The organism is Burkholderia puraquae (genome assembly GCF_002099195.1).
Lineage (GTDB): Bacteria > Pseudomonadota > Gammaproteobacteria > Burkholderiales > Burkholderiaceae > Burkholderia > Burkholderia puraquae.
In genome coordinates, this window is sequence record NZ_NBYX01000001.1 from 169,292 (window position 1) to 284,362 (window position 115,071).

Consider the following 115,071-nt stretch of genomic DNA (forward strand, 5'->3'; position numbering starts at 1 on the left):
GTTATCCGGTGTGCCGAGGCAAGCAGCTTGCCGATCAAGTGAATGTCGTCCCCGCGGGGTGTCGCAACACAGTCAGTTAGTCATGCGAATCATACCGGTTCGCGTGCGGATGCAGGGCAGGAAGCAGAAGATGAGCGCGAGCAAGACCTATGCACAGCTCGTAGTCGAGCTGGCCGAACTGGACGAGGAAATCGAGCGCGCACGCGCGCGCGAACGCGTCGATGCGATCGCGGAGGTTCACTCGCTGATGGATACCTACGCGATCAAGCATCGCGACCTTGTCGGCCGCAACGGCAGCCGGGGTTCGTACGTCGTGAAAGTGCTGCCGGCGCGCTATCGCGATCCGGCGAGCGGGAAGGAGTGGAGCGGGCGCGGCAATGCGCCGCTCTGGATCAGGGGCAAGGATCGTCGCCAGTTCGTGATAGTCAAACCGCCGTCCACCGGCAAGAAATCCAAGGCCGGTTGACAGCGTGTGACGGGCGCGTCGCGAGAGACTATGACGACACTGGCTTCGGCTGGGCTTGACCCGCCGGCGTCAGCACCGCGAGCAGCGTGGCGCCGTCAGGCGACGGCGCCACATATGCATGCGGCCGATGCGACGAGAACAATGCGCTTTCACCGGCGCGCAACCGCGTCGGCTCGCTGTGCGCAAAGTGCAGTGCCGGTTCGCCCGACAGCACATGGCAGAACTCGTCGCCCTCGTGGCCGGTGAGCCCGCCGGCTTCGTCCGCCGTGCGTGCGTCGACCTGCATGCGCAGCGTGATCATCCCGGCCGAACTGTCTTATCCCCGGCCGACGAACGGCATGGCCGTCGCCATGATCGTCATGTTCAGGATGTTCGTGTCCAGCGGCAGGTTCGCCATCTGGACGATCGCGTTCGCGACATGCGTGACGTCCATGCGCGCCTCGGGCGCGAGGCTGCCGTCGGCTTGCGGGACACCTTGCGTCATCCGTTCCGTGAGCGACGTCGCTGCGTTGCCGATGTCGATCTGGCCGCACGCGATGTTGTACCGGCGGCCGTCGAGCGCCAGCGACTTGGTGATCCCGGTTACCGCATGCTTGGTGGCCGTGTACGCGATCGTATCGGGGCGCGGCGCATGTGCCGAGATCGAGCCGTTGTTGATGATCCGGCCGCCCTGCGGCGTTTGCGCTTTCATCAGGCGCCATGCGGCCCGCGCACACAGAAAGACGCCGGTCAGGTTCGTTGCGACGACGCTGTTCCACAGATCGAATGCGTATTCGTCGAGGGAGACCGGAGGCGCGTTGCGGCCGGCATTGTTGAACAGCACGTCGAGCCGGCCGAACTGCTGCGCGATCTGCGCAAACGCGTGGTCCACCGATGCTTCGTCGGTGACGTCCGCAGGAAATACGTGCGCGTCGCCGTGGGCGGCGCGGATCGCCTCCTGCGTTTCGCGCAGCGATTCCTCCGTGCGTCCGAGCAGTGCGACGGTGAATCCCGCCTGGGCGAGCGCGATGGCCGCTGCGCGACCGATGCCGGATCCGGCGCCTGTGACGGCTGCGAATTGCTTCGAGACAGACATGGCTTGATTTCCTGCGGGTTGAATGACGGGTGAGGCTGCGGATGAACGATGACCTTGCCACTTCGGCAATGTAGTCGAAATGCGCAGCGCACATGTTCAACCGTCATCGTAAAGCAGGTTCGATTGCGCGATGACCTGGACTACTTCTTCCGGCCGGGTGCGCTCTTCCGTGCCCGCGTGCCCGTCTCGGCAAACAGATCGACCACCACGTCGCGCAGCCACCGGTTCCCCTCGTCCTGATTGACCCGCGTATGCCAGAGCATGTGAATGGGCGCGCCGGGCAGCGTGACGGGCAGCGCGCGCCAGCCCAGCGAAAACGGTGCGGCGAGCTGCTGCGCGAGATGCTCGGGCACCGTCGCGATCAGGTCGGTGCGCTGCAGGATGTAGCCCACACTCATGAAATGCGGCACCGTGAGCCGCACCTGGCGCGTCACGCGGCGGCGCTTCAGCCATTCGTCCACCTGCCCGTGACCGGTGCCGGCCGACACCACGACCAGGTGCTCGGCATTGCGCCACGTGTCGACCGTCAGCGGTGCCTCCTCGAGCGGATGCCCGCGCCGGAACAGGCATACATAGCGCTGATCGAACAGCCGGCGCTGATAGAAGCCGCCCTTGAGCTGCGGCAGCAGGCCGATCGCGAGATCGACGCGGCCGTCGGCCATCTCGTCGCCGAGGTTGACGCTCGTGTTGCGCACGGTATTGAGTGCAATGCCCGGCGCCGCTTGCGACAGGTGTTCGAGCAGTGCGGGCAGGAACACGACTTCGCCGATGTCGGTCATGCCGATCGTCAGCGTGCGCGCGGCGCGCAGCGGATCGAAACCGGTCTCCGGGTTCAACGCGGCATGCAGCGTCGCGAGCGCGTGCGACACGGGTTCCGCCAGGCGCAGCGCGAACGGCGTCGGCACCACGCCGCCAGGCCCGCGCACGAACAGCGGATCGCCGAGCCGGCGGCGCAGCTTCGCGAGCGCGTTGCTCACGCCCGGCTGGCTCATGTTCATCTGCTCGGCGACGCTCGACACGCGCCGTTCCTGCATCAGCCGCTGGAAAAGCAGCAGCAGGTTGAGGTCGATATCGCTCAGTTCCATGGGTTTCGCCTTGCCGGGTTCATTGCATCCAGTGATGATGCAGATTCATTTCATTTTATTGCGGGATGAAAGTCGGCTCCTGAAAATACCGTTACGGCACATGCAATCGACATGACCGCTGCGCAAGCCGCAGACCCCACATCGGAATATCGGAGACACCTTCATCATGCAGACGAACCTGAAGATTGCGATCGTCGGCGCCGGGATCGGCGGCCTGACGCTCGCGCTCGCCTTGCGCGAGCACGGCATCGACGCGCAGCTCTACGAACAGACGGAGGTGTTGCGCGAAGTCGGCGCGGCCGTGGCGCTGTCGGCCAATGCGACGCGCTTCTACGAACGCATGGGATTGCGTGAGGCCTTCGACGCGGTGTGCGCGGACATCCCGGGGCTCGTCTATCGCGACGGCCGCAGCGGCGCGGTGATCGGCCATCATCGCGGCGCCCCGGACTATCGCCGGCAATTCGGCGGCGCATACTGGGGCGTGCATCGCGCGGACCTGCAGGCCGTGCTGTCGAAGACGGTCGGCCTCGAATGCATCCATTTCGGCCATCGGCTGACCGATCTCGCGCAGCACGCCGATCGCGTCACGCTGGCGTTCGACAACGGCGTGCGCGTCGACGCCGACCTCGTGATCGGCGCGGACGGTGCGCGCTCGATCACGCGGCGCTGGATGCTCGGCTACGACGATGCGCTGTATTCGGGCTGTTCGGGTTTTCGCGGCGTGGTGCCGGCCGCGCGGCTGAGCCTGTTGCACGATCCCGAAACGCTTCAGTACTGGATCGGGCCGCACGGGCACCTGCTGCACTATCCGATCGGCGACAACGGCGACCAGAATTTCCTGCTGGTCGAGCGTCATCCGTCACCGTGGCCGTCGCGCGACTGGGTGATGCCGTCGGAAGAGGGCGAGCAGCTGCGCGCATTCAGGGACTGGCATCCGGCGGTGGTGCAGATGATCACCGCCGTGCCGATCAGCCAGCGCTGGGGGCTGTTCCATCGGCCGCCGCTCGGCCGCTGGAGCCGCGGGCGCGTGACGCTGATCGGCGACGCCGCGCATGCGCTGGTGCCGCACCACGGGCAGGGCGCGAATCAGTCGATCGAGGATGCGGTGGTGCTGGCTGCGCAGCTCGCGCAGGCCGGGCCGGGCAACTGGCGCGAAGCGCAGGAAGCGTACGAGCGGCTGCGCCGCGGCCGCACGCGCAAGGTGCAGTATGCGTCGATCTCCGTGGCCGATGTGCTGCACCTGCCTGACGGGCCGGCCGCGCAGGCACGCAATGCACGTCTTGCCGAGCGCGACAGCGTGCTGCATCACCTGGACTGGATTCACGATTTCGACGCGCTGGCCGGGGAGCCGAGCGAACGGCAGGGCGGCACGTGGCTTTGAGCCCGCCGCCTGAGCTGGCCGCTTGAGCCGGCCATCAGGCGCGCAGGGGATGGCGTGCGCAGGGCATGACACGGGTCGACGGCCTGCGACCTGCCGGTCAGCGGCCGACCTGACGAAAACGGGCGGGGCAACACCCGCCCGCCGTCACTTCACGCATTCGAGCGCGTACTTCAACCCCTGCCCGAGCAGCCCGCGCCATACGTCCCACGTATGTCCGCCATCGACGATGCGCAGTTCTGCCGGGTTCTGCGCCCGGCGCAGGTGCGTGTACAGCACGCTCGATTCGGCCTGGATGGTCAGGTCGTCGTCGCCGGCCGCGATGAACATCGGGATCCGCCAGCTGCGCGCGAAATAGCCGCGCATCAGTGCCGGGTAGTTGAGTTCGTGCCACACGCGCGGGTCGAACTGCCGGTCGCCGAACACGCCGACGTAGCGCGCGGCGGAATTGAGCGGCGGCTCGTTCGCATAGATCGCGGGGCTCAGCAGCATCGCGCCGCAGAACAGGCCGGGTTCGAGCAGCGAGAAGCGCAGCGCGCCGAAGCCGCCCATCGACACGCCGCCGATCGCGCGGCCCGCGCGCTGGTTCGACACCGCGAAGTGCGCTTCGACTTCGGGCAGCAGGTCGTTGAGGAACGCGCTCTGCATCTTCTCCTTGCGGTCGACGTACCAGTCGGTGCCGCCCTGCGGCATCACGATCACGACAGGCGGGATCTCGCGATGCTCGATCAGCGTGTCGGCGGTGGCCTGCAGGCGGCCCTGCGTGACCCAGTCGTTCGCGTTGCCGGCATTGCCGTGCAGCAGGTACATCACCGGGTAGCGCGCGCCTTCCGGGTTGTAGCCGGGCGGCAGGTAGACCGTGTACGACCAGTCGCGCTTCAGCGACGCCGACCGGAACGTGCGCAGCACGACGCTGCTGCCCGGATTGAGCGCAGGTTCCTGGGCGGCCGACGGGGTCGTCGCGGTCTGGGCGGCCGGCGGCGGTGGCGCGGGCGATACCGCCGGTGCGGGCGGCGTGGCGCGGGCGGTGGCGATGGAGCCGGCGATCAGGGCGATGGCGAACGGAAGGGCGAGTCGGCGCATGTCGAATCGTTTCAGGAGAGGCGCCGGCTATCGTAGCAGCGGCGCATGACGGCGCGGCGCGTCATCGCCGCGAACGGAACGGCAGCCGCGCGACGAGCGGCCCGTAGAGTTTCGCGACGAGATACAGCAGGCCCATCGCGACGACGTCGGCGGTCAGGCCGAGCTTCACGTCGAGATAGCCTTCGGTCGCCTGGTAAAGCAGCGAATCGACCGCGAGCGAGATGCCGGTGCCCGCGACGAAGCACAGTAGCCCCTGCCGGCCGATCGTGCCGATCCACGGCATCGCGTGCGCGACCTTCTTCATCCAGCCGAGGTGGACGAGCTTGGCCGCGAGCCATGCGATCGCGAGGAAGTTCGCAAGCCGCAGCGCGCCGAGGTTCTGCTTGATCGACGGATCGGTCGGGAACGGCTCGATGCGCAGCCGGTAGTACGCGCCGGCCGCGACGACTGCGAGCGAGACGGCCGTCAGCAGCCAGCCCTGCGGCTTGGGCGCGAGCGTCTGGTAGACGGGCTGGCAGCGCGCGATCACGCCGAGCACGAACAGGAACTGCCATGCGAACGGATTGAAGTCCCACGGCGCACCTTCGACGGTCGGCAAAAAGTGCGCGACGTGCGGCGACGCGTACCACAGCGACCCGCTGAACGCGAGCAGCAGCCACGGCTGCGTGCGCGCGAGCGGCAGCGTGAGCGGGACGAGCAGCGCGAAGAACGCATACATCGGCAGCACCGACGCGAGGTACGGCTGGCGGCGGAACAGCAGGATGTCGCGCAGCGCGGCGAGCGGCTTGTGGAGCAGGCCGTCGAGGTCGTTGGTCGGCATGTTCGGGCCGTCGATCGCGAACGCGTTCAGCGCAGCCGTGATCAGCAGCATCAGGCCGGCCGTCACGAGGAATGCGCGGTAGATCTCGAACGCGCGCCGGATGAAGCGCTGGCGCGCGGCGGCTTCGTCGTGCCGCTCGGCGAGCGAGTTGTAGGCGATCGCGGTGGCGAAGCCGCCGAGGAACACGAAGACCTCGGCCGCGTCGCACAGCGCGTACGCATGCAGCGTCACGCGCGACAGGATGCTGCCGCCGATGTGGTCGACGACGATGACGAGCAGCACGAGGCCGCGGAAGAAATCAAGCTCGGCGTAGCGGCCGGCCCGGGCCGGTGCGGTCATCGGACCGCCTCCCGGCGCGGGCCGCGTGCGCGGCCGGCACGCGCCGCGCATGAATCGGGGTGAAGCATGACTTCGTGAAGAAATGACGAACGGATGCGCATTGTGCCACCGATGCGGTGCATGCCGGGTTTACTCGGATGGCGGGCGCGCATGCCGCTGCCGATAAGCCGGGTCAGGCGGTCTGCGCAACGGGGCAGTTGGACGAGCGCAACGTTTTGTGCAGGGTTCAACGACCCCGATGGACGGACGGTTTGCGACGTGACACCATTTTGTCCTCACGCGGCCGCACACCGCGTCGTCCGCCCTGCGGGCCACACATACAACAGACCAGACATTCGCCGGGTGCTCGACCTGCCCGGCCCCCGGCTCCGGAGATCCGTCATGAAGAAGCACGTCATTTTTGCCGCCGCGCTGGCCGCTTTCGCCGCGCCGGTCTTCGCCCAGAACAGCGTGACGCTGTACGGTGTGATCGATGAAGGCTTCAATTACACGAACAACGTGAACGTCAATGGGGTCGGAAAGTCGAATTACCAGCTCGCGAGCGGCTATGCGCAGGGCAGCCGCTGGGGCCTGAAGGGCAGCGAGGATCTCGGCGGCGGGCTGAAGGCGATCTTCACGCTGGAAAACGGTTTTGACGTGAACAACGGCCGGCTCGGCCAGGGCGGCCGCATGTTCGGCCGCCAGGCGTTCGTCGGGCTGAGCGCGCCGCGCTTTGGCACGCTGACCTTCGGCCGCCAGTACGATTCCGTCGTCGACTATCTCGCGCCGCTCACGGCCAACGGCAACTGGGGCGGCACGCTGTTCTCGCATCCGTTCGACAACGACAACACGGACAACTCGTTCCGCGTCAACAACACGGTCAAGTATGCGAGCGCCGACTGGAACGGCCTGACGTTCGGCGGCACGTACAGCTTCAGCAACAGCACCGGCTTCTCGAACAACCGTCAGTACAGCCTCGGCGCGCAGTACTCGCTGGCCGGGCTGCAGGTTGCGGCGGCGTACCTGCAGGCGAACAACCCGGGCGTCGGCAGCGCAGGCGCGATCTCGGCCGACGATGCGAACTTCGTCGCCGACCGCCTGCGGATCTTCGGCGGCGGCGTCAACTACACGTTCGGCCCGGCCACGGTCGGCTTCGTCTACACGAAGACCGACGTGAAGAACCCGGTGTCGACCGTCTACCTGCCGGCTTCGACGTTCGCCGGTCTCGGGCTGACCGCGACGAAGTTCCAGAACTTCGAGATCAACGGCAAGTACCAGCTCACGCCCGATTTCTATCTCGGCGCGCAATACGTGTACACGGACGGCAAGTTCGATGCCGCGGCCGGGTCGTTCAAGCCGAAATACCACACGGTCGGCCTGATGGCCGACTACAGCCTGTCGAAGCGCACCGACGTCTACCTGCAGGGCGCATGGCAGAAGGTGGCCGGCGACAAGACCGGTACGGCGGCTGACGGCGGCTACGTGGTCGGCACGGACGGCCCGTCGGCGTCGTCGAACCAGTTCGCGGTGCGTGCCGCGATCCGCCACAAGTTCTGATCGGGCGGCGCCGGGGCCGAGTGCTCCGGCGCCTGCCGTCACTCCCCCCGGGGCGTGGCGCCGAGCGTGTCCGCGAGCCAGTCGACGAAGATCCGCACGCGCGGCGCGAGATGCCGGCCGGTCGGAAATACCACCAACACGGGCAGCGGCTCGGCATTCCATTCCGGCAGCACCTCGACCAGCGAGCCGTCGGCGAGCAGCGGCCCGAGCCCTTCGCGCGGTGCCTGGATCAGCCCGAGGCCCGCAAGACAGCACGCGAGATACGCCTGTGAGCTGTTGACCGACACGACGCTGCGCATCTTGACCGCGTGCAGTTCGCCCGAATCCATGTCCGCATATTCCCAGTCCAGCTCGCGGCCCGTGCGGCTCGAGAAATAGCCGACCGCGACGTGGTCCGGCAGCTCGTCCGGCGAGCGCGGCGTGCCGTGCCGCTCGAGATACGCGGGCGCCGCGCAGTTGATCTGCGCCAGTTCGCCGATGCGCCGCGCGACGAGCGACGTGTCGGACATCGCGCCCACCCGCACCGCGCAGTCGATGCCGTCGGCAACGAGATCGACGAAGCGGTCGGTCGTGCCGATCACGACGCGCAGGTCGGGGTAGCGCGCGTGGAAACCCGGTAGCGCCGGAATCACCTGGTTCAGCGCGAAGCGCTCGGGCAGGTCGACGCGGATCGCGCCGCGCGGCGTCGTGCCGGCGTCCTCGAACAGCGTTTCCGCATCGTCCAGATCGGCCAGCAACCGCACGCAGCGCTCGTAATAGGTCGCGCCTTCGGCCGTCAGCGCGACGCGCCGCGTCGTGCGCTGCAGCAGGCGGATCTTCAGGTGCTTTTCCAGATACTGGACGGCGTTGCTGACCGTCGGGCGCGGCAGTTGCAGCTGCTCGGCTGCTTTCGTGAAGCTGCCGAGATGGGCGACGCGCGCGAAGATGCGCATTGCTTGCAGATGATCCATGCGGGGCGAGGGCGTGGGTGGAGGGGAGCAGGCTCCATTGTTAATCAGCGTCGAATGGTTTGGTTGAGTGTTTCGCGTTTATCGCGCGTCGCGATGCGTCCAGAATCCGCCTGTTCATTCATCACTCAAGGAAACTGGCATGGATACGCGTGAACTGGGCCGTACGGGCCCGCGGGTGTCGGCACTCGCGCTCGGCTGCATGGGGATGTCGGACTTCTACGGGCCGGCCGACCGCGATGAAAGCATCGCGACCTTGCACGCCGCCCTCGACAACGGCATCACGATGCTCGACACCGGCGATTTCTACGGCATGGGCGACAACGAGATGCTGATCCGCGAAGCGCTGCGGGGCCGGGCACGCGACCAGGTGCTGATCAGCGTGAAATTCGGCGCGCTGCGCGATCCGGCCGGCGGGTTTGCCGGCTACGACGCGCGGCCGGTGGCGATCCGCAACTTCGTCGCGTACTCGCTGAAACGGCTCGGCACCGACTATATCGACATCTACCGGCCGGCGCGCGTCGATCCGGCGGTGCCGATCGAGGAGACGATCGGCGCGATCGCCGATCTCGTGAAGGCCGGGTACGTGCGCCATATCGGCCTGTCGGAAGCTGGCGTCGACACGATCCGCCGCGCGGCCGCGGTCGCACCGATCTCCGACCTGCAGATCGAATATTCGCTGCTGTCGCGCGGCATCGAGGCCGGGATCCTGCCTGCGTGCCGCGAACTCGGGATCGGCGTGACGGCCTACGGCGTGCTGTCGCGCGGGCTGCTTGGCGGGGGCTGGAGCACGGCGCGGCAGGGCGAGCGCGATTTTCGCGCGGCGAGCCCGCGCTTCCAGGGCGAGAACCTCGCGCACAACCTCGCACTCGTCGACGCGCTGCGCGCCATTGCCGACGAGAAGGGCAGCAATCCGGCGCAGGTCGCGATCGCATGGGTGCTGTCGCGCGGCGGCGATATCGTGCCGCTGATCGGCGCGCGCAAGCGCACGCAGCTTCACGACGCGTTGCAAGCCGCTAAAATGCAACTAACGGTCAATGATATCGCTCGCATCGAAGCGGCGGTTCCCGCCGGGGCGGCTGCCGGTGAGCGTTATCCGGCCGCACAGATGGTGCACCTCGACAGCGAGCAGGGGCGGGGGGCATCTCACGGGGACTGATCGGTGGATCGGTGTTTGTTCCGGAAGGGGCCCTGTATTCGGCTCGGATTCGGGTGCCGGGGCGGGATTCGGCAACACGGATGGCGGTGCGTGGTCCGGCCCCGTCAACCTTGACGCCGGCGGCGCGTTTTTCGCCGGCCCGCGGCGCGCCTGCACATCGGCAAAATCGCACCGCCAGCTCCGCCCGGCAAGCCCTAGCCAGCCTCAGGCAAAGCCAGATGGCGGGCGGCGCGATCGGGGTTCACCATCGGCGCTTACTCAACCGGACGGAATGCCTTCCATGCACATTCACACGCTGACGATCATCGCGGTGGTTTTTCTGCTGGCCGGCGCGGTCAAGGGCATGATCGGACTCGGGCTGCCGACGATCGCGATGGGGCTGCTGACGCTCGCGATGCCGCCGTCGGCCGCCGCAAGCCTGTTGCTCGTGCCGTCATTCATCACCAATGTGTGGCAGTTGTGGCTCGGCCCGTCGTTCGGGCCGCTGCTGCGCCGGCTGTGGCCGCTGCTCGCCGGCCTGACGATCGGCACGCTGACGGGCGGGCTGCCCACGCTCGCGGCCGGCAGCACCTGGACGCATGCGGCGCTCGGCGTGGTGCTGATTCTCTACGGGCTGTGGGGGCTGGCCGCCGCGCGGCTGCCGGCGCCGGGCCGCCATGAAAAGTGGCTGTCGGCCGTGGTCGGCTACCTGACGGGGGTCGTGACGGCCGCGACCGGCGTGTTCGTCGTGCCGGCCGTGCCGTACCTGCAGGCGCTGCGGCTGTCGAAAGACGACCTGATCCAGGCGCTCGGGCTGTCGTTCACCGCATCGACGATCGTGCTCGGCATGCAGTTGCGCGTGACGGGTGCGCTGGAGACGGTCGATCTCGGCGTGTCGGCGCTCGCGCTCGTGCCGGCGCTGGCGGGCATGGCCGGTGGCCAATATGCGCGGCGCGTGATGAGCGAGAAGGCGTTCAAGCGCTGCTTCTTCGTCGGGCTGATCGCACTTGGCGCGTATATGGCAGCTTCGGGGTGGCTGTGAGCGGGTATCGCCGACGGGCGTGATGCCCGCTGTCCGTGACGATCCCGAAGCCGGTTTCAACGGCAATCGGTTTCGGGAGCGTTCACCGGACGCGGGTCACACCGTTCAGGCCGGATCGGCGTACTTCAGGGTCCACCCGAACGTGCGGGTCGCGCTCGCGCCGAGTGCGAACGGCTTCGTCGTGCACGCGAAGTTCGAATGCAACTGGCCGATCGGTGTCGTCGACAGCGGATTCGTCGTGCCGTTCGCCGTGTCGAAGGCGGACAGCGCGCAGTTGTCGAACCCGGACGCCGTATAGCCGGTCGCGGCACTGTTCGCGTACGTCACCGACACGCCGTCGCCGTTGGCCTGCGTCGACGCGAAATCCGCGAACGACGTGAAGTCCGTCTCGACCGACAGGTTGCCGGTGAGCGTGCCCGTGCTCAGCGTGTCACTGCGTGCGACCGAGCCGTGCGCGAACGTCAGCACCGTATGCACCTGCAGGTCGAGATCCGTCGTGTACGCCGCGTTCTTCGAGGCGAGCCGGAACTTCGCGGTATCGAACGACACGATCACCTGGCCGTTGCTTTGCTGGACGTTCAGGTTCTTGTAGTACGTGACGGGAATGTAGGTCTTCCCGTTGTACGACACCTGCGGCACCAGCAGCGCGTAGCCGAGATCCGTCGTGCCATAGATCAGCTTGTCGGAGAACGGCACCGGGTAGTACGGCGTGTACGAGTTGTAGTCGGGCGCCTGGCTGAGGTTCAGGTTGATCACGCGCCGGCCGTCGCGCACGGTGAGCAGTGCCGCACTGTACGGATGCGCGGTGTCGCCTGGCTGGTTGTACCAGGTGAGCGTGTAGCGCGGCAGCGCGTCGAGCCACGCGCCGTAGTCCGCATCGGCCATCGGCGCCTTGCCGCCGAAGCCGAGCTTGTTCCACCACGCGTTCACGTACAGGTACTGGTGCAGCAGGCTGAAGTTCTCGCCCATCACGCGCGGCTTGCCGCGATACGCGTCCGTGCCGCGGCCCTTGACCCACATGTTCACCGAAGGTGTAGGCAGCGACGGGTCGTACCAGTACGTGTCGAACCGATGCGCGGCCTGGTAGATGAACGCATACGCAACCTGCTTCTCCTGGTCGGTCAGCACACCGGCATTGGCCGCGGCCGTCAGCACTTCCATGAACGCCGAATCGCCATACGGGCCGATCGAGCGGCCGTAGTTGAAGCCCTGGCCGTTCGCGTTCAGTTGCGGCAGGATCAGGTCGACCGACTTGCGCAGGTATCCCTTCAGTTCGGGCGTGAGGTTCGCTTCGTTGCCCATCTCGAACGTGCGCTCGGTCACTTCGCCGATCAGCAGCGTGCTGTAGCGGTCGAAGCGCGCCTGGTCGTAGTAGGTCGTGTGCGTGTTCGACGCTTCGTCCGAGAACCCGCCCGACGAGTCGTTGCGGATATGGTTCGTGAGCGTGTACAGCAGCGCGTCGCGCGCACCCATCGTCGCGACTGACGGATCGGTCTTCGAGGCAAACGACGGGCTGCTCCAGCCGAGCTTCTGGCGCAGCCCGGCAATTCCGTAGGACACCGCATAGTAGTTCTGCGCGGTGTTGAGCGACGCGATGTCGATCGGCGTGCCGGCCGCGGGGCACGTATTCGTCTTGCCGCTCGCATCGGGGCCGAACATGTCGCAGAAGGTGAGGCGCTGCTGCAGCGTCGCGAGTATCGCGTCGCTGAAGACTTCGTTGAGCATCCCGTGCGCCTTCAGGTTGTTCAGCGCGACGAGGTAGTAGTACTCGCCCCACGACGTATTCGCATACGTGTAGTTGCTGCCCGACTGCGCCATCATCGCGGTCGTGATCGTCTGGTACGTCGCCAGGTAGCTGGCGTACTGCGGATCGTTCTTCGACTTCATGTCGATCAGGATGTACGACAGGCCGAGCGCGAGCTTGCCCGGCAGGAATTTGTCGCCGGTGTTCGTGTCGAGCACGTGGACCGGCGTGCCGTCGCCGAGATCCATCACGACCTGCGTGAAGTCGGGCGATTTCCGGATCAGGTCGAACAGCGCGCGCATCTGGCCCATCATCGTGACCGGAACGTTCGTGCCGGCCGGCACGCTGGTGTCGGGCGCGCCGTAGACGAGCGCCTGCAGCGAGTTCGACGCGAGCGACGGGGTCGTGGACGGGGGCGGCGACGATGGCGGCGGGGTGTCGGTCACGTCGTTGCCGCCGCATGCGCTGACGAACAGGACGGAAAGGGCGCTGAGCGCGGCGCCGAGCGCGAATCTGCTGCGCGGATGCATTGTGTCTCCAGTTTTGAATAGTGATGAAGGACGGGCGGGTGTGGCCGTTGCCGCGCTCGATGCCCGTACCTGGCCGCCGCCTTGCAACCCTGATCCCTGAAGGCAAACGGCCTGAATTACCAATCGAGCGGGCAAGCGTTCTCCCTGCACGGGCCGTCACCGGCGTCGCGCGGATACAATGGAAAACGTTTTCCAAATTTAGGCAGCGATCGACGTGATGTCAATGAACTTTCACGCCTGGCGCGCCCGGAGAAACCCGGATAGTGGGAAGCCGGGAGTAGAGGTCGAGATCGGAATGTCGCTTAAATTAGCGGAATTTCTTCCGGATGAGACTGGGTGGAGCGTGGGAGGTCGATGCGGAAGCGGAGATCAGAAGGGTTGTCCGGCGATGAACGCTCGCCGGACTTCTTGAGAAAACGTTATCCATAAGGATCGACGTGAATCGGGCCGTGCATCGCGGTATCGGCCGCGAATGGCGCGCGTTACCGCAGCGTGGCTTCGCCGGACAGGAACGCGACGAACTCCCGCGTGTACTTCGGCAGCGCGTCGAACGACCGCGCGCACAGCTTCAGCCGACGGTGGCTCCACGGATCGGACAGCTCGACGAGTCGCACGTCCATCGTCTGCATCGCGCGCTCGGCCGCGTGGCGCGACACGATGCCGATGCCCACGCCGCTGGCAATCACGCGGCAGATCGCATCGAAGCTCTTCAGTTGCACGCGATAGCGGATCCGCTTGCCGAGCGCACGTGCCTGGTCGGCGAGATGCACCTGCAGTGCGCTACCGTCGGTGAGGCCGATGAAGTCGGCATCGGCGATCGTGTCGAACGCGACCTTGTCTTGCGACGCGAGCGGATGCGCGGCCGGCACGACGACGATCAGCCAGTCCTCGCGGAACGGCTTCTGTTCGAGCCCGCCGAGCCCGACCGAATCGGCGACGATGCCGACCTCGGCCGTCTTGTTGCGGATCGCATGCACGATCTCCTGGCTTGAGCGCTCCTCGACGCTGATCGACAGCTTCGGATGATGCGGCAGGTAGTCGGCCAGCGCGTCGGGCAGGTATTCGCTCAGCGACGCCGTGTTGCACAGCAGCCGGATATGCCCGCGCAGCCCCTGGCCGTATTGCTGCAGTTCGCCGCGCATGTGGTCGATCTGCTGCAGCACGGTGCGCGCGTGGTGTTCGAGCGCGCGGCCCGCATCGGTTGCCTGCGCGCCCGACTTGGTCCGGTGCAGCAGCGGTACGCCGAGTTCGTCCTCCATGCCGCGGATGCGTTCGCTCGCGGCCTGCAGCGTGATGTGGGTCCGCTCGGCGCCGCTCGTGATCGTGCCGGCCTCGCAGATGTTCAGGAAGAGCCGCAGGTCGGTCAGGTCGAAGCGCATGATGGGTGGGGGCGATCGTGTTGGAATGGCCGATAAGTTAGCAGGGAAGCGCGGCAGCGGTCTCAGGCGCAGCCTGAGACCCGATTCGCCGGTTCCGTATTTTCGGGGCGCGATCGATGGCGGATCATGGCCGCACATCAACCGGGGAGCCTGTCATGCAGATCGATTCGTCGTGGGGCGTGTCGTTCAAGATCGCGCTGCACGTATTGTTCCTGTGCATCGGCATTGCGTGGGCCTGTTCCGAACTCGCCGGATGGTTGCGCTGAACGTCGCGGCGGGCGCGCGCCGCAGCGGGCGGCTGTCGCCGCCTCTTGGCTATCAAAATAAATATGCCATAGTTTTTTGAAACGAAAATTCTTCCGTTTTCACGCAAAAAGACCATCAAGTTTTTCCGGATCGGACCGTATTACCGGTAGCGAATGCCGGCCGGCATCCGTTCGTGATCGTTTGTCATCATTGTTTGCATCCGGTTACACGTCGGCCGTTCCGTTTTTGAGATGCTTGAAAGATTGTCAAACCGGAGTCGGATCGTCCATGAAAACGCGCGAGATTTACCGCAACGCGGCGTGGCTGCCGGGCCTGGCCGCCGTGCTCGTCATGGCCGGTTGTGCAAGCACGCAGTCCGTTCCGCCGAGCGACACGCAGGCGGGACAGTCGTCGCCGTCGAGCCCGCCCGCCGCTGCGCCGTCGGCCGCCACCCCGCCGCCGGCGCCGATTCTCGTCGCGCAGAAATACGTCGTGAAGCGCGGCGACACACTGACGGGCATCGCGTCCGCGAACGGTTGCAGCATTGCCGACCTGCGCACCTGGAACAAGCTGGACGCGAACGGCAGGCTGCGCATGGGGCAGGTGCTGCGCATCGTCAAGCAGCAGTCGTTGCCGCCGCCGGGCGCGGCCGGCACGCAGGTGGCCGCATCGCCGGCCGCGAGCAATGGCGCAGTGGGTAACCCGGCAACCGTGCAGACCGCCGCGTCGAGCGCGAGCGACCGGCAGGTCGTCAAGGAAACGAAGCGGCATGCAGGCGGCGTCGCGCTCAAGTGGCCCGCGAGCGGCAAGATCGTCGACGGGTTCCGGCCGGGGCAGAACCGCGGCATCCAGATCGCCGGCCGGCCCGGCGACCCGGTCCGCGCGGCGGCCGACGGCCGCGTGATGTACGCAGGCACCGGCCTGAACGATTACGGCAGCCTGATCATCGTCCAGCACAATGCGGATTTCCTGACCGCCTATGCGCATAACCGCAAGCTGCTCGTGAGGACGGGCGACATCGTGCGCCAGGGCGACGAGATCGCCGAAATGGGCGACCTCGACAACTCGCGTGTCGCGCTGCTGTTCGAGGTGCGGCGCGACGGCAAGCCGGTCAATCCGATGCCGTACCTGCCTTCGTCACAAGGGTGACGCGGGGCCGTTTCGCTGGAACGTGGCGGCGGTCGCTGCTACGCTAGGGTCTGTTCATGCGAGTCCCGCGCTTCGCGGGGCCGACGGTCGTCTTTCGGGGATGCGCGGCGAATGACGTCGCGGGCCAGCCGTCGGCGTGACAGGGCGCGCTTCGCCGATGCGCGCCGCGTTGCTTCGTGCCACCGTTTCCGACAGAACACACCTCATCCATGGAACACTCTCCGACACGCCGCTCGCTGTTGCTTGCCGCCGTTGCCGCGCCGTTCGTCGCCGCGTGCTCGTCCGCACCGGTCGCCGACCAGGGGCGCGCCCACGCCGCCCAGGCCGAATTGACCGCGCTCGAGAAGGCTTCGAATGGCCGGCTCGGCGTCGACGCGCTCGATACGTCGAACGGCGTGCGCATCGCGCACCATGCGCGCGAGCGCTTCCCGCTGTGCGGCACGTATGCGGTCGTCGCGGCCGCCGCAATGCTCGCGCGCGGCTCGCTCGACGCGTCGCTGCTGCCGCGTCGCATCCTGTACCGCCGCTATGAAGTCGTGTCGGGCTCGCCGATTACGGAAAGCCACGTCGACACGGGCATGACGATCGAGCAGCTGTGCGTGGCGATGCTGCAGTCGGGCGACAAGGGCGCCGGCAACCTGCTGATGGGCGTGCTCGGCGGCCCGCAGGCCGTCACGTCGTTCGCGCGCGAGAGCGGCGATACGTTCTTCCGCCTCGATCACTGGGAACCCGAGCTGAACAACGCGGCGCCCGGCGACGAACGCGACACGTCGACGCCGGTCGCGATGGTCGACACGCTGCAGCGGCTGCTGCTCGGCAACACGCTGCAGGCACCGCAGCGTGCGCAACTGACGGAGTGGATGGTCGGCGGCGCGCGCGGCGCGACCGGTATCGCGGCGGGCGTGCCGCCCGGCTGGCGCATCGCGGACAAGGCCGGCACGGGCGGTTACGGCACGACGACCGACGTCGCGGTACTGTGGCCGCCGTCGCGCGCGCCGATCGTGATGGCCGTGTCGTTCACGCAGCCGCAGGCCGCTGCGGCTGCCCGCGCGGACGTCGTTGCGTCGGCGGCGCGCATCGTGGCGGGTGCGCTCACCGCGACGGCCTGAGCGTTCCGCGCCTCGCGCAAAACCGGCGTTTGGCTTATCGTGTCGGACAGCGCGCGCCGGTGTCGGCGCGCGATTCTTCCGCGCCGTTTTTCCGTTTGCCTTCTCCATGCGCCGACTTCCACCCCTGCATGCGCTGCAGATCTTCTCGACAGTGGCTCGCCACCGCAGCTTCACGCGCGCGGCCGAGCAGCTGTGCATCACGCAGGGCGCGGTGAGCCGGCAGATCCAGACGCTCGAGGCGCATTATGGTTTTCCGCTGTTCAAGCGGCATGCGAAGGGCCTCACGCTGACGGCGGAAGGCGAGCAGTTGCTGCCGGTCGTCAACGAGAGCTTCGCGCGGATCGAAGATATTTCGATGAAGCTCACGCGGCAGCGCACCGATCTCGCGCTGAAGGTGCCGACCTGCGTGATGCGCTGGATGCTGCCGCGCATCATGCGCTTCCAGGGCGAGCATCCCGATCTCCATGTGCAGATCACGACCGCCTGGCAGCACGTCGTCGATTTCTCGACCGAGCCGTTCGATGCGGCGATCGTCTACGGCACGTCGCCGGGCGCAGGCGTGTTCGCGCTGCCGCTGTTCGACGAGCGGTTGACGCCCGTATGCGCGCCCGAATTGCGGCAAACGTCGCCGCTCGACGCGGTTGGCGATCTTGCGCGTCATACGTTGCTGCATCCGACCCGCGACCATCGCGACTGGCGCGCCTGGCTCGATCATGCGGGCGAGCGCGGCGTCGATCCCGCGCGCGGGCCGACGTTCGACACGCTCGATCTCGCCACGAATGCGGCGATGCAGGGCTTCGGCGTCGCGATCGGCGACGTGACGCTCGTCGACGACGACGTCAGCGCGCGCCGGCTCGAACGGCCGTTCGACATCGTGCTCGAAACGGGCGCGCGCTACTTCTTCGTCTATCCCGAGAACATCGGCAACCAGCAGAAGATCCGCGCGTTCAGCGACTGGATCGCGCGGCATCGCGACTGACCGGCGAAGCGCGTACGTGCGCCGAACCCGTCGGGGGCCACGCCGGCGGACGGTTTTACTGGTAAGTGACGACGGCGATCATCGGTGCCTGATTGTTGCCCGGACGGTTCGGTAAAACGATTGCGCGCGAAGCCTGAGTAAAGGTCGTGGTCTTGACGGCCTGCTGGCTCGCTGCGTCGACGAACGCGATCTGTCCGGTCGCGGGGCGCGGGCAGTCGGCTCGCACGCGTGCGGGTGCGGCGTCGGGCGTATCGAGCGCGAACGAGCAAGGCGGCTCGACGATCATGCCGGAGAAGTGGATGATGCCGGACGCGCCGGCGGCGAAGGACGAGGACATGCCCAGAAGCGAGGCAGCCAGGACGAACGAGGCGGCGAACAGGCGATGCTTCATGACAGGCTCCAGAGAGGAAGCGCGTCGCAGCGGGGCCGCTCGGGTGGCAGTCCGTCAACGCTGCGATGCTAAGTGCGTAAACGGCAAGTCCATCTGTTCTCTTGAATGAAAAATCGCAAATTTTGGATATACGCAAATGACGCAGCATTGCTGAATTCAATGTATGCCGGATTTGCGAGATAGCAAGTTCGGGTAATGCCGGTGTAGTAAGCTCGACGGAAGTACGTTTGTCCAACGCCGGCCGTCACGGCAAGTCGTTGTGGGATCAACGAATTGGTGAATGGATGAAGCGATGCACGGGTGAATTGCCATGCACCAAAAGAAAACGGCCGCTCGTGAATGAGCGGCCGTTTTTGCATGGAGCGCTGTGACGGCGCGATCAGCCCGCGCGCTTGCGCACCGCGCCGACGATCACGAGCAGCACGATCGCGCCGATGATCGATGCGATCCAGCCTGCGCCCTGGCCCGGCGCATACCAGCCGGCCGCGCGGCCGACGTAACCTGCGACGAGCGAGCCGACGACGCCGAGCACGACGGTCATCAGGATGCCCATTTTGTCGTCGCCGGGCTTGAGCGCGCGGGCGAGGAGGCCGACGATGAGCCCGACGACCAGGGTTTCGATGAATTGCAGCATGAACGCCTCCCTATTGCTGTTGAGTTGTTGACGAAAGGAGATGGACTCTCCCGGCGCACCGGGGTTCCCCGTGGAGTCTAACCGGGGCGGGGTGCCGAGTATCGCACGCCGCCCGCGTCGAGCGGATGTCAGGGCCGCCGCCGCGGCGTATCGTTCATTGGTTCATTGGTAGTCGAGCAGAACCTGCGCCGCCGCATGGACCGAACCGCCGCCGACCTTCGCGCCGGTCTGCAGGTAGGACGCACGGAGCCGAATCGACGGCGATCCGCCGGTGGCCGGGTTGTAGCCCGTCACCGTGTGCGACTTCCCGAGCGGCAGAGGCTGGCCGGTCGCGGCGTCGGCGATCTGGATGCCGATGCCGCTGGCCGTGGCATCCGGGCGCAATTGCATCCCGCCGGGCGTGCCGGTGACGACGTCGTCCAGCGGCGCCAGTTGATAGCCGATCCGGTTGTAGCCGGCCGGGCAGTTGTTCAACTGCACCTGGAAATCCGTCGCGCCGGCGGTCGAACCGACGCCGTTGAATACGCGATGCTGCACGGGCGGCAGCGTGACGGTCTGGTCGGGAATCGAGCACGTTCCGTTGATGAAGTTGACCTTGGCGGCGAGGAAGACCGAGGACGAGGCGCCGAGGATGCCGGACTTGTAATTGACGATGTAATACCCGTTGAAGGAACCCGAATTGAGAGACCCGTCCCGCGGTTGGCGAGTGTCGCGAAACAATTGCACCTCCAGTGTATTGCGCAGTGTTTCTGCCGTCGTCGAGACTGCCACCTTGCCGTCGATCAGCATCCGTGTCGACAGGCCGGACACGTTGGTCTCGAGGTCGGGGCCGTTGGTGCCGCCCCACACGCTGCCCTTTGCGTACATCAGAACGCTCGTAATCTGGCAGGTGCTCGCGCCGCAAACGTCCTGCGGCGTGAAGTAATGACGCGAGACGACCGTACCGGTCACGGCGTTCGCGGGACTGGAAATGGTTTGTTGTCCGAACGCATAGAGGTAGGCCGCGGCCGCATCGGTCGAGCATGCGACGCATGCGAGCAGAAGCGACGACGCGACCGCAATCGGGCGAAACAGGAGGCGGGCAATGCAGCGACGTGCGTCGCGCATGCGCACCATGCCAGCCGGGATCGTGGCTCGGGTCAACGCGGACGATGGGCGAAAGTGGGACATAGGGATTCCTTAGTGAGTGTCGGCGGTCGTCGAATCGGGCTGGCACATGCTCTTCACGGTCTGGATGCCCGACGCTTGCCGGCGATGTTCCGTGACCGGCAGGTCGTATGCGATTCGGCAGATCGAGCGGCGGTCGACGCCCCATTGAACCGTCAGCGAACCGCTGTCGGCGAGCCCGCGCGCGAAGATCTTGCTCGCCTGGCCGACGACGCCGACTTCCTTGCCGTTCTCGTCATGCACGGCGGCGCCGAACGGCAGTGGTGTGCCGTCGGCCTGCGGCGCCTGAACGAGTGCCGCGCGGCCGGTGTCGGTTGCAAAGCGGATCAGCGGCACGGCACCGGCGCGCGGCGCGATCTGCCGGCTGGTTTCCTTCAGTTCGACGTCCATCGAGATGCCCTTCGGATCGAGCGCGATCGTATTGAGGCTATAAGGCGTCAGGTACGGCACGACCGCGTAGCCGCTGCCGTCGACCTTGACGCCGGACGCGTTCGTGATGCGCGCGCCGGCCGCACCCGGCGCCTCGACGATCGCGAACGTCTCGGATACCGGCTGAGAGAACGTGATGCCGCCGCGGTGCGCGACCAGCGCGCCGCGCACGCCGAGCGAGCCTTGCTGGAAGTCCGTGCTCGCGCCCGCGCTGGCGCTGACTTCCGCCAGGCGCGTGCGGTACGTGACGTTGGCGCTGCCGTCCGTGGACGAATTCGATCCGGACGCGTGGTTCGCGCTGACGCTGTACGACAGCGCGTGGTCTTCGCCGAGCGTTCCGGACAGCGTCGACTGCATTCGGGTGCGGCCGAGCGTATCGCGCGACACGTTGCCCGAGACGGTCATCGGGCGTGCGCGGCCGAACGGGATCGTGACGTTGGCGTAATAGAGCGTGCTCATGTCGCCGCCGGCATTGCGCTGCCGCGTGGCCGTCAGGCTGTACGACACGTTGCGGAACTGGTTCGTGTAGCCGACCGAGTAGTTGACGTCCGAGCCGGGGCGATTCCAGTAGTTGACGGCGGATGCCGTGGCATTGATGCGCCCGCCGGTCGCGCCGAGGCGCTGCGTGAGCGCCAGCGACGCGCGATGGCGCTGACGCCAGATCGAATGGGTCGAGCGGCCGTCGCGCGCGGCATCGCGCGCTTGCATCGCGTCGTCGAGGCCGAAATAGCCGTCCGTCGAATAGCGATACGCGGCGAGTGCGATGTCGGTGCCGGTCGCTTCGACCGACTTCGCATAGCTGACGCGCACGCTCGAACCGCTGTAGCGCTTCGCGCCCGGGATCGCGGTCAGCGCATGCGTGACGTCCGCGCCGAACGCGCCGAACGACGTGTTGAACGCGCCGCCGAGCATCCCCGACACGTAGCCGCCGGCGAGCGTGACGCCGCCATAGGCCGTCAGCAGGTTCGTCAGGCCGCGCTGGTACGTGGCCTGCATGAACAGCGGCTGGCTCGAGCCGTGAGGATTGCGCAGCGTGCCCGCGACGAAGCTGTAGCGGCCGATGCCCGGCCGCAGCGACATCGGCACCGCGGCGTAGGGCACCGAGAACGTATGCACCGAGCCATCGGCCTCTTCGACGGATACCTGCAGGTCGCCGCCATATCCGGTCGGGTACAGGTCGTCGATTTCGAAATTACCGGGCGCGACGGTCGTCTCGTAGATCGTGACGTCGTTCTGGCGGACCGTCACCTTCGCGTTGCTGTTCGCGATGCCGCGCACGACCGGCGCATAGCCGCGCAGCGAGTCGGGCAGCATCCGGTCGTCGGTCGACAGGCGCACGCCGCGGAATTGCGTTGAGTCGAACAGTTCGCCCGACGTGTAGCTTTCGCCGATCACGAGTTGCGAGGACAGCGACGGCAGGTCGCGCTGCAGATAGGTCGCGAGGCCCTGGTACCGGCTCTGGCCACGCGACGACCATGAATAGGAGCCTTCATGGCGAAAGCGCCAGTTGCCGACGTTCACGCCGCCGTTCAGGCCGAGATAGCCTTGCGTTTGCGCGGTGTGGCCACTCGCCTTGGACGTATAGAGGTTGAAGTTGTACCCGAGCAGGCCGACGGTTTCGCCGGAAGTCCATTGATCGGGGCTCACGTAGCCGCGTGCCTTGCGCGCGAGCGATGCTTGCGGGATCGACAGCCTCAGCGTTTGGCGCGTGAAGTCGAATGCCGCGCTGGCGCCCGGCACGACTTCATCGAGTCGCAGGCATGCGGCGTCGCCGTCCAGACGGGCGACGACGTCCGGCGCGAGCTTGCCGAAATTGACGCCGACGCGCTCGAGCAGCGCGCGGTCGAAGCACGGATGTGCGTCGCCCGAATCCGGCGCGGCCACGAAGCGCACGTCGTAGCGGCCGATCCAGTCGGGACCGACATGCACGTCGGCGCTATACACCCCGGGAGCCGTCACGTTGCGTCGGGCGAATCGCGATACGTCGAAATTCCTGCCCAGGCGATTCTGCATGAACGCGCCGTCGAACTCGACTTGCGCGAGCGTGCCTTCGGCGACAGCGGGTGTCGTCGCGCGGCCATCGGCGGACCACGCGGCGACGCAGGCCGCCACCATCAGGTGGATCGGCTTGACGCGTGGCAGGCCGGCCACGCCTTGGCGCGGCAGTCGAGTCGAGGTCATGCGCAGTACTCCAGAAAGTTTCGGGGCGAACGGGCGCGATTCGCGGCGCAGGCGAGCGGATGCGCTGCGGCAGTGAGTGGCAAATCCAGGGTGTCTGTGCCGGCTGGTCGCGACGGCCGAAGTGGCGTCGGACGAAAGAGGCGGCGCGCTTGGCGCGCCGTGGATGCGTGCTGCCGGCGTCGGCCGCGTTACGGTGCGACGCTGACCTGACGTTCGATGTCGGTCGCACGCCCCCAGTCGTTGATGCTGCCGAATTCGACGGTTGCACCCGCGGCGGGCGCGCCGGCGAGATCTTTGATCGGGAACCGTTGCGTGCTTCGAGGCAGCACGTAACCCATGCCGGCGTCATGCTTGCGGCCGGCCGACTTCAGCAGCACGTTGCCGAAATTGACGACGAATGGCGTCGGATTGCTGGCCTCGAGCGCGTAGCCGCCGTCGACGCGAACCACGCGCCAGTCGATCTGCATGGGAGCGTCGTCGACATTGCCGGGCAGCCCGGTGGGGCGATACATGATCTTGATGCGCGAGCGGAACGCCAGCTGGATGCGGTTGCGGTCTTCTGCCGCGGACGCCTTCGGCGGCACTTCGAGGACGTTCAGCCAGAACAACGATTCCCGGTCGGCAGGAAGCGGTTCGCCGGTATGCACGAGACGCAGCGCCTGGCCGTTGCCGGCTTCCATCCGGAAGATCGACGGCGTCAGCGTGAACGGCACGTCGATGTTCTCGGGCAGCGCGCGGCTGTCGCCGTTGTCGAGCCAGGCCTGCACCAGTGCCGGACGCTTGCTGTCGTTCGTGAGCTGGATCGTGACTTCGCGCTCGCTGGACGGGAAGATGACACGCGTGCCGGCGATCACGACGCTCGCATCGGCCTGCGACGCGAATGCGGTGACGGCGAGGGTCAGCGTACGGAAGAGCTTCAACAGTTTCATGGGCGTGCGGACTCGGATCGGTGGGCAGGGAGCGGGCGGATGCGGCGGTTTCCGCGCCGCACGGCGTGACACGTGGAGATCGCCGGGGCGGCGACCTCCGTGTCTCGTCCTTACTGGTAGATCAGCGAGTACTCGACCCGCGACTGGACGTCGCCGGCCTTCACGGCGCCCGAGGCGTAGTATTCGGCGAAGTAGTTCAGCTTCGCCTTGCCGTCGGTATCGATGGTGGCCATCTCGGTGTTCGCACCGGTTTGCGCACCTACCGGGATCAGCTTCTGCTGCGAATCCAGCACGTTGATCTGGACGCCTTGGGCAGCCTTGTCGCCCGTGTCGATCTTCAAGCGGCCGCTCGACGGATCGACGTTCGTGCCGTTCTCGAACATGACGCCGACCTTCACCGGATTGCCATCGCCGACCGCGCAACCCGTGAGCGCCAGCGAGAACGCGCTGCGACCGGCGACGGCGCCGACATCGGCGAGCGCAGTGGTGCTGACCGGCGGCAGCGGGACCGTGAGATCCGAGCCACCGGTGACGCTGCACGTCGACGCGATGACGTTGCCACGGAATTCGATGGTGCCGTCCGCGGCGTGGGCCGCGGACGAAAAGGCCGCGCCGGCGGCGACGAGCAGGAACGGGATTGCGCTGCGCTTGATGATTCGCATATTTAAATCTCCAAATAAACTTCGGTTTTCGAAAGCGCGGGTTGAATTTAAATCTCAGAATGGCGCGTTTCGGATGAAATTATGCGATTTAAGTAAGGATTTTGTAATTTGACATGTACTAATGGATGCGGATTTCTTCTAGTACACGTACTAATTTAGTTTTTCGCCGAAGTCGGCAGGCAGGCTGAGGGGCGTTGGGGGCCGGCAGGAGAGGCTCGTGCGGGCGAGCATGCCGATACCGGAAATCGGTCGAGGGGCCGATTTCGGCGATCGCGCTATTCGAAGCGGAATGGAATTGGAATGACCGGCCGACGGAGCATGACGGCGGCCGGCATATCGCGTCGCGTTCGGGTCATGTCATGCGACGCGCGCGCAGGGGCGCACTTTCGCCGCGCGCCGCGCGCCGCGCGTCAGGCTGCCGGCGCGTCGATCGCCGGGTCGAGGCGGCGATAGCCTTCGGTTGCGCGCAGCAGCGTGCGCGTATAGTCGCGTGCGACCTGTCCGGCACGCACGTCCTCGATGCGCAGCTGCTCGACGATCCCGCCATGCTGCATCACCGCGACCCGCTGGCACAGGAAGCCGATCACCGCGAGGTTGTGGCTGACGAGGATCATCGTCAGGTTGCGTTCGCGATGCAGGCGGCGCAGCAGGTTCAGGATCTCGGCCTGCACCGACACGTCGAGCGCGGACGTCGGCTCGTCGAGCAGCAGCACGCGCGGCTCGACGATCAGCGCGCGCGCAATCGCGACGCGCTGCCGCTGGCCGCCCGACAACTGGTGCGGATAGCGGAACCGGAACGCGGGGCCGAGGCCGACCTCGGACAGTGCGCGGGCGATGCGCGCATCGGTGTCGCCCATGCCATGGATCGACAGCGGCTCGCGCAGCGTCTGGTCGACCGTGAAGCGCGGATGCAGCGACGCGTACGGATCCTGGAACACCATCTGCACGTGGCGGCGGAATGCGCGGTCGGGCGTGCCGCCGACCGGCCGGCCGTCGATCGACAGGCTGCCGCCCGCGAGCGGCACGAGACCCGTCAGCGCGCGCAGCAGCGTCGACTTGCCGGAACCCGATTCGCCGACGAGCCCGAACACCTCGCCGTCGCGCACCGCGAAGCTCGCGTCGCGCACGGCGTCGACGTGACCCGTGCGGGTCGGGAAACGGATCGATGCGTGATCGACGTCGATCATCGTGCGGCCTCCTGTCGATCGGCGGGGGTGCCGGCGTGCGACGCGGGCTCGAGCCACGCCGGATCGCGGCGCAGCACGGGCAGTTCGTCCGGCGGGTTCGCGAGCGGCGGGTTCGCCGCGAGCAGCCCGCGCGTATAGGGATGAGCAGCGTCGCGCAGGTCGCGCGCGGCGCAGGTTTCGACCACGCGGCCTGCGTACATCACCGCGACGCGATCGCAGAACGACATCACGAGCGGCAGGTCGTGGCTGATGAACATCAGGCCCGTGTCGTGCCGCGCGATCATCGCGTCGAGCACGGCGAGCACCTGCATCGATACCGCGACGTCGAGTGCGGAGGTCGGCTCGTCGGCGATCAGCAGGCGCGGGCCGGTCGACACCATCATCGCGATCATCACGCGCTGGCCCATGCCGCCCGACAGCTCGTGCGGATACGCATCGGCCACGCGCGCCGGGTCGCGGATCTGCACGGCCGCGAGCGCGTCGGCGATTCGCTCGCGCAGCGCGCGGCCGCGCAAGCCCGGCTCGTGCAGCCGGAACGCTTCGCCCATCTGCTTCGCGACGGTCATCACCGGGTTCAGCGAATATTTCGGATCCTGCAGGATCATGCCCATCTGGCTGCCGCACAGCCGCCGGCGTTCGCCCGGCGACATCGCGAGCAGGTCGTGGCCGGCGAAGCGCATCGTGCGTGCCGACCAGCGCGCGGCGTCGGGCAGCAGGCCGAGCAGCGCGCGGCCCGTCAGCGATTTCCCGGAGCCCGATTCGCCGACGATGCCGAGCCGCTCGCCGGGGGCGAGTGTCAGCGACAGGTCGCGCACGGCATCGGTGACGGTGCCGTCGTGCCCGCGAAAGCCGATCTTCAGGCCGTCGATCTCGCAGAGCGGCGCGGGCGAGGGGGCAGGATTCATCGGCATGTCACGCTCCATGGCGGGGATCGAAGACGTCGCGCAGCCCGTCGCCGAGCAGGTTGAACGCGAGGCTCACGAGCAGGATCGCGCAGCCGGGCAGCGTGGCGACCCACCACGCGTCGAGCAGCACGTTGCGGCCCGATGCGACCATGAAACCCCACTCGGGGCTCGGCGGCTGCGCGCCGAGGCCGAGGAAGCCGAGGCCCGCGACGGTCAGGATGATGCCGGCCATGTCGAGCGTTGCGCGCACGATTACCGACGACATGCACAGCGGCGTGATGTAGCGCAGCAGGATGCGCGGCCCCGACGCGCCCTGCAGCCGCGCGGCGTGGATGAAGTCGGCCTGCGCGATGCGGATCGTCTCCGCGCGCGCGAGCCGCGCATACGCGGGCCATGCGGTGATCGAGATCGCGACGACCGCGTTGATCACGCCGGGCCCGAGCGCGGCGGCGAACGCGAGCGCGAGCACGATCTTCGGGAACGCGAGCGCGATGTCGGTGATGCGCATCAGCACGCTGTCGACGAAGCCGCCGCAGTAGCCGGCCGTCGTGCCGATCAGCAGGCCGATCGGCACGACGATCACGACGACGAGCAGCGCAATGCCGAGCGTGAGGCGCGAACCGGCGATCAGCCGCGAGAGGATGTCGCGGCCGAGCTGGTCGGTGCCGAGCCAGTGCGACGGCGAGCCGGGCGGCAGCAGCCGGTCGGACAGCACCTGGCGCAGCGGATCGTGCGGCATGATCAGCGGGCCGACGATCGCGACGACGATCAGCGCGACGAGGATCGCGAGCCCGAACAGGTTGAGCGGGTTGGTGGCGAAACGACGCCAGCGTCGGTACGCGAGGCCGAGTGCGGCCTGCGAGCGCGACGCGGGCGCGTCGGACAGCAGCCACGCGCGCAGCGTGAGGCGCTCGGCGTTCATGATCGGACGACCTTCGGCATGGGCGATGAAAGAAGCAGGGTGGATGCAGTCATGTCGTTGCGGCCCTCAGCGCGCACGCGGATCGAACACGCGGTACAGCGCGTCGGTCAGCAGGTTGACGGTGATGAACATCGCGCCGATCACGAGCGTCGCGCCGAGCACCGCGTTCATGTCGGCGTTCAGCAGCGCGCCGGTCAGGTACGAGCCGAGCCCCGGCCACGCGAACACGATCTCGGTCAGCACCGAGCCTTCGAGCAGGTTGCTGTACGTAAGCGCGATCACGGTGAGCAGCGGCACCATGATGTTGCCGAACGCGTGCCGCCAGATCACGCGCCGTTCCGACAACCCTTTCGCGCGTGCGGTGACGATGTATTCCTGGCTCAGCTGGTCGAGCATGAACGAGCGTGTCATCCGGCTCAGGTACGCGACGGAGTAGTAGCCGAGGATCGCGGCCGGCAGCGCGATGTGCGACACCGCGTTGCGGAACACGTCCCACTCGCCCGCGAGCGCCGCGTCGATCAGCAGGCTGCCCGTGCGCGTGTCGACCATCCCGTCGTACACGGGATCGAGCCGGCCGGGCCCGCCGACCCAGTGCAGCCGCGCGTAGAACAGCAGCAGCCCCATCAGCCCGAGCCAGAATACCGGCACCGAATTGCCGATCAGCCCGACGAAGCGCGCGATGTGGTCGATCGGCCGGTTGTGCTTCACGGCGGCCGCGACACCGAGCGGCACGCCGATCGCGATGCCGATCAGCGTCGCGATCGTCGCCAGTTCGAGCGTGGCCGGGAACACGCGCTTGATGTCGTCGAGCACAGGGTTCGCGGTCAGCAGCGACACGCCGAGATTGCCGTGCAGCACGTCGCGCGCGTAGATCAGGAATTGCGCGACGAGCGGCTTGTCGAGCCCGAGCGCGATGCGTTCGGCCGCATACGCCTCGGCCGACGCGCGATCGCCGAGGATCGCGAGCACGGGATCGATCGGCACCTTGCGGCCGATCACGAACGTCAGCGCGAGCAGCCCCGCGAACGTGACGGCGAGCGTGAGCGCCCAGCGCAGCACGCGCAGTGCCCAGCGTACGGCCGGGCGCCGCGCGGGCAGCGTGCGCAGTGCTTCGAGGGAGGAGGCGGGAGTCGACATGCGGCGAATCTTATTGCTTCTTCAGGTTGCGGTACGACACGAGATCGTTGATCGGCCCGACGTCGAGCCCGCTCACGCCGGGCCGCGTCGCGACCTGCGCGACTTTCTCGAACATGATCACGAACGGCGAGCGCGCGAGCAGGTCCTTCTGCATCGCCTGGTACCGTTGCGCGCGTTTCGCGGCAGTCGGTTCGGCGAGCGCCGTATCGGTTTCCTTCGTCAGTTGCGGGATGTCCCAGCTATTGCGCCAGGCCAGCATTTTATAGCTCGACTTGTCGGTGTTGTCCGGATTCCATGCAAAACCCTGCGCGTTGCTGTGCGGATCGATGTAGTCGGCCGACCATTCGCCGATGTAGATGTCGTGCTGGCGCGCGCGGTATTTCGCGAGTGTCTGCTTGTTGTCGCCGGGGATCAGTTGCACCTTGATGCCCGCCTGGGCGAAGTTCGCCTGCACGGCCTGCGCGATTTCGGTGTACGGATAGTCATTGCGCACGTCCATCGTCACCGAAAACCCGTTCGGCACGCCGGCCTTCGCGAGCAGCGCCTTCGCCTTCGCGACGTCGAGCCGGTACGGGTTCGCGTTCAGCGTGCCGAGGAAGCCTTCGGGCAGGAAGGTCTGGTGCACCTTGTAGGTCGTCTTCACCACGTTAGCCTGGATGCCGGCATAGTCGACCAGCCACTTCAGCGCTTCCTGCACGTCGGGTTTCGCGAGCGTCGGGTTCTTCGTGTTCAGGCCGAGATACAGCAGCGTCGCCTGCGGCGAGGCCGACACCTTCGCCTTGCCGGACTTCACGACCGACGCCAGATCGTCGGGGCTCAGGTCGCGCGCCGCATCGACATCGCCGTTTTCCAGCAGCAGACGCTGGCTTGCTGCTTCGGGCACGTGGCGCAGCACGATGCGCTTCATCGCGAGCGGCAGCCGGTAGCCGTCGAAGCGCTGCAGTACGAGGCTGTCGCCGGCCGTCCATTTCACGAGCTTGTAGCCGCCGGAGCCCGCTTCGTTGGTCTTCAGCCATGCGTTGCCGAAGTCGTTGCCTTGCTGATGCGACAGCAGCAGCTTCCTGTCGAGCACCGACGCGGGCCAGGAGCCGAGCACGTTCAGCACGAAGGTCGGCGCGTACTTCTGGTCGGTCGTGACCGACACCGTCAGGTCGTCGAGCTTCTTCACGTTGGCGACGACGTTCGCCTTCGTGAGCCCGATGCCGGTCAGCACGGCGGCCGGGCCCTTGTCGAGCAGCACCGCGCGCTGGATCGACCAGGCGACGTCGTCGGCCGTGAGCGGGTTGCCCGAGTGGAACTTGAGGCCGGGGCGCAGCTTGAACGTATAGGTCAGCCCGTCGGGGCTCACCGTCCACGACTGCGCGACGTCGCCGTTGAATTTCGACGGATCGCGCAGGTCGACTCGCACGAGCCGGTCGTACGTGTTCGCGACGTATTCCTCCGGCACCAGCTCGTAGATCTCGCCCGGGTCGAGCGTCGTGAATTCGTCGAGCAGCGTGGCCATCACGAACATGTCCTTCGGCGTCTCCGCGCGCGCGGCGGAGAGCGGAACGGCGGCGAGAACGGATGCGGCGGCCAGCGCCGCGACGAGCCGGGATGTCGGGAATTTCATGTGCGCTCCATCTGTCGTTGAACGTGAACGGTGAGGGGAATGCGTATGGCCATCACATCAGGTGCCACGGGCCGCTGTCGGCATTGTCGATCTGCGGCAACGCGCGCGAGCCCGGCAATTCGTAGTGCCACCATTCGCTGTCGATGTGCGCGAAGCCGGCGGCGTGCATCACGCCGAGCAGCAGCAGGCGGTTGCGCTGCACGGCTTCGGGCAGCCCCGCGTGGAAGTGGCCCGACGCGGCGACCATCTCGTCGAAGCCGGTGCCCATGTCGAGGGGTTCGCCATTCGCGCCGACGAGCGTCAGGTCGAGCGCGGTGCCGCGGCTGTGATTCGAGCCGCGGCCGAGGTCGGCGATGAAATTCGGATCGGGCAGGAAATCCCACAGCACCTGCTGCGCCTGCGGCGGCCGATACGCGTCGTAGATCCGCAGCGTGAAGCCGGCCTGTGCCGCGACGTTCACCGCGCGGCGCAGCGCGGCTTCGGCCGGCTCCAGCAGCAGGCAGTGCGCGCGACGGTAGATCGGCTTGCCGGTCAGGTTGCGCTCGGTCGCGTAGACGAGATCGATGTCGACGCGATGCGTGGCGGGTGTGATTTCAACGAGGCGGTGAGCATTCATCGGCGGGTCGGAGGGCACTCGCATTCAGGATTCGAATTGATCGAACGTGTGCTGCAGTTCGCGGTTGCGCGCGACGCGCCGGTCGATCGCGGGGCCGAGGCGGTCGACCACGGCCGTGATCAGCAGGTTGAACAGGCAGGTGAGCGGCGCGAGCGAATCCCAGAACTGGCCGACGTCGGTCTTTACCTGCAGCAGGTCGGCCGGCCAGTCGCGCGCCCACGGGCACGAGAGATCGGTGACCAGCGCGAACGGCTGCCCGCGCTCGGCGGCCGCCTGGCAATAGCGGCGCGCGCTGCGCGAATACGCGCGCGTATCGGTGACGATGCAGTACGGCCGCTCGAATTCGGAGTTCAGCGAATCGACGTACGAGCCCGACTGGCCGTCGGAATAGAACACGCGCGGGCGCAGGTATTCGAGGTAGCTGCTGAATGCGTTGCTGATCCCGCGCGTCGACTGGATGCCGAGGATGAAGACGGCGTCCGCCTGCGCGATCCGGTCGGCCACCTGCGCGAACACCGGGCCTTCGGCGAGCCGGTACACGTGGCGAATCGCATCGAGCTCGCGCTCGAGCGACGACGCGAGCGGGCCTTCGCTGCCGTTGCGGTCGGGTTCGGCCGGTTGCGTGCCGGCGACGCGGCGGTATTCGTCGAGCCGGTCGGTGATCATCCATGGGCGATCGCCGCCGCCGCGCAACTCGCGCTTCAGGTCGTCGAGGTTGCGATAGCCGACGCTGCGCAGGAAGCGCCCGACCGAGATGCCGCTGGTGCCGGCCTGCTGCGCGATCTGGTCGGCCGTCTCGAGTCCGAGCCGGTCGAGGTTCGCGAGCATGTAGCTCGCGATGCGCTTGGCCGTCGGCGTCAGCTCGGCATAGCGGGATTCGACGGTACGGGCGAATGCGCAGGTCATCGGCTGTTAGATCGTTGTCGTCTGATGATCGAATGTCATCCATCTAACAAAGCCAAAATCATTCATGCCAGCGGATAAAAACTATGGTGTGGTGAGGGGTGATAGGGTCGAAAGCGTGGTCGGTGGCCGGGAGCGGGCGTGTGCAGATGGGAGAATTATTGCTGTCGCACATATTTTGCGTTTATGCCTGACGGGAATAATTTGCGTTTATGCCTGTCAGGGATATACTGCGTTTATTACCTCCAGGAATCCGCGCCGTGAATTTCATCGTCAATACGCCCGCGCAACTGGGCGAGATCCTGTCGTCCGCGCGTCAGGCCAAGGGCCTGACGCAAGCCGAAGCGGCGGCGCGGATCGGCGTGGGCCAGTCGCGCCTGTCGTCGCTCGAATCCACGCGTACCGAAAGCCTGTCGCTCAGCCAGTTGCTCGAGCTGACCGCGTTGTACGGTCTCGAACTCTGCATTCGCCCGAAGGATGGGCGCGACGCAGCCGATGTCGAGTGGTAGGCAATGGGACGCAAATCTCACACTCGCGCGTTGTCGATCTGGGCGAATGGCCAGCGGGTCGGCACATGGCGAATTCCCGCACGCGGCGACATGGAGCTGTTGTACGACGTCGGCTGGAAGCAGTCGGCGGTCGGCCGCCCGTTGTCGCTGTCGCTGCCGTTCGGCGTCGGCGATGCACCGCTGCGCGGCGAACGCATCAATCACTATTTCGACAACCTGCTTCCGGACAGCGATGCGATCCGGCGCCGCTTGGCTGCCCGGTTCGGCACGGCGACGACCGAGCCGTTCGATCTGCTCGCCGCGCTCGGTCGCGACTGCGTCGGGGCGGTGCAATTGCTCGGCGAAGACGATGTGCCGACCGGTCTGGATCGTATCGACGGCACGCCACTGTCGGACGACGACGTGGCACGCGTGCTCGATCAGGCGAGCGGTGTGGTGACGGGTGGCGGGGACGACGACGATTTCCGGCTGTCGCTGGCCGGTGCGCAGGAAAAGACCGCACTGCTGTTTCACGGCGGGCGGTGGATGCGTCCGCATGGTGCGACGCCGACGACGCATATTCTGAAGTTGCCGCTCGGACTCGTCGGCAACAAGCGCGCGGATCTCACGACGTCAGTCGAAAACGAGTGGCTGTGTCTGGCGATCCTGCGCGCTTTTGACCTGCCGGCGGCGGACGCGCAGATCACGTACTTCGGCGAGCACAAGGTGCTGTCGGTCGCGCGTTTCGACCGCGCACTGCATCGTGACGGCAGGTGGCTGTTGCGATTGCCGCAGGAGGACTTCTGCCAAGCGCTCGGCGTGCCGCCGCACTTGAAATACGAGTCACACGGCGGCCCCGGTGTGCCCGACCTGGCGAGCCTCCTGCGCCGTTCGGAAACGGCGCAGGAGGATCTCGACACGTTGTTTGCCGCCCAGATCGTGTTCTGGATGCTCGCGGCGCCGGATGGGCATGCGAAGAATTTCAGCCTGCGCCTGCTGTCGGGCGGCCGTTTCCGCCTCACGCCGCTCTACGACGTGATGTCGATCTGGCCGGTCGAGGGCGACGGCGCGAACCAGTGGTCGTGGCACAAGGCGAAGCTGGCGATGGCCGTACACGGCAAGCGCAAGCATTACGCGATGCGCGACATTACGCGACGGCACTTCAGCGCGATGGCCGAGCACTGTCTGATCGGCGATATCGCGACGCCGATCGTCGAACGGCTCATCGCCATGACGCCGCAGGTGATCGATTCGGTCGGCGCTGCGCTGCCTCCCGGTTTTCCGGCACGGGTCGCGGAGCGCGTTCTGGGCGGATTGAGGTTCGCCGCGCAACGGCTCGACGAAATGCCGCGGGAGTGAACGGCATCCCGGCTCGGCCGGGCTGCGTTCGAGGCATCGACAGTCGCGTGCTTCCGTTCATGTCATCCGTTATCCGGATCGATTGCGTCGCATCGCGGTTGCGCGCTTCGCATATCCACTTCCTCTTACCGCCGTTCCTCGCATGACGACCGCGCCCGGTCGCATTCCCACCTTCACCTGACCCGACCGATTCATCGCCATCGGTCGCCCGCCCGCACCCCACAGCACCTCAATCATTACAAAATTAAAGCGGATCAGATTAACTCATTAATTCAGGTTAATAATTCATTTAAGTTTTAATGAAAATTGGATTTAACTTGCGTCACGGGATGTTCGATTTTCGATAATCAGAAAAGCGACAAGTATTCCGTAATGAAAATTCGCTCAATTGCAGGCATGAAGAGGACATCATGACGAATCTTTCTCGACGCAAGATGCTGGCGGGAACGGCGGGCGCCATTGCCGCGGCGGGTATTGCCGTGTCGGCCAAGGCGGCCTCGTTCGGCAATCCGGACAGCCCGCCGGAAGGCGCGGTGAATGCGCGCAACCGGCAGAGCCTGACCGATCCGGGGCCGAAAAATCCGGCCATTGCGAATCAATTTCCGTCCTTTCAGGATCCGCCGGCCACCGATATCAACGGCATGCCGTTATTCTGGGCCTCGTTCAATAACGCACATAAAAGAATTCAAAATGGCGGGTGGGCGCGTGAAGTCACGCAGGACGACTTTGCGATTTCCGAAACCATTTCCGGCGTCAACATGCGCCTCACGCGCGGCGGCATTCGCGAGATGCACTGGCACCAGCAGGCCGAGTGGGCCATCATGCTCGACGGCCGCTGCCGGATTACGGTGCTCGACGAACTGGGGCGGCCGTCGGTCCAGGACGTGAAAACCGGCGATCTCTGGTATTTCCCGCCCGGCCTGCCGCATTCGCTGCAGGGCCTCGGCACCGACGGCGCCGAATTCCTGCTCGCGTTCGATAACGGCCGGGCATCGGAATTCAACACGCTGCTGCTGACCGACTGGGTCGCGCACACGCCGCCCGACGTGCTCGCGCTCAACTTCGGCGTGCCGGCCGACGCATTCAGGAACATTCCGCTCGACAACCTGTGGATCTTCCAGGGCGACGAACCGGGCCCGCTCGCGGAGGCCCAGCGCGCATCGGCGTCGTCGGCAGGGGCGCCGCCGCATCCGTTCATCTTTTCGCTCGGCGACATGAAGCCGGTCAGGAAGACCCGCGGCGGCGAAGTGAGGATCGCGGACAGCACGAACTTCAACGTGTCGACCACAGTCGCGGCGGCACTCGTCACCGTGCATCCGGGCGGCATGCGCGAGTTGCACTGGCACCCGAACGCGGACGAATGGCAGTACTACCTGCAGGGCGAGGCACGGATGACCGTGTTCGACACGGGGCCGAAGGCGCAGACGGCCGACTTCCGCGCGGGCGACGTCGGCTACGTGAAGAAGAGCCTCGGGCACTACGTGCAGAACACCGGCCACACCGATCTGGTGTTCCTCGAGATCTTCAAGACTGACCGCTATGCGGAAGTGTCGTTGTCCGACTGGCTCGCGCATACGCCGCCGCAGCTCGTCGAAGCGCACCTGAACGTCGCACCGGGCGTGATCGCGCAGTTGCCGCGCAACCGTCCCGACGTCGTGCCGCTGTAATACCGCCGCCGTGGCCGGCAGGCGGCATGCCGGCCGCGGCACCCGAACTTCAGGAAGCCTTCCTCATTCGAACGGAACACCACCATGATTCCCGTCACGAACAAACCTGCCGGCGGCCTCGCGCTGCCGGGCCTGTCCACCGGGCCCACCGACGGCGCGGCGCGCGCCGCGCTGGAAGGGCGCCGCACCGGTGTCGCCGCGCTGCTGCCGTTCGTCGGCCCGGCCGTGATCGCGTCGATCGGCTATATGGATCCCGGCAACTTCGCGACCAACATCCAGGCCGGCGCCGCGTACGGCTACCGGCTGCTGTGGGTCGTGCTGGCCGCGAACGCGATCGCGATGCTGTTCCAGGCGATGTCGGCCAAGCTCGGCATCGTGACCGGCCGCAATCTCGCGGAGCTGTGCCGCGACCGTTTTCCCGCGCCGGTCGTATGGGGCATGTGGGTCGCATCCGAGATCGCCGCGATGGCGACCGACCTCGCCGAATTCCTCGGTGGCGCGCTCGCATTCGGGCTGTTGTGCCACCTGCCGCTGTTCGCCGGGATGATCGCGACGGCGCTCGCGACCTGCGCGATCCTCGCGCTCGAAAAGCGCGGCTTCCGGCCGCTGGAAGCCGCGATCGCGGCACTGGTCGGCGTGATCGGCGCATGCTATCTCGGCGAACTGCTGATCGCGCCGCAGGACTGGCGCGCGGCCGCGTTCCACCTGGTCGTCCCGCAGATTCCGGATCACGCGGCGCTGACGATCGCGGTCGGGATCATCGGCGCGACGATCATGCCGCACACGCTGTATCTGCATTCGGGTCTCACGCAGGATCGCACCGCACCGCGCGACGACGCGGAGCGGCGGCGGCTCGTGCGCTTCTCGAACCGCGAGGTCGTCGTCGCGCTCGGGCTGGCCGGGTTCGTGAATCTCGCGATGGTGATGATGGCGTCGTCGGCGTTTCACGTCAGCGCGCCGGGCATGACCGACATCGGCGACGCGTACCACACGCTGGTCCCGGTGCTCGGGCCGGCGGCCGGCGCGCTGTTTCTCGTTGCGTTGCTGACGTCGGGCGTGTCGAGTTCGGTGGTCGGCACGATGGCCGGGCAGGTCGTGATGCAGGGCTTCATCCGCCGACGCATGCCGGTCTGGGTGCGGCGCGCGGTGACGATCGCGCCCGCGTTCGCGGTGGTCGCACTCGGCTGCGACGTCACGCGCGCGATGGTCGCGAGCCAGGTCGTGCTGAGTTTCGTGCTGCCGCTGCCGATGATCGCGCTGCTGATGCTGTCGGCGCGCGCGGACGTGATGGGCGCCTACGCGATGCGGATGCCGCTGCGGATCGTCGCCGGAGCGGCGACGGTCGTGATCGTCGGGTTGAATGCGTACCTGGTGTGGGCGGCATTCAATTGAACGGCAGCGGGCCGGTGCCCGCTGCTGCATGTCCGGCGCCTCGCGCAGCCGCGATTACTTCGCGAGCGTGCGGTATGACACGAGGTCGTTGATCGGCCCGATTTCCGGCCCGGTCACGCCGGGGCGCGTCGCGACCTGCACGACCTTCTCGAACATGATGATGAACGGCGAGTTCGCGAGCACGGCCTTCTGCAGCGCTTCGTAACGCTGCGCGCGCTTCACGGGCGACGGCTCGACGAGCGCGGCCTCGGTGTCCTTCGTCAGTTGCGGAATGTCCCAGCTGTTGCGCCACGCGAGCATTTTCGTCGGCGACTGGTCGGAGTTGTCCGGATTCCACGCGAAGCCGCGCGCATTGCTGTTCGGGTCCATGTAGTCGGGCGACCATTCGCCGACGAAGATGTCGTGCTGGCGCGCGCGATACTTGCCGATCGCCTGCTTCGCATCGCCCGGAATCAGCTTCACGCGGATGCCGCCTTGCGCGAAGTTCGCCTGCAGCGCCTGCGCGATCTCGAGATACGGATAGTCGTTCGGCATGTCCATCGTCACGTCGAAGCCGTTCGGCAAGCCGGCCTTGGCGAGCAGCGCCTTCGCCTTCGCGACGTCCTGCTTGTACGGCCGTGCGTTCGACGTGCCGAGGAAGCCTTCCGGCAGGAAGGTTTCATGCACCTTGTAGGTCGTGCTGACGATGTTGCGCTGGATGCCGTCGTAGTCGACGAGCCATTTCATCGCCTGCTGCACCTCGGGTTTCGCGAGGTTCGGGTTCTTCGTGTTCAGGCTCAGGTACAGCAGTGCGGATACCGGCCACGACGCGACCTTGATCTTGCCGGCCTTCGTCAGCGCGGCGAGGCTGTCGGGGCTCAGGTTGCGCGCGGCGTCGGCGTCGCCGTTCTCCAGCAGCAGCCGTTGCGCGGACGCTTCGGGCACGTGGCGCAACACGATGCGCTTCATCGGGTAAGGCGTGCGGTACTTGTCGAAACGCTGCAGCACGATGGTCTCGTTGGGCGTCCACTTGACGAGCTGGTACGGGCCCGAGCCCGCGTCGTTGGTCCGGAGCCAGCCGCTGCCGAAATCGTTGCCCTGCTGGTGCGACAGCAGCAGCTTCTTGTCGAAGACCGATGCCGGGCAGGCGCTCAGCACGTTGAGCACGAAGCTCGGTGCGTACTTGCGGTCGGTTTCGAGCACGACGGTCTGCGGATCGACCACGCGCACCTTCTGCATCACGTTCGTCTTCGTGAGACCGAGATCGGCGAGCACGCCGGCCGGCCCCTTGTCGAGCAGGATGGTGCGCTGCAGCGACCACGCGACGTCGTCGGCGGTCACCGGGTTGCCGGAATGGAACGTGAGGCCGGGGCGCAGCTTGAACGTGTAGGTCACGCCGTCGGCGCCGACCGTCCACGATTGCGCGATCTGCCCGTCGAAGCGCGTCGGGTCCTTCAGGTCGACACGTACCAGGCGTTCGTAGGTGTTCGCGACGTACTCGGACGGCACCAGTTCGTAGATCCCGCTCGGGTCGAGGGTCGTGAATTCGCCGAGCTGCGTGGCGACGACGAAGATGCCGGGCGGCGTGGCTGCCTGCGACGGCAGCGCCGGAACAAGTGCGACGAGCGCGGCGCTGACGAACAGCCGGGACAGCAGGTGCTTCATGCGGGCTCCGTTGAAAGGGAATCGTGGGTGCGATTCTCTCATCGACGGCCGCCCGGATGAAAATATTCAGCGTGCGCACCGGCAGGGTGGCGCACGGAGCGAGCCGGGCGGGCGCCCGGCATCGGCAGGGTTCGGATCAGATCACGCAGCGCGCGATCGCGAAGCGCATCGCTTCCTCGGCCGGCTCGTTGCCGGAGCCGCGCACGACCTTGACGACCGAACCGTGGCCCGACGGGGTCAGCGTGACGAAGTACGAGTTCGAGCCGACGGCGATATCGGTTACGCCGTTGCGCTGCGATTGCTCGGTGCCCGACAGGCGGCTGTCGAGGCAGTTGGCGATCGCATAGGCCGGACGTTGCGACGACACGTAGATCATCGGCGCTGCGCCGGACGACGCGGCCGAGTCGGACGAGGGCGCGGAACCGCAGGCAGCGAGCAGGGCGGCGGGAAGGAGCAGCAGGAATCGTTTCATGGTGGGTCGTCGTGTGTCTCGTATCGAGGCTGGGGCGCGGGGTAGGCGAAACGCGAAGCTTCGCGACGAAACCGCCCGGAATCGGGCCGTTTTTGACGGACGACGATGCGACAGGCGGCTGACGACGGAGTATACCCGCAGCATTTGACGGCGTTGGCGCGTTGAAACGATTCGATACACAACAAGCACCCGCTGCCGCGCGGCGGCAGCAGGCGTTTCAGGCGACGGCGAATGGGCACTTGCCGGTGTTGTCGATGTTATTGGCCGATCTGGTGGCTGACCGCATTTTCCTGCTGGTTCAGCACGTGCTTTTCGCTCTTCGTGATGTGGCTGTGATCCTGCACAGCCATGTCCCGCTCTTCCTGGCGGATCTTGCGGTCGTCGCGGTGCAGGCGCGCGGCCTGTGCGTGCGACATCTCGCCTTCCTTCACTTCGTGATGGATCCGGCGATTCTGGTTGGCGAGGCGCTGGTTGACCTCTTCGCGGCGCGGATGCGTCTGTTGCCACGGCGTGTCGGCGAACGCGGTGCCGGTCAGCACCGACATCAGGGTGGCGGCGATCGCGAGATGGCGGGTGAGGGCTCGCATGGGGTTTTCTCCTGTCGTTGCGCGTCCGGATCGTGGGCGCTTGACGAAAAAACGCGGAGCGGGCCTGGGCTGTTGACGTTTCTGCCTGTATCGATTGCAAGTCTTTATTACGTCGGCGCGTTGCGGCGCGGGCCCCGGCGTGCGCGGTGCGGGGCCCGGCCGTCGCGAATGCGGATCAATGTGCGCCGGCCGCCGCCGCATCGGCATCGCCGCCGCCCGAGCGCGACGGTTTCGTGATCCAGATCAGCGGAATGATCGCGATGAAGATGATCGCCGACACGTAGAAGATATCGTTCAGCCCCATCACGGCCGCCTGCGAATCGACCGATGCGTTGAAGAACGCGAGCGCCGAATCGGGGCTCAGGTGCAGCAGCGAGCGTGTCGCGTCGACCTGCTGCGTGAACACCGGGTTGGTGACGCTCGCCTGCTCGGTGAGCCGCACGTGATGCAGGATCGTGCGGTCGTTCCACGCATTGCTGATCAGCGACGTGCCCACCGCGCCGCAGAAGGTGCGGCCGAAATTCGACAGGCCCGCGGCGGCCGGGATCTTGTCCGGCGGCAGCCCGGACAGGATGATCGACGTCAGCGGCACGAAGAACATCGCCATCGGGATGCCCTGCAGCAGCGTCGGCAAAATGAGATCAAGGCGCGACACGTCGGTATAGAAGGTCGTGCGCATCATGAACACCACCGCGAAGCCGACGAATGCGAGCGTCGCGATGTAGCGCGGATCTGTGCGCGGCAGCAGGCGCCCCATGACCGGCGTGAGCAGGATCGCGAACAGCCCGAGCGGCGCGGTGGCGAGCCCCGAATCGACCGCGCGGTAGCCGAGATAGCCCTGCATCCACTGCGGCAGCAGCACCAGCGTGCCGAAGAACATCCCGTACGCGACCGAGATCGCAATCGTGCCGCCCGCGAAATTGCGTTGCGTGAAGAGCCGCAGGTCGACGATCGGATTGACCTCGTGGAGCTCCCACACGAGGAAGAACGCGAAGCCGATCAGCGCGACGATGCCGAGCGCGACGACGACGGGCGAGTTGAACCAGTCGAGATCCTTGCCCTTGTCGAGCATGATCTGCAGCGATGCGACCCACAGCACGAGCAGCAACAGGCCGACCGTATCGATCGGCATGCGTTTCGTGGCCGATTCGCGGTCGCGGAACACGATCCACGTGACGGCTGCCGCGAAGAAGCCCACCGGGATGTTGATGTAGAAGATCCACGACCAGTTGTAGTCGTAGGTGATCCAGCCGCCGAGCGACGGCCCCGCGATCGGGCCGACGAGCGCGGTCATCGACCACAGCGCCAGCGCGCTCGACGATTTCTGCCGTGGCCACGCGCCGAGCAGCAGCGCCTGCGACAGCGGCGCGAGCGGCCCGGCGACCGCGCCCTGCAGGATCCGCGCGGCGAGCAGCGTCGGCAGGTTCGGCGCGATCCCGCACAGCCACGACGCGAACACGAACAGCAGGATCGACGTGACGAACAGGCGCACCTGGCCGAAGCGCTGCGTGAGCCAGCCGGTCAACGGAATCGACACCGCGTTCGCGGCCGCGAAGATCGTGATCACCCACGTGCCCTCGTCGACCGACACGCCGAGGTCGCCCGAGATCGTCGGAATGGCGACGTTCGCGATCGACGAATCGAGCACGTTCATGAACATCGCGAGCGATACCGCGATCGTGCCGATCGCGAGGCGGCCGCCCGACAGCGGGGCTGGAGTTGACGGAGAGGTCATGGGTTTCCTGCGTAAGGTACGTAACGGATGCGGCCCGTTGCGGCGGACGCGCGTTGCCGCGCACGCGTGCGAAAGCGATGCAGGCGCGGCTCGGCTGCAGAACGGAAGGCGGCATGGCGCGCGCGACGCGGCTCGTTACATCGGGGCGACGCATGCGACGTGCTGTTCGAGCGGATGCACGAAGCCATGGCAGGCTTCGGGAGGCGGGATGCTGCCGGTCAGGAAGGCGGGACGCGCGTGACGCGTCTGCGGGCAGCGCTCAGGCGGCTGCCGTCGCGTGTGGAGTCGTTTGGCATCGCGACAGGCTAACGATGCGGCGAGCCGCCATCAACATGGGCCGGCTCATTAATCGATTTCGCGTGGCGCAATAATCGGTGGGCGAACCGTGCCGGTTACGGTGCGGTTCGCCATGCGGTGAACAATTCCGCGAGGAAATCGACGAACGCGCGCACCTTGCTGTCGAGCGTCGCGCGCCGCGGGTACAACACGTGCAGCTCGACGTCGTCGGTCCGGTGCCAGTCGGGCAGCACGATTTCGAGTTCGTTCCGTTCGAGCCGGCGGGCCGTGTAGTGCGTCGAGACCAGCGCAATGCCGCCGCCGCTCGCGGCCTGGCGCAGCACCGTCACCGATTCGTTGGTGATCAGCACCGGCCGCACCGGTACGTCGGCCACTTCGCCGGCCGCATTGGTGAGCCGCAGCGTCAGGCCGGGCGCGTCGCGGCCGACGAGCAGCAGGTCGTGCTGCGCGAGATCCTGCGGCGTGGCGGGCCGGCCGGCGCGGTCGAGATAGGCGGGGCTCGCGGCGAGCTTCGCCTGCGACCAGCCGAGCGAGCGCGCGATGTAGCTGGAGTCGGTCAGCACGCCCGCGCGCAGCGCCACGTCGAAGCCATGCTCGACGAGATCGAGCGGGTTGTTGTCGTAGATCAGCACGAGCTGGACGAGCGGGTAGCGCCGGCGAAACTCGGCGAGCGCCGGTTCCAGTTCGAACAGGCCGATCGAGTAGGGCACCAGCACGCGCAGCATGCCCTCCGGCGCCGTGCGCAGTGCGCGCGCCTGACGGTCCGCGTCGAGCAGGATGTCCTCGGCGCGCAGGCAGCGCTCGTAGTAGTCGCGTCCGGCTTCGGTGACGGAGACGCGCCGGGTGGTGCGGTACAGCAACTGGACGCCGAGATCGTCCTCGAGCTGCTTGACCTTGCGGCTCACGCGGCTGAGCGGCATGTCGAGGTGCGTGGCGGCGGCGGTGAAGTTGCCGCGTTCGACCACGCGCAGGAATATCCGGATGCTTTCGAAGTCCATACGGGGTGCTTCAGAGTTCGACCTGCGCGCATCTTACCTTTGCCGGCCGGATCGCTTCATGCAGGGGCGATTATCCTGCCCGGTGCAATAACGCATCCTGTCCGCACCCCTTAGTGGCGGCGGAGCGCGCCCGTATGCTCGCCGCATGAAATTCGCCTTGCCCCCTCTGCCGCCGCTCGCGGTCGTGCGTACCGCGCTGCGCGACGCACGGCCCACGCTGCCGCCCGGCGCCATCGGCTTCGCGTTGCGCAACACCGCCGCGTCGCTCCTCGCGCTCTACATCGCGTTCCGGATGAATCTCGACGATCCGAAGTGGGCCGCGTCGACCGTATGGATCGTCGCGCAGGGCAGCCGCGGGATGGGTTTGTCGAAGAGCCAGTACCGGATTTTCGGCACCGCGATCGGCGCGGCCGTCGCGCTCGTGCTGACCGGTGCGTTCGCGCAGACGCCCGAGCTGTTCCTGCCGGCGCTCGCTGCGTGGATCGGCCTGTGCGCGGGCGTCGCGACCTTCCTGCGCAATTTCCGGGCGTATGCGGCGGTGCTCGCGGGCTACACGGCGGCGATCATTGCGATGGACGCCGTATCCGCGCCGCTGCACGCATTCGATATTGCAACCGCGCGATGCCTGTACGTGGTGGTCGGCATTCTCTGCGGTGCAGCGTTCGAGACGGTGTTCGCACCCGGTTCGCCGCTGGCCGACGTCCGCATGCGGCTCGCGCGCTATCTCGACCGTGCGATGGCCATCGGCGCGGGCGCGCTGCGCCGCGAGCCGAACGGCGCCGCCGTGCACCGGCTGTTCGCGGACGCGCTCGAACTCGACACGGCGGCCGAGTATGCGGCCGCCGGCGCGCCGCCGGTGCGCAACGCGATCGGCCATCTGCGCGCGGCGGTGCTGGGCGTGCTGTCCGCGCAGGCCGCGGGGCAGGCGCTGCACGAACACGCGGCGCGCAGCGGCGGCACGCCGGACCCGCTGGTCGCCGATGCCGCGCAGGTGCTCGACGGCGTGGTGGCGTCGGGCGAAGCGGGCCCCGCGCTGACGGCACTGCGTGCGCGCGTGGACGATGCAGTGCGCGCCGAGGCCGCGGACCCGACCGGCTCGGACACGTCGCGGCTGCTCACGCTCGACCGGCTGGCGGCGCTGCTTGCCGGGTTCGATGCCGCGTTGGCGGGCAAGGCGCAGCTGGATCGGCCGAACCCGCCGGCGTCGCGCGTGCGCTATGCGTTCCACCACGATCCGGTGCTCGCGTGGCACAACGGGATCCGCGCGTTCGTCGCGGTGCTGGTTGCCTCGGCGCTCTGGATCTTGACCGCGTGGCCGTCGGGCGCCGGGTTCGTCGCGATCACGGGCGTGGTCTGCGCGCTGTTCTCGACGCGCCCGAACTCGGTGGGCGCCACCGTCGGCTTCCTGAAAGGGGCGGCCTGCGCAGCGGTCGCGGGCGCGCTCTGCAATTTTGTGCTGCTGCCGGCGGTATCGGGCTTCGAGATGCTCGCGTACATCCTCGGCGTGTTCTTGGTCGGCACCGGCCTCGCGATGCGCAATCCGCGCACGGCCGGCATCGGCAGCGGCTTCTCGATCTTCTTCTGGAATTTCACGTCGCCGGACAATACGGCGCGCATCGGCGACGCCGCGTTTCTCAATTCGGCGCTCGCGACGCTGCTCGGCATCGCGTTCGGGGCCCTGGTGTTCGCGCTCGTGTTCCCCGGCGATCCCGGCACGAGCCGGCGGCGCCTGCATCGCGCGGTGCGCGGCGACCTGGCGCGCATCGCACGCAACCCGCGGGCATGGCGGGCGAGCGCGTGGCTGAGCCGCACGGCCGACCGTCTCGGGCGCGAACTCGGGTTTGCGGGCCGTCTGCCACCCAGCCTCATCGAGCGCGACCTGCGCGATCTGCTCGCAGCCTGGACGATCGGCGACAGCCTGCTGGCGCTGGCCGACCTGGCGACGCGCGAGCCGGCGGTGCGCCGGGCGGTCGCGGTCGTGCGGGGGCGGGTCGGGCACGCGGATTTCGCGCGGCTCGACCGGGCCTGCGACGCGGCGGCCCGTGTGCTGCTGCGGCGCGTGGCCGAGGTCGACAGCGACGACGGCCGCGCGCTGCTACGCGGCGTCGTGCTGCTGCGGACGATCGCGGAGACGGCGGCCGCGCACGACGGCTTCCTGCGCGGTCGCCAGGATTGATGGCGGGATGGCAGGATGGCGCGTGAGCGGCGGCCCGCGCGTCAACTGAGGCGATAGGCCTTGCCCGGCGTCACTTCCGCCGGCAGCGGCTCGCGGTTCAGTTCGAGCAGCGTGCGCTCGATCTGCCGCGTCATCGCATCGAGTGCGAGATGGTTCGGCCCGTCGCCGAAGGGTTCGGCGATTGCATGCGCGATTGCGTCGAGCGCGATCAGCGTATACGCGACGAACACGGTGACGAACGGCGTTGCCGCGCCGATCGAATCGACGAGACCGAACGGCAGCAGCACGCAGTACGCGTAGATGGTCCGGTGCAGCAGCACGTCGTATGAAAACGGGATCGGCGTGGAAGCGATCCGTTCGCAGCCGCTCACCATCGCGACGAGCTCGTCGAGGCGCGCATCGAGCATCCACAGGCGCGTGTCGGCGAGGCGCCCCGCATCGGCGCGAGCGGCGAACGCTTCGCGCAGCGCATGCACGATGACGACCGGGCGGAACCGCGACGCGGCGATGCGCGCATAGGTGGCATCGTCGAGCAGCCCGCGCAGGTCCGCGGCCGGATCGGTGCCGCGCAGCTGATGCTTGAGCGTATAGACGAACGCGACGACCGTGCGCACGAACGCGCGCCGCGATGCATCGTCACGGTCGACGGCACCGTAGCAGAGTGCCTGCGACACCAGCGTGCGCGTGGCGGTCAGTACGCCGCCCCAGAGCTGCCGGCCTTCGCGGTAGCGTTCGTAGCTCGCGTTGTTGCGAAACCCCGCGAAGATCGCGAGCGTGAGGCCGATCAGCGTGAACGGCGTCGGATTCAGCGGCACCTTCTCGCCGAGCACGCGGCCGCCGCCCCACACCGCGACGAGGCTGATCGCGAGCGTCAGCACGAGCTGCGGCAGGATGGTCGGCAGCACCGAGCCGTTCCAGACGAGCAGCATCCGCAGCCAGTGCTCGCGCGGACGAACGATCATTGCCGTGCTCCGTCAGGCGGCGATCGAGGCCGGCGTGGCCGCACGATGCAGCAGCACGGGAATCGACTTCGACGTCGGCGTGTTGCACACGTCGCCGACGCTGTCGAGCGGCACGAGCGGGTTGGTTTCCGGGTAGTACGCGCCGATGCAGCCGCGCGGGATGTCGTACTCGACGAGCAGGAAGCCGTCCGCGCGCCGCTCGATGCCGTCGTGCCACACGGTTTCCATGTCGACCCATTCGCCGGCCTTCAGGCCCAGCATCGCGAGATCGTCGCGGTTGGCGAACACCACGCGGCGCTGGCCGAACACGCCGCGATAGCGGTCGTCGAGCCCGTAGACGGTCGTGTTGTACTGGTCGTGCGAGCGCGTCGTCATCAGCGTCATCAGCCGTTCGCCGTGCAGCGCGCGGGCGCGCTGGATCGGCGTGTCGGCCGGCAGCGCGTGCGCGATGAAGTTCGCCTTGCCCGTCGGCGTGAGCCATTCGCGGTCGCGCGACGCGACGCGCAGGTGGAAGCCGCCCGGCCGTGCGATGCGCGTGTTGTAGTCGTAGAAGCCGTCGAGCGTTGCCTCGATCGCGTCGCGGATCTTCGCGTAGTCGTCCTTGTACGCGAGCCAGTCGATCTTGCCGCTGCCGAACAGCGCGTGGCCGATGTGCGCGACGATCGCGGGCTCCGACATCAGGTTCGGCGACGCCGGCTTGTTCATCCCGTACGACACATGGACCATGCTCATCGAATCCTCGACCGTCACGCCTTGCGCGACGTTGTCCTGCAGGTCGATCTCGGTGCGGCCGAGCGTCGGCAGGATCAGCGCGTCGCGGCCGTGGATCAGGTGGCTGCGGTTCAGCTTCGTCGTGATGTGCACGGAAAGGTCGCAGCGGCGCATGCCTTCCCACGTGCGCGGCGTGTCGGGCGTCGCCATCGCGAAGTTGCCGCCGAGGCCGATCAGCACCTTCACGTGGCCTTCGAGCATCCCCTCGATCGTCTCGACGACGTCATAGCCGTGGTGGCGCGGCGGTTCGAAGTCGAACACGTGGCCGAGCCGGTCGAGGAATGCCTGCGACGGCTTTTCCTCGATGCCGACCGTGCGGTTGCCCTGCACGTTCGAGTGGCCGCGCACCGGGCACAGGCCCGCGCCGGGGCGGCCGATGTTGCCGCGCATCAGCATCAGGTTGGTGAGCATCTGCACGGTCGCGACCGAATGCTTGTGCTGCGTGATGCCCATGCCCCACGTCGCGATCACGCGCTCGCTGCGCGCATAGCGCTGCGCGAGGCCGTCGATCTGTTCGTACGGCACGCCGCTTTCGGCGGTCAGCGCCGACCAGCTTTCGTTGCGCAGGTCGTCGGCGAACGCGTCGAAGCCGGCCGTGTGCTCGCCGATGAACGCGGTATCGAGCACGCGCGGCGCGCCGGCGGCGCGCGCGGCGTCGTCGAGTTCGAGCACGCGCTTCGCCATGCCCTTGATCAGCGCGAAATCGCCGCCGATCGTCGGCTGGATGAACGTCGATGCGATCCGGGTGCCCGACATCGTCAGCATTTCCAGCGGGCTTTGCGGATCGGCGAAGCGTTCGAGGCCGCGCTCCTTCAGCGGGTTGATCGACACGATCGTCGCGCCGCGCTTCGCGCATTCTCGCAGCTCGCCCATCATCCGCGGGTGGTTGGTGGCCGGGTTCTGGCCGAAGATCAGCAGCGTGTCCGCATGCTCGAAATCGTCGAGCGTGACGGTGCCCTTGCCGACGCCGACCGACGCCGGCAGCCCGCGGCTCGTCGCCTCGTGGCACATGTTCGAGCAGTCGGGGAAGTTGTTCGTGCCGTACAGCCGCACGAGCAGCTGGTACAGGAACGCCGCTTCGTTGCTCGCGCGGCCGGAGGTGTAGAACGCGGCCTGGTTCGGGTCGGGCAGCGCGCGCAGGTGGCGCGCGATCAGCTCGAACGCGTCGTCCCACGCGATCGGCACGTAACGGTCGGTCTGCGCGTCGTACACCATCGGGTCGGTGAGCCGGCCGTGCTGTTCGAGCTCGAAGTCCGACTGTTCGAGCAGCTCGGTGACCGTGTGCGCAGCGAAGAATTCGGGCGTCACGCGCTTGCTCGTCGCTTCGGCGGCCACCGCCTTCACGCCGTTTTCACAGAATTCGAACGTCGACGCGTGCTGGCGGTCGGGCCACGCGCAGCCCGGGCAGTCGAAGCCGTCCGGCTGGTTCTGGCGCAGCAGCGTGCGGTAGTTGCCGCCGGCGACCTTTTCCTTGATCAGGTTGATCGTGACGGCTTTCAGCGCGCCCCAGCCGGCGGCCGGGTGGGTGTACGGTTCGATGCGCGCGGTGGCGGATTTCTTTTTCATGATGCAGGTGTCGGGGGCGATGGCTGCAGAGTACGCGTGGCCCCCGTCCGGCTGTGTGTACACCTGTTCACTTCAAAAAAGAGTACAGTTTCGGCCATTCATACAGTGCGGATCGCAACTGTGTTTTTGAATGGAAGTTGAAAGGAAGGCGCATGAAGCGTTACGAACAACTGGCCGACGATCTCCAGGCGCAGATCGAGCGTGGCGTGTACCGGCCCGGCGAGCGGATTCCGTCGGTGCGGCAGGCGAGCCGGCAGCAGCAGCTCAGCGTCACGACCGTGCTGCGCGCGTATCTCGTGCTGGAAAGCCGCGGCCTGGTCGAAAGCCGGCCGCAATCGGGCTATTTCGTCCGTGCGCGCACGTCGGCGCCGGCCGAGGCCGAACTGCACATGTCGGCGCCGGCCGCCGAGCCGTCGGCCGTGGACGTGAGCCGGCTGGTGCTGTCGACGCTGCGCTCGATCTCGCGCGACGACGCGGTGCCGCTCGGCTCGCCGTATCCCGATGCGTCGCAGTTTCCGGTGCAGCGTCTTGCCCGCTATGCGCAGACGATCGGACGCCGCCGCACGCGCTGGGGCGTGATCGACGATCTGCCGCCCGGCAACCAGGAGCTGATCCGCCAGGTCGCGCGGCGCTATGCGGAGCGCGGGATCGTGGTCGAGCCCGGCGAGATCGTGGTGACGATCGGCGCGACCGAGGCGATCAACCTGTGCCTGCAGGCCGTCGCGAAGCCGGGCGACACGATCGCCGTCGAATCGCCGACGTTCTACGCGATGCTGCACGCGATCGAGCGGATGGGCATGCGCGCGCTGGAAATCGCGACGCATCCGGTCGACGGCATCGACCTCGACGCGCTCGAACGGGTCCTCGAACGCGAGCGCATCGCCGCATGCATGGTGATGCCGAACTTCCAGAATCCGCTCGGTTTCCAGATGCCCGACGCGCGCAAGCGCGCGCTCGTCGAGCTGCTGGCGAAGCATGGCGTGCCGGCGATCGAGAGCGATGTCTATCACGAGCTGCACTTCGGCGACACGACGCCGAGCGCGCTGAAGTCGTTCGACCGCGACGGGCTCGTGCTGCATTGCGCGTCGTTCACGAAGAGCCTGTCGCCGCGCTACCGGATCGGCTGGGCGATGCCGGGCCGCTACCGCGACCAGGTCGAGAAGCTGAAATTCCTGAACACGCTTGCCACGCCCGCGATCGAGCAGCTCGCGATCGCCGAGTACCTGAAGCACGACGGCTACGATTTTCACCTGCGGCGCATGCGCAAGCAGTACGCGCAGCAGGCGAGCCTGATGAGCGCGACGGTGCGGCGTTTCTTCCCGGAAGGCACGCGGCTGTCGCAGCCGCAGGGCGGGTACGTGCTGTGGGTCGAGCTGCCGCCGCAGGTCGATGCGATGAAGCTGTATGCGCTGGCCCTCGCACAGCGGATCACGGTCGGCCCCGGGCACATGTTTTCGGCAAGCAGCGATTACCGGCATTTCATCCGGCTCAACTACAGCTATCCGTGGTCGCGGCAGATCGAGGACGCATTGAAGGTGCTCGGGCGGCTCGCGTCGGAGTGCGCGGCGCGGTGAGTGCAGGGGGCCGCGCGGCGAGCGGCGGCCGATCACCGGCCGCCATCGCCCGCATCAGCCCGCGTGCGGCGCCTGCAGCCCGGCTTGCGCGGCGCCGGCCATCTGCCGCATGTCGAAGCCGGACGGGTGCTGGTACACGCGCAGCCCGAACTCCGGCAGCACGGCGATCAGGTGGTCGAACAGGTCGGCCTGGATGGATTCATAGTCGACCCACGTCGTCGTGTCGGTGAAGCAGTACAGTTCGAGCGGAATGCCTTCGGCCGTGAGCGGCAGCTGGCGCGCCATGCAGGTCATGTCGCGGCGGATGCGCGGATGGCCCTTCAGGTAGTTCGCGACATACGCGCGGAACGTGCCGAGATTCGTCAGCTGGCGGCGGTTCGCCGGGCAGTCGCCGGCCGCGCCGAGCGTGCCGTTCCATTGCTCGATCGCGTCGACCTTGTCCTCGAGATAGTCCGTCAGCAGCGTCAGGCGTTCGAGCCGTTCGATCTCGTCGTTGGAGAGAAAGCGCACGCTCGTCGCGTCGACGAACAGCGCGCGCTTGATGCGGCGCCCGCCCGCTTCGGTCATCCCGCGCCAGTTCTGGTAGCTCTCGGTGATCAGCTTCCACGTCGGCACCGTGATGATCGTGTGATCGAAGTTCGCGACCTTCACGGTGTTCAGCGTGATGTCGATGACCGTGCCGTCCGCGCCGGCCGACGGCATCGTGATCCAGTCGCCGATCCGCAGCATGTCGTTCGACGACAGTTGCACGCCCGCGACGAGGCCGAGCAGCGTGTCCTTGAAGATCAGCATCAGCACGGCGGACATCGCGCCGATACCGGACAGCAGCAGGCCGATCTGCTTGCCGGTCGCGTCGCCGATTACGACGAGCGCGGCCGTGATGAACATCACGAGCTTGACGAGCTGCATCGCGCCTTTCAGCGACAGGTGCGGCTGGTCGCGCTGATCGCGCTGGTACGTGCGATGCGTGTGTTCGAGCGCCGAAAGCGTCGCGCTGACGGTCATCGTCACGAGGAACACGATCAGCGCGAACAGCACCTTGTCGGCGGCCTGCGCGGCCGTATCGGGAATGCCGGGCACCGCGCCGAGCCCGAGCTTGATCACGACGAACGGGATGATGCGATTCAGCCACTTGAATGCGCCGAACTCGAATAGCGCGTCGTCGACGCGCGTGGCGGAAAGCCGCGCGAGCCGTGCGACCACGCGAAACAGCAGGAAATGGACGACGGCCGTGATCGCGCCGGCGGCGGCGAGCAGGATGAGGATGCCGACGAGCGGCGCAAACCAGGATTCGTTCAGGGTCATAGCGGCAAACAGGGGCCTTCTCGTGCGTTGAATCGGCGCCGCGGCGCGGCGCGCGCCCGGTGAAGGGCACATGAAAGGGACCGTGATTGTGCCATCGGGTTCCTGGCACGTCCCGTGAATACAGGGTGACCGGCTCCCGAATCTCCTCACCATTGAGCAGTTCTCCTCTGTAATCGGGTGAGGACGGGCGACGAGCGTGCGTCACCGCAAGCTGCCGCACGCGCGTATGGCCGGATGCGTTGCACACCGGCGCTCGGTCGGCGCGACGCCGCTGCGGCGGGCCTTCGCGCTTCAATGCGCGTGAACGGCGATCCATGCAATCATGCGGACGTCGCATCGATCGGCGGTGCGCCGTTCGTCGTTGCTTGCAGCCCGTCGCCGACGGTGAGCGACACGCGCCGCCTTCGCGCACTTGCCATGCGATGCCTGCCCGGGGCACGATGTGCGAACGACTTCGCGAACCACGTCACCCCGTATTCACGCAATCCACGCATGCAAGATTCCAACGAAAGCCGCGCGTCCGGCGTGCGACTGCTGAAAGGCATCCTTCCGATCCGCCGGGGCCGGGCCATCCGCGACGTATTCGCGGGCATTTCGCTCGCGTCGATGGACATCCCGCAGGTGCTCGGCTATGCGCGCATCGCCGGCATGCCGGCCGTTACGGGCCTCTACACGGTGTTCCTGCCGCTCGTTGCGTTCGCGTGCTTCGGTGCGTCGCGGCATCTGGTCGTGGCCGCCGATTCCGCGACCGCGACGATCTTCGCGAGCCGGCTTTCGTCGATGGCGCCGGCCGGCAGCGCCGAGTATGTGGCGCTGGCCGGCATGGTCGCGCTGCTGACCGCCGCGATGCTGTTGCTCGCGCGCATCTTCAAGCTGGGTTTTCTCGCCGATTTCCTGTCGCGCACGGTGCTGGTGGGCTTTCTCGCCGGCGTCGGCGTGCAGGTGTCGATCGCGATGCTTGGCGACATGCTCGGGCTGGCCGTGCCGTATCCGGCGTCGCGCAGCCTGGCGCAGCTCGGCTACGTCGTCACGCATCTCGTCCACGCGAACCGGCCGACGTTCGCGCTCGCGGCGCTCGTCGTCGTCGCGATTCTCGCGTGCAAGCGGTTCCTGCCGCGCATGCCGATGCCGATGATCGCGGTCGCGGGCAGCATCGCGGCCAGCTACGCGTTCGGATTCGCCGCGCACGGCATCGCGGTGCTCGGGCCGGTCGCGGGCGGGTTGCCGCCGTTGCGCTGGCCGTCCGTCACGTGGCAGCAGTGCCTCGATCTCGTGCCGGTCGCCGCGTCGTGTTTCGTGATGATCATTGCGCAAAGCGCGGCCGCCGCGCGCGTGTTCGCGCAGCAGTATGACGAGGACGTCGATACCAACGCCGACATCCTCGGCCTCGCGGCCGCGAATGCGGCAGCGGCCGTGGGCGGCGCGTTCGTCGTCAACGGCAGCCCGACGCAGACGGCGATGGCCGACGGTGCGGGCGTGCGCAGCCAGATCGGACACCTCGCGTTCGCCGCCGTGGTGGCGGTGGTCCTGCTGTTCTTCAGCACGACTCTGCAGTATCTGCCGCATGCGGTGCTGGCCGGCATCGTGTTCACGATCGCGCTCGGGCTGATCAACGTGCGCAGCCTCGCCGCGATCCGCAAGGAAAGCCCCGGCGAGTTCACGCTCGCGCTGGTGACGGCGCTGGCAGTCGTGACGGTCGGCGTCGAACACGGCATCCTGCTCGCCGTCGCGCTGTCGCTGATGCGGCACGTGCGTCACAGCTACCAGCCGCACACGATGGTGCTCGAACCCGTCGAAGGCAACGGGCGGTGGCAGCCGGTGCCCGCGCGGCGCGGCGCGATGACGGCGCCCGGGCTGATCGTCTACCGGTTCGGCTCCGACCTGTTCTTCGCGAACGATCATCTGTTCGCCGCCGAAGTGACCGAGCTCGTCGACGCGGCGCCGGTGCCGACGCGCTGGTTCGTCGTCGATGCAGGCGCAGTCACCGACATCGACTATTCGGCCGCGCGCACGCTGGCCGACCTCGTCAGGATGCTGCACGCACGCGGGATCGGCGTGCTGTTCGGGCGCGTCAACCGCTACCTGCGTGCGGACATGGATCGTCACCGGATCACGGAGATCGTCGGTGAGTCGTGCATCTTCCCGACGTTGCATCAGGCGCTGGAAGCCGCCGGCACGACGCCGGCGCCGCAGGAGCCGGGCATCGTGTAGCGGGAACCGGCGCTAGGCGGCCGTGCGCAGGCGCGCGAAGCCGTCGCGCAGGTGGCGGGCGAGTTCCGTCGCGGCTGGCGTGCGCTGGCCGCGCGGCAGATGAAGGTTGATCGCGAAGTTCGGCAGTGCGGGCAGGCCGCTGCCGGCCGGCAGGATGTCGAGGTCGGCCGGCACGGTCGACGCGAGCCAGGCGGTCACGGCGAGGTCGGAGCGCACGGTCGCGGCCGTCGCGTCGATGCTGCCGTTCTCGAATACGGCGCGCCACGCGCGATCGCAGCCACGCAGCGCGTCGAGCACCGTCGGGCGGAACGCGCAGGTCTGCGCGACCATCGATACGGGCAGCGGCGTATTCCGGTACGCGGTGCCGCCTTTCGCGCCGACCCAGACCAGGCGGTCGATCGCGATGCACTCGCCGCGCGACGGCCCGACCGGCGCCTCGATCAGCGCGACGTCGAGCTCGCCCTGCGCGAGCCCCCGGCGCAGCTCCGGCGACGCCGCGCACACGAGCGTGAGCGCGACCTGCGGATACGCCTGCGCATAGCCTTTCAGGATCGGTGCGAGACAGGTGGCGACGAGATCCTGCGGCGCGCCGACGCGCACGGCGCCTTCGACCGCGCCGGCCGTCATGTCGGTCAGCAGCGCATCGTGCACGGCGAGCAGCCGGCGTGCCTGCCCGAGCAGCCGCTCGCCGTCCGCCGTGAGCAGCAGGTTGCGGTGCTCGCGGACGAACAGCGGGCCGGACAGCGTTTCGAGCCGTGCGACCTGCTGGCTGATCGCGCCTTGCGTCAGGTGCAGCGCGCGGCTGGCCGCCGTCATGCTGCGATGATCGGCGACCGTGACGAAGGCGCGCAGCAGCGCGATGTCGAGATTACGTGCCATGCGATGCATTATGAACGCTAATGGCAAGCATAAAAAGCTTTCGCTGTCGTAATGGAAGGATCGCGGGTAAAACGGGGTTTCTACGACGACAACCGGGAGCTTCCGTGCCGTTCCGCGACTACCTGCCGCTGATGCTGTTCGTGATCGTGTCCACCGTGACGCCGGGCGGCGCGACGACGCTCGCGACCGCTTCCGGTGCGCATTTCGGCTATCGGCGTTCGCTGCCGCTGATGGCGGGCATCGCGGTCGGCCTGGCGTCGATGGCCGCCGCGGCTGCAGCCGGGCTCGGCGGCGTGCTGCTCGCACTGCCCGCGTTGCAACTCGCGATGAAGGCGGTCGGCTCGGTGTACCTCGTGTGGCTGGCCGTGCGCATCGGGCGCGGCGGCAAGCCGCGGCTCGATGCCGCGGTGCACCGGCCGCAGGGGTTCGTCAGCGGCGTCTGGATGCTCTGGCACAACCCGAAAGGCTGGGCGATGACGCTCGGCGCGGCCGCGTCGTTCGCCGCGCTTGCGTCCGGCCCGGCGCGGCTTGGCGTATTGCTCGGCCTGGCGTTCGGCGTGGCCGCGATGGCGTCGCTGTCGCTCTGGTGTTTCGCGGGGCTGCTGTTCGCGCGCGTGTTGCGCACCGAGCGGCAGTGGCACTGGCTCAATGCCGGGCTCGGCGCGCTGCTCGTGGTGTCGATCGTGCCGATGTGGCTGCCGTAGCGACGCTGCGCGCACAGCGCGGCGTGACGGAGCGCCGCGTTCAGCGCGAACCGGCGCGTGCGGCGCCGGCCGGTTGCCCGCCCGCACCGGCCGACCACGGCGGCAGCCGCAGCGTCGTGACGAAGCTTGCCGCGTGCAGCACGCAAAGCAGGCCGAACGCCCACGCATAGGCGTTCGCTTGCGTACCGCCGCTGGCCACCGATTCGGCCTGCAACCGCCACGCGAGGAACAGCGTGCACACGGTCGTGAACGTCGGGCCGCCGAGGCGCTGCACGATATTGAGCGAGGTCGTCGCCATCGGCAGGTTGCGGCGCTCGACCGACGCATACGCGGCGGAGATCGACGGCGCACCGATCGCGCTCTGGCCCATGCCGCGCAGAAACAGCGCCGGCACGAGCAGGTACGGATCGTAGCCGGTCAGCGCGAGGAACGCGAACGGCAGCGTCGCGAAGAGCGAGAGCAACGCGCCGGCGGCGGCCAGCCGGCGCACGCCGAACCGGCTCGTCAGCGTGCCCATCGACGGATACGTGACGAGCATGCCGAGGCCCATCGGCGCGAGCAGCCAGCCCATTTCGCCGGGCGTGCGGCCGCACGCCTGGATCAGGAACACCGGAATCAGCATCTGGCCGGCGAACAGCGTGCCGTTCGACAGGAACTGCGTCGACGCGGCCGCGCCGAACACCTTGCCGCGAAACAGCGCAAGGTCGATCAGCGCGTGGCCGCCCTTGCGCGTTTCGACCCGCAGGAACGCCGCAAGCAGTAGCGCCGACGCGACGATCGCCGCGATGCCGAGCGCTTCATTGATCCGCTCGATGCCGGACAGGAACAGCACGAGCCCCGGCGACAGCAGCGCGAGGCCGACCCAGTCGAGTTCGCGCGGCTGCGTGTCGTCGCGGTCGCCGGGCAGGAACCGCGCGGCCAGCGCGAGCGCCAGCACGCCGACAGGCAGGTTCACGAGAAACAGCCAGCGCCACGACGTGTGCTGCAGGATCGCGCCGGCGACGACCGGCCCGAGGATCGGCGCGAGCAGCACGGGCACGGCCGCGTAGCCGATCACGCGTGCCATCTGCTGGCCCGCGACGCGCGCGATCATCATCTGTGCCATCGGCGCGAGCAGCCCGCCGCTCACGCCTTGCAGCACGCGGAATGCGATCAGCGATGGCGCGGACCACGCGAGCCCGCATAGCGCCGACGTGAGCGTGAACGCCGAGAAGCACCACAGGTACAGCGCCTTCGCGCCGATCCGGTCGACGAGCCAGCCGTTCAGCGGCAGCACCAGCGTGAGCGCGAGCAGGTAGCCGCTCGTGACCCACTGGATCGTCGCGAGGCTCGCGTGCAGGTCGGTCGCGAGGCTCGACAGCGACACGTTGACGATCGTCGCGTCGAGCTGCGACAGCAGCGAGCCGAGTGTCGCGACCGCGCTGACCTTCCAGATCGACGGATCGGGCCGGCCGGCCGCGTGGTCCTGCGCCGAGCGCGCGCGCGGGTCGCTCACGCGCCGCGCCGGTCGAGCAGCGCGACGATGTCCTGCGTCGTGCCCGTTTCGCCGAGGCGCGGGAACAGGCGCTCGACGCTGTTCACATGCGCATCCGCATTGAGGTCGGTCATCGCGTCGACGGCGAGCGTGACGTTGTAGCCGAGTTCGTGCGCCTGCCGTGCGGTCGATTCGACGCCGATGCTCGTCGCGACGCCGGTCAGCACGATCTGCGTGACGCCGGCCGCCTTCAGGTGCGCGTCGAGGCCGGTGCCGGTGAACGCGCCCCAGGTCTTTTTCGTCACGAGGTGGTCGCTAGGCTGCCGGTTCAGTTCGGGCACGAGTTCGGCCCAGTCGGCGGGGAACGACGCGGCGCGCGGCGGTTGCTCCGTACGACCCGGTGCGCCGCCGGCGACGTTGACCAGCACGACCGGCAGCCCGCGGCTGCGGAATGCGTCGAGCAGTTCGCGGGTGTGCGCGATCACCGGTTCGACCGGGTGTGCGGTGGGGAGGGCGACGATGCCTTTCTGCAGGTCGATGACGACGAGTGCCGTGTTCGTGTCGAGACGGGTTGCGCTCATGATGGGACTCCGTGAAAGGGACGAAGAAAGCCGTGCGCGCGAATGCCGTGGCGCGCGGGCCGGATTCATTGCTCGCCGATGCGGCGGATCAGCGGGATGGCGGCGGCGAGCGTGTCGAGGTCTTCGGGATCGAGCTGCTCGATTGCGGCGCCGAGCCACTTGTGTTTCGCGGCGTTGCGCTTGAGCCGTGCGTCGAGGCCGGCCGCGGTCAGCCGGAACAGGATCTGGCGGCCGTCGGTCGGATGCGGTTCGCGCTCGACGAGACCGTCTTCCTCGAGGCTCGCGAGAATCGCCTTCATCGACTGCGGCTTCATCGCTTCGGCGCGCGCGAGATCGGCGGTCGTCATCGGCCCGTGCCGCTGGAGTCGTGCGAGCGCGCTCGTCTGGGACATGCCGAGCCCTTCGGATTCGATCTCGGAGCGGAGCCGGCGGATCAACTGGCCGACCGCGAGGGTCAGGTCGGCGGCGACGATATCGGCGGAAACGCCGGGTTTGCGTGGCGGGGTCATGCGGCGAATCATAGGACACGACAGTTAAACTTGCAAGTTTACCTGTCGAGTTGTCGCCGGGCCGAGGAGAGGGCGGGTGCGCGGTTACGCGTCGCGGAGCGGGACCGGTACGACCTCGTTGTATCTCGGGGTCGCGGCCTCGTGCAGCAGGTCCCCGAGGTATTGCGCGAGTTCGTCCGCGGCGATCGTGGACGGAATGTGCAGGTCAGCCGGGCGCCGCTTGCCTTCGGCGCCGAGAACAAACACGATCCACTGGTCGTTCTTGCGTACGACAGCGAGTAGCCGGCCAAATGCGTTGAAGCGGTATTCGTCCTGCATGGCATCGCTCCCCTGGGGTGAACGCGCCAGCCGCCCGCGCGCTCACTGGATCGAGCAGGACAGCCAGCGATGGATCTTGATGGCATCGCTCGAGACGCCCGCGCGCGTCGGTGCACCGAGCAGCACGACCGTTTCGCGGCGGCCCTTCACACGCATGCGCATCACGACGCCGTGCCCCGACTCGTTGATGAAGCCGGTTTTCTGCAGCCGGATCGGCAGGCGGAGATAGCGGACGAGCGGGTCGGAATTCACGTAGAGCAGCTCGCCGTCGCCCGGGCGGACGGTGGTTGACGTATCCGTCGAGAAATAGCGGATCAGCGGATCCTGCGCCGCCGCGCCGACGAGCTTCGCGAGATCCTCGGCCGTCGACACGTTGTGCGGCGACAGGCCGGTCGGCTCGCGGAAGTGCGTATGACGCATGCCGAGCCGGCGCGCTTCGCGGTTCATCGCCTTGACGAACGCGGCGCGTCCGCCCGGATAGTCGCGGCTCAGCGCGGCGGCCGCGCGGTTTTCCGACGACATCAGCGCGATATGGAACATCTCGCGGCGCGACAGTTCCGAGCCGACCTGCAGGCGCGACCCGGTGAACTTGATCGTGTCGCGGTCGTGCGCGGTGACGCGCAGCACGCCGTTCAGCGGACGGTCGGCGTCGCGCGCGACGACGGCCGTCATCAGCTTCGAGATCGACGCGATAGGCCGCACCGTGCGTGCGTTGCGGGCCAGCAGCGGCGTGCCGGAATCGACGTCGAGCACGTAGGCTGCGCGTGAATGCAGGGAATTGACCGCGCGCGGGCTGTAGCCGCAGCTTGCCATCAGGCGGGGCTTGTCGGCCGGGCGAGGGGGCACGACGGTCGTGCGCCTGGCGCGGCGATGTTGCGGGGCCGGCGCCGCGTGACGCTTGACCGCATGATGCTTCACGCGCGGGCGGCGATGCTTGACGGCTTTCTTGTTGCGCCGGGCCGGCTTCTTCTTGACGGTTTTCTTGACGGCCTTCGCAGGCGCATGCGCGTGCGCGGCGCGCGGCGGCGAGTTGCGTGGCGTGGACGACGCGTGCGTCGAGAAGGCGAACATCAGCATCGACAGGGCGACGAGCAGGGTGGTCCGGGCGAATGGCAGGCGCGCGATGAGGCCGGTCAAGCGAAAGTCTCCTTTTCACGCGCGGTGACGCTGCGTGGAATGCATGGGTGGTCAGCGGGATGCGGAAAATTATACGGTCGATCGCGGCGCGATGACGCTTGAAGGCGGGAAAAGATGCGCGACTCGGTGAATGTCGAAGGCGTTGTTTGGCAGGTTGACGCTTCTTTGCGTGCCGATTCGCGTCGAGATGTCGCGCCTGCCTGACAAACGGTGGAACAGCCTGCAAGATGTCGAGGTCATGTTCAGGAGAGCCCATGTCCAGCCGCCCGCACACCTTACCCGTGCAGCCTTGCGTATCGATCGACAGCCTGTCCGCGACGGGTGAACGCGTTGCCTTCAACGTCGGACCGGATGGCGCGTTGTACATGGTGTTTGCATTGGAGCCGCTCGATGACCGGACGCTGTCGAACGGCGCGTCGTTTGCGAAAACGAGACCGTCCGCGTTGCAGCGCTACCGCATCGTTGAGTGGCGGGGCGGGGAAACGCTGCTCGATCTCGTCATCGAAAACGAACCGTTCAATATTCACCAGATCCAGCCGGTGGGAGACGACCTTCTGCTCGTTTGCAGTCGATCCCGTTATCGCGGACCGGACGACTTCGATCTGAACGGCCGACTCTATCGACGTGACGGCACGCCGTGCGGCGAAATACTGCTTGGCGACGGCATCGAGTCCGTGCAGGCAACGGGCACGGGCGAGATCTGGACGTCCTATTTCGACGAAGGTGTCTTTGGTAATTTTGGCTGGGGGTCTCCGGTCGGAGCATCCGGATTGGTCGCCTGGAACCGGCACGGCGAGCGGCTCCATGCATTCTCGCCGCCGGAGGGGCTGGGGCCGATCGACGATTGTTACGCGCTCAACGTTTCGGGCGATCGGGACATCTGGCTGTATTACTACAGTGAATTTGCGCTCGTCCGCCTGCGTAACCGGCAGACGGTTGCGTCATGGCGCATGCCGGTGAAGGGCAGTCACGCATTTGCCGTGACGGAAGACCCGGCGCGGTACGGCGCGTACGTGGCGCTGATGTGCGGTACCTATGGCGATCCCGACGCATTGCAGCTCGTGCATCTGGGTACCGGCGGCGAGGCTCGGATGATTCGCACGTATCGCTTGCAGCGTGCCGGGTCGGCGCCGGTCGGAATCGCACAGGTGGTGGGCCGTGGCGGTGTGCTGTACGTCATCGGTACGGACTGCACTATCTACAGGATCGATGTGGCGGAGATGGTCGCGACCGACCACGCTTAACGCGGCCAGTTCCGCCGCGACACCACCGCGAAACTGATCGCGATCGAGCCGCTCGCGGGGCGCGCCGAAACGTCGTTCTGCGCGCTCATCGCGTCCACCGCATCGCCGAAACGAAAGCGGCGGCCGCGGCCGTCGGCGCGTTCGGCACGACGTTTCGGCGCTCGCAGATCGGCTGTTGCCGTGCGATTGTCGAGGGCTGCCGGCGCGCACGAGGTGTCGTCGGGCGGACATTCGCAGACGGGATGAAGGGACATGACGATCGATTCCGGAGAGGGCATGTCCGTATTGAACGTCATTGCATTCGATCGGTAAAATGAATGTTTCGATCGTTAAGATTCCTTTTAAGAATGGAATTGAAACTGCTGAGAACGTTCCTGACGGTCACCGAACTCTCCCATTTCAGCCGCGCGGCCGATGCGCTGCACATGAGCCAGCCGGCGCTGAGCAAGCAGATCGGCGCGCTCGAAGCGAGCCTCGGCGGCAAGCTGTTCGAGCGCGGCCGGCACGGCGCGGAGCTCACATCGTTCGGTGAGCGCTTCCTGCCTGACGCGCAGGCGCTCGTACGCGATGCGGACGAGATCCTCGCCCGCGCACGCGAGTTGTCGAGCGGGCAGCGTGGCCATTTGCGGCTGGGCATCTGCCTGTCGGTGCTGACGCTCGTCCCGCGGCTCGTCGCGGAGTTTCGCAGCCTGAATCCGGGCATTGCCGTCACGCTGAGCGATTTGTCGTCCGCGGAGCAGACGCGCCGGTTGCGCGCGGGCAAGCTCGACGCGGGATTCCTGCGCCTGCCGTCGGACGACGGGCTGTCGTCGTTCAAGGTGATCGACGAGGCGCTGGCGCTGGCGGTGCCTCCGCATCTCGGCCTGAAGCGCGTGCCGGCCGATCTCGGCACGCTCAACGAGATTGGCTTCATCGCGTTGCAGCGCGCACGCGGGCAAGGGTTGGCCGCGCAGGTCGACCGGTGGTGCGTCGAGCGCCGCTTCGTGCCGCACGTGACGCAGCAGGCCGAAGACGTACAGTCGGTGCTCGCGTCGGTCGCGGCCGGCGCGGGCGTCGCGTTCATTCCGTCGCGTGCGCAATATCTGCTGCGCGACGCGACGGTATTGCCGCTCGACGGCAAGGACGCGAAGTGGCGCGTCGGGCTCGCGTGGCTGTCGGGCCGCGACGATCCCGTCACCACACGCTTCGTATCGTTCATGCGTGCGGCGATCAAGAATGCATGACGGACGAAGCGGTATAGTGTCTTCAGCCGGCGGCGGTCGCCCGAAAGCGTGCCGGTCGCCCGAACGAAAGGCCCAGTCTTGCTCACCGACCGGAAACGATGACTTCTGAATCCGACGACTCCCCGCTCGACCCCGCGCTTGTCGCGGCACTCGCGACGCTGCACGAAGCTGCCGCCGACCCGGCGGCCAGGCCGTGGTCGCTACCGAAGATCGCGAAACGCACGCAACTGCCGATGAGCACGCTGCGCCGCGTGCTGACGCAGCTCGACGCCGCGGGCCTGAGCGCGACGACGCTGAACGAGGACGGCACCGGCAGCGCCGCGCTGACCGACGAAGGGCGCGCGGTGTGCGCGCAACTGTTCGGCGCGAACGACGCGCAATAAAAACGGGCCGCTCCGTGTGAAGCGGCCCGTCGTCTTGTGGCGCGATTGATGGGGCGATACGCGCCACGAGCGAGTCACCACCGCACCGTCACGCCCCCCATCACCGAATGATCGTAGGTCTGGTCGTTCAGCCCGCGCCGGTAGCCGATGTCGAGATCGAGCCACGGCTTCGGCGAATAGATCGCGCCTGCGACCGCGAACGCAGGATTCGCGCCGGCGCCGCTTGCCGTGTTGCGCGACGTGCAGATGTCGGCCACGATCTGCAGCTTGTCGGTTGCCTTGTAGATCGCCGCACCCGACACGGCCCAGATCGACGTCAGGTCGCCCTGGCGATTCGGCTGGTACGTCATTCCCGCATTCGCGAGGAACGAAAACCGCGCGACGTCGAGCTGCGCGAGCAGCGTTGCGCCGGCACCCACGCGGCCGGTGCCGAGCCCGCGCCGGTCGTTGCCGGTCGGCGTCGTCAGTTTCGGCTTCAGCGCGATCGACAGCGGGCCGCGCTCGACGAACCGCCATTTCATGCCGATCTCGACATCGCCGATCCCGGCACCGTTCTCGTCGGTGCGTGTCTGCAGATGCGTGTACGGCGCGTTCACGTAGAGGTCGACGTGTTCGCCGAACCCGCGCGTGAGCGTCGCGTTCCACAGCTGGTGGCGGCCGTTTTCTTCCTGTTTTGAGGTTTCCTCGGCGTTGAATTCGAACTGCCAGTTCGCGTTACCCTGCGTGCTCGTGTCGTCGCTGACGAGCAGATGGGTGGCGAGGGCATCGAACGGCGCGAGGAGGGCGTTCGCGGCTGCGAGCGGAAGCATTCTCTTCATTGCATCACCTTTCGTGCATGGCGAGCCGGCCGGCCCGCGCAGGGGAGCGCGGGCCGGCCAGCTTCAAGCGAAGACGTTCAGAACCACTGCTTGTAGCGGCGCACGTAGATCGTCTTGACGATCTGCGCGAGCAGGATGTAGCCGACCATCGTCGCGGCGAGCCACAGCCAGAAGGTGCCCGGCAGGTGCATGAAGCCGAGCGACTCCGCGAACGGCGAGAACGGCAGCCAGCAGCCGATCGCGATCGCGGTGAACGTCGACATCAGCACCGGCAGCGCGGCCGTGCTCTGCAGGAACGGGATCTTCTGCGTGCGCAGCAGGTGCACGACGAGGGTTTGCGACACCAGGCTCTCGATGAACCAGCCCGAGTTCATCACGATCTGGCCGCCGGTGCCGCCGTTCAGGTGATACATCGCACCCGCGCCGAATACCGTCCACATCAGGATGTACGTCGTGATGTCGAACACCGACGACGTCGGCCCGACCCACAGCATGAAGCGGCTGATGTTGCCGGCTTCCCACTTGCGCGGCTTCTTCAGGAACTCGGGATCCATCTTGTCCCACGGCAGCAGCATCTGCGACGTGTCGTAGATCAGGTTCAGCACGAGCAGCTGCGTCGCGAGCATCGGCTCCCACGGCAGGAACGCGCTGGCGACGAGCACCGAGAACACGTTGCCGAAGTTCGAGCTCGCGGTCATGTTCAGGTACTTCAGGATGTTGCCGAACGTCTCGCGGCCCTTGATCACGCCTTCCTCGAGCACCATCAGGCTCTTTTCGAGCAGGATGATGTCGGCGGTTTCCTTCGCGATGTCGGCGCCGCTGTCGACCGAGATGCCGACGTCGGCGTCGCGCAGCGCGGGCGCATCGTTGATGCCGTCGCCGAGGAAGCCGACCGTATGGCCGTTCGCTTGCAGCGCCTTCACGATGCGCGCCTTCTGCAGCGGCGTGAGCTTCGCGAACACCGTCGTGCGTTCGACGACCTGCGCGAGCGTCGCGTCGTCGAGCGCCTCGACTTCCGTGCCGAGGATCGGCTTGCCGGGTTCGAGGCCGACCTGGCGGCATACCTTCATCGTGACGATCGGGTTGTCGCCCGTCAGCACCTTCACCGCGACGCCGTTGTCGCGCAGTGCGGCGAGCGCCGGCGCGGCCGATTCCTTCGGCGGATCGAGGAAGGTCAGGAAGCCGCGCACGACGAGGTCGTGTTCGTCGGCGGTGCGGTACTGCTGACGCTCGTCGCCGCGCGGGATCGTGCGTGTCGCGAGCACGAGCACGCGGAAGCCGTCCTCGTTGTACGCACTGGCCTGCTCGAGCAGCCGCTTGCGCGCGACGAAGTCGAGCGGACGCACGCCGTCTTCATCCTGCACGTGTGTGGAGACGGCCAGCATCTCCTCGACCGCGCCCTTGCAGATCAGCAGGTGCGTGCCGCGCGTATCCTCGACGACGACCGACAGGCGGCGCCGCACGAAGTCGAACGGCAGTTCGTCGATCTTCTTGTACCCCTGCGGCTTCACGCGCTCGCCGATCTCGTCGGCACGCGCGACGACCGCGATGTCGATCAGGTTTTTCTGGCCGCTCTGGTGGAAGCTGTTCAGCCAGCCGAGCCGCAGGATCTCCTCGTCCTTGTAGCCCGACAGGTCGAGGTGATGTTCGAGGATGATCTTGTCCTGCGTGAGCGTACCGGTCTTGTCGGTGCACAGCACGTCCATCGCACCGAAGTTCTGCACCGAGTTCAGCCGCTTCACGACGACCTTGCGGCGTGCCATCGCAACCGCGCCGCGTGCGAGGTTAGCGCTGACGATCATCGGCAGCATCTCGGGCGTGAGGCCCACGGCCACCGCGAGTGCGAACGTGAGCGCGCTCAGCCAGTCGCCCTTGGTCAGCCCGTTGATCATGAACACGATCGGCACCATCACGAACATGAACTTGATCAGCAGCCAGCTCACGCTCGCGACGCCGCGGTCGAAGCTCGTCTCGATGCGCTTGTGGCTCACGACGTTGCGCGCGAGCGACCCGAAGTAGGTGTCCTCGCCGGTCGCGACGACGACGGCCGTCGCCGTGCCGCTGACGACGTTGGTGCCCATGAAACAGACATTCTCGAGATCGAGCAGCGAGGCCGACGTATCGGCGGCCGCGCCGTCCGCGTGCGTGCCGGCGGATTTGCCGGCCACCGCGCCGAGCGTGTCGTACTTCTCGACCGGCAGCGCCTCGCCGGTCAGCACGGCCTGGCTGATGAACAGGTCGCGCGACGCGAGCAGGCGCACGTCCGCCGGGATCATGTCGCCGGCCGACAGGTGCACGATGTCGCCGGCCACGACTTCGCGCATCGGCACTTCGCGGCGGGCCGGTTCGGACGAGTCGGTCACCGCGCGCTGCACGGTTGCGGTCGTGCGGACCATCGCCTTCAGCTTCTCGGCGGCGCGCAGCGAACGGAATTCCTGCACGAAGCGCAGCAGCGCGCTGATCGTGACCATCGTCAGCAGGATCGTCATGCCGACATAGTCGCGATCGTCGGGTGCCGCGAAGTAGACGTCGGTGAAGAAGCTGATGGTGGCCAGCACCAGCAGCACATAGACGAACGGGTTGTGGAAGGAGAGCAGCAACTGGCGGGCCCAGTGCGGCGGCTTGTCGTGCGCGATTTCGTTCGGGCCGTAGTGCTGCAGGCGGTCGGCGGCCTGCTCGTAGGTGAGGCCGCGCGTGCTGGTGTTCAGCGACTTCAGCGTGTCTTCGAGCGGACGGGCCGCTTCCTGCGCGGCGCGTATGATGCGCGCTTCGTTCTGCTGAGCGCTGCCGGCCTTGATGAAGCCGCGCTGTTTCTTTTGCGAGGTGTTGTGTCGTGTTGTCATGAGTCGCTCCTTGCGCACGGGGCGGCGGGCGGGGAGCGACCGTGACGTTATCGACGCACGAGCGCTCCCCGCCGCGTCGCGTCAGGCGCGATCGGCTGTGGATCGGTGAAGGCGGGAACGCTCGCCGGCGCGTGCGGTGCGGCCGGAGGGGCGATGCGAAGCGTCGCACCGGCGAGCGGTAATCGACTACTGTCGTCTGAGTTCATCTGCACTCCTGTCGGTTGCGGATAGTCGGCACGGGCGATCGACAGCGACGCACGCACGAAGGCGCGCGGCCGGACGGCACGCGAACGGAAGGGGCACGCGGCTGACGCTGCGCGCAACACGAACGCACGCGCGCGACGGCGCATCGCGTGCATTCGGCAATATCGAAAAATTCGGCGGGAGATCTGGCCAGTCAGGCCGGAAAGGCGCCGCATCCTGCTTCCCGGGATGCGGCAGAAGACGAGGCTCTGCGCGTTTTCCTCAGGCAGCAGTCAAGTTGGCCAAGCACCAACTACAACTCGCATCGGTGTTCACAGAACACTCCATGTAATTAGACGGGAGCGATGGTAATGGGTCGCTGTGCGAAGCGTCAACCCTTTTGTCAGTCGTCATTTCGAGAAACGTAATCGGGACGATGTGTGCGCTGCGCGACGCCGGCTCGCCGCCAATGAAACGGCCGCGCGCATGCGATATCGGCATGCGCGCGGCCGCGCCGGAGCAGGGGGGTGGGCTAGTTGGCTGACGCGACGGCGGCCCCTGCATCGAGGATGCCCGAGCCCGCCGGCATCGCGGTGCACGACGTGCCGGCCGCGAGCTTGGTCGTGCGCGTGCCGCCCTGCAGCTTCTGCTGGATCTGCGCGGGCGTGAGGTTGCCGTTCACCGACAGCATCAGCGCGGCGACCCCCGTCACCTGCGGCGTCGCGAGGCTGGTGCCGTTCGCGAGGCCGTAGCTGTCCGAGCCCGGCGTCGTCGTGCCGGTGTTCGATGTCGACAGGATGTTGACGCCCGGCGCGCTCAGTGAGACATCGGCGCCGAAGTTGCTGAACGATGCGCGGCGGCCGGTCGCGTCGGTTGCGGCGACGGTGATCACGCCGCGGCAGTTCGCCGGCTGGTCGAGCCCGGTCGACAGGCCGTCGTTGCCGGCGGCGACGATGACGGTTACGCCCTTCGCGGTCACGTCGTCGATTGCCTGCTGGAACGTCGTGCTGCACGCACCGACACCACCGAGGCTCAGGTTGATGACCTTCGCGGGGCGCGGGTTCGTCGGTACGCCGTTCACCGCGATGCCGGCTGCCCAGCGCATCCCGTCGGCAATGTCGCTCGTCACGCCGCCGCACTTGCCGAGCACGCGCACCGGCAGGATCTGGCCGAGCCACGACACGCCGGCGACGCCGGTGCCGTTGTTGGCGGTCGCGCCGATCACGCCCATCACGCGTGTGCCGTGCCAGCTGCTGTCGCTCGGCTGGCTCGCGCAGTGATAGTACGGGCCGTTTGCGTTGTCGAGTTCCTGCTGCGTGACCCAGTCACCCGGGTCGGATGCATCAGGGCTGCGTGTCAGGCCGTTGTTGCTGGTGTTGACGTTGCTGATGAAGCTGTAGCCCGACAGCAGGTTGCCGACGAGGTCGGCGTGCGGCCGGTAGCCCGTGTCGAGCACGGCCGTGACGACGGTCGGCGAACCTTTGGTCACGTTCCACGCGGGCGGCAGGTCGATACCGGCCGACGGATCGGACAGGTACCACTGCTGGCTGTAGAGCGGGTCGCTCGGCGTGTCGCGGATCTGCATCGGGTGATCCGGTTCCGCGTAGTCGACGTCCGAATCGGCTGCGAATGCCTGTGCGAGCGCGGCGGCGTCGGCGGCGGCCATGCGCTGGCCGAGCGACAGCACGGCCGCGCCGTTCGAGATGGTCCGTTCGACCTGCACGTTCACCGCTGTTTGCCCGACCGTGCTTGCATAGGCGCGTGCGCTGCCGGTGACCGGCGCCGTCCAGCGCGTCATCGAGCGCTGGATTACCGCGTCGAGCCGCGTCCCGTTGTCGATGGCCGCCATCGCACGCGTGGCCGTCAGCGTCTTCAGCTTGACGATCAGGTGATCGATCGGCGCTTCGGCCGGCGCGGTCTGCGCTGCCATCTGCACGGCGGCCTGCTGCGTCGCGCATGCGTTGCTGCCGGAAGAAGCGGGCGGAGTCGTGGGATTGGAGGGCGCGGGAGACGGCGTCGGTGCGGGCGCCGCGTTGGAAGAAGACGGGTTGCTGCTGTCGCCACCGCCGCCGCCGCAACCGGCGAGGGGCAGGAGGGCGGCGGCGGACAGCATGCCGGCGAGCATGCGCGCATGTGCGGAGCGCGCCAGCGCGAAATTGAAACGTTTGGCTCTCATGTTGAAACTCGATCCTCGTAGATAACCGTCGTGCCGGCGGTGGCGCTGATCCGGCTGACCCGGACCTTGTCTTTTTTTGTCCGGCGGCCGCGGCAAGGTTGCTGCGACGCGCCATGCACTGGGTAACGGCCTGCGCGGCGGCTTCTTGAGTGCGTTTCACGAGAAAAACCGGGGCGGGCGCAAACGATTACGTTGCTGCGTTGCGGCATGAACACGTGTTTGGAACGTGTGGCAAAGAAGGCGAGGCGAGGCCGCGTGCGGCCGGTCGGGAGAAATGTGCGGCGCGGGCCGGTTTGCGCGGCACGGCAAACGTCTTTCAATGCGCGGCCGCGATGGAAGGTTGTTTACGCTTTCCCTGATTCGACGCGAATTTTGTCGGGCGTACGATCGCGATTCGACCAACGTTTCGTCAGGAGAAAAGCATGGATCGCCGCATACGCTGGCTGGGCGTCGCGCTGTCCTGTGCGCTGGCGGGTGCCGCGCACGCACAGGCCCTCACCGGCACGCTGAAGAAGATCAAGGACACGGGCGTCGTGTCGCTGGGCATTCGCGAATCGTCGGTGCCGTTCTCGTATTCGGACAACCAGCAGAAGAACATCGGCTATTCGCGCGACATCGCATCGCGCATCATCGACCAGCTGAAGACGGAACTGAACCTGCCGAACCTCGCGGTAAAGGAAATTCCGATCACGTCGCAGAACCGGATTCCGCTGCTGCAGAACGGGACGATCGATTTCGAATGCGGCTCGACGACGAACACGCTCGAACGGCAGAAGCAGGCCGCGTTCTCGAACAGTATCTTTCTCTATGGCATCCGCTTCAGCACGCGCAAGGATTCCGGCGTGAAGGATTTCTCTGACCTGGCCGGCAAGACGGTCGCGACGACGGCCGGCACGTCGGACGAGCGCCTGTTGCGCAAGCTCAACGAAGAGAAGGCGATGAACATGACGATCATCAGCGCGAAGGATCACGCCGAGGCGTTCATGAACGTCACGACCGGGCGCGCGGTGGCATTCGTGATGGACGAGCCGCTGCTGTACGGCGAGATCGCGAAGGACCGCAACCCGGGCGCGTACACGGTGGCGGGCACGCCGCTCGTCCACGAGAACTACGCGTGCATGATGCGCAGGGACGATCCGGCGTTCAAGCATGCCGTCGACGGCGTGATCGCGAAGATGCAGACGTCGGGTGCCGCCGAGAAGCTCTACAACCAGTGGTTCACGCAGCCGATTCCGCCGAAGGGCGTGAGCCTCAACTACCCGCTGTCGGCGGAGATGAAGCAGCTGTTCAGGAATCCGACGGATCAGGCGCAGTATTGATTGGGAGGCGGCGCTGATCGACGTTTGGTCTTGAAAAACCGCCGGCGCGTGCCGGCGGTTACGGTGCGGAAGGCGCGAAACGCGTCAGGCCTTGATTTCCGGTCCGCGCGCGGCCGGTACGGCCGGCGTTGCTGGCGTGCCGAAGGTGCCGGCAGCCGGGCCGGCGCGATGACGGGAATATCGCCCACGGCGCCATCGCGAACCCGACCGGGTGCGGCATCGGCATCGCGCGTGCGTTGGCGAGCGCGACATGCCGGAGGGCCATCGGGTGCCGTCTCAAGTCAGGATTCAAGCGGCGGACGCCACGCCGATAGCGGATTTCCGGGCTTGCGGCAATCGGCATTCAACCTCGTCCACGCCAGGGGAATCCGGCTGCGTGACCCGACAACAGGCACAATACGGGATTCGCCACGACGCACACGTGTTCGTAGCTCGAACATCGCACGGCTGCGTCACTGCTGTCCGACATCCTTCCCAGTCGTCATGAACGCCACGCTCACTCCTGCGCGCGAGTCGAACTCGCCGCGTTTCCTGCTGTTCCTGATCTGCCTGTTCGCGTCCGCCGGCCAGCTCGCGATCGACATCTACGTACCCGCGCTGCCCGACATGGCACGTTCGTTCGCGACCACGCCGCAGGCGATCCAGTCGAGCGTGTCCGGCTACATGGCGGCCTACGCGCTCGGCCAGCTCGTCTTCGGGCCGGTCGCCGACGCTTACGGGCGCAAGCGCGTGCTTGCATTCGGGCTCGTGATCTACACGATCGGCTGCCTGCTGTCGCTCGGCGCGCAGAACCTGGAGACGTTCGTGCTGGCGCGCTGCCTGCAGGGCTTCGGGATCGCGACCACCAACCTGCTCGCGAAGGCGATCATCACCGATTCGTTCTCCGGCCAGGCGCTGATGCACGCATTTACGTACATGTCGATCGCGTGGGGGCTCGCGCCGATCGTCGCGCCGGTGATCGGCGCGCACCTGCAGGAATGGTTCGGCTGGCGCGCGTGCCTCGTGTTCCTGCTGGTGTACTCGCTCGTGATGTGGGCGCTGCTGTGGCGTTACCGCGAAACCTTGCCGAGACCGGTGCATCTCGAGCCGCGCACGCTGATGACCAACGCAGGCAAGGTGCTGGCGAGCCCGGTGTTCCAGAGCTGCTTCCTCGCACAGGGGCTGTGCTACAGCATCCTGCTCGTATTCAACATCGTCGGGCCGTTCATGGTGCAGACCACGCTGCACAAGCCGCCGACCTTCTTCGGCTATCTCGCGCTCGGGATCGGGCTGATGTATTTCCTCGGCGGCCTGTCGAACCGCATTCACGGGCCCGGCTTGCCGAGCGCCGAGCAACGGCTGCGCATCGGCGCGCGCGTGATGGCGGGGGCGTCGGTCGCGATGCTGGTGCTGGCGCTGGCCGTCGGGCTGCGCGTATGGACGCTCGCGACGCCGGTGCTCGTGATGGGTTTCTGCGCGGGCGCGATGTACCCGACGCTGATGGCGAAGGGCAACTCGCTGTTTCCGCATATCGCCGGCCTGACGAGCGCGATCCTCGGGTGCGCGCTGCTGCTCGTGTCGTCCGCGATGATGGGGCTGGCCGGTTTCGTGTCGATCCATGTGCTGACGCCGCTCGCGGTGTTTTTCGTCGCGCTGTCGTGCATCGTCGTATGGATGGTCACCAAGCTGCTGCGGTACTTGTCGCAGCAGCAGGCCCAGGCCGCACCCGTCGGGTGCGGAGAGACCGCGTAAGTGCCGCCTGTCAACCGACCCATGAACCCGATCCTGCTGAACCGCGTTGCCCGAACCGACGCCGCCGACCTGATCGCCGCCAATCGCGCGAGCCGGCGCCACCATCTGCCGTGGGTCGATTCGTTTACCGACCAGGCGGGATTCGACCAGTGGTTCGGCCGCTGCCTGACGGGGCCGAACGTCGGCCTCGTCGCGCGCGAGCGCACGTCCGGGGCGGTGGTCGGCGTGGTGAACCTCGGCGAGATCGTCGGCGGCGTGTTCCAGAGCGCGTATCTCGGGTACTACGGCATGGCGGCGTTCAGCCGCAAGGGGCTGATGACCGAGGCCATGCGCGCGGCGATTGGCGTTGCGTTCGGCGAACTCGGGCTGCATCGGATCGAAGCGAACATCCAGCCCGGCAACCACGCGTCGATTGCGCTGGTTCGGCGGCTTGGTTTCACGAAAGAGGGATTTTCGCCGCGCTATCTGCGCATCGGCGGCGAATGGCGCGACCACGAACGCTGGGCGCTGCTGGCCGACGGCGAGCCCGACGCGCGCGCCTGACGCCCGATACCGGGCGATTTTCTTCCCGCCGCCGGCCGCTTACAGCGGATGCGCCGCCCCCGCCTGCGTCAGCAGCGAAACAGCAACCGGATCCGGCATCCCGTCCGAGTCGATCGCGCCGGCTTTTGCGAGCGCGACGAGATCGCTGTCGACGCCCGGTTGCCCGACCGTGAACGACGTGGTCAGGAATGCCGGCGCCGCGAGCGCGACCGAATAGCGTTGCTGCAGGTTCGTCACCACGGCCGATTGCGCGGCCTGAACGGTGTTCGAACTGTTCATCACCTGCTGATAGCGCGAATTGCCCTGGAAATTGCCGATCAGGGTGGCCGTGTTCGTGCCGAGCTGGGCGGCGAGATAGACCAGCATCAACTCGGTCTCGGGCGTCGTATTGAACGTGCCGCCCGCGTACGCGAGCGAATGCAGGCTCGTGCCGCCCGACGTCACGGTGATGACGCACGGCAGCGCCGCATTGACCGTCACGCGGTAGTTGCCGCCGCCGTCCGTCAGCGTCGTTGCCGAGCCCGTCGCGCAGCTGACCGTCACCTGCGCGCTGGCGAGCGCGTCGCCCGTCGCGGCCGTGCCCGACAGCGCGACGGTCTGCGTGTTGTTGTTGAAGCAGGCATCCACGCCGAAGCAGGCATCGCCGTTGCACGCCTGAAGTGTCGCGAGGGTGGCGAGGCAGAGCGTGCCCAGCGCGGGGCGGATGAAGCGCCTGGGGTGAATGTTCATGGTCGCGGGCCTTGAGGAGAGTGGGGCAACCGGTCGGCGCCGAAGGTGCGGTGCCGTTCACATTCTATGTCTCGAATCGGGGCGCTGCTTGCCCGTTTGGGCTGGTCGGCCCGCTTGCGGCCGGGGGCGGCCTGCCGTCGAGCGTGTCGTGCCGCCGTGTTGCCTTGCCGGTAACGGGCGTCAGTTGCGCGGCGGACGGGCCGGCGCCATCACGTACGCGAGCAACAGGCTCAGCACGATGCTGAGCGCGAGCGTGTGCCAATGGCCGGTGAGCAGCCTCTGATAGTGCTCGCCCATATCCGGCGTGATCCACCAGCACGTCATGTCGTGCATTCGGGCCTGGTGGCACTCCAGGATGCCGCCATGCAGACAGGCATCCCACAGCGCATCGCCCGAATACAGTCCCAGGAAGAGCGGGATGATCTGTACCCCGTACTGGAGCAGCTTCCCCTCGGTTTCGGTTGTCATTCTTGTCGACTCCGGATTCGGCCTGCGTCGGTTTTTCGTCGCTGTTCGAATGCATCGCGTGTTCGATATTGTCGGCCGAATCCATCGCGGCGCACAATGGTTTGCGGTTTGGCAGGGCCGGTCGAAAGTCGGGTGGCAACGGTCCGGAGCGCAGGAAAAGCGGCGGCCGGAAAGGGTATCCGGATTCACCGCGATTGCATTGACTCAAGCAACGGGGGCGCGATGAGCAAGATCGGCTGTGTGTGCGGAAACACGATTCGGGACAACACCGATTCGCTGCCTTACAAGGCAAGAATCCTCAAGGACAGGGCGTACGGGCCGTTTTTCGACTGGCTGGTGAGCGAGGTGCAAAGCTACGTCGTGGCCGCGCAGCGGGGTGAAACGTCCGACTGGCTGGTGAGCCGGGGTTATTCCAGTGACTACATCGGCTTGCGGCTCGACCACGGCAACGTGCTTCACGATCATCTGCACACGCGCCTTCACGGTCTCGAAAGAACAGCGTACGAATGCACCGCGTGCGGCAGGCTGCTGGTCGAAACTGCGGAAGACAACCGCTTCGAGACGTATGCGCCGGCATCGGGGCGATACGGCGGCATATTGAAATGACGAGGTCCGGACGTCGGCCGGAAACCTTTCAGTTACCTTCGCAATTGGTTATGCTGCGGGACGATTAAAAACGACGAGAGAACGCGCCGCTTCCGATGGAGCCGGCGCGCCGTTTCCGACATGAACTTGAAACGACAGACGGGCCGGCCGTGCCTGCCGGGTGGCGAGGGCGATCCGGCATCGCGGGCAGGCACGACCCGAAACGGCATTCGGCACACACGCAGCCCGAAGGGGGCGACCTGCAGGCCCGGCTTCCGGAAGGCCATGGCCTTGCTGGCAAGCGCGGCCGTGCTGTTCGGCGGCACGGCCATTGCCGCGCCAGCCGAAGACGGCAGCCCTGCCGCCGCGGTGTCGTCAGCCGTGCGTTCCATCCCGGCCCAGTCGGCCTGCATGCATGTGGCCGCGGCAGCGGCCTATCCGGTCGCCGCAAAACCCGAAGCCGCACCGCCGCTGAAAGGCCGCGTGACTGACACGACGGGCGTGCTGAGCGCGGCATGCGCCTCCGAGCTGACCGACCGCCTCGCCGCGCTCGAACAGCGGCTCGGCGTTCAGATCGCGATCCTGCTGGTCGGCTCGACCGGGCAGTCGACGATCGAACAATTTGCGACCTCCGTATTCGACCAATGGAAGCTCGGCAAGGCCGACGTCAACAACGGGCTGCTGCTCGTCGCCGCGCTCAACGACCATACCGTGCGGATCGAAGTCGGCTACGGGCTCGAAGGCACGATTCCGGACATCGTCGCGGGCCGGATCATCCGCGAGCGGATCGTGCCGGCATTCCGCGAGAATCGCATTGAAGCCGGCATCAGCGATGCGGTGGACGCGCTGACACGCGAAATGATGCCGGCGGACGCCGCCACGCCGGAGCAGGCAATATCCGCGACGGCGCCCGGCGGGCGCGACGACGCAGACGAAACGGACGCGGCGACCACGACGGATGCCACGAACGTACCGCCCCGCGACGCACGGACCGGCGGCGAAAAGTACCAGTCGAACGGCCTGCCCGAGCGCAAACGCGCGAATGCGGGCGGCGTGCGGTTCTGGTTCCTGCTCGGGGTTGCCAATGTCGTGCTGGGCGTGATCGCGCAGTGGCGCAAGCTGCGCCGCAGGGTGGCGTTGCTGGCCGCCTGGCTCGTGGCAGCCGTCGTGCCGATCGTGATGTTGCCGGTCGGCGCGATCTTCAATGGCAATCTCGAAGCGATGCTGGGCGCCGCGTTGTTCGTCCCGGCGGCGGCCGGTGCCGGGCCGTGCCTGCTCGGAATCAACCTGTTCAACTCGGCGCGCGTGCGCAAATACACGGCGATCGTGGGCGGGACGCTGTTCATGATCATCGCGATCGGGCGCGAGATGGACTATTCGATCGGGGAAGTGCTGTCCGGCATCTTCGGCGTGCTGTGCGTGCTCGCCGCGATCTGGGCGAAGTTGATGGGCATCGGCTCGTCTTCGTCGTCTTCCTCGTCGGGCTCCCGGTCGAGCTCGAGCTCCGATTCGTTCCGCGGCGGCGGTGGTTCGAGCGGCGGTGGCGGCGCATCGGGCCGCTGGTAAGCACCGCGCGGCGCGCCCGCGCGAACGATCCTTTTCACCCATCGCTCCGTCCGGAGCATTCAACCGGAAGCAATCAACGATGAAATGGTTTCGAATCCTGCTCGTGTGCTGCGTGCTGGCGCCGTTCGCCGGCTGCGGCTATAACGCGATCCAGTCGTCCGACGAGGACATCAACGCAGCGTGGTCCGAAGTGCTGAACCAGTACCAGCGCCGCGCCGACCTCGTGCCGAACCTCGCCGCGTCGGTGAAGGGCTATGCGTCGCACGAGGAGCGTGTGCTGACCGAGGTGGCGTCGGCCCGTGCGCGCGTGGGCAGCGTGCAGATGACGGCTGAGATGGCGAAGGATCCGGCCGCGCTCGCGGCGTTCGATCAGCGGCAGGGCGAGTTGTCCGGCGCGCTGAGCCGGTTGATGGTCGTGTCCGAGCGTTATCCGGAGCTGAAGGCGAACGAAGCATTCCGCGACCTGCAGACGCAACTCGAAGGCACGGAAAACCGCATCGCGGTCGCGCGCGGCCGCTACATCAAGACGGTGCAGCACTACAACGTGCAGATCCGCCAGTTTCCGGGTGTCGTGATCGCGAAGATCTTCGGCTACCAGCCGCGCCCGAACTTCGGCGTCGCGAACGAAGCGGCGATCTCGACTGCGCCGGCCCTCGATTTCTCCGCGCAGCCGACGACGACGAAGACGAAGACGAACGCGGCCGGCGAGTAACGCCGGCGCCGCGCGTTCAGGGCTTGCGCGCGGCCGCCTTCGCGAATGCGCCGCGCACCTCGAAGCCGATCGCATCGGCCACATTGCCGCGTGCATCGACGAGTTCGAGCCGGTGCCGGCCCGGCCACGGCATCCACGCGATGCGATCGGCATGCCCGATCACCTTGTCGTCGAGTCGCCACGCGAACTTCGTGGCGCGCCCGGCCGAGCGCTCGAACCAGATCCGCTGGTTCTTCGGCGGAATGTCCGGATCGATCGCGAAGATCGTGCCGTCGGTCGGCGTGCCGATCGTCAGCGGCGCGCGCGCGCCGTCCTTGCCCGGCGTGACGGGGGCGGCGAGCCGGATCGTGTCGACCGCCGTTCCCGCGATGAACCACTCGTTGCGTGACGGTTCGATATCGCGTTCGAACATGACGCGGCGCGTCTCGACGCCGGCCGGCGCGCGCGGCGCATGGCTCGGCTGGTCGCGGTGCAGGTAGCCGACGACGGCCGACCACACCGGCGACGCACCCGTGACGCCCGACACGTCCCACATCGGCGAGCCGTCCGCATTGCCGACCCACACGCCGACCGTATAGCGCGACGTGAAGCCGACGGTCCAGTTGTCGCGCATGTCCTTGCTCGTGCCGGTCTTGACCGCCGAGAAGAAGCGCGTCGCGAGCGGGTTGTCGAAGCCGAAGGTGCGCACGCGCGCATTGTTGTCGGAGAGGATGTCGGTGACGACGAAGCTGGCCGCCTCGCTGAACACGCGCGTGCCGGCGTCCGCGCGAGCGGGCGAGGAGGCCGATGCGCCGGACGCTGGTGCCGGTGCCGGTGCCGGTGCCGGCCGGTCGGTGACCTTGCGGGCGACGCCGCCGTTCGCGAGCGCGCGGTACGCGTTGGTCAGCGACAGCAGCGTGACGTCCGCACTGCCGAGCGCGAGGCTGAAGCCGTAGTAGTCGCCTTCCTGTGCGAGCGGCAGGCCGAGCGCGGTCAGCGTGCGCGCGAAGCGGTGCGGTGTGACGAGCACGAGCGTGCGCACGGCGGGCACGTTCAGCGAGCCGCCGAGCGCGCTGCGCACGCTCACCCAGCCCTTGAAATCCTTGTCGTAGTTCTGCGGAATGTACAGGCCGCCGCCGGCGGCGAGGTTGATCGGCGCATCGTCGAGCAGCGACGCGGCCGTCAGCCGCTTCTCGTCGATCGCCTGCGCATACAGGAACGGCTTGAGCGTCGAGCCGGCCTGGCGCGGCGCGAGCACGGCATCGACGTCGCGCGCGCTCGACAGCGCGCCCGACGATCCGACCCAGGCGCGAATCTCGCCGGTCGCGTTGTCGAGCACGACGACCGCGCCGTCCTGCACGTTGCGCCGGTGCGCGGGCGCGTTGAGTTCGGTCAGCGCGCGCATCAGCGTATCGCGCGCGAAGCGCTGCAGCGGCGCATCGAGCGTCGTGCGCACCTGCGCGCCGGCCGTCGGCCGCACCTCGGCCGCGATGCGTCGCGCGAAGTGCGGGGCGAGGGCGGCGCCGTCGTCGCGTGCGGCGCTGACCGGACGCGCGGTGACGAGCTGCACGTAGCCGTCGAGCGATGCGCAGGCCTGCTCGGCGTGCATGTCGCGCAGGATCCGGCACGCGCGCTCGGCGACTTTCGCGGGCGTTGCGTTGGGCGCGCGCACGAGCGCGGCCGCGATCGCGGCTTCGCGTGCGTCGAGGCCCGACGGCGCCTTGCCGAACAGCACCTGCGACAGCGCGGCGAGGCCGATCGTCTCGCCGCGGAACGGCACGAGGTTCAGGTACGCCTCGAGCACCTGGTCCTTGCGCCAGCCGCGTTCGAGCAACAGCGCGTTGACCGCCTGCGTGGCCTTCTGCGGCAGCGAGCGCTGACCCGACCGGCGCGGCGAATCGCTGAGCAGCCCGGCAAGCTGCATCGTGACGGTCGACGCGCCGCGCGTGCGTTCGTTCCACAGGTTGCCCCAGGCGGCGCCGGCGATGCCGCGCCAGTCGACGCCGCTGTGTACATAGAAGCGCTTGTCTTCGGACACGACGATCGCCTCGCGAAACGCGGGCGACACGTCGGCGAGCGACACCCAGTCGCCGCGCCGTTCGGTGAGGTCGACGCGCGTGCGCTGCAGCGGCGTGCCGTCGCGTGCGAGCAGCACCCAGTCGGAGCTGCGCCAGTTGCGGCGCACTTCGTCGTAGCTCGGCAGCGCATGCGCGACGAGCGGCGCGGCCAGCACGACGGCGACGAATACGCGGCCGGCGAAACGCGCCGGCCGCGGCAATACCTGATCGATCATCGCGGTCTCGTTACTTGCCCGCTTCGGCCGGCTTCACGGTCATCGGCGGGTTCGGCCACAGGCCGTAGACGGACGGCGCGTACAGCGCCTCGACACGCGTCGGCGGCAGGCCGAACGTGCCGACGTTGTTCAGCCGCACGGTGTACTCGACCGAGAATTTGCCCTTCGGCAGATGGTCGTAGTACGCGCGGTAGCCGTCGAAGTCGCGCTCGATGAACGCCGGCCACGCGCCGTCCGGCGTCTTCTCGCCCTGCGTCGCGGCTTCGGAGTCGCGGCCGAGGCCCGAACCGAGGATCGTCGAACCGGCCGGAACGGGATCGTTGACGACGACCCACGTCATGTCGCTCTGTGCATCGATGTCGAGATGCACGCGCACGACGTCGCCGCGCGTCAGCACGCCCTTGACGGCGGGCGAAACGGGCGTGACGGTCTTCGTGATCCGGTAGCCGGCCGCGAACGGCGAGCGCAGCGGCACGGCCGCGAGGCTTTCGATCGTGGCCCACGGGCGGCCCGTGCCGTCCTGCGTGACGGACAGCGTGGCCGGCGCCTGCGACGCGCGCGGCCACGGCAGCATCACGCTGCGGGCCGCGGCGGCGCGGGTGGCCGGGGTGGCCGACGCAGCCGTGTCGGCGGGCGCCGGAGCCGGCGCCTGCGACCACGAGATCGTGCGCTCGTCGCCGCCGAGCGCGACCTTCGTCGCGCCGGCAACCGGCGTGCTTTCGTAGGTGCGCGAGAAGCGCTCGACCGCGAGCAGGCCGAGCGCGTTCGACGTCGTGGTCTGCCATGCGCCCTGGCGCTGCAGTGCGAGCAGGCCGGCCGTCACGCGCGGCATCTCGTCCTTCCACGCCGGGTCGCCCGCGAATTCCAGCGCGAGCCGTGCCGCGTTGGTCTCGTTGCTGGTCATCAGCCACCACAGGTCGTCGTCGCGCGCGGTCGAGAACACGAGTTGCGTGCCCTGGTACGTGAGGCGGGCCCGCAGGATCTGTTCGACCTGCGCGCGTTTCTCGTCGCGTTGCGGGATGTCCTTCACGCGCGTCAGGATCGCGTGATAGTCGATCACTGCCGACGTCGGCCACTGGTTCGGCGCGATCTCGATCGAGCCGAGCATGCGGCCCTGCGCGGCGCCGTAGCGCGACAGCGCCTCGATCGCGGCGAGCTTGCGCAGGTCGCGATCCTGGCGCGGCGCCCACGTGTTGCGCTCGAGGCGGCCGTCGACGAAGCGCGCGAGCCCGGCTTCGAGCTGCGTGCGCAGGTCTTCCGGCAGCGCGAAGCGCGGGTCGAGACGGCTCGCCTCGTCGGACACCACGAGCAGGTAGGACGACAGCGTCGCGCTGCCGGCATGCGAATCGTCGGACGACGGCGGGAAGTAGCTCGCGAGCCCGTCGCTGTCGAGGTAGACGGGCATGCGTGCGATCAGCGCCTGCCATTGCGCGGGGTCGCGCAGGCCGATCGCGCGCGACGTCTGCTGTTCGAGGCAGCGGTACGGATAGCGCTCGAACCAGCGTTTCACGCCGGGCAGGCCATCGGCAAGCTTCGACTGCAGCGACACGGCGATGCCGCCGCGCGGCAAGCCCTGCGCGTTGTTCGCGGCGCCGGCCGGGGAGGCCACCGGCACCGTCAGCGTGCCGTCGACTTGCGCGAGGGTTGCCTGCTGTACCGTGACCGGCAGCGCGGGCACGACCTTCTGCGCGACTGCCAGCGCGTCGGACGCGCGCTTGCCGCCTTGCTCGGCCGCCTCGATGCGCCAGTTCAGCGCGCCGGCCGCGTCGAGCGCCTGCTCGGGCACGGTGATCGTCCATGCGACTTCGGTTGCCGTATTGGCCGCGAGCGACACGGTTTGCGGCGCGACCTCGACGCCCGTCACGCGCGGCGTCACGACAACCTGCATCGCGCGGTCGGTCGTGTTGCGCAGCGTGACCTGTGCGCGGAACGCATCGCCTTCGCGCACGAGCGGCGGCAGGCCGGAGATCAGTTGCAGATCCTGCGTGCTGCGGATCGACGTGCTGCCGGTGCCGAAGCGGTCGGGGCCGACCGCCGCGATCGCGACGATCCGGAAGCGCGTGAGCGCGTCGTTCAGCGGCACCTCGACGGTCGCGCTGCCGTTGGCATCCAGCGTCACGCGCGGATTCCACAGCAGCAGCGTGTCGAACAGTTCGCGCGTCGGCGCGCTGCCGCCACCGCCGCCGGCTGGTACGGCCTTGCGGCCGAAGTGGCGGCGGCCCACGATTTCCATCTGCGCGGTTGCCGTCTCGACGCCATACGCGCGTCGCCGCAGCATCGCATCGAGCAGGTCCCAGCTGTTGTTCGGCATCAGTTCGAGCAGCGCCTCGTCGACGGCCGCGACCGCGATCTGCGTGCCGGCCGGCGCGGGCTGGCCGTTCGGCAGCGTGACCTTCACGTGCGCCTGCGCCTTGCTGCGCACCGTGTAGCGCGTCGCGTCGGTCGTCACGGTTACGCCCAGGCGGTGCACGCCCGTGCCGACCTTGATCTCGCCGAGGCCGTAGCGGAACGCGGGTTTCGACAGGTCGACGAACGCGGTCGGCGCTTCATAGTGGCGGCCTTCGCGCCAGAACGCGCGCGCCCATTCGGCCGGTGCCTTCCAGCCCCACGTGAAGAACGAGTACCACGGCACTTCGCGAATCCGGCCGCGCAGCGCGAGCACCGACACGTAGACGTTCGGCCCCCACGATTCGCCGACCTTCAGGTCGACCGTCGGGTTCTTGCCGTTCAGCTCGACGATGTGCGTTTCCATCACGCCGCCGCGTTCGACTGCGACCAGCGCGGTCGCGTAGCGGAACGGCATGCGCACCTGGAAGCGGGCGGTTTCGCCCGGTTCGTACGAGGTTTTCTCCGGGATCACGTCGATCCGGTCGGTGTTGTCGCCGCCGAACCAGAGTTCGTCCTCGCGTGTGACCCACACCGACGTCGACGCGTTCGACGTGCGGCCGTCGCCGTCCTTGGCCACCGCGATCAGCTGCACGTTGCCGGCCTGTTCGAGCGTCGCGTCGCAGGCCATGCGGCCCTTGTCATCGGTCTTGCCCGAGCACAGCACGCCGAGGTCGCGCGTGTCGCTCTTGTTGTCATACGCATAGAAGCCGCCGACCATCCGCTTGCGCGACGACGTCGTGATGTGCGCGACGCCCTTGATCTCGATCGGCACGGACGCGCGCGGCTTGCCTTGCAGGTCGACCGCGAGCGCCTGCACGGGCACGCGCTGGCCGACCGATACCCAGTGGCCGGCCTTGATGCCGGCCACCACCGCGGCCGGCCACAGGATCGTGTCGCCGCGAATCGTCTGCACTTCGCCGTTCGGGTCGGCGAACGTCGCTTCGAGCGCGATGCGCTTCGGTGCGTCGACGTCGGGCAGGCCCTTGAGCGTGACCGAGCCCGCGCCGTTGCGGTCGAGCGTCAGCGGCAGCTTGTCGGCGATCAGCTTCGTCGCGTCGGGATCGTCGTTCGACGCCGACGCGTTGTCGCCGTCCTGCGCGTCGTCGTCGGCATTGCCGTCGTTCCTGTCGGGGCGATACGGCGTGAAGCTGAAGTCCTCGAAGCGATCGGCGAACGGCGGCGAGGCCCACTTCATCAGCGCCGACACCTGCACGGGCAGGTTCGATGCGCCGCCGCCCGACACGTAGTCGATCTGCACCGCGAGCGGCGCTTCCTTCACGGCGACGAGCGGGCTCTTCTGCGCGTCGCGCGCGCCGATCGATCCCTTCAGCACCGGCAGGCGGAACGCCTCGACGCGGAAGCTGCCGCTGTAATAGGTGGCGGTCGGTGCATCTTCCGGGCCGCCTTCGAGCTCGACGCTGTATTCGCCGAGCTTCGCGGCGGCCGGCAGCGTGAACTGCGTGTCGGCGCTGTGGTCGGCCGCCCACGTGAGCGGCAGCTTGTAGGTCTGGCCCGTGCCGAGATGACGGATCGTCACGCGCGTCGGGTATTGCGACGGGAACGCGAGGCTCTGCAGCGTCTCGGTACGGATGAAATGTTTCATCGACACGGTTTCGCCGGCGCGCAGCAGCGTGCGGTCGAATACCGTATGCGCGCGCACGGTCCGGGCGCTGTCGGTGTCGGTCGGCACGTTGAAGCGCCAGGATTCGATCCCGCGGTTCCAGCCCGAGCTGACGAACGCCATGTCCGGGCCCGTCTTCGGATCGTTCACGCGGGCCGACACGAAGTAGTCGTCGAAGCGTTGCTCCGAGTCGGACGAACTGCATGCACGCTTCGATTCGAACGCGCCGTCGATCTTCAGCAGGCCCTGCGCATCGGTCTTGCCGGACGCGATCTCGTCGCCGTTGCAGTCCGACACGCGGATCTGCGCGTTCGGCACGGGCTTGCCCTTGTCGAGCGTCGTGACCCACACGAGGTTGTTTTCGCGGCCCTGTTTCAGGTGCACGCCGAGGTTGGTGACGAGCACCGTGGTGCGCACGTACATGCTCGACGGCTTCGCGAGCAGCGAGCGGCCGAGCGCGGGCGACGCGAGTTCGAGCACGTAGAAGCCGGGCTTGTCGATCGGCACGCCGACGACCTCGAACGGGCGCAGTGCCTTCGGGTCCGCCTTCGGCAGCGTCAGCGCCTGCACGCCGGGCTGGCCCTTGAGCAGCGTCAGCGAGCGCACGTCGATGCGGCGATCCTTCGGCGCGGGCGCCTTTTCTCCGGCTTCGCGCGGCACGTAAACAGGATGCTGGCCCTTGCGTTCGAGCAGGCCGGGAATCTGGCTGTCGATCGAACCGGCCGTCATCGACCAGTTGTCGAAGCGGTCGACCGTGCGCATCCACTGGCGGATCGCCGTGTCGTCGTCGACCTTCAGGTTCGAGAACTGCGCGCCCTGGGTATTGAGGCCGTCGATATGCAGGTCGGCTTCGACGTTGCGCAGCGTGACGGGCACGAGCGCCGGTGAATCGGGTTCGGCGAAGCGCTCGACGATCCCGAAGGTGCCCGACGAGAACTTCGCGAGCGGCGGCATCGGCGCGGTGCGCGTCGCGAGCGGGAACAGGTCGGCGTTGGACAGCGGTCGGTCGGTTATGTCGCGCAGGCCCGACGGCAATTCGATCGTCAGGCTGGCCTGCTCGGGCAGCGGCGGGTTGAACGTGACCGTGGTGACTTCCTCGCTCTTGTCGTCGGCCGCGAAGGTCGGCGACAGCGAACCATCGGGGCCGCGCAGCTTGATCGCCTCGGCGTTCTTGCGCGAGATCGGCGCGTTGAACGACAGCGTGAGCGGGCGCAGCGGCGTGCAGGGCGCCTTCGCGTTCTCGCGTTCGCACGAGAAGCTCGCGGCGAACGGTGCGCGCACGGTGAAATCGAAGCGCCGTTCCGTTTCGTTCGGGATCCCGCTCGGGCTCGTGACGCCCTTGCCGTATACGAGCTGCATCTTTGCGCTCGCTGGCAGCGCCTGCGCGCACGACAGCGTCAGCACGCGCGCGGCATCCTTCTTCAGCCCGAAGTGATCGAGCAGCGCGTTGCGCGCATCGTCGTCGGCGGCCGTGACGGGAATGCGGTTGCCGATGCCGGCCGCTTCGCACCAGATGTTCGCGAGCGCCGAGCGCGGTTCGGCCGGGCCGTTCAGCTTCAGTACGAACATCTGCCGTTCCTCGATCTCGCGCGAGCCGGGGCGCACGTTCACCGGGAACGGGCCGCCCGTCTGGAACGTGAAGCGGCGCGGGCCGCTGGCCGCGTTGCCGGCGACCGAGCGCAACGTGTCGTTGAGCGCGACCGAGCAGCGCACGCCGGGCGGCAGGTCGCTTTCGAAATCGTAAACCCAGGTCTTGTCGTCGAGCCAGTGACCCTGGCCGCGCGCGGCCGTGGAATCGTTGCAGGTGACGCGCGCGGGATTCGGTGCGGAGGCCGAGCCGAACGCGACCATCGGTTCATCGAACTTGACGACCGTTTGCCGGACCTCGGTGACGGTGCCTTGCGGCGATACGCTCACCGTGCGCGCCGCGCCCGCATGCAGCGACAGTGCCGTGGCGCCGCCGAGCGCCGCGACGGCGCCGATGCGCCAGAGCAGCCGGGTGGTGTGGTTGGTTCGTTTTGCTTTGTTCTGTTTGTCGTGCTGCTTCATCGCTCGATTGCCCTCGGAGGGGAAGCTTTCTGTTTGATTGCACGCGATTCTAACCGACCGACATGCGCGCGCATCGCGCTGCACAGTGTGTCGCCGGCGTGCGACACTGGTATGCCTGCCGCAGATTTGTCGCGTCGACGACACAAAAATGCAGCGAAATGGCGATTGTCTCGGATTGCGGAACATTTAATGGACTATAAAAAGATTGTTCGATCCGATTTGTGCGCGTACATTTCAGGGCCGCGCCAATGTTTGAGAAATATCAAGCGTGGTTTTCCCGAATCCGGTGTTCGAGAGAAGGAAACATGCACAACGACAACACTCCCCACTCGCGTCGCACTGGCGACGCAGCCGTAACAGGCATCACACGGCGTCAATGGCTGCAGGGCGCACTGGCGCTGACGGCGGCGGGCCTCACGGGCTCGCTGGCGTTGCGGGCCCTGGCCGACGATCCCGGCACCGCGCCGCTCGATACGTTCATGACGCTCTCCGAAGCATTGACAGGCAAGAAGGGGCTGAGCCGCGTGCTCGGCCAGCGCTTCCTGCAGGCCTTGCAGAAGGGTTCGTTCAAGACGGCCGACAGCCTGCCGCAACTCGCCGGCGCGCTCGCGTCCGGTTCGCTGAATCCCGACCAGGAAACACTCGCGCTGAAGATTCTTGAAGCGTGGTATCTCGGCATCGTCGATAACGTCGTGATTACCTACGAAGAAGCATTAATGTTCAGCGTCGTATCCGATACGCTCGTGATCCCGTCTTATTGCCCCAACAAACCCGGCTTCTGGGCCGAAAAACCGATCGAGAGGCAAGCCTGATGGCCGATACCGATACGCAAAAGGCCGACGTCGTCGTCGTCGGGTCGGGTGTCGCAGGCGCGATCGTCGCGCACCAGCTCGCGATGGCGGGCAAGTCCGTGATCCTGCTGGAAGCCGGCCCGCGCATGCCGCGCTGGGAAATCGTCGAACGCTTCCGCAACCAGGTCGACAAGACCGATTTCATGGCGCCGTACCCGTCGAGCGCCTGGGCGCCGCATCCTGAATACGGGCCGCCGAACGACTACCTGGTCCTGAAGGGCGAGCACAAGTTCAACTCGCAATACATCCGTGCGGTGGGCGGCACGACGTGGCACTGGGCCGCGTCGGCGTGGCGCTTCATCCCGAACGACTTCAAGATGAAGACCGTGTACGGCGTCGGCCGCGACTGGCCGATCCAGTACGACGACATCGAGCATTACTACCAGCGCGCCGAAGAGGAACTCGGCGTGTGGGGCCCGGGCCCCGAGGAAGACCTGTACTCGCCGCGCAAGGAGCCGTACCCGATGCCGCCGCTGCCGTTGTCGTTCAACGAGCAGACGATCAAGCGCGCGCTCAACGGCTACGACCCGAAGTTCCACGTGGTGACCGAGCCGGTCGCGCGCAACAGCCGCCCGTACGACGGCCGGCCGACCTGTTGCGGGAACAACAACTGCATGCCGATCTGCCCGATCGGCGCGATGTACAACGGCATCGTGCACGTCGAGAAGGCCGAGCAGGCCGGCGCGAAGCTGATCGACAGCGCGGTTGTCTACAAGCTCGAGACCGGGCCGGACAAGCGCATTACCGCCGCGATCTACAAGGACAAGACAGGCGCCGACCATCGCGTCGAGGGCAAGTACTTCGTGATCGCCGCGAACGGCATCGAGACGCCGAAGATCCTGCTGATGTCCGCGAACCGCGATTTCCCGAACGGCGTCGCGAACAGTTCCGACATGGTCGGCCGCAACCTGATGGACCACCCGGGCACCGGCGTGTCGTTCTACGCGAACGAGAAGCTGTGGCCGGGCCGCGGCCCGCAGGAAATGACGTCGCTGATCGGTTTCCGCGACGGCCCGTTCCGCGCGACCGAAGCCGCGAAGAAGATCCACCTGTCGAACATGTCGCGCATCAACCAGGAAACGCAGAAGATCTTCAAGGGCGGCAAGCTGATGAAGCCCGAGGAGCTCGACGCGCAGATCCGCGACCGTTCCGCGCGCTACGTGCAGTTCGACTGCTTCCACGAAATCCTGCCGCAACCCGAGAACCGCATCGTGCCGAGCAAGACGGCCACCGACGCGATCGGCATTCCGCGCCCCGAGATCACGTATGCGATCGACGATTACGTGAAGCGTGGCGCCGTGCACACGCGCGAGGTCTACGCGACGGCCGCGAAAGTGCTGGGCGGTACCGAAGTCGTCTTCAACGACGAGTTCGCGCCGAACAACCACATCACGGGCGCGACGATCATGGGCGCGGATGCACGCGACTCGGTCGTCGACAAGGACTGCCGCACGTTCGACCATCCGAACCTGTTCATCTCGAGCAGCTCGACGATGCCGACCGTCGGTACGGTGAACGTGACGCTGACGATCGCGGCGCTTGCGCTGCGGATGTCGGACACGCTGAAGAAGGAAGTCTGACCGTGCGGAAATCTACTCTCACCTTCCTCCTCGCCGGCTGCCTTGCGCTGCCGGGGCTCGCACACGCGGCCGACGCGGCCGATCCGGCGCTGGTCAAGCGCGGCGAATATCTCGCGGTCGCGGGCGACTGCATGGCGTGTCACACCGCGAAGGGCGGCAAGCCGTTCGCGGGCGGTCTCGGCATGCCGATCCCGATGCTCGGCAAGATCTACACGAGCAACATCACGCCCGATCCCGAGACGGGTATCGGCAACTGGTCGGCCGAGGACTTCGAGCGCGCGGTGCGCCATGGGGTGTCGAAGAACGGCGACAACCTGTATCCGGCGATGCCTTACGTGTCGTACGCAAAGATCAACGACGACGACGTGCAGGCGCTGTATGCGTACTTCATGCATGGTGTCGAGCCGGTCAAGCAGGCGCCGCCGAAGAACGAGATCCCCGCGCTGCTGAGCATGCGCTGGCCGCTGAAGATCTGGAACTGGCTGTTCCTGAAGGACGGCGCATACGAGCCGAAGCCGGCACAGAGCGCCGAGTGGAACCGTGGCGCGTATCTGGTCCAGGGTCTCGCTCACTGCAGCACGTGCCACACGCCGCGCGGCATTGCGATGCAGGAGAAGTCGCTCGACGAGACGGGCGGCAGCTTCCTGTCGGGTTCGGTGCTCGCGGGCTGGGACGGCTACAACATCACGTCCGACGCCAACGCGGGGATCGGCGGCTGGACGCAGCAGCAGCTCGTCCAGTACCTGCGCACCGGCAGCGTGCCGGGTCTCGCACAGGCGGCCGGCCCGATGGCCGAGGCGATCGAGCACAGCTTCTCGAAGATGACGGAAGCCGACATCGGCGCGATCTCGACGTACATCCGTACGGTGCCGGCGGTCGCCAGCGGCGACGCGAAGCAGTCGCGCTCGTCGTGGGGCAAGCCGGCCGAAGACGGGCTCAAGCTGCGCGGCGTCGCGCTCGCGTCGTCGGGCATCGATCCGGCGCGGCTCTATCTCGGCAACTGCGCGACTTGCCACCAGATGCAGGGCAAGGGCACGCCGGACGGCTATTACCCGCCGCTGTTCCACAACTCGACGGTCGGCGCACCGAATCCGACCAACCTCGTGCAGGTGATCCTGAACGGCGTGCAGCGCAAGGCCGGCAGCGAGGACGTCGGGATGCCGGCGTTCCGCCACGAGCTGTCGGATGCGCAGATCGCTGCGCTGACGAACTACCTGACCGGGCAGTTCGGCAATCCGGCTGCGAAGGTGACCGAGCAGGACGTCGCGAAGCTGCGTTGATGCAGCGCGCGGCGAAGCAGGGCGATAACTGACTAGAGGAGGAGCACAGCACATCGGGTTGTTACCCGATGCCGGTTGTTGCAGAGCGGGGCGGGCGGCGCAGGCGGCCGCCCGTCCTGGTTCATTCGCAATCCGGTGCGCCGGGCGGGTTCCCGCCGTGCGCATCGCTTTCGTTGATCGACACCATGACACCGAATCAACCGTTTCTCGCGTCCCAGCGCGATGTGCTGCTGCTGCTTGCCCGGATCCTGCTCGTGATCCTGTTCGTGATGTTCGGCTGGAAGAAGATCGTCGACTTCCCCGGTACCATCGCGTTCATGGGTTCGGAAGGCGCGCCCGCGCCGATCATTTCCGCCGCGATTTCCGTCGTGATGGAGTTGTTCGTCGGGATCGCGATCCTGGTCGGCTTCCAGACGCGCGCGCTCGCGCTGCTGCTGGCGCTCTATACGATCGGCACCGGCCTCATCGGCCATCACTACTGGACGATGACCGGCGGCGAGCAGATCAACAACATGATTCATTTCTACAAGAACATCGCGATCTCCGGCGGCCTGCTCGCGCTTTGCGCGGCGGGCCCCGGTCGTTTCTCGATCGATCGCGGATAAACGGACCCGGGGCGCGCGCATGGGGCACGCGCTGGAAGGTCGAGACTCCGAGGGGGCATCATTTTGCGACTCAAACATTTCGCGTGGCTGATCGCGGCCGCCACACCGGCGGCCGCTTTTGCACAGACGAGCGTGACGCTGTATGGCCGCATCGACGGCGGCATCGAATACCTGAACCACATCGCGAAGCCGAACGGCGGCAGCGGGACCCGCTGGAGCGCCGAAAGCGGCGACTGGGGCACCAGCATGTTCGGGCTGAAGGGCATCGAGGATCTCGGCGGCGGGCTGTCGACGGTCTTCAACCTGGAAACCGCGTTCCAGGTGATGAACGGCCAGACGGGCGGCGGGCGCATGTGGTCGCGGCGTGCGTACGTCGGGCTGAAGAGCAACACGTGGGGCCAGCTGCAGGCCGGCCGCAACCTGTTCATCGACAGCGACGGCGTGTGGGAATTCGACCCGTTCGTGCAGCAGGCGTTTTCGTCGGCGTCGCTCGTGCGCGGCCGCAACTGGCAGCAGACCAGCAACAACATCGAGTATCACAGCCCGGTGATCGGCGGCTTCGACGTGCAGGCGCAATACGCGTTCGGCAACCAGTCGCGCGGGTTCAACTACGGCGCGGCCGACGATTTCGGCCGCTCGGACGGGATCATGATCTCGTACCACTCGCCGTTGCTCGACGTGCGCGGCATCTACGACGAACTGCGCGACAACAACGGCAAGTTCAGCAACATCTTCACGGCGTCGCGCGAGTACTTCGTCGGTGCGAACGTGAAGGTGTCGAAGTTCAAGATCCAGGGCGCGTATACGCACTACCAGGCGCCGGATAGCCCGGCGGGCGTTGCAGATCGCGCCGATCACTACTGGCTCGGCGCCACCTACACCGCGACGCCGCAATGGGCGGTGACGGGCGGCGGATACTACGTGAAGGTGGGCGACGGCGGTGGCGATGCGTCGCATGACCCGTCAGGGCACGCGATGATGTACGTGCTCGGCACGACGTACAACCTGTCGAAGCGCACGTTCCTGTACGGGACGGTCGCGTATGTGCGCAACGGCGGCAACTCGAACTTCTCGCTGCTCGCGACGCCGCGCGACGCCACGTCGGGCACGAGCCCGATGACGGGCGAGTCGCAGACGGGGGCGTATGTCGGGATGATGCATACGTTCTGAACCGGGCTTACGCGACCGATACCCAACGCACGGGCGGTGGCCGCTCGTGCGTTGTTGCGTGTACGTTGCGTAACCTGTGCCGGTCAGAACCCGCACGCGTCGGTCGTGGTCAACGCCGCGAACGGGCCGCCGAGCGTCGCGTTGTGATGCGCGACGATCCGCTCGGCCGGCAGTGCCGGCGTATCCATGCAGGTGTGCGCGTCGGTCACGAGCACCGCGCGAAAGCCGTGATCGGCGGCCGCACGGCACGCCGTGTCGACGCAGTACTGGGTCTTCATTCCCGCGATGACGATTTCGCCGATGCCGGCCTCGCGTAGCCATTCGGCGAGCCGCGTGCCTGCGAAGCAGCTCGACTGAGCCTTGTCGAACACGATGTCGCGCGCCGTATCGATCGCGAGTTCCGGCAGTAGCGCGGTCAGTGGCGTCCCGGGCGCAATCGGCGAACCGGCGGGCCCGGTGTGCCGGACGGCGAACACCGGCGCCCCGGCTTCATGCGCGCGATCGATCAACCGGTTGATGTTCGCGAGCACGCGTTCGCCGTCGTACGGACGCTCGGGACCGTGAAACAGGCCGACCTGCATGTCGACGACGAGCAGCGCACGTTTCGGGGAAGAGACTTCGGACATGGTGTTTCTCCTGAGTGACCGATACGGACGGAGAAACGACAAGACCCCGTCCGGAACCGGCGGGGCCTGTGAGGGATGCGCTACGACGTTGCGCGCACTCGCCGCACGAGCCCGCCGAAGGCGGTCGTGCGCGTCGTGGTCGAGGAGGCGGTCGTGGTGTGGCGCATGGAGCGATCATGCACGATGCGTGCGCACCACGTCAATTGCGAATCGTGCATTGTGCATCATGCATCGGCCACCGGTCAGTCGAGCGCCTTCCCCGCCTTCTCATCCATGCACCGAATCGCGAGCAGGGTCATCGCGCCGCACCCGATCGCATACCACGCAGGCGCATTCGGATTGCCGGTCGCCGCGATCAGCCACGTAACGAAGAACTGCGCGAAGCCGCCGAAGATCGCGACGCCTACGCTGTACACCAGCGCGCCGCCGGTGGCGCGCACCGCACGCGGAAACAGCTCGCCGAGCATCGCACCGGTCGCGCCGATGTTGATCGCATGCACGATCGACAGCGCGGCGATGATCGACAGCAGCGACGCGGCGCCCGGCCAGCGATTCAGCGCGATGAACGCGGGGTAGATCGCGGCCATCAGCACGATGCGCGTCCACCAGACGATTCGGTTCCGCCCGAACACGTCGGACAGATGCCCGCCGATCGGCGTCACGAGCATTAGGATCGCGCCGGCGACGCAGCCGGCCGTCATCGACAGCCACGTCGGCAGGTGCAGCACCTGTACGCCGTAGATCGCCATGTAGAACACGATGATGTAGTGGATCGACGTGCCGCCGATCGTCACGCCGAGGCCGGCGAATACGGCCTTGCCGTGGTGGCGCAGCACGTCGGCGAGCGGCAGCGAGGCGACCGGCTCGTCGTGCGCGGCGGCCGGCGCGGCAGCAGGCACTTCCTCGACGGTGCGGCGCAGCCAGTAGCCGAGCGGCACGAACAGCGTGCCGATGATGAACGGCACGCGCCAGCCCCAGCTTTCGAGTTGAGCGGCATTCAGCGTCGACGTCAGCGCGACGCCGGTGAGCGCGCCCGCCAATGCGGCGAGCCCCTGGCTCGAGAACTGGAACGACGCGTAGAAGCCGCGCCGATGCTGCGGCGCCTGTTCGAGCAGCAGCGTCGTCGACGCACCGACTTCGCCGCCCGATGCGAACCCTTGCAGCAGGCGCGCGAGCACGAGCAGCAGCGGTGCGGCGAGGCCGATCTGTGCGAAAGTCGGCGCGACCGCGATCGTCGCGGTGCCGAGCGCCATCAGCAGCAACGTGAGGATCATCGCCTTCTTGCGTCCGGCGCGATCCGCATACATGCCGATCACGAGCCCGCCGAGCGGGCGCGTGACGAAGCCAACGCCGAAGCTCGCGACCGCAAGCATCAGTTGTCCGAACGGCGAATGCACAGGAAAGAACAGCTTGCCGATCAGGATCGCGAAGAAGCTGTAGACCGTGAAGTCGTAGAACTCGAGCGCGTTGCCGACGGCGGCGGCCGCGATCAGCCGGCGTTTCTTCGCGGCGGCGCGAGCATCGGCCGGCGTGCCGGCGAACGAAAGGGCGGACGTTTCCATGTGGGGTTCCCCCGGTGGGCGCGAAACGATGGGATGAAGGGCCGTCAGGCCGCGAGCCAGGCTTCGGCGATGCGAACCCAGTAGCTCGCGCCGATCGCGAGGATGTCGTCGTTGAAGTCGTAGCCGGGGTTGTGCACCATGCAGCCGCCCTTGCTGCCGATCCCGTTGCCGATGAAGGCATAGCAGCCGGGGCGCGCTTCGAGCATGAACGCGAAATCCTCGCTGCCCATCAGCGGCGCGGAGTCGGTTTCGACGCGTTCGGCGCCGAGCATCTGGCGCGCGATGTCGGCTGCAAACGCGGTCGGCTCCGCATGATTGACGAGCACCGGGTAGCCGTAGTCGTAATCGACTTCCGCCGTGACACCGAAGCTTTCGGCCTGGCCTTTCGCGAGCGCTTCGATGCGGCGCGCGAGCAGCGCGCGCACGTCGGCGTTCAGCGCGCGCACCGACAGCTTCATCGTGACGGTTTCGGGAATGATGTTGAACGTCTCGCCGGCCTGCACGCTGCCGACGGTGATCACGGCTGCATGCTGCGCATCGACTTCGCGCGCGACGATCGTCTGCAGCGCGACCATGATGCTGCCCGCGGCCGACATCGGATCGCGCGCGAAATGCGGCATCGCGCCGTGGCCGCCGACGCCGCGCAGCGTGATCGTCACGCGGTCGGCCGACGCCATCGCGGCGCCGGTGCGGAAGGCCATGTCGCCGGCCGCGCGGCCCGGCATGTTGTGGATCGCGAAGATCGCGTCGCACGGGAAGCGGTCGAACAGGCCGTCGTCCATCATCGCTTTCGCGCCGCCGAAGTTTTCCTCGGCCGGCTGGAAGATCAGGTTCAGCGTGCCGGAGAACTGGCGCGTGGCCGCGAGGTGGCGTGCCGCGCACAGCAGCATCGCGGTGTGGCCGTCGTGGCCGCATGCATGCATCTTGTTCGCGTGGCGGCTCGCGTACGGCAGGCCCGTGGCCTCCGCAAGCGGCAGCGCATCCATGTCGGCGCGCAGCCCGACCGTGCGCGTGCCTTGCCCTTCGCGCAGCACGCCGACCACGCCCGTCTTGCCGATGCCGCGATGCACTTCATAACCCCAGCCGGTGAGCAACTCGGCGACGAGATCGCTCGTGAGCGTTTCCTCGAATGCAAGCTCGGGGTGAGCATGGATGCGGCGGCGCACCTCGACCAGCTCGGGTGCGATCGCGGCGATGCCGGGGATGATGGGGTTCACGGCTTGCAGCATGGTGTCTCCGGTGGGGCAGGTGGGGCGTTTGATGCATAGATGACGAGCAAGCATATAAATTTCTTTTGCGTACCAGAAGCTGATAAATTGCTTTGGTGCTCACCACCGGTTGCCGCTCGGGAATACCCTGAGCCGGCGTGTACCGCGCAGCACAGGGTTTCCACGTATCACGCGTTGCCGCCATGAAATACCATCAGCTGAAAGCGTTCGTCACCGTCGCGGAAGAGGGGAGCATTCGCGCGGCCGCGCGGTGCCTGAACGTGTCGCCGGCGGCGCTGACGAAGGCGGTCAAGGAACTGGAGATCGCACTCGGCGTGTCGCTCGTCGTGCGCACCGCGCGCGGCGTGCAGCTCACAGCGTTCGGTCAGCAGTTGCAGGTGCGTGCGCGGCTGATCGTCGCCGAAATGCAGCGCGCCCGCGACGACATCGAGCAGGCACAGGGCGCGATGACGGGTTCCGTCTCGGCGGCGATCACGCCGGCCGCCGCGGTGACGATCCTGCCCGATGCGTTTCGCGCGTTTCGGCGCCGCTTCCCGGTGGCGCGTGTCAACCTGATCGAAGGGTTTCCGGGCGTTGCGCTGCCGCGCCTGCACGACGGCTCGCTCGATTTCGCGGTGGCCGTCGTCGTGCCCGAGCTGCTGGCTGCCGAATTCGATCACGCGGAGCTCTACGCGAGCCGTTCGCTGATCGTCGCCCGCAAGGGGCATCCGCTCGCGTCCGCCACCTCGCTCGCCGATCTCGTCGACGCCGACTGGCTGATGAACCCGTCGCCGGAGAGCTCGACGCAGGTGCTGTTCAACTCCTTTGTCGCCTATGGGCTGCCGGTGCCGGCGCGCGTCGTCGAGTGCCCGAGCTTCGGGCTCGCGCACAGCCTGATGACCGGGTGCGACCTGATCGCATCGATGCCCGAGCAACTGCTGCAGGGGGAGTGGGCGCGCGACCAGCTCGCGGTGCTGCCGATCCGCGAGCGCTTGCCGGGTGTCTCGGTGCAGGTCGTCACGCGTCGCGACAGCCCGCTCACGCCGGCCGCGGCGATGCTGCTCGACTGCCTGCGCGATTCCGCGCGGCGCAAGGGGCTGCGGTGAGCCGGTGCTCGCGGTTCGCGACCATCATTGCATCGTTATCCTGACGATCAGGTGTGTGGCGTTGCCGTCGTCAGACAGGCCCGCGGCTTGCACAGCGGGCACGCCAATCCGGTGCAAGCCGCGCGAGCCGGTATCATAGCGGCCGGCCCGCCGCTCCGGCCGGCCTCCAACAACATCGCCATCCGGCATCCAGCAATCAGAGGCATCACATGACCAGTGCAACCCAATTCGACAACGTATCGGTCGTCAAGCGCGCGAACGTCTATTTCGACGGCAAGTGCGTGTCGCATACCGTGCTCTTCCCGGACGGCACGCGCAAGACGCTCGGCGTGATCCTGCCGTGCGCGCTCAACTTCGGCACGGATGCGCCCGAATTGATGGAAGTGCAGGCCGGCAAGTGCCGCGTGAAGCTCGACGGCAGCAGCGAATGGCAGACCTACGGTGCCGGCGAATCGTTCTCGGTGCCGGGCAAGAGCCGCTTCGACATCGAAGTGCTCGAGACGCTCGATTACGTCTGCAGCTACCTGTAACAGGCACCCGCGCAGCAAAAGAAAAGCCCCGCCGAAGCGGGGCTTGTCGCAAGCGGATGGCGCCAAGGCCATCCGGAGCGCCTGTTCTCGTTACAGGCAGGCGTTGATGTCGCCGGCCGACGATGCATCGCCGCCGCGGAAACCGACCCAGGTCTTCGCGTTGCCGGCGTTGGCCGGGCGCACCACGGCGGCAGCGCCGTTCGGCGGTTGCTGGCCCGGCGCGTAGACGGCCATTGCGAGGCCGTTCGCCAGTTCGTACTGCGACGTCACTTGTTGCTGTGACTTGTCGGCCCACGTCTTGGCGATGCACTGCGCCACTTGGTCGGCGGGCTTTTGGCTTTGTCCCACGTTCTGCAGGGCAGAATCGGCTGCATGAGCAGAAAATGCCACGGTCAATGCGATGAGCGGTAAGTATTTCGCGTTCACGTTATCTCCCTCGAGTCGTGATTGATTGAGTGGGATGCGCAGCAGGACTGCGTAACAGTGAGATCGCATCGGGCCAGCACGGTTCCGGCTATTCCGAAACAAGTTGTTAACGTGCTTGCCAAATGACGGCTCCGATGCTGTGCACTTTGCTGCGGCACGGCATGCATCGTGTGCGGCACGACGTCATGCGTTGCGTGGTCGGCGCGCTGCCTGGTCGTGTGGTGACGTGACGGTCGCGGCGAGCAGCATGTGTCTGCATGCCGTGCCGCGACTCTTTATTTGATCGCGAAGTGGAATGGCTGATTGATGGCCCCGTCGCATGAGCACCATGATGACAAACTTTCGCCGGTCGAATTGTTAACCAACTTTAAACAGGGAAAGCGGCGGAATGCGATGCGGCACGGGAGGGGCGTGCCGCATCGTGCAGCGACGTGAGGCGAGCGGGCCGCGCGCGGCGAGGCTGCCGCGCAGCGCGGTGGGTTAGCCGGCCTTGCGCGTGCCGATGTCGCGCAGGTCGGCCGGGACGATCGGGCGGAAGCGCTCGCGCTTCTGTTCGTCGTCGAAGTGTTGGAGCGCGGGCTTGATCAGGTCGCTGCGCGACACGATTCCCGTGATGTGCATCGATTGCTCGTCGGTGACGACGGGCAGGCGCTCGAGTCCGAGCATCGCCAGTCGCGACGCGACGACGCGGCACGTTTCGTGCGCGTGCGCGACCGCAGGCGCGCGGTTGGCGAACGCGCCCGAGATCGGCGTGTCGGCCGCGGCCTGTGCGCGCTGGGCATCGAGCGTCGCGCGATCGACGAGCCCGAGCAGGCGGCCGTTCTGCATGACCGGGTACGCGCGGTGCGTCTGCTTCGCGCTGAAGTACCGCGACTCGACGGTAGCGAGCGTCGCTGCGCCGTCGATCGTGACGAGCCGGTCGGTCGACGTCATCACTTCACCGATGTCGTGCCGCTCGAGCGGATCGACGCCGTATTCGCGATAGATGTGATAGCCGCGACGCGCGATTTTTTCCGTCATGATCGAGCGTTTCATCACGATGGTCGCGAAGCCGTGCGCGACGAGCGTCGCCGCGAGGAGCGGCAGCAGCGCATTGGCGTCGTGCGTGAGGCCGAACGCGAACACGATCGCGGTCAGCGGGGCGCCGAGCGTTGCGCCGAGTGTCGCGGCCATGCACACGAGCGGCCACAGCGCCGGGTCGCCGCCCGGCAGCATCGGCGACAGCACGGTGCCGAGGCCGGCGCCGAGCATCAGCAACGGGGCGAGCACGCCGCCCGACGTGCCCGAGCCGAGCGCGATCACCCACATCACGGCCTTCACGATCAGCAGCGCGAGTGCGATCTTCAATGCGATGTGCTGATGAAGCAGGTCGCCGATCACGTCGTAGCCGACGCCGAGCGCGCGCGGCTCGAGCCAGCCGCCGATGCCGATCACGATCGCGCCGAGCGCAGGCCACCACATCCAGTGCACCGGCAGCTTCGCGAAGGTGTCCTCGACGCGGTACAGCGCAACCGACAGGCCGCACGCGAGCATGCCCGACAGCAGGCCCGCGACGATGCACGACAGCAGCGCGATGGGCGTCGGTGCGGCCGTGGTCAGCGGAAACAGCGGATCGGCGCCGAAGAACACCGCACGGGCGAAACCGGCCACCGCGCATGCGAGCGCGACCGGCAGGAAGCTGCGCGGACGCCATTCGAACAGCAGCAGTTCGACCGCGAGCAGCACGGCGGCAACCGGCGTGCCGAACACGGCCGTCATGCCGGCGGCCGCACCGGCGACGAGCAGCGTCTTGCGCTCGGCGGCGGTCACGTGCACGCACTGCGCGATCAGCGAGCCCAGCGCGCCGCCCGTCATGATGATCGGGCCTTCGGCGCCGAACGGGCCGCCGCTGCCGATCACGACGCCGGACGACAGCGGCTTGAGGATCGCGACCTTCGGCGACATGCGGCTCTTGCCGAACAGGATCGCCTCGATCGCTTCCGGAATGCCGTGGCCGCGGATCTTTTCCGAACCGAAGCGTGCCATCATCCCGACGATCAGGCCGCCGATCACCGGGATCGCGATCACCCACGCGCCGAGCGTGTGGTTCGCCGGCGAACGGTCGACGAACGAGAACTGCTGGAAGAAGAACAGGTTCGTGAACAGATGGATCAGGCTCAACAGCACGAATGCGGCAAGCGTGCTGAGCAGGCCGATCCCGGCGGCAAGCAACGCGATCCTGGGCAGGCGGTCGTTGGTCGCAAAATCGCGTTTGTGCGGTGCGTTCATCGGCGTGGAAAAAGCAAGGGTCAGTAATCGATCTGGGGAACCTGGAACGCGTCCTTGAGCGACTTCAGCTCGGCGCGATGCATGGCCGCGAGGCGGGCGAGCAGCGTCTCGCCGGCCGGCTCGAGGTGGACCTCGACCTGGCGGCGATCCGCTTCGCTGGTCTTGCGCTTCACGAGGCCGAGCGCTTCGCAGCGCGTGACCAGCGCGACGACGCCGTGATGCTGCGCCTGCAGGCGTTCCGCGAGTTCGCCGATGGTGGCCCATTCGCGATGCGGGTAGCCCTTGATGTGCAGCAGCAGCAGGTATTGCAGCGGCGTCACGCCTTCGCTTTGCGCGGCGCGCTCGGAGAAGCGCTCGAAGCGGCGCATCTGGTAGCGGAACTCGGACAGTTGCTGGAAATCGCTTTTCGCCAGCGCGCGTCGGGTATCGTTCATCGGGAGTGGTCGGGCAGTCGGTTTCAATAGCGCGAAATATATCACAACATGATACAAATGGACGAATTATGGCGGAAAAATGCATTCCGCGTTGTGCCGGTCGTTACATGGCGCTACGTCCGCTGCATGCGTTACGCAGCCTCGAGCATGTGCGTCTGCCGATACAGGCCTGTGACGAGATCCGTCTGAGTAATGATCCCGACGAGCCGGCGCGATGCATCGACGACCGGAATGTGGTGGTGGCCGGAATGCGTAAACAGGGGAACGAGCGCGGTGATCGGCATCGTTTCCGGCACGCACGCGACGTCGCGCGTCATCACGGAGGCGACGCCCGTCGGCTGGCCGCCGAACGATTGCGGCAGCCGCGCGCACAGGCGTTGCCACAGCGGAGTCGGGCGGCGCAGCTGGCGCGTGAGGTCGGCGCGCGTGACGATGCCGGTCAGGCGGCCTTCGCCGTCGACCACGGGCAGCGCCTTCACGCGGTGGCGGTCGAGCAGCGCGAGCGCGGCCGTCACCGACGTCGACGGCGCGACTTCGATGGCGTTCTTCGTCATCAGGTCGGCGCACGAGAGCTGGCCGAACGTGCGCGTATAGGCCTGCATCTCGGTTTCGCGCAGCAGCGCTTCGAGATCGTCCGGATCGACGTCGAGCCATTCGCCGCGTCGCTTCAGCACCGCGTCGAGGTCGCCGCGCGTGAAGCCGCCGCGCGCCGCTGCGGCGCCGCCTGCCTGCGGTTTCGCGTCAGGCCGCACGCCGCCATGCGGATAGCGGTGCCCGGTCAGCGCGTGATAGGCGAGCGCGGCCGACAGCAGGATGGCCGATTGCAGCGCAATCGGCTCCAGCACGAAGCTGAACCCGAGCGAATGGATCGCCGGGCCGCCGACCACGGCCGTGAGCGCGACGGCGCCCGACGGCGGGTGCACGCAGCGCAGCACGAACATGCCGCCGATCGCACCCGCGATCGCAACCGCGGCGGCCGTGATCGGATCGGCGATCCATTGCGCGCACGCGACACCCACCGTCGCGGCGACGAGATTGCCGCCGATGATCGACCACGGTTGCGCGAGCGGGCTCGCCGGCACCGCGAACAGCAGCACCGCAGACGCGCCCATCGGCGCGACGAGCAGCGGCACGAGGCCCGGCACGCCGGGCAGCAGCCGCATCGTCACGCCGACGGTCGCGATGCCGACGAGCGCGCCCGTGCACGAGCGCAGGCGCTCGCGCCAGCCCAGCGACATCGGATGGGGAATGAAGCTGTGCAGCCATTGCCGCAACGTGCGGCGCGACGAAGGGGAGCCTGACGACATGGGCGGTAAGCAGTAGAAATGACAGCGCGGATGCGCGCAGCGACAAGCCTTGAATTATATCGTGTTGTGATACAAATTGTCGCGTCGCGCCAGGCCGTTGCACGTGCGCGACGTGCGTGTCTTGCAAAAACCTTTCATCTGATGAAAGTTTGCGGGCCGGGCAAGCGCGCAAATTTGTCTGCGGCGGCGTACAATTCGGGCCACTGAATCCCCGTCATGCCAGAACCACGTACCCGATGCCCGCTCTCCCGCCTTTCTCCCGGCACGGTGATCGATTCGACGTGGTTCGCGGCTGCGTTCCGTTCCCCACCTGACGCGAGCGCTGCCGACGCCTCCCCACTGACTCCCCCGAAGCCAATTCAATGGACATGCTCGAAAACATGCGCCTGTTCGTGCGCGTTGTCGAAGCCGGCAGTTTTACTGCGGTTGCGAAGGAAATCGATGCGACCACCGCGCAGGTGTCGCGCGCGGTATCGAACCTCGAAGCGCACGTACAGACGCGCCTGCTGCATCGCACGACGCGCCACCTCGGCCTGACCGAAAGCGGCGAACGCTATTTCGAGCGCGCGAAATCGATCCTCGCGGAAATCGACTACGCGAATGCGGAGGCGCGCAACGCGCTGCTGCGGCCGAGCGGCAAGATGCGCATCCATGCGATGACGGGGCTCGGGCAGAGTCATGTCGTGTCGTCGATCGTGCGCTATCAGGAGGACAACCCCGACGTGTCGGTCGAGCTGACGCTCGCCCAGCGGATGCCGAATCTCGTCGAGGAAGGCTATGACGTATCGATCGTGACGGCGTCGCAACTGCCCGATTCGGGCTACGTCGCGCAGACCTGCGGCACGAGCTGCAGCGTGCTCGTCGCGTCGCGCGAATACCTGGCGCGCCACGGCACGCCGCAGTCGCCCGACGAACTGCCGAACCACGTGTGCCTGCGCCTCGATACGCCCGCATCGCCGGCCGGCGAATGGCGGCTCGAGCGCAACGATGGCGAGGAGGCCGTCTACGAACTGCAGCCCGCGCCGTTCCAGGTCAACGTGCCGGACGCGCTGTGCGTCGCGGTGCGCGCCGGGCGCGGGATCGCATGCGTCGCGCTGTATACGGTGCTCGACGATATCCGCGAAGGGCGGCTGATCCGCGTGCTGCCCGAATACCGGCTGCAGACGGTGAACGTGTATGCCGTCTACGCGACGCGCCGCTATCTCGACGCGAAGATCCGCACGTTCCTCGACCACCTGCGCACGACGCTCACGCCCGCGCTGGAGAACGACCTGCGCGAACTCGACCGGCTGACCACCGAACAGACGCCGGGCGGCCGCAAGCGCGCCTGACGACTCGCGCGGGCACACGCCACGCGAATCGCGGGCGCCGCGGCGAGGTTCATGCGCGCGGCACGATGCGAATCCGCTCGAAGCGTCCCGCGAGCCATCCGTAGGCGGCCATGCCGAGCAGCCCGTGCGCGGCGACGAACCACAATGCGCCGGCGAACGAGCCGGTGCCGGCGACGAAATAGCCGATCACGAGCGGCGTGACGATCCCGGCGATGTTGCCGAGACCGTTGAATACGCCGCCGCTCAGGCCGACCATCCCTTCCGGTGCCGTGTCGGCGAGCACGGCCCAGCCGACCGCCGCGAGCCCCTTGCCGAAGAACGCGATCGTCATCAGCGCGATCACGACCGCGTTCGACGACGCGCCGTTTGCGAGCACGAGCAGCGTCGCCATTGCCATCCCCACGACGAACGGCGTCTTGCGCGCCTTCGACGGATGCATGCCGCGCCGGATCAGCCAGTCCGACAGCACGCCGCCGAGCACGCCGCCCGTGAACCCGCAGATCGCCGGCAGCGCGGCGACCCAGCCGGCCTCCATGATCGTCATCCCGCGCCCCTTGATCAGGTAGATCGGGAACCACGTGATGAAGAAGTAGGTGAGTGCCGTGATGCAGTACTGGCCGATATAGATCGCCCACAGGTTCCGGTGGCGGAACAGTTGCGACACGTCGTGCCACGACACGCGCGGCCGCTGGCGCACGCGGTTCGCTTCGAGATCGACGAGCGCCCCATGCGCGCGCAGGTAGTCGCGCTCCGCGTCGCTCACGCGCGGGTGACCGTGCGGCTCGCGATACCACGCGAACCACAGCGCGGCGAGCGCGATGCCGAGCATCCCCATCCACAGGAACACGTGCGCCCAGCCGAGCGCATGCGTGAGCCAGGCCATCGCGGGCGTGAACAGCACGACGGCCATGTACTGCGCGGAATTGAACAGGGCCGATGCCGTGCCGCGTTCGGCGGTGGGGAACCAGCACGCGACGATTCTCGAGTTGGCCGGAAACGCCGGCGATTCGACGAGACCGAGCATGAAGCGCATGACGAACAGCGCGAGCGTGGCGGACGCGCCCTGCACGGCGAGCCAGCCGACGGTGCCCTGCAGCATCGTGAAGCACGACCACAGCAGCAGGCTCAGGCCGTACACGCGTCGAGCGCCGAAGCGGTCGAGCAGCCAGCCGCCCGGGATCTGGCCGATCGCATAGGCCCACGCGAACGCGGAAAAGACGATGCCGAGCTGGACGGGCGTCAGCCCGAGGTCGTGCGCGACGCCGGTGCCGGCGATCGACATCGTCGCGCGATCCGCATAGTTGATGACGGTGACCGCGAAGATCAGCGCGAGAACCGCATAGCGGACGCGGCCGATCGTGCGCGAGGCGGCGGGTGACGCGGCGAGGGCGGCGCCGCTGGATCGATTGGGCATGCGTGTCTCCTGGCCTCCGTCGCACGGAGGCATCTGGTGTTGTAACGGGGGCCGCCGTGCGGCGTGTGGCGATCAGCGCGTGACGCTGGTCGGCGGGCGCTGGCCCGCGAAGCACGCAGCGAGGTTGGCGAGCACGATCCGGCCCATCTCTTCGCGCGTTTCGCGGGTTGCACTCGCGCGGTGCGGCTGCACGACGACGCGGTCGAGCTCGAGCAGCGCGGCCGGCACGTGCGGTTCGTTCGCGAACACGTCGAGGCCGGCGCCGGCGATCGTGCCGTCGGCGAGCGCGCGAATCAGCGCGGCTTCGTCGACCAGCTTGCCGCGTGCGACATTGATCAGGAATCCTTTGGGGCCGAGCGCAGCGAGCACGCCGGCCGTCACGAGCACGTTGCCGTGATCGGCCGATGCCGCGATCACGAGCACGTCGCTGTCGCGTGCGAGCGCGGCGAGGTCGGGCACGAAGCGATAGCCGCTGTCGCGATGCTCGCGCGGGCCGAAGTAGCTGACGGGCATCCGGAACGCCTGCGCGCGCTCCGCGATTGCACGCCCGACGCGACCGAGCCCGACGATGCCGAGCCGCTTGCCGGTCACCTGCGTTGCGAGCGGCTGGGCCGTCTTGCCCCAGCGGCCGGCGCGCACGATGCGCTCGCCGGCGCCGAGGTCGCGCAGCGTCATCAGGATCAGCCCCATCGCCATGTCGGCAACGTCGTCGGTCAGCACATCGGGTGTCGTCGTCACGTGGATGCCGCGCGCGCGGGCGCGGTCGAGATCGACGGCGTCGGTGCCGATGCCGCTGATCGCGACGATCTCGAGCGCGGGCAGCCGGTCCATCAACGCGGCGGACAGGCCGTTCGCGCCGCCGGTCACGACGCCGCGAATACGTGCGCCCACGCGATCGAGCAGCGCGTCCGGTTGCGCGGCCGCATGCAGCCGGTGCACCGTGTAACGGGCGGACAGTTCGGCGTCGATGGCGTCGGGGAGCGGCTGGGTGAGCAGGATGTCGATGGTCATGAAGGTCTCGGTCGTCGTGCGCGGCGCGGGCCGCGCATCAGGTGCAACCGAGTATAGAAATCGTATCGATATGCGTCTAACATCAAAAGACTATCGATTGATTCAAGAATTGGATGATTGAACTGCACCAGCTTCGCTGCTTCGTCGCGGTCGCCGAGGAACTGCATTTCGGCCGCGCGGCCAAGCGGCTCTTCATGACTCAGCCGCCGCTCAGCCGGCAGATCCAGCTGCTCGAGCACGCGCTCGGCATCGCGCTGCTCGAGCGCAGCAGCCGGCAGGTCAGCCTGACCGCGGCCGGCGAGCGGTTCCTGCGCGACGCGCGGCACATCCTCGAATTCTCCGCACGGGCCGAGCAGGCCGCGCAGCGCGTCGCGCATGGCGGTGCCGGCCGCATCACGCTCGGTTTCACGGCGGTCAGCGCGTACCGGATGATCCCGATGCTGCTGGCGCACGCCGCGCACGCGCTGCCGGACGTCGACGTCGAATTGCGCGAGATGGTGTCGACCGTGCAGATCGATGCGCTTGCGTCGCGGATGCTCGACGCGGGCTTCGTGCGCCAGCGGGCCGCGCGCCAGCCGCTCGAATACCGGCTCGTGCAGCGCGAGCCGATGCTGGTCGCGGTCGCGGAGGGCGCGCCGCTCGCCGCGTGCGAACGCATCGGTCCCGACGATCTCGACCGGCAGCCGTTCATCGCGTATTCGCCGAACGAGGGGAAATATTTTCACGACCTGATTTCGGGCCTGTTCGCGAATGCGGGACGGCTGCCGAACTACCTGCATTACGTCGGGCAGACGCATACGATTCTTGGTCTCGTGCGCGCGGGGCTGGGCGCCGCACTCGTGCCGGCGTCGGCGCGCGAACTGCATGTGGACGGCGTGGTGTTCCGGCCGCTGGCGGGCGCCGACGTGGCGGCCGAGCTGTATCTCGCATGGCGCGCGGACAACGACAACCCGGCGCTGCCGGTGTTCAACGCGATGGTCGAGCGGTTTCTGGCGCAGGAGCAGGGCGGTGCGGTAACGATATAAGCGCGCAATGCATCCGCATGATGTGACAAGCTTTCAATCCGGAGGCGTGCGCATGCGATGACAAGCAATCCTGACGGGAACGACCGGTCGCAGTCCTGCGAATCCTTACCGTGCTGAAAGCCGTTTCGCTGCCGGCGTTGCTGCGGAGGAACGCCGCGATTCGCTGCACTGCGACAACTGCTTGACGCTGCATGCCGGTCGGCGCACGATACGTCCGTGCATTTGGGGTGGGCCGCGCCGGCCGCGCGGTTCCTGCACCCGCGATACGCAAAAGAACAACGATGAGCCTTTTTTACGCACTCGTACCGGAATACCGGCCCCGCGTTTGTCGGCCCGCCGGAACAATGCTTCTCCCGACGCCCGTCGCGTCACGCATCCGTCATCCCGTTTCGTACCGTGCATCGGTACACTTTCCCGTCCGCGCGCGAGCCGCGACGATGAACGGCGCGCGTCTGGCCCGCCGCATCGCAGCGCCGTCTGCCGCTCCTCATCACCGCATCCTGAACGGCGCCTACACCGGCGTCTCGTGACGCCCGTCACGCCCATCCTTGTATTGCGCCGCCGGCTTGCCTGGCTGCCCGACGGCACCGAAGTCCGAAGCATTTCGATTGAGCTTGAAAAAGCAAACGCAAGCAGTTCGGTTCGAGGTTCAAGGAGAAAAACTCATGTCGCAGCTTTCGAATGAAGCAAACGGCAGTTCGGGGAGTGGCAAGGTCAAGCTGATCAAGTGGGCGATCATCGTCGCCGGCGTCGCGATCGCGGCACCGGCCGCGCTGTTCATCCTGAAGGGGGTGATCGCGCTGGTCACGGCGGGCGTGATCGGCCTCGGCGCGATCTATTTCGCGCCGGTCGTGGCGATGAAGTTCGCGAACCAGAAGGTGAAGATGATCGTCGAGGAGGCGCAGGCCAATCCGATCGAGACGCTGATCAACCAGCTCGCGGAAAAGCGCCAGGCGGCACAGAAATTCGCGGACAGCATCACCGCGTTCCGCACCGAGGTGAAGAACTTCGAGAACAAGACGGAGCTGTTCGAGAAGCAGTATCCGGACGACGCGCCACGCTTCCGGCAGCAGCTCGACACGATGAAGCAGCTGCTCGCGTTTCGCGAGGGCCGCTACAAGCAGGTGCAGGCCGAACTGAAGAACTTCGCATCGGCGATCGACCGCGCGAAGGCGATGTGGGACATGTCGCAGGCCGCCCAGCAGATGAACAAGCTCGCGGGCCGGCAGGCGTCCGATACGTTCGAGCAGATCAAGACCGACGTGGCCGTCGATTCTGTGATGCGCTCGGTCAACAAGGCGTTCTCCGAGATGGAGACGTCGCTGATGGATAACCCGGAGGTCAAGCAGGCACAGCAGCAGGCGGTGATGAATGCTCCGCACGCGCCCGGGCTCGATGCGGCGAACCCCGCGCAGTTGCCGTCGAAACAACAATAACTTCCTGCAGGCTCGCAACCATGAAAAAACTTCTTGGCGCCATCGCGTTTCTGGTCGTGCTCGTCGGCGTATGGATCGTGCATCAGGGCGGCCTGTCGTCGCTGATTCCCGCGCATGACGCGGCCCCGGGCTCGACGTCCGCACAAAATGGCGACGCCGGCCAGTCCGCGCAGACGCCGCCGTCGGCCAACGTGCTGCCGGCCGGCTTCACGCCGCAGGCCAGCACGCTGAAATCGATTGCCGAAAACGGCATCGTGCGGATCTCGGTGCAGAACCCGAGCGAGCCGTTCTTCGGCGAGGACAAGGGCGCGCCGCACGGCTTCAACGTCGAGTTCGCGCGGCTGCTGTTCGCGGATCCGTCGTTCTCGCACGGCGGCAAGCCGGTCGTCGTCGATACGCGTCATGAGGTCGACACGTACCCGGGCGTGCCGAAGCAGCTGCTCGACACGGACGCGAAGGGGAACCACGTGGTCGACGTGGCGATGGACGGGCTGACGTTCCCGGACAACACGCCGGCCGGTGTCGTCTATTCGGTGCCGTATGTCGACGATTTCGGCTATTCGCTGATCGTGCGGCAGGGCTCCGCGATCCGCTCGACCGACGATCTCGCGGGCAAGACGGTCGGCATCCTGAAGGGCGACCCGGACGTGCGCGCGTTCGTCACGCGCCAGTATCCGAACGTGAAGTTTGTCGAGGTCGACGATTCCGATCCGGCGTTCATCGCGAAGAGTATCGACGGCCATACGGTCGACGCGTTCATCTACGACTATCCGTTCGCGGTCAGCTCGATCAAGGACACCGACCTGAAGTTCGCGGTGACCAAGCTCGACGGCTCGAACATCGCGTACAAGATTGGCGTGCGCGCCGACGACCAGGATCTGCTGATCTACCTGAACGCCGCGATCGCGAAGCTCAAGCAGTCGCCGCAGTATCTCGACCTGCTGCGCAAGTACTTCGTCAGCGACCAGGCGGTGACGACCGCGGCCGCGTCGGGCGAACACACGTACGTGGTGAAGCCGGGCGACACGCTGAACATGATCGCGGCGAGCAAGCTCGGCAGCGGCCAGCGCTATCGCGAGATTCAACGCCGCAACAACCTCGCCAACCCGAACCTGATCCTGGCGGGCCAGCATCTCGTGATTCCGGTGCGGTAACGGCGGCGTGAAGTGAATGAAGGCGCGTGAAGGGACGTGAACGACTGCGTGCGGCCCGGCGGAGGCGATCCGCCGGGCCGTACGCTTTTCTGCGTCAGTGCGTGATCGACAGGAACAGGTACGCGGCGAACAGCGACAGGTGCACGACGCCGTGCAGCACCGTCGTGCGCCCCTGGCTGAGCGTCAGCGTGCTGACCAGCAGGGTGAGCGCCAGCAGCACGGTTTCCATCGGCCCGATGCCGAGCGTGAGCGGCTGGCCGACCCAGATGAACACGGCCGCGACGGTCGGGATCGTGAGCCCGATGCTCGCGAGCGCCGACCCGAGCGCGAGGTTCATGCTGGTCTGCAGGCGATTCGCGCGTGCGGCGGTGACGGCCGCGAGCCCTTCCGGCAGCAGCACGAGCGCGGCGATCACGATACCGACCGCGGCTTCGGGCGCACCGAGCTGCATCACGGCATGCTCGACGGCCGGCGACAACAGCTTCGCGAGCAGCACGACCGCGACGAGGCTCGCGAACAGCAGCAGCAGGCTGATCAGCGCGGTGCGGCTGGTCGGCGGCGCCGCGTGCACCGATTCATTTGCGCTGTCGTGCTCGGTGAGGAAGTAGTCGCGGTGACGCACGGTCTGCACGAACACGAATGCGCCGTACAGCACGAGCGACGACACGCCGGCGAACGCGAGCTGCGATTTCGAGAAGAACGGGCCCGGTGCGGCGTTCAGGTAGTTCGGCATCACGAGCGACAGCACCGACAGGGATGCCAGCACCGCGAGCGCCTTGCTTGCGCCGCGCCCCTGGAAGTCCTGTTCACCGTGCTTCCACGCGCCGACCAGCAAACAGATGCCGACGATGCCGTTGCAGATGATCATCACGGCGGCGAACACGGTATCGCGTGCGAGGCCCGATTTCTCCGGGCCCGCGCCGAGCATCACCGACACGATCAGCGCGACTTCGATGACGGTCACGGCGACCGCGAGCACGAGCGTGCCGAACGGCTCGCCGACGCGGTGCGCGACGACTTCGGCATGGTGGACGGCGGCGAACACGGCGCCGGCGAGCGCGGCGGCGAGCACCGCGATGACGAGGCCTTCGGCCGGCACGACGCGCGACAGCGCGAGGACCAGCCATGCGGCAAGCGGGGCCACGAGGGTCCAGCGCGGGAGCTGGTTGGACGAGAGCGGCATGAAGGGTTTCCTTATGCGAGTGGCGGCGCGCGACGCGCCGTCACGGATTGACGAAGCCCGGCCGTACTATCCGCCGAACAAGGACGATGAAACCGAAAGGTGGCAGCACGCGACGGTGCTGCCCTGGGTTCGCCGCCGTGAGGCGGCGAGGGGCGCAGGCGGGCCGGAGCCCGTCGCTGGATGAAACGGTTTGATGCGGCTGGCCGCAAACGGCGAGGCGAGCACGCGAGACGACGCGCAGGCCGGAGGCTCGATTCCGACCCCGGAAGGGCGGCCGGCGATGGACGGCGGTGGCGACGTGACACGCGGTTTCCCCCTGAAATCCGGCGGTTTGTCGAATTTTATCAGGCGTTCGGGGGTCGCTATCTCATATTCGAACCCTTTCATTGACCTTTCGGTTCACAAAAAGTGCCCCGATCTTTCGATTTTTTTGTCTTTGCAGTTTCCGTAATGGTTTCTTGCCCGACAAATTCGGGCTCGCCCTGACATAAATCTACCGACCGGTCGGTTTATAATCGCTCGCACTTCCACTTCATGACGGATCGCAAGCGATGGCTGTTTCTTCTGCACATTCGGTGAACTCGGGCGCGCTGGCGCCGTCGGCCGTCGTCGGCGTGATCGGTGCCGGCGCGATGGGCGCGGGCATTGCGCAGGTCGCGGCCGCGGCCGGCCACACGGTGCTGCTGTACGACCTGAACGAAGCCGCTTGCGACAAGGCGCTGGCCGGCGTCCGTGCGCAGTTCGCACGGCTTGCGGAGAAGGGCCGGCTGGAACCGGCCCAGGCCGACGCGGCCGGCAGCCGGCTCCGCGCGGTGCGCGCGCTGGCCGATTTTGCCGGCGCCACGCTGATCGTCGAGGCGGCGGCCGAGCGGCTCGACGTGAAGCGCGAGATCTTCGCGACGCTCGAACGCCATGTCGACGACGCGTGCCTGCTGGCGACCAACACGTCGTCGATCTCGATCACGTCGATCGCGGCCGGGCTGCGTGTGCCGCAGCGCGTCGCCGGCCTGCATTTCTTCAACCCGGCGCCGCTGATGGCGCTCGTCGAGGTGGTCAGCGGGCTCGCGACTGCCCCCGAAGTCGCGCAGGTGCTGTATGCGACCGCTGCCGCGTGGGGCAAGCAGCCCGTGCTGGCGAAATCGACGCCGGGCTTCATCGTGAACCGCGTCGCGCGGCCGTATTACGCGGAGGCGCTGCGCGTGCTGAACGAGCAGGGCGGCGCGCCGGCCTCGATCGACGCGGTGATGCGCGAGGCCGGCGGCTTCCGGATGGGGCCGTTCGAGCTGATGGACCTGATCGGCCACGACGTGAACTTCGCGGTGACCGAATCGGTGTTCCGTGCGTACTTCAACGATCCGCGCTACACGCCGTCGCTGATCCAGCAGGAACTCGTGAACGCGGGCTTCCTCGGGCGCAAGTCGGGGCGCGGCTTCTATTCATATGCGGACGGCGCGACGCCGCCCGCACCCGATCTCGAAGCACCGCGCGACGCGCCGGCCGGCGTCGTGCTGTTTGCACAGGACGGACCGGCCGCCGCGCTGCATGCGCGCTTCGCCGAACGCATCGCGGGTGCCCGGCAGGCCGGTGCGCAGGCCGACGGCCTGCTCGCGACGGCCGGCCGCGCATCGATCGCGCTGACCGACGGCCGCACCGCGACCACGCGTGCCGCGCAGACGGGCGTGGCCGATCTCGTGCTGGTCGACCTGGCGCGCGATTACGCGCAGGCCGGGCTTGTTGCGCTGACGCGCGCGCTCCAGTGCAGCGATGCGGCCTATGCGGACGCGGTCGGCCTGTTCCAGCAGGCGGGTTTTCGCGTCGTCGGCGTCGCGGACGTGCCGGGCATGGTCGCGATGCGCACCGTCGCGATGCTCGCGAACGAGGCGGCCGACACGGTGAACCAGGGCGTATGTTCGCCCGCCGATCTCGATCTCGCGATGGAGAAGGGCGTGAACTACCCGTGCGGCCCGCTCGCGTGGGCCGATGCGATCGGCATCGGCCGCGTGCATCGCGTGCTGTCGAACCTGGCGGCGAGCTACGGCGAGGACCGCTATCGCGTGTCGCCGCGCATCGCCGCGCTGCATGCGGCCGGCCGCACGTTCCGGTCGTAGCCGCCGGCCCCGTTACCCCGAGCACGATAACGACACCACTCCATTGGAGGAGCACCCCGATGACTCACCCGACGCATCCCGCCGCCGCCCTCGAGCCGATCGAGACCGCCAGCCGCGACGAACTGCAGGCGCTGCAGCTCGAGCGCCTCAAGTGGTCGCTGCGCCACGCATACGACAACGTCCCGCACTATCGCCGCACGTTCGATGCGGCGGGCGTGCATCCGGACGACCTGAAGTCGCTCGCCGATCTCGCGAAATTTCCGTTCTCGACCAAGAACGATTTGCGCGACAACTATCCGTTCGGGTTGTTCGCGGTACCGCGCGAGCAGGTCGTGCGCGTGCACGCGTCGAGCGGCACGACGGGCAAGCCGACGGTGGTCGGCTACACCGCGCGCGACATCGATACCTGGGCGAACGTGACCGCGCGCTCGATCCGCGCGGCGGGCGGCCGCCCGGGCGACACGCTGCACAACGCGTTCGGCTACGGCCTCTTCACGGGCGGCCTCGGGATCCACTACGGCGCGGAACGGCTCGGCTGCATGGTCGTGCCGATGTCGGGCGGGCAAACCGAGAAGCAGGTGCAGCTGATCCGCGATTTCGAGCCGAAGATCATCCTCGTCACGCCGTCGTACATGCTGAACCTGATCGACGAGATGGTGCGGCAGGGGATGGACCCGGCCGAGTCGTCGCTGAAGATCGGCATCTTCGGTGCCGAGCCGTGGACGCAGGCGCTGCGGGAGGAAGTCGAGACGCGCGTGGGCATCGACGCGCTCGACATCTACGGGCTGTCGGAAGTGATGGGCCCGGGCGTCGCGTGCGAATGCGTCGAGACGAAGGACGGCCCGGTGATCTGGGAAGACCATTTCTACCCGGAGATCATCGATCCGGTCACGGGTGAAGTGCTGCCCGACGGCAGCCAGGGCGAGCTCGTGTTCACGTCGCTGACGAAGGAAGCGATGCCGGTGATCCGCTACCGCACGCGCGACCTCACCGCGCTGCTGCCGCCGACCGCGCGCGCGATGCGCCGTCTCGCGAAGATCACGGGCCGCTCCGACGACATGCTGATCGTGCGCGGCGTGAACGTGTTCCCGAGCCAGATCGAGGAGATCGTCGTCGCGCTGCCGCAGTTGTCGGGCCAGTTCCAGATCACGCTGTCGCGCGACGGTCACATGGACCGGCTCGATCTCGCGGTCGAACTGCGCTCGGAAGCGGCCGCGTCCGTCACCGACAGCGATCGCGCGGCGCTCGCACGCGAGCTGCAGCACCGCATCAAGACGATGGTCGGCGTGTCGTCCGGCGTGACGGTGCTGGCGGCGGGCGGCATTCCCGCGACCGCAACCGGCAAGGCCCGGCGCGTGATCGATCGCCGCCAGGCCGCCTGATCCCCATGTTTGCCGTTCTACCCGAGGAAACCTGTTCGATGGATGGATTGAAGACCCTGGCCGTCACGGTCGATGCGCGCGGCATCGCAACCGTCGCGCTGCAGCGCGGCGACGTGCTCAACGCGTTCGACGAGACGATGATCGCCGAACTGACCGACGCGTTCACCACGCTCGGCCGGCGCGACGACGTGCGCGCGATCGTGCTGCGTTCGGACGGCCGCGCGTTCTGCGCGGGCGCCGACCTGCAGTGGATGCAGCGCGCGAGCGCGAACGACGCGGCCGCGAACCTGCGCGATGCAGAACGGTTCGCCGCGATGATGCGCGCGATCCGGCAATGCCCGAAGCCGACGGTGGCGCGCGTGCAGGGCCATGCGTTCGGCGGCGGCGTCGGCCTGTGTGCGGCATGCGACATCGTGATCGCGAGCGATCATGCGCGCTTCTCGGTCAGCGAGGCACGTTTCGGGATCCTGCCGGCCGTGATCGGCCCGTATCTGGTCGAGGCGGTCGGCCAGCGCCAGGCGCGCCGGCTCGCGCTGACGGCGACCCAGCTTGCCGCGGGCGAAGCGGTCGCGATCGGCCTGATCCACCAGGCCGTGCCGCTCGATTCGCTCGACGAAGCACTCGACCAGACGCTCGCCGAACTTGGCCGCAACGGCCCGAACGCGCTGATGGAGATCAAGCGCTTCTTCGACGCGATCGGCGAGTATCCGCCGTCGGACGAGCGTGCGGCGTTCACCGCGCAGACGATCTCCCGTGTGCGGGCGACACCGGAAGCGAAGGAAGGCTTCGCGGCGTTCTTCGCGAAGCGGCCGCCGGGATGGGAGGCGGGCGCCGATTAAGGGGAAATCAAGGGGAAACGGCGACGATTGCCGGCACAGCGGGCCCGGCCGAATTTTGCGGCTCGGGCGCGGGCGCTTGCTCTACAATGCGTGACCTCCGGCGCGCTGCCGGCCCAGCCCCGACCGATTCTTCATCCGATGATCGTCAACCGCCTTATCTCCGAGATCCTGTTCGGCTTCACCGGCCTGATCGGCATCATCAACCCGATCGGCATCGCGTTCCTGTTTCTCGAACGGACCGAGGCGCTCACCGAGCAGGAGCGCGATCTCCTCGCGAGGAAGGTCGCGTTCAACGCGTTCATCGTGCTGATGGTCGCGTTCTTCGCCGGCACGCCGGTGCTGCATTTCTTCGGGATTTCGATGGAAGCGCTGCGGATCGGCGGCGGCTTCGCGGTCGCAGTCGCGGGCTGGCAGATGCTCAACGAACCCGACGGGCCGGGCGGCGGCGATACGCCGGTCAAGCCGATCGACGCGAACGCGATCATGACGCGCGCGTTCTTCCCGTTGACCATGCCGCTGACGGTTGGCCCCGGGTCGATCGCGACCGCGATCGCGCTGAACGCGAACCGCACGCACAAGCTGTCGGAGTTCATGCTGTCGAGCATCGTGTCGATCGCCGTCTCCGTGCTGGTTGCGATCGTGATCTGGCAGGTCTACAGCCGCTCCGCGTTGCTGTCGCGCTACCTCGGCAGCGAAGGCACCAAGGTCGCGAAGCGCGTGTCGGCGTTCCTGCTGCTGTGCATCGGCGTGCAGATCATGCTGACCGGCTTTTCCGCGTTCCTGCAGCCGATCGCCGACCAGGCCAAGTAAGCGGCCGGCGCCACTGCGCACGCGCTGCGCAGCCGGCGCCCCGCGCGGCCTCGCGCTGACGAGCACTCCCTTCGTACGATGCGGCGACGCCGCACGCATTTTTGCCGCCCGGGATAACATGCGACGGTCCGGCGGGTGCGCGGCGCGCATCCGCCCGTCAGCTCAACTTCAACGGCGAGGCGTGCAATGGAATACGTGAAATTCGGATCGACAGGGCTGGAAGTGTCCAGGCTGGTGCTGGGGTGCATGACGTTCGGCGAACCGTCGCGCGGCACGCATCCGTGGACGCTGCCGGAAGCCGAGAGCCGCCCGATCATCCAGCGGGCGGTCGAAGCCGGCATCAACTTCTTCGATACCGCGAACATGTATTCGGACGGCACGTCGGAGGAGATCGTCGGCCGTGCGCTGCGCGATTTCGCGAAACGCGACGAGATCGTGATCGCGACCAAGGTGTTCTACCGGATGCGGCCCGGGCCGAACGGCGCCGGCCTGTCGCGCAAGGCGATCATGACCGACATCGACCAGAGCCTGAAGCGGCTCGGCACCGATTACGTCGACCTCTACCAGATCCACCGCTGGGACTACGGCACGCCGATCGAGGAGACGCTCGAGGCGCTGCACGACGTCGTGAAGGCCGGCAAGGCGCGCTATATCGGCGCGTCGTCGATGTTCGCGTGGCAGTTCGCGAAGGCGCTGCACATTTCAAAGCAGAACGGCTGGACCCGCTTCGTGAGCATGCAGAACCACCTGAACCTGCTGTATCGGGAAGAAGAGCGCGAAATGCTGCCGCTGTGCGCGGACGAGGGCATCGCGGTGATTCCGTGGAGCCCGCTCGCCCGCGGCCGCCTGACGCGCAGCTGGGACGAATCGTCGGAACGGCAGCAGAAGGACGATGTCGCCAAGCGGCTGTACGACGCGACGATCGACGCGGACAAGGCCGTCGTCGAGGCCGTGGCGGCGATCGCCGTCGCGCGCAACGTGCCGCGGGCGCAGGTCGCGCTGGCGTGGGTGGCACAAAAGCACGGCGTGACCGCGCCGATCGTCGGCATCTCGAAGCCGCAGCAGCTGGACGACGCACTCGGTGCGCTCGAACTGAAACTGACCGACGACGAGATCGCCACGCTCGAACGCCCGTACGTGCCGCACGCGGTTGCCGGGTTCAACTGAGCGGCGCCGCCGCGCGCCGCGTTCAGTGCGCGGCGGCGAGCATCGGGTAGGTGAACAGACCGAAGTGGACGACGTTGAGCCCCGCATGCGCGAGCGCGGACGCGAGCAGTCCGCCGCGCCGCCATGCGAGGCCGTAGCCGACGCCGGCCACGGTGCCGAGCACGATCCATTGCCAGCCGCCGGCCGCATGCGCGGCGCCGAACAACGCCGCGCCGATCGCAAGCGCGGCCCACGGCCCCCATGCGAACGCGCGGAGCGCGCGCGTCAGCCCGCCCTGCACGTAGCCGCGGAACAGCGCTTCCTCGGCGAGCGTCACGAGCAGCAGGTTGTTCACGAGCCACAGCCAGCCTGACGGTGGCCACTTGGGCGCCCAGCCGACCATCCCGAACGCGAGCGCGCCGGCCAGGCACGCGGCCGCCGTTGCGACGGCCGCCACCGCGCCGGTGCGCAGCGCGCGCGACAGCGGGATGTCGGGGGCGACCCACGGCAGCGCCCACACCAGCCACAGGCCGACGAGCGGCTTGTCCAGGTTCAGGTACATCGTGAACGGCACGGCATCCGGCGTGAAGCGCATCGGGCCGATCACGCGCGGATTGTAGAAGCCGGGAATCAGGTGCAGGCTGAGCGCGATCGCGAGTGCGGCAAAGACGACGTGTGCGGCGATGCGCACCGCGCGCGGGCGCTCGGGCATCACGCCCCAGGCGGCCGCGGCCAGCAACGCGAGCGGCGCCAGCGTGAGCGGCGCGAGCTTGCCGAACGCCAGCGCGCACGCATAGCCGAGCGCGGCGAGGCCGACGCTCAGGCCGTGCTGCGGGCGATGCCACGCGAACGCGGCGGCCGCGAACAGGGCGAGCCAGATCGTGGCGGACGGAAGGAGCGAAAGGGACATGACAGGAGCGGCATTGGTCGGACGAGACGCCGCGCATCATACAGCAGCCGCCCTGCCATGCCGGCCGGGCGGCGTCAGCGGCCGGCGGTTTCGGTGACGCCGTCGCGCCCCGGGATGTGGACGCTGTTGCGCTCGCGCATCCGCCGCCGGTACCAGAATGTCCAAAGCAGCAGACAGCCGAACACGGTGTAGCCCATGATCGGCGACACGACCAGCACGCGTTCGACCGGCCAGGTCACGACCATCCAGCAGCGCAGCAGCATTTCCAGGGTCATGAATGCGCCCCAGACGAAGGTCATCCGCCGAAGCATCTGCCGCAGCCCGGGCTGCGCGTCCCAGACTGCTTCGAAGTGCGCGGCGCCGCCATCCATCTCGCGGGCCACGGTGGCGCGGGCGAGATAGAAGATGAGCGGGCGTTCGCGGAACAGCGACAGCAGGAACACGACGCCGATCGTGCCCGACGCGAGCGATTCGCGCATCAGCAGCGTGCGCGGGCTGCCGCCGAGCGCCATCCCGAGGATCGACAGCGCGATGCCGAGCAGCACGATGGCCGCTACCGCGTCGACGCGGCGCGAGCGGATGAATTCGACGATCGACCAGATGATCGGCGGGATCGCGGATGCGTAAAGCGCGCCGGTTTCGCCGAAATACGGCTGGGCGGCCCGATAGGCAACCCAGGGCAGCACCAGGTTGACGAAGAGTTCGAGAATCAGTCCGGCTCGCGGTTTCACGGTGCGCAATTCCACGCAGGTTGGGGCGAACGCGCAAAGGGCGTGGCGGGCCCCGGTTGCCCCGAAAAGGGTTCGGTTCAGTATATCGAAGAATCGGGCGGGGCTGCGGTGCCGCGTCGGTGGCTTGCCGCCGGTGCCGCCGGTGCCGTCGTCAAGGCGTCGCCGCGGCCGGCAGCATGATCGTGATCGTGGTGCCCTGCAGCACGGCACTGTGTACATGGATGTGGCCGTCGTGCCGTTCGACGACTGCCTTGACGAA

Annotated in this window: 96 protein-coding genes (1 of these 96 running past the window's edge); 41 read left to right on the forward strand and 55 right to left on the reverse strand. The window is 67.3% G+C overall.

What is annotated here, in order from left to right:
- The first annotated feature begins 130 nt into the window (after window positions 1-130).
- Complete coding sequence (locus B7G54_RS00760; protein WP_244289234.1) at window positions 131-466, forward strand: H-NS histone family protein; 336 nt, start codon at window positions 131-133, stop codon at window positions 464-466.
- A gap of 28 nt (window positions 467-494) precedes the next feature.
- On the opposite strand, the gene B7G54_RS00765 is transcribed toward B7G54_RS00760, so the two are convergent.
- From B7G54_RS00765 to B7G54_RS00775, 3 genes are all read right to left on the reverse strand, one after another.
- Entirely contained in the window at window positions 495-767 is a 273-nt protein-coding gene (locus B7G54_RS00765; protein WP_085037304.1) for a cupin domain-containing protein, read from the reverse strand.
- A 15-nt stretch (window positions 768-782) separates the two neighbouring features.
- Entirely contained in the window at window positions 783-1,541 is a 759-nt protein-coding gene (locus tag B7G54_RS00770) for an SDR family oxidoreductase (protein WP_085037305.1), read from the reverse strand.
- A gap of 140 nt (window positions 1,542-1,681) precedes the next feature.
- A complete protein-coding gene (locus B7G54_RS00775; protein ID WP_085037306.1) occupies window positions 1,682-2,626 on the reverse strand; it encodes a LysR family transcriptional regulator in 945 nt (314 codons plus the stop codon).
- A gap of 166 nt (window positions 2,627-2,792) precedes the next feature.
- Between B7G54_RS00775 and B7G54_RS00780 the strand changes: the two genes are divergently transcribed.
- Window positions 2,793-4,007, forward strand: a complete 1,215-nt coding sequence (locus B7G54_RS00780) for an FAD-dependent monooxygenase (RefSeq protein ID WP_085037307.1) — start codon at window positions 2,793-2,795, stop codon at window positions 4,005-4,007.
- A 144-nt stretch (window positions 4,008-4,151) separates the two neighbouring features.
- Here the strand turns inward: B7G54_RS00780 and B7G54_RS00785 are convergent, their stop codons facing one another.
- Entirely contained in the window at window positions 4,152-5,087 is a 936-nt protein-coding gene (locus B7G54_RS00785; protein WP_085037308.1) for an alpha/beta hydrolase, read from the reverse strand.
- Window positions 5,088-5,148: 61 nt separating this feature from the next.
- Entirely contained in the window at window positions 5,149-6,246 is a 1,098-nt protein-coding gene (locus B7G54_RS00790; protein WP_085037920.1) for an OpgC domain-containing protein, read from the reverse strand.
- A gap of 381 nt (window positions 6,247-6,627) precedes the next feature.
- Here B7G54_RS00790 and B7G54_RS00800 point away from each other — a divergent pair, with 381 nt between their 5' ends.
- Complete coding sequence (locus B7G54_RS00800) at window positions 6,628-7,782, forward strand: porin (protein WP_085037309.1); 1,155 nt, start codon at window positions 6,628-6,630, stop codon at window positions 7,780-7,782.
- Between the two features lie 38 nt (window positions 7,783-7,820).
- On the opposite strand, the gene B7G54_RS00805 is transcribed toward B7G54_RS00800, so the two are convergent.
- Window positions 7,821-8,732: a LysR family transcriptional regulator gene (locus B7G54_RS00805; RefSeq protein WP_085037310.1), complete on the reverse strand. Its 912-nt coding sequence runs from the start codon at window positions 8,730-8,732 to the stop codon at window positions 7,821-7,823.
- 139 nt (window positions 8,733-8,871) lie between these two features.
- Here B7G54_RS00805 and B7G54_RS00810 point away from each other — a divergent pair, with 139 nt between their 5' ends.
- Together B7G54_RS00810 and B7G54_RS00815 are read left to right on the forward strand one after the other, a co-directional pair.
- Window positions 8,872-9,888 carry an aldo/keto reductase gene (locus B7G54_RS00810; RefSeq protein ID WP_085037311.1) on the forward strand — a complete coding sequence of 339 codons (1,017 nt, stop codon included), beginning with the start codon at window positions 8,872-8,874 and terminating at the stop codon, window positions 9,886-9,888.
- Between the two features lie 280 nt (window positions 9,889-10,168).
- The gene (locus tag B7G54_RS00815; protein ID WP_175130430.1) at window positions 10,169-10,909 is read left to right on the forward strand and encodes a sulfite exporter TauE/SafE family protein; all 741 of its coding nucleotides are present in this window, start codon (window positions 10,169-10,171) and stop codon (window positions 10,907-10,909) included.
- A 105-nt stretch (window positions 10,910-11,014) separates the two neighbouring features.
- Here the strand turns inward: B7G54_RS00815 and B7G54_RS00820 are convergent, their stop codons facing one another.
- Together B7G54_RS00820 and B7G54_RS00825 are read right to left on the reverse strand one after the other, a co-directional pair.
- Window positions 11,015-13,183 (reverse strand): hypothetical protein, encoded by a 2,169-nt coding sequence (locus tag B7G54_RS00820; RefSeq protein ID WP_085037313.1) that lies wholly within the window; start codon window positions 13,181-13,183, stop codon window positions 11,015-11,017.
- A 482-nt stretch (window positions 13,184-13,665) separates the two neighbouring features.
- Complete coding sequence (locus tag B7G54_RS00825) at window positions 13,666-14,562, reverse strand: LysR family transcriptional regulator (RefSeq protein WP_085037314.1); 897 nt, start codon at window positions 14,560-14,562, stop codon at window positions 13,666-13,668.
- A 534-nt stretch (window positions 14,563-15,096) separates the two neighbouring features.
- On the opposite strand from B7G54_RS00825, the gene B7G54_RS00830 reads away from it, so the two are divergent.
- From B7G54_RS00830 to B7G54_RS00840, 3 genes are all read left to right on the forward strand, one after another.
- The gene (locus B7G54_RS00830) at window positions 15,097-15,957 is read left to right on the forward strand and encodes a peptidoglycan DD-metalloendopeptidase family protein (RefSeq protein ID WP_085037315.1); all 861 of its coding nucleotides are present in this window, start codon (window positions 15,097-15,099) and stop codon (window positions 15,955-15,957) included.
- Window positions 15,958-16,166: 209 nt separating this feature from the next.
- Window positions 16,167-17,066 (forward strand): class A beta-lactamase, encoded by a 900-nt coding sequence (bla, locus tag B7G54_RS00835; protein WP_085037316.1) that lies wholly within the window; start codon window positions 16,167-16,169, stop codon window positions 17,064-17,066.
- A gap of 106 nt (window positions 17,067-17,172) precedes the next feature.
- Complete coding sequence (locus B7G54_RS00840) at window positions 17,173-18,045, forward strand: LysR substrate-binding domain-containing protein (protein ID WP_085037317.1); 873 nt, start codon at window positions 17,173-17,175, stop codon at window positions 18,043-18,045.
- Window positions 18,046-18,100: 55 nt separating this feature from the next.
- Here B7G54_RS00840 and B7G54_RS00845 read toward each other — a convergent pair whose 3' ends face one another.
- The 13 genes from B7G54_RS00845 to sapR form a co-directional block, all read right to left on the reverse strand.
- Window positions 18,101-18,436, reverse strand: a complete 336-nt coding sequence (locus B7G54_RS00845) for a type 1 fimbrial protein (RefSeq protein WP_085037318.1) — start codon at window positions 18,434-18,436, stop codon at window positions 18,101-18,103.
- Between the two features lie 379 nt (window positions 18,437-18,815).
- On the reverse strand, window positions 18,816-19,070 hold the full coding sequence (locus B7G54_RS00850; RefSeq protein ID WP_057924918.1) for a GlsB/YeaQ/YmgE family stress response membrane protein: 255 nt from the start codon (window positions 19,068-19,070) through the stop codon (window positions 18,816-18,818).
- Between the two features lie 162 nt (window positions 19,071-19,232).
- A complete protein-coding gene (locus tag B7G54_RS00855; protein WP_085037319.1) occupies window positions 19,233-20,240 on the reverse strand; it encodes a fimbrial protein in 1,008 nt (335 codons plus the stop codon).
- Window positions 20,241-20,249: 9 nt separating this feature from the next.
- Window positions 20,250-22,847, reverse strand: a complete 2,598-nt coding sequence (locus B7G54_RS00860) for a fimbria/pilus outer membrane usher protein (protein ID WP_085037320.1) — start codon at window positions 22,845-22,847, stop codon at window positions 20,250-20,252.
- A 188-nt stretch (window positions 22,848-23,035) separates the two neighbouring features.
- Window positions 23,036-23,776, reverse strand: coding sequence for a fimbrial biogenesis chaperone (locus B7G54_RS00865; protein ID WP_085037321.1), 741 nt, complete (start codon window positions 23,774-23,776; stop codon window positions 23,036-23,038).
- A 110-nt stretch (window positions 23,777-23,886) separates the two neighbouring features.
- Window positions 23,887-24,438 (reverse strand): fimbrial protein, encoded by a 552-nt coding sequence (locus tag B7G54_RS00870; RefSeq protein ID WP_085037322.1) that lies wholly within the window; start codon window positions 24,436-24,438, stop codon window positions 23,887-23,889.
- A gap of 410 nt (window positions 24,439-24,848) precedes the next feature.
- Window positions 24,849-25,625 carry an ABC transporter ATP-binding protein gene (locus tag B7G54_RS00875; protein WP_085037323.1) on the reverse strand — a complete coding sequence of 259 codons (777 nt, stop codon included), beginning with the start codon at window positions 25,623-25,625 and terminating at the stop codon, window positions 24,849-24,851.
- Window positions 25,622-26,536, reverse strand: coding sequence for an ABC transporter ATP-binding protein (locus tag B7G54_RS00880; protein WP_085037324.1), 915 nt, complete (start codon window positions 26,534-26,536; stop codon window positions 25,622-25,624). Before B7G54_RS00880 ends, B7G54_RS00875 begins: the two co-directional genes overlap by 4 nt.
- A gap of 1 nt (window position 26,537) precedes the next feature.
- A complete protein-coding gene (gene nikC / locus B7G54_RS00885) occupies window positions 26,538-27,452 on the reverse strand; it encodes a nickel transporter permease (RefSeq protein WP_085037325.1) in 915 nt (304 codons plus the stop codon).
- A 66-nt stretch (window positions 27,453-27,518) separates the two neighbouring features.
- On the reverse strand, window positions 27,519-28,589 hold the full coding sequence (locus B7G54_RS00890) for an ABC transporter permease (RefSeq protein ID WP_085037326.1): 1,071 nt from the start codon (window positions 28,587-28,589) through the stop codon (window positions 27,519-27,521).
- Between the two features lie 10 nt (window positions 28,590-28,599).
- Complete coding sequence (locus B7G54_RS00895; RefSeq protein WP_085037327.1) at window positions 28,600-30,201, reverse strand: ABC transporter substrate-binding protein; 1,602 nt, start codon at window positions 30,199-30,201, stop codon at window positions 28,600-28,602.
- Between the two features lie 52 nt (window positions 30,202-30,253).
- Window positions 30,254-30,817 (reverse strand): D-alanyl-D-alanine dipeptidase, encoded by a 564-nt coding sequence (ddpX, locus tag B7G54_RS00900; protein ID WP_085037328.1) that lies wholly within the window; start codon window positions 30,815-30,817, stop codon window positions 30,254-30,256.
- A gap of 24 nt (window positions 30,818-30,841) precedes the next feature.
- A complete protein-coding gene (sapR, locus tag B7G54_RS00905) occupies window positions 30,842-31,723 on the reverse strand; it encodes a sap1 transcriptional regulator SapR (RefSeq protein ID WP_085037329.1) in 882 nt (293 codons plus the stop codon).
- Window positions 31,724-31,980: 257 nt separating this feature from the next.
- On the opposite strand from sapR, the gene B7G54_RS00910 reads away from it, so the two are divergent.
- The 4 genes from B7G54_RS00910 (at window position 31,981) to B7G54_RS00925 (ending at window position 36,626) form a co-directional block, all read left to right on the forward strand.
- Window positions 31,981-32,229 carry a helix-turn-helix domain-containing protein gene (locus B7G54_RS00910; RefSeq protein WP_085037330.1) on the forward strand — a complete coding sequence of 83 codons (249 nt, stop codon included), beginning with the start codon at window positions 31,981-31,983 and terminating at the stop codon, window positions 32,227-32,229.
- Window positions 32,230-32,232: 3 nt separating this feature from the next.
- Window positions 32,233-33,567, forward strand: a complete 1,335-nt coding sequence (locus tag B7G54_RS00915; protein ID WP_085037331.1) for a type II toxin-antitoxin system HipA family toxin — start codon at window positions 32,233-32,235, stop codon at window positions 33,565-33,567.
- A 410-nt stretch (window positions 33,568-33,977) separates the two neighbouring features.
- Entirely contained in the window at window positions 33,978-35,234 is a 1,257-nt protein-coding gene (locus tag B7G54_RS00920) for an oxalate decarboxylase family bicupin (protein ID WP_085037332.1), read from the forward strand.
- 84 nt (window positions 35,235-35,318) lie between these two features.
- Window positions 35,319-36,626 carry an Nramp family divalent metal transporter gene (locus tag B7G54_RS00925; RefSeq protein ID WP_085037333.1) on the forward strand — a complete coding sequence of 436 codons (1,308 nt, stop codon included), beginning with the start codon at window positions 35,319-35,321 and terminating at the stop codon, window positions 36,624-36,626.
- A gap of 54 nt (window positions 36,627-36,680) precedes the next feature.
- On the opposite strand, the gene B7G54_RS00930 is transcribed toward B7G54_RS00925, so the two are convergent.
- The 5 genes from B7G54_RS00930 to B7G54_RS00955 form a co-directional block, all read right to left on the reverse strand.
- Window positions 36,681-38,270 (reverse strand): ABC transporter substrate-binding protein, encoded by a 1,590-nt coding sequence (locus B7G54_RS00930; RefSeq protein ID WP_085037334.1) that lies wholly within the window; start codon window positions 38,268-38,270, stop codon window positions 36,681-36,683.
- A 136-nt stretch (window positions 38,271-38,406) separates the two neighbouring features.
- The gene (locus B7G54_RS00935; protein ID WP_085037335.1) at window positions 38,407-38,742 is read right to left on the reverse strand and encodes a sugar ABC transporter ATPase; all 336 of its coding nucleotides are present in this window, start codon (window positions 38,740-38,742) and stop codon (window positions 38,407-38,409) included.
- 257 nt (window positions 38,743-38,999) lie between these two features.
- Complete coding sequence (locus B7G54_RS00945) at window positions 39,000-39,329, reverse strand: hypothetical protein (protein WP_085037336.1); 330 nt, start codon at window positions 39,327-39,329, stop codon at window positions 39,000-39,002.
- Between the two features lie 175 nt (window positions 39,330-39,504).
- Window positions 39,505-41,064, reverse strand: coding sequence for a DHA2 family efflux MFS transporter permease subunit (locus B7G54_RS00950; protein WP_085037337.1), 1,560 nt, complete (start codon window positions 41,062-41,064; stop codon window positions 39,505-39,507).
- A 392-nt stretch (window positions 41,065-41,456) separates the two neighbouring features.
- On the reverse strand, window positions 41,457-42,359 hold the full coding sequence (locus B7G54_RS00955; RefSeq protein ID WP_085037338.1) for a LysR family transcriptional regulator: 903 nt from the start codon (window positions 42,357-42,359) through the stop codon (window positions 41,457-41,459).
- Window positions 42,360-42,504: 145 nt separating this feature from the next.
- On the opposite strand from B7G54_RS00955, the gene B7G54_RS00960 reads away from it, so the two are divergent.
- Entirely contained in the window at window positions 42,505-44,535 is a 2,031-nt protein-coding gene (locus B7G54_RS00960; RefSeq protein ID WP_085037339.1) for an FUSC family protein, read from the forward strand.
- Between the two features lie 41 nt (window positions 44,536-44,576).
- On the opposite strand, the gene B7G54_RS00965 is transcribed toward B7G54_RS00960, so the two are convergent.
- Window positions 44,577-45,497 carry a bestrophin family protein gene (locus tag B7G54_RS00965; RefSeq protein WP_085037340.1) on the reverse strand — a complete coding sequence of 307 codons (921 nt, stop codon included), beginning with the start codon at window positions 45,495-45,497 and terminating at the stop codon, window positions 44,577-44,579.
- Between the two features lie 12 nt (window positions 45,498-45,509).
- Window positions 45,510-47,834, reverse strand: coding sequence for an FdhF/YdeP family oxidoreductase (locus B7G54_RS00970; RefSeq protein WP_085037341.1), 2,325 nt, complete (start codon window positions 47,832-47,834; stop codon window positions 45,510-45,512).
- 152 nt (window positions 47,835-47,986) lie between these two features.
- Between B7G54_RS00970 and B7G54_RS00980 the strand changes: the two genes are divergently transcribed.
- Window positions 47,987-49,408: an aminotransferase-like domain-containing protein gene (locus B7G54_RS00980; RefSeq protein WP_085037343.1), complete on the forward strand. Its 1,422-nt coding sequence runs from the start codon at window positions 47,987-47,989 to the stop codon at window positions 49,406-49,408.
- 54 nt (window positions 49,409-49,462) lie between these two features.
- Here the strand turns inward: B7G54_RS00980 and B7G54_RS00985 are convergent, their stop codons facing one another.
- Entirely contained in the window at window positions 49,463-50,713 is a 1,251-nt protein-coding gene (locus B7G54_RS00985; protein WP_085037344.1) for a mechanosensitive ion channel family protein, read from the reverse strand.
- 492 nt (window positions 50,714-51,205) lie between these two features.
- Here B7G54_RS00985 and B7G54_RS00990 point away from each other — a divergent pair, with 492 nt between their 5' ends.
- Window positions 51,206-52,924 carry a SulP family inorganic anion transporter gene (locus tag B7G54_RS00990; protein ID WP_085037921.1) on the forward strand — a complete coding sequence of 573 codons (1,719 nt, stop codon included), beginning with the start codon at window positions 51,206-51,208 and terminating at the stop codon, window positions 52,922-52,924.
- A 12-nt stretch (window positions 52,925-52,936) separates the two neighbouring features.
- Here the strand turns inward: B7G54_RS00990 and B7G54_RS00995 are convergent, their stop codons facing one another.
- On the reverse strand, window positions 52,937-53,812 hold the full coding sequence (locus B7G54_RS00995; RefSeq protein WP_085037345.1) for a LysR substrate-binding domain-containing protein: 876 nt from the start codon (window positions 53,810-53,812) through the stop codon (window positions 52,937-52,939).
- Between the two features lie 95 nt (window positions 53,813-53,907).
- Here B7G54_RS00995 and B7G54_RS01000 point away from each other — a divergent pair, with 95 nt between their 5' ends.
- Window positions 53,908-54,507, forward strand: coding sequence for a LysE family translocator (locus B7G54_RS01000; protein WP_085037346.1), 600 nt, complete (start codon window positions 53,908-53,910; stop codon window positions 54,505-54,507).
- Window positions 54,508-54,547: 40 nt separating this feature from the next.
- Here B7G54_RS01000 and B7G54_RS01005 read toward each other — a convergent pair whose 3' ends face one another.
- From B7G54_RS01005 to B7G54_RS01025, 5 genes are all read right to left on the reverse strand, one after another.
- Entirely contained in the window at window positions 54,548-56,002 is a 1,455-nt protein-coding gene (locus tag B7G54_RS01005) for a DHA2 family efflux MFS transporter permease subunit (protein ID WP_085037347.1), read from the reverse strand.
- Entirely contained in the window at window positions 55,999-56,562 is a 564-nt protein-coding gene (locus B7G54_RS01010; protein ID WP_085037348.1) for an isochorismatase family protein, read from the reverse strand. The genes B7G54_RS01005 and B7G54_RS01010 overlap by 4 nt, the downstream gene beginning before the upstream one ends.
- A gap of 65 nt (window positions 56,563-56,627) precedes the next feature.
- A complete protein-coding gene (locus tag B7G54_RS01015) occupies window positions 56,628-57,083 on the reverse strand; it encodes a MarR family winged helix-turn-helix transcriptional regulator (RefSeq protein ID WP_085037349.1) in 456 nt (151 codons plus the stop codon).
- Window positions 57,084-57,155: 72 nt separating this feature from the next.
- A complete protein-coding gene (locus B7G54_RS01020; RefSeq protein ID WP_085037350.1) occupies window positions 57,156-57,389 on the reverse strand; it encodes a DUF7661 family protein in 234 nt (77 codons plus the stop codon).
- A 42-nt stretch (window positions 57,390-57,431) separates the two neighbouring features.
- Window positions 57,432-58,526, reverse strand: a complete 1,095-nt coding sequence (locus tag B7G54_RS01025; protein WP_085037351.1) for a serine hydrolase — start codon at window positions 58,524-58,526, stop codon at window positions 57,432-57,434.
- Between the two features lie 254 nt (window positions 58,527-58,780).
- Here B7G54_RS01025 and B7G54_RS01030 point away from each other — a divergent pair, with 254 nt between their 5' ends.
- The 3 genes from B7G54_RS01030 to B7G54_RS01045 all read left to right on the forward strand — a co-directional run bounded on the left by B7G54_RS01030 (window position 58,781) and on the right by B7G54_RS01045 (window position 61,376).
- Window positions 58,781-59,770, forward strand: a complete 990-nt coding sequence (locus B7G54_RS01030) for a hypothetical protein (RefSeq protein WP_133059129.1) — start codon at window positions 58,781-58,783, stop codon at window positions 59,768-59,770.
- Between the two features lie 347 nt (window positions 59,771-60,117).
- Window positions 60,118-60,993: a LysR family transcriptional regulator gene (locus tag B7G54_RS01040; RefSeq protein ID WP_085037354.1), complete on the forward strand. Its 876-nt coding sequence runs from the start codon at window positions 60,118-60,120 to the stop codon at window positions 60,991-60,993.
- A gap of 98 nt (window positions 60,994-61,091) precedes the next feature.
- A complete protein-coding gene (locus B7G54_RS01045) occupies window positions 61,092-61,376 on the forward strand; it encodes a helix-turn-helix domain-containing protein (RefSeq protein WP_085037355.1) in 285 nt (94 codons plus the stop codon).
- A gap of 74 nt (window positions 61,377-61,450) precedes the next feature.
- On the opposite strand, the gene B7G54_RS01050 is transcribed toward B7G54_RS01045, so the two are convergent.
- The 3 genes from B7G54_RS01050 to B7G54_RS01070 form a co-directional block, all read right to left on the reverse strand.
- On the reverse strand, window positions 61,451-62,194 hold the full coding sequence (locus tag B7G54_RS01050) for a transporter (protein ID WP_085037356.1): 744 nt from the start codon (window positions 62,192-62,194) through the stop codon (window positions 61,451-61,453).
- Between the two features lie 77 nt (window positions 62,195-62,271).
- Complete coding sequence (gene mgtA, locus B7G54_RS01055) at window positions 62,272-65,037, reverse strand: magnesium-translocating P-type ATPase (RefSeq protein ID WP_085037357.1); 2,766 nt, start codon at window positions 65,035-65,037, stop codon at window positions 62,272-62,274.
- A 715-nt stretch (window positions 65,038-65,752) separates the two neighbouring features.
- Window positions 65,753-67,396, reverse strand: coding sequence for a S8 family peptidase (locus B7G54_RS01070; RefSeq protein ID WP_085037360.1), 1,644 nt, complete (start codon window positions 67,394-67,396; stop codon window positions 65,753-65,755).
- 422 nt (window positions 67,397-67,818) lie between these two features.
- On the opposite strand from B7G54_RS01070, the gene B7G54_RS01075 reads away from it, so the two are divergent.
- From B7G54_RS01075 to B7G54_RS01090, 3 genes are all read left to right on the forward strand, one after another.
- On the forward strand, window positions 67,819-68,715 hold the full coding sequence (locus tag B7G54_RS01075; RefSeq protein ID WP_085037361.1) for a glutamate/aspartate ABC transporter substrate-binding protein: 897 nt from the start codon (window positions 67,819-67,821) through the stop codon (window positions 68,713-68,715).
- A gap of 483 nt (window positions 68,716-69,198) precedes the next feature.
- Window positions 69,199-70,446 carry a multidrug effflux MFS transporter gene (locus B7G54_RS01085; RefSeq protein ID WP_085037363.1) on the forward strand — a complete coding sequence of 416 codons (1,248 nt, stop codon included), beginning with the start codon at window positions 69,199-69,201 and terminating at the stop codon, window positions 70,444-70,446.
- Between the two features lie 21 nt (window positions 70,447-70,467).
- Window positions 70,468-70,989: a GNAT family N-acetyltransferase gene (locus B7G54_RS01090; RefSeq protein ID WP_085037364.1), complete on the forward strand. Its 522-nt coding sequence runs from the start codon at window positions 70,468-70,470 to the stop codon at window positions 70,987-70,989.
- Window positions 70,990-71,028: 39 nt separating this feature from the next.
- Here B7G54_RS01090 and B7G54_RS01095 read toward each other — a convergent pair whose 3' ends face one another.
- Window positions 71,029-71,718 (reverse strand): hypothetical protein, encoded by a 690-nt coding sequence (locus B7G54_RS01095; RefSeq protein ID WP_085037365.1) that lies wholly within the window; start codon window positions 71,716-71,718, stop codon window positions 71,029-71,031.
- 180 nt (window positions 71,719-71,898) lie between these two features.
- On the reverse strand, window positions 71,899-72,186 hold the full coding sequence (locus B7G54_RS01100) for a hypothetical protein (protein ID WP_085037366.1): 288 nt from the start codon (window positions 72,184-72,186) through the stop codon (window positions 71,899-71,901).
- A 222-nt stretch (window positions 72,187-72,408) separates the two neighbouring features.
- Between B7G54_RS01100 and B7G54_RS01105 the strand changes: the two genes are divergently transcribed.
- The 3 genes from B7G54_RS01105 (at window position 72,409) to B7G54_RS01115 (ending at window position 75,049) form a co-directional block, all read left to right on the forward strand.
- Window positions 72,409-72,792, forward strand: coding sequence for a hypothetical protein (locus tag B7G54_RS01105; protein ID WP_085037367.1), 384 nt, complete (start codon window positions 72,409-72,411; stop codon window positions 72,790-72,792).
- A 264-nt stretch (window positions 72,793-73,056) separates the two neighbouring features.
- Window positions 73,057-74,337 carry a TPM domain-containing protein gene (locus B7G54_RS01110; protein ID WP_165765527.1) on the forward strand — a complete coding sequence of 427 codons (1,281 nt, stop codon included), beginning with the start codon at window positions 73,057-73,059 and terminating at the stop codon, window positions 74,335-74,337.
- Between the two features lie 79 nt (window positions 74,338-74,416).
- Entirely contained in the window at window positions 74,417-75,049 is a 633-nt protein-coding gene (locus tag B7G54_RS01115) for a LemA family protein (protein ID WP_085037369.1), read from the forward strand.
- A 16-nt stretch (window positions 75,050-75,065) separates the two neighbouring features.
- Here B7G54_RS01115 and pbpC read toward each other — a convergent pair whose 3' ends face one another.
- Together pbpC and B7G54_RS01125 are read right to left on the reverse strand one after the other, a co-directional pair.
- A complete protein-coding gene (gene pbpC, locus B7G54_RS01120; RefSeq protein ID WP_085037370.1) occupies window positions 75,066-77,321 on the reverse strand; it encodes a penicillin-binding protein 1C in 2,256 nt (751 codons plus the stop codon).
- Between the two features lie 10 nt (window positions 77,322-77,331).
- Entirely contained in the window at window positions 77,332-83,379 is a 6,048-nt protein-coding gene (locus B7G54_RS01125; protein WP_085037371.1) for an alpha-2-macroglobulin family protein, read from the reverse strand.
- Between the two features lie 305 nt (window positions 83,380-83,684).
- Between B7G54_RS01125 and B7G54_RS01130 the strand changes: the two genes are divergently transcribed.
- The 5 genes from B7G54_RS01130 (at window position 83,685) to B7G54_RS01150 (ending at window position 88,865) form a co-directional block, all read left to right on the forward strand.
- A complete protein-coding gene (locus tag B7G54_RS01130) occupies window positions 83,685-84,191 on the forward strand; it encodes a sugar dehydrogenase complex small subunit (RefSeq protein WP_085037372.1) in 507 nt (168 codons plus the stop codon).
- Window positions 84,191-85,810, forward strand: coding sequence for a GMC family oxidoreductase (locus B7G54_RS01135; RefSeq protein ID WP_085037373.1), 1,620 nt, complete (start codon window positions 84,191-84,193; stop codon window positions 85,808-85,810). Before B7G54_RS01130 ends, B7G54_RS01135 begins: the two co-directional genes overlap by 1 nt.
- Before the next feature lie 2 nt (window positions 85,811-85,812).
- Window positions 85,813-87,090: a cytochrome c gene (locus B7G54_RS01140; RefSeq protein ID WP_085037374.1), complete on the forward strand. Its 1,278-nt coding sequence runs from the start codon at window positions 85,813-85,815 to the stop codon at window positions 87,088-87,090.
- A 185-nt stretch (window positions 87,091-87,275) separates the two neighbouring features.
- Window positions 87,276-87,695, forward strand: a complete 420-nt coding sequence (locus B7G54_RS01145) for a DoxX family protein (RefSeq protein WP_085037375.1) — start codon at window positions 87,276-87,278, stop codon at window positions 87,693-87,695.
- A 63-nt stretch (window positions 87,696-87,758) separates the two neighbouring features.
- The gene (locus B7G54_RS01150; protein ID WP_085037376.1) at window positions 87,759-88,865 is read left to right on the forward strand and encodes a porin; all 1,107 of its coding nucleotides are present in this window, start codon (window positions 87,759-87,761) and stop codon (window positions 88,863-88,865) included.
- Between the two features lie 83 nt (window positions 88,866-88,948).
- Here B7G54_RS01150 and B7G54_RS01155 read toward each other — a convergent pair whose 3' ends face one another.
- The 3 genes from B7G54_RS01155 to B7G54_RS01165 all read right to left on the reverse strand — a co-directional run bounded on the left by B7G54_RS01155 (window position 88,949) and on the right by B7G54_RS01165 (window position 92,282).
- Window positions 88,949-89,491: a cysteine hydrolase family protein gene (locus B7G54_RS01155; protein ID WP_085037377.1), complete on the reverse strand. Its 543-nt coding sequence runs from the start codon at window positions 89,489-89,491 to the stop codon at window positions 88,949-88,951.
- A 242-nt stretch (window positions 89,492-89,733) separates the two neighbouring features.
- Window positions 89,734-91,053 (reverse strand): MFS transporter, encoded by a 1,320-nt coding sequence (locus B7G54_RS01160; protein ID WP_085037378.1) that lies wholly within the window; start codon window positions 91,051-91,053, stop codon window positions 89,734-89,736.
- A gap of 44 nt (window positions 91,054-91,097) precedes the next feature.
- Window positions 91,098-92,282, reverse strand: coding sequence for a M20 aminoacylase family protein (locus tag B7G54_RS01165; protein ID WP_085037379.1), 1,185 nt, complete (start codon window positions 92,280-92,282; stop codon window positions 91,098-91,100).
- A gap of 182 nt (window positions 92,283-92,464) precedes the next feature.
- Here B7G54_RS01165 and B7G54_RS01170 point away from each other — a divergent pair, with 182 nt between their 5' ends.
- Window positions 92,465-93,367 carry a LysR substrate-binding domain-containing protein gene (locus B7G54_RS01170; RefSeq protein ID WP_085037380.1) on the forward strand — a complete coding sequence of 301 codons (903 nt, stop codon included), beginning with the start codon at window positions 92,465-92,467 and terminating at the stop codon, window positions 93,365-93,367.
- 209 nt (window positions 93,368-93,576) lie between these two features.
- A complete protein-coding gene (gene ppnP, locus B7G54_RS01175) occupies window positions 93,577-93,897 on the forward strand; it encodes a pyrimidine/purine nucleoside phosphorylase (RefSeq protein ID WP_006478890.1) in 321 nt (106 codons plus the stop codon).
- A gap of 90 nt (window positions 93,898-93,987) precedes the next feature.
- Here ppnP and B7G54_RS01180 read toward each other — a convergent pair whose 3' ends face one another.
- The 4 genes from B7G54_RS01180 to B7G54_RS01195 form a co-directional block, all read right to left on the reverse strand.
- Window positions 93,988-94,323, reverse strand: coding sequence for a hypothetical protein (locus B7G54_RS01180; protein WP_059240325.1), 336 nt, complete (start codon window positions 94,321-94,323; stop codon window positions 93,988-93,990).
- A gap of 480 nt (window positions 94,324-94,803) precedes the next feature.
- The gene (locus tag B7G54_RS01185) at window positions 94,804-96,591 is read right to left on the reverse strand and encodes a chloride channel protein (RefSeq protein ID WP_085037381.1); all 1,788 of its coding nucleotides are present in this window, start codon (window positions 96,589-96,591) and stop codon (window positions 94,804-94,806) included.
- Window positions 96,592-96,611: 20 nt separating this feature from the next.
- The gene (locus B7G54_RS01190) at window positions 96,612-97,025 is read right to left on the reverse strand and encodes a MarR family winged helix-turn-helix transcriptional regulator (protein ID WP_085037382.1); all 414 of its coding nucleotides are present in this window, start codon (window positions 97,023-97,025) and stop codon (window positions 96,612-96,614) included.
- Between the two features lie 131 nt (window positions 97,026-97,156).
- The gene (locus tag B7G54_RS01195) at window positions 97,157-98,332 is read right to left on the reverse strand and encodes an HPP family protein (protein ID WP_085037383.1); all 1,176 of its coding nucleotides are present in this window, start codon (window positions 98,330-98,332) and stop codon (window positions 97,157-97,159) included.
- A 362-nt stretch (window positions 98,333-98,694) separates the two neighbouring features.
- On the opposite strand from B7G54_RS01195, the gene B7G54_RS01200 reads away from it, so the two are divergent.
- Window positions 98,695-99,663 (forward strand): LysR family transcriptional regulator, encoded by a 969-nt coding sequence (locus B7G54_RS01200; protein WP_085037384.1) that lies wholly within the window; start codon window positions 98,695-98,697, stop codon window positions 99,661-99,663.
- 49 nt (window positions 99,664-99,712) lie between these two features.
- On the opposite strand, the gene B7G54_RS01205 is transcribed toward B7G54_RS01200, so the two are convergent.
- Both B7G54_RS01205 and B7G54_RS01210 read right to left on the reverse strand, forming a co-directional pair.
- Entirely contained in the window at window positions 99,713-101,077 is a 1,365-nt protein-coding gene (locus B7G54_RS01205; RefSeq protein ID WP_085037385.1) for an MFS transporter, read from the reverse strand.
- A gap of 72 nt (window positions 101,078-101,149) precedes the next feature.
- The gene (locus B7G54_RS01210) at window positions 101,150-102,088 is read right to left on the reverse strand and encodes a 2-hydroxyacid dehydrogenase (protein WP_085037386.1); all 939 of its coding nucleotides are present in this window, start codon (window positions 102,086-102,088) and stop codon (window positions 101,150-101,152) included.
- 113 nt (window positions 102,089-102,201) lie between these two features.
- On the opposite strand from B7G54_RS01210, the gene B7G54_RS01215 reads away from it, so the two are divergent.
- From B7G54_RS01215 to B7G54_RS01225, 3 genes are all read left to right on the forward strand, one after another.
- Window positions 102,202-103,113: a LysR family transcriptional regulator gene (locus B7G54_RS01215; RefSeq protein WP_085037387.1), complete on the forward strand. Its 912-nt coding sequence runs from the start codon at window positions 102,202-102,204 to the stop codon at window positions 103,111-103,113.
- A gap of 665 nt (window positions 103,114-103,778) precedes the next feature.
- Window positions 103,779-104,549, forward strand: coding sequence for a hypothetical protein (locus B7G54_RS01220; protein WP_085037388.1), 771 nt, complete (start codon window positions 103,779-103,781; stop codon window positions 104,547-104,549).
- A 20-nt stretch (window positions 104,550-104,569) separates the two neighbouring features.
- Complete coding sequence (locus tag B7G54_RS01225) at window positions 104,570-105,703, forward strand: transporter substrate-binding and LysM peptidoglycan-binding domain-containing protein (RefSeq protein WP_085037389.1); 1,134 nt, start codon at window positions 104,570-104,572, stop codon at window positions 105,701-105,703.
- Window positions 105,704-105,797: 94 nt separating this feature from the next.
- Here the strand turns inward: B7G54_RS01225 and B7G54_RS01230 are convergent, their stop codons facing one another.
- Window positions 105,798-106,886, reverse strand: a complete 1,089-nt coding sequence (locus tag B7G54_RS01230; RefSeq protein ID WP_085037390.1) for a calcium:cation antiporter — start codon at window positions 106,884-106,886, stop codon at window positions 105,798-105,800.
- Window positions 106,887-107,437: 551 nt separating this feature from the next.
- On the opposite strand from B7G54_RS01230, the gene B7G54_RS01240 reads away from it, so the two are divergent.
- The 5 genes from B7G54_RS01240 to B7G54_RS01260 all read left to right on the forward strand — a co-directional run bounded on the left by B7G54_RS01240 (window position 107,438) and on the right by B7G54_RS01260 (window position 113,192).
- The gene (locus B7G54_RS01240) at window positions 107,438-108,994 is read left to right on the forward strand and encodes a 3-hydroxyacyl-CoA dehydrogenase (RefSeq protein WP_085037392.1); all 1,557 of its coding nucleotides are present in this window, start codon (window positions 107,438-107,440) and stop codon (window positions 108,992-108,994) included.
- 59 nt (window positions 108,995-109,053) lie between these two features.
- Window positions 109,054-110,376, forward strand: coding sequence for a phenylacetate--CoA ligase PaaK (gene paaK, locus B7G54_RS01245; RefSeq protein ID WP_085037393.1), 1,323 nt, complete (start codon window positions 109,054-109,056; stop codon window positions 110,374-110,376).
- Window positions 110,377-110,414: 38 nt separating this feature from the next.
- Window positions 110,415-111,215, forward strand: a complete 801-nt coding sequence (locus B7G54_RS01250; protein WP_085037394.1) for an enoyl-CoA hydratase-related protein — start codon at window positions 110,415-110,417, stop codon at window positions 111,213-111,215.
- A 138-nt stretch (window positions 111,216-111,353) separates the two neighbouring features.
- Window positions 111,354-112,025 (forward strand): MarC family protein, encoded by a 672-nt coding sequence (locus B7G54_RS01255; RefSeq protein ID WP_011354924.1) that lies wholly within the window; start codon window positions 111,354-111,356, stop codon window positions 112,023-112,025.
- Window positions 112,026-112,211: 186 nt separating this feature from the next.
- Window positions 112,212-113,192 (forward strand): aldo/keto reductase, encoded by a 981-nt coding sequence (locus tag B7G54_RS01260; protein ID WP_085037395.1) that lies wholly within the window; start codon window positions 112,212-112,214, stop codon window positions 113,190-113,192.
- Between the two features lie 22 nt (window positions 113,193-113,214).
- Here B7G54_RS01260 and B7G54_RS01265 read toward each other — a convergent pair whose 3' ends face one another.
- The 3 genes from B7G54_RS01265 to B7G54_RS01275 form a co-directional block, all read right to left on the reverse strand.
- Entirely contained in the window at window positions 113,215-114,081 is an 867-nt protein-coding gene (locus B7G54_RS01265) for a CPBP family intramembrane glutamic endopeptidase (protein WP_085037396.1), read from the reverse strand.
- 74 nt (window positions 114,082-114,155) lie between these two features.
- The gene (locus B7G54_RS01270; protein WP_085037922.1) at window positions 114,156-114,812 is read right to left on the reverse strand and encodes a VC0807 family protein; all 657 of its coding nucleotides are present in this window, start codon (window positions 114,810-114,812) and stop codon (window positions 114,156-114,158) included.
- A 151-nt stretch (window positions 114,813-114,963) separates the two neighbouring features.
- Window positions 114,964-115,071, reverse strand: the 3' end of a protein-coding gene (locus B7G54_RS01275) for a sensor histidine kinase (protein WP_085037397.1). It continues 1,830 nt past the right edge of the window; the window shows 108 of its 1,938 coding nt (coding positions 1,831-1,938); its start codon lies off the right edge, out of view — the gene reads right to left on this strand; its stop codon occupies window positions 114,964-114,966.

Excerpts from the sequence above, each read along its gene's own strand:
- B7G54_RS01020 (WP_085037350.1), bottom strand. The coding sequence starts at position 57,389 with ATGCAGGACGAATACCGCTTCAACGCATTTGGCCGGCTACTCGCTGTC.
- B7G54_RS01240 (WP_085037392.1), top strand. The coding sequence starts at position 107,438 with ATGGCTGTTTCTTCTGCACATTCGGTGAACTCGGGCGCGCTGGCGCCG.
- B7G54_RS00930 (WP_085037334.1), bottom strand. The coding sequence starts at position 38,270 with ATGAAGCACCTGCTGTCCCGGCTGTTCGTCAGCGCCGCGCTCGTCGCA.
- B7G54_RS00805 (WP_085037310.1), bottom strand. The coding sequence starts at position 8,732 with ATGGATCATCTGCAAGCAATGCGCATCTTCGCGCGCGTCGCCCATCTC.
- B7G54_RS01220 (WP_085037388.1), top strand. The coding sequence starts at position 103,779 with ATGTCGCAGCTTTCGAATGAAGCAAACGGCAGTTCGGGGAGTGGCAAG.
- B7G54_RS00995 (WP_085037345.1), bottom strand. The coding sequence starts at position 53,812 with ATGCATCGCATGGCACGTAATCTCGACATCGCGCTGCTGCGCGCCTTC.
- B7G54_RS01185 (WP_085037381.1), bottom strand. The coding sequence starts at position 96,591 with ATGAACGCACCGCACAAACGCGATTTTGCGACCAACGACCGCCTGCCC.
- B7G54_RS01165 (WP_085037379.1), bottom strand. The coding sequence starts at position 92,282 with ATGCTGCAAGCCGTGAACCCCATCATCCCCGGCATCGCCGCGATCGCA.
- B7G54_RS01110 (WP_165765527.1), top strand. The coding sequence starts at position 73,057 with ATGGCCTTGCTGGCAAGCGCGGCCGTGCTGTTCGGCGGCACGGCCATT.
- B7G54_RS00845 (WP_085037318.1), bottom strand. The coding sequence starts at position 18,436 with ATGAAGCATCGCCTGTTCGCCGCCTCGTTCGTCCTGGCTGCCTCGCTT.
- B7G54_RS00925 (WP_085037333.1), top strand. The coding sequence starts at position 35,319 with ATGATTCCCGTCACGAACAAACCTGCCGGCGGCCTCGCGCTGCCGGGC.
- bla (WP_085037316.1), top strand. The coding sequence starts at position 16,167 with ATGGAACACTCTCCGACACGCCGCTCGCTGTTGCTTGCCGCCGTTGCC.
- B7G54_RS00880 (WP_085037324.1), bottom strand. The coding sequence starts at position 26,536 with ATGCCGATGAATCCTGCCCCCTCGCCCGCGCCGCTCTGCGAGATCGAC.
- nikC (WP_085037325.1), bottom strand. The coding sequence starts at position 27,452 with ATGAACGCCGAGCGCCTCACGCTGCGCGCGTGGCTGCTGTCCGACGCG.
- B7G54_RS01195 (WP_085037383.1), bottom strand. The coding sequence starts at position 98,332 with ATGTCGTCAGGCTCCCCTTCGTCGCGCCGCACGTTGCGGCAATGGCTG.
- B7G54_RS01095 (WP_085037365.1), bottom strand. The coding sequence starts at position 71,718 with ATGAACATTCACCCCAGGCGCTTCATCCGCCCCGCGCTGGGCACGCTC.
- B7G54_RS00855 (WP_085037319.1), bottom strand. The coding sequence starts at position 20,240 with ATGTCCCACTTTCGCCCATCGTCCGCGTTGACCCGAGCCACGATCCCG.
- B7G54_RS00815 (WP_175130430.1), top strand. The coding sequence starts at position 10,169 with ATGCACATTCACACGCTGACGATCATCGCGGTGGTTTTTCTGCTGGCC.
- B7G54_RS00875 (WP_085037323.1), bottom strand. The coding sequence starts at position 25,625 with ATGATCGACGTCGATCACGCATCGATCCGTTTCCCGACCCGCACGGGT.
- B7G54_RS00825 (WP_085037314.1), bottom strand. The coding sequence starts at position 14,562 with ATGCGCTTCGACCTGACCGACCTGCGGCTCTTCCTGAACATCTGCGAG.
- B7G54_RS00760 (WP_244289234.1), top strand. The coding sequence starts at position 131 with ATGAGCGCGAGCAAGACCTATGCACAGCTCGTAGTCGAGCTGGCCGAA.
- B7G54_RS01230 (WP_085037390.1), bottom strand. The coding sequence starts at position 106,886 with ATGCCGCTCTCGTCCAACCAGCTCCCGCGCTGGACCCTCGTGGCCCCG.
- B7G54_RS01075 (WP_085037361.1), top strand. The coding sequence starts at position 67,819 with ATGGATCGCCGCATACGCTGGCTGGGCGTCGCGCTGTCCTGTGCGCTG.
- B7G54_RS00785 (WP_085037308.1), bottom strand. The coding sequence starts at position 5,087 with ATGCGCCGACTCGCCCTTCCGTTCGCCATCGCCCTGATCGCCGGCTCC.
- B7G54_RS01205 (WP_085037385.1), bottom strand. The coding sequence starts at position 101,077 with ATGCCCAATCGATCCAGCGGCGCCGCCCTCGCCGCGTCACCCGCCGCC.
- B7G54_RS00850 (WP_057924918.1), bottom strand. The coding sequence starts at position 19,070 with ATGCTGCAATTCATCGAAACCCTGGTCGTCGGGCTCATCGTCGGCCTC.
- B7G54_RS01015 (WP_085037349.1), bottom strand. The coding sequence starts at position 57,083 with ATGATTCGCCGCATGACCCCGCCACGCAAACCCGGCGTTTCCGCCGAT.
- B7G54_RS01155 (WP_085037377.1), bottom strand. The coding sequence starts at position 89,491 with ATGTCCGAAGTCTCTTCCCCGAAACGTGCGCTGCTCGTCGTCGACATG.
- B7G54_RS01190 (WP_085037382.1), bottom strand. The coding sequence starts at position 97,025 with ATGAACGATACCCGACGCGCGCTGGCGAAAAGCGATTTCCAGCAACTG.
- pbpC (WP_085037370.1), bottom strand. The coding sequence starts at position 77,321 with ATGATCGATCAGGTATTGCCGCGGCCGGCGCGTTTCGCCGGCCGCGTA.
- B7G54_RS01265 (WP_085037396.1), bottom strand. The coding sequence starts at position 114,081 with ATGTCCCTTTCGCTCCTTCCGTCCGCCACGATCTGGCTCGCCCTGTTC.
- B7G54_RS00965 (WP_085037340.1), bottom strand. The coding sequence starts at position 45,497 with ATGATCGTTCGTCCGCGCGAGCACTGGCTGCGGATGCTGCTCGTCTGG.
- B7G54_RS00895 (WP_085037327.1), bottom strand. The coding sequence starts at position 30,201 with ATGAAATTCCCGACATCCCGGCTCGTCGCGGCGCTGGCCGCCGCATCC.
- B7G54_RS00765 (WP_085037304.1), bottom strand. The coding sequence starts at position 767 with ATGATCACGCTGCGCATGCAGGTCGACGCACGCACGGCGGACGAAGCC.
- B7G54_RS01135 (WP_085037373.1), top strand. The coding sequence starts at position 84,191 with ATGGCCGATACCGATACGCAAAAGGCCGACGTCGTCGTCGTCGGGTCG.
- B7G54_RS00840 (WP_085037317.1), top strand. The coding sequence starts at position 17,173 with ATGCGCCGACTTCCACCCCTGCATGCGCTGCAGATCTTCTCGACAGTG.
- B7G54_RS00955 (WP_085037338.1), bottom strand. The coding sequence starts at position 42,359 with ATGGACTTCGAAAGCATCCGGATATTCCTGCGCGTGGTCGAACGCGGC.
- B7G54_RS01105 (WP_085037367.1), top strand. The coding sequence starts at position 72,409 with ATGAGCAAGATCGGCTGTGTGTGCGGAAACACGATTCGGGACAACACC.
- B7G54_RS00950 (WP_085037337.1), bottom strand. The coding sequence starts at position 41,064 with ATGACCTCTCCGTCAACTCCAGCCCCGCTGTCGGGCGGCCGCCTCGCG.
- B7G54_RS00935 (WP_085037335.1), bottom strand. The coding sequence starts at position 38,742 with ATGAAACGATTCCTGCTGCTCCTTCCCGCCGCCCTGCTCGCTGCCTGC.
- B7G54_RS01200 (WP_085037384.1), top strand. The coding sequence starts at position 98,695 with ATGGACATGCTCGAAAACATGCGCCTGTTCGTGCGCGTTGTCGAAGCC.
- B7G54_RS01145 (WP_085037375.1), top strand. The coding sequence starts at position 87,276 with ATGACACCGAATCAACCGTTTCTCGCGTCCCAGCGCGATGTGCTGCTG.
- B7G54_RS01160 (WP_085037378.1), bottom strand. The coding sequence starts at position 91,053 with ATGGAAACGTCCGCCCTTTCGTTCGCCGGCACGCCGGCCGATGCTCGC.
- B7G54_RS01050 (WP_085037356.1), bottom strand. The coding sequence starts at position 62,194 with ATGAAGAGAATGCTTCCGCTCGCAGCCGCGAACGCCCTCCTCGCGCCG.
- B7G54_RS01255 (WP_011354924.1), top strand. The coding sequence starts at position 111,354 with ATGATCGTCAACCGCCTTATCTCCGAGATCCTGTTCGGCTTCACCGGC.
- mgtA (WP_085037357.1), bottom strand. The coding sequence starts at position 65,037 with ATGACAACACGACACAACACCTCGCAAAAGAAACAGCGCGGCTTCATC.
- B7G54_RS00920 (WP_085037332.1), top strand. The coding sequence starts at position 33,978 with ATGACGAATCTTTCTCGACGCAAGATGCTGGCGGGAACGGCGGGCGCC.
- B7G54_RS00770 (WP_085037305.1), bottom strand. The coding sequence starts at position 1,541 with ATGTCTGTCTCGAAGCAATTCGCAGCCGTCACAGGCGCCGGATCCGGC.
- B7G54_RS00960 (WP_085037339.1), top strand. The coding sequence starts at position 42,505 with ATGAAATTCGCCTTGCCCCCTCTGCCGCCGCTCGCGGTCGTGCGTACC.
- B7G54_RS01030 (WP_133059129.1), top strand. The coding sequence starts at position 58,781 with ATGTCCAGCCGCCCGCACACCTTACCCGTGCAGCCTTGCGTATCGATC.
- sapR (WP_085037329.1), bottom strand. The coding sequence starts at position 31,723 with ATGACCTGCGCATTCGCCCGTACCGTCGAATCCCGCTATGCCGAGCTG.
- B7G54_RS01115 (WP_085037369.1), top strand. The coding sequence starts at position 74,417 with ATGAAATGGTTTCGAATCCTGCTCGTGTGCTGCGTGCTGGCGCCGTTC.
- B7G54_RS00865 (WP_085037321.1), bottom strand. The coding sequence starts at position 23,776 with ATGAAACTGTTGAAGCTCTTCCGTACGCTGACCCTCGCCGTCACCGCA.
- B7G54_RS01130 (WP_085037372.1), top strand. The coding sequence starts at position 83,685 with ATGCACAACGACAACACTCCCCACTCGCGTCGCACTGGCGACGCAGCC.
- B7G54_RS00780 (WP_085037307.1), top strand. The coding sequence starts at position 2,793 with ATGCAGACGAACCTGAAGATTGCGATCGTCGGCGCCGGGATCGGCGGC.
- B7G54_RS00820 (WP_085037313.1), bottom strand. The coding sequence starts at position 13,183 with ATGCATCCGCGCAGCAGATTCGCGCTCGGCGCCGCGCTCAGCGCCCTT.
- ppnP (WP_006478890.1), top strand. The coding sequence starts at position 93,577 with ATGACCAGTGCAACCCAATTCGACAACGTATCGGTCGTCAAGCGCGCG.
- B7G54_RS00800 (WP_085037309.1), top strand. The coding sequence starts at position 6,628 with ATGAAGAAGCACGTCATTTTTGCCGCCGCGCTGGCCGCTTTCGCCGCG.
- B7G54_RS01210 (WP_085037386.1), bottom strand. The coding sequence starts at position 102,088 with ATGACCATCGACATCCTGCTCACCCAGCCGCTCCCCGACGCCATCGAC.
- paaK (WP_085037393.1), top strand. The coding sequence starts at position 109,054 with ATGACTCACCCGACGCATCCCGCCGCCGCCCTCGAGCCGATCGAGACC.
- ddpX (WP_085037328.1), bottom strand. The coding sequence starts at position 30,817 with ATGAATGCTCACCGCCTCGTTGAAATCACACCCGCCACGCATCGCGTC.
- B7G54_RS01010 (WP_085037348.1), bottom strand. The coding sequence starts at position 56,562 with ATGAGCGCAACCCGTCTCGACACGAACACGGCACTCGTCGTCATCGAC.
- B7G54_RS00790 (WP_085037920.1), bottom strand. The coding sequence starts at position 6,246 with ATGACCGCACCGGCCCGGGCCGGCCGCTACGCCGAGCTTGATTTCTTC.
- B7G54_RS00945 (WP_085037336.1), bottom strand. The coding sequence starts at position 39,329 with ATGCGAGCCCTCACCCGCCATCTCGCGATCGCCGCCACCCTGATGTCG.
- B7G54_RS00775 (WP_085037306.1), bottom strand. The coding sequence starts at position 2,626 with ATGGAACTGAGCGATATCGACCTCAACCTGCTGCTGCTTTTCCAGCGG.
- B7G54_RS00915 (WP_085037331.1), top strand. The coding sequence starts at position 32,233 with ATGGGACGCAAATCTCACACTCGCGCGTTGTCGATCTGGGCGAATGGC.
- B7G54_RS01260 (WP_085037395.1), top strand. The coding sequence starts at position 112,212 with ATGGAATACGTGAAATTCGGATCGACAGGGCTGGAAGTGTCCAGGCTG.
- B7G54_RS00810 (WP_085037311.1), top strand. The coding sequence starts at position 8,872 with ATGGATACGCGTGAACTGGGCCGTACGGGCCCGCGGGTGTCGGCACTC.
- B7G54_RS01250 (WP_085037394.1), top strand. The coding sequence starts at position 110,415 with ATGGATGGATTGAAGACCCTGGCCGTCACGGTCGATGCGCGCGGCATC.
- B7G54_RS01040 (WP_085037354.1), top strand. The coding sequence starts at position 60,118 with ATGGAATTGAAACTGCTGAGAACGTTCCTGACGGTCACCGAACTCTCC.
- B7G54_RS00890 (WP_085037326.1), bottom strand. The coding sequence starts at position 28,589 with ATGTCGACTCCCGCCTCCTCCCTCGAAGCACTGCGCACGCTGCCCGCG.
- B7G54_RS00980 (WP_085037343.1), top strand. The coding sequence starts at position 47,987 with ATGAAGCGTTACGAACAACTGGCCGACGATCTCCAGGCGCAGATCGAG.
- B7G54_RS00860 (WP_085037320.1), bottom strand. The coding sequence starts at position 22,847 with ATGACCTCGACTCGACTGCCGCGCCAAGGCGTGGCCGGCCTGCCACGC.
- B7G54_RS01170 (WP_085037380.1), top strand. The coding sequence starts at position 92,465 with ATGAAATACCATCAGCTGAAAGCGTTCGTCACCGTCGCGGAAGAGGGG.
- B7G54_RS01225 (WP_085037389.1), top strand. The coding sequence starts at position 104,570 with ATGAAAAAACTTCTTGGCGCCATCGCGTTTCTGGTCGTGCTCGTCGGC.
- B7G54_RS01125 (WP_085037371.1), bottom strand. The coding sequence starts at position 83,379 with ATGAAGCAGCACGACAAACAGAACAAAGCAAAACGAACCAACCACACC.
- B7G54_RS01045 (WP_085037355.1), top strand. The coding sequence starts at position 61,092 with ATGACTTCTGAATCCGACGACTCCCCGCTCGACCCCGCGCTTGTCGCG.
- B7G54_RS01100 (WP_085037366.1), bottom strand. The coding sequence starts at position 72,186 with ATGACAACCGAAACCGAGGGGAAGCTGCTCCAGTACGGGGTACAGATC.
- B7G54_RS01090 (WP_085037364.1), top strand. The coding sequence starts at position 70,468 with ATGAACCCGATCCTGCTGAACCGCGTTGCCCGAACCGACGCCGCCGAC.
- B7G54_RS00985 (WP_085037344.1), bottom strand. The coding sequence starts at position 50,713 with ATGACCCTGAACGAATCCTGGTTTGCGCCGCTCGTCGGCATCCTCATC.
- B7G54_RS00990 (WP_085037921.1), top strand. The coding sequence starts at position 51,206 with ATGCAAGATTCCAACGAAAGCCGCGCGTCCGGCGTGCGACTGCTGAAA.
- B7G54_RS01070 (WP_085037360.1), bottom strand. The coding sequence starts at position 67,396 with ATGAGAGCCAAACGTTTCAATTTCGCGCTGGCGCGCTCCGCACATGCG.
- B7G54_RS01085 (WP_085037363.1), top strand. The coding sequence starts at position 69,199 with ATGAACGCCACGCTCACTCCTGCGCGCGAGTCGAACTCGCCGCGTTTC.
- B7G54_RS01215 (WP_085037387.1), top strand. The coding sequence starts at position 102,202 with ATGATTGAACTGCACCAGCTTCGCTGCTTCGTCGCGGTCGCCGAGGAA.
- B7G54_RS00970 (WP_085037341.1), bottom strand. The coding sequence starts at position 47,834 with ATGAAAAAGAAATCCGCCACCGCGCGCATCGAACCGTACACCCACCCG.
- B7G54_RS00870 (WP_085037322.1), bottom strand. The coding sequence starts at position 24,438 with ATGCGAATCATCAAGCGCAGCGCAATCCCGTTCCTGCTCGTCGCCGCC.
- B7G54_RS00830 (WP_085037315.1), top strand. The coding sequence starts at position 15,097 with ATGAAAACGCGCGAGATTTACCGCAACGCGGCGTGGCTGCCGGGCCTG.